Origin of the sequence: Roseburia intestinalis L1-82 (genome assembly GCF_900537995.1) — a bacterium.
GTDB classification, from domain to species: Bacteria; Bacillota; Clostridia; order Lachnospirales; family Lachnospiraceae; genus Roseburia; species Roseburia intestinalis.
Genome location: NZ_LR027880.1, coordinates 3,795,686 through 3,911,028, shown reverse-complemented (window position 1 = coordinate 3,911,028; position 115,343 = coordinate 3,795,686). Strand labels below are relative to the sequence as shown.

Here is a 115,343-nt window from a genome sequence, read left to right as displayed (position 1 = left end):
ATCGCCAGCATCCCTGTTCCTGCCATACATATTCCTACAATCAATATTAGCAATAACCAATATACCATTCCGGCTATAAAAGCATTTGGAATTTTTGTGCTGATCTGTGCCGCAGATTGCCCGGCATCAATCGTCCATCCGATAAAAGTCTGTATGAATGATGTTAAATCGTTGAAAAATAATTTACAATCGACAAGGAACATATCTGACTGTACTGCCTGAAAAAGAGTGGTTGTCAACGAATACCATGCAAGAAGGAACAAGGTTGTTTGGAACATTACCGTTTTTGCTTTATACTGTCCTGCAAGTCGCTCTTTTTGTGTTTCGTATTTTGCTTTTGCATTCTGATAGGCTGTCCGGTTACAGGCTTCACATTTTTCATAGAGTACCGGCTTTTCTACCGGTATTTCTACGATTTTCTGATGTGTCCGGGCATAATCCCGTTCCTGTGTTAAATAGCATATTTTATCTTGACATTCCTCTATCATGACGTTTGCGCTTCGCAACTTCTCTTTCTCGATCCGCAATGCTCTGTCTGCCAGCTTCAAGTCGTTCTTTAATGCTTGAATATTCCCGGCTCTGTTCTCTTTGTTTAATTTCTCGTTCAAGGTCAGAGATTCGCTGAGCTGCGTCTTCAGTTCCACGATAAGCTGTTCTTTCTGTTCTAGTTCTTCTTGTATCTCCTCGGTCAAGAGCAGAAGTTCTTCCAACTGTTCGGCGTTCTTTGATTCTCTGGATTCGTTCATCTATATCACGTCCTTTCTCTATCTGCTGTTCCAGTTCAGCAATTCGGTGTTCTGTTTCAGTAATAAACTGTTTTCGCTGTTCAGCTTCTGTGCCAATTTCTGCCATTGCTGATTTTCGTTTTCCAAAAGCTCTATCTTCGTTTTCTGTTCTTCCATCTTGGAAAGCAGTTCCTCGGTATTTGGCAAAATGTTGAGCAGCTCGGATAACTCGTTGTTTAATTTTTGTAATTTCTGATTCTGTTTTTGCATAAGAGAGAGTTGAGTGTCCCGGTTCTGCATTTCCAGAATCATTTCTGCCATTAGGTTCTGCTGTTCTTCGATTTGACCAATCATGGATTCCATTAAGGGTATAATTTCCCGGCTTTCTTCTAATGTCATTTAATCGCTCCTTCCATAATGATAATGCACCCGATACTTTCCCAAAGGTGTTTAGTATCTTTTGCAATAACGTGTTTTGTTGTTTTATGATTTGATTTTCCGCTACTTTCCACGAGCCTTTTATTTCCTGCCCGGCAAAAAACTTTTGTTCAATCTTTCTTGCGTCAGCTCCTTCATGGATGGTAGGAATCTGGAGTTTTCCCTGCTTTTCATAAGAACGATGATCAACTTGATTATGCAAAGGCAGATGTTCATTACATACCTTTGCCCATTCACTCCGCCACAGTTCACAATTTTTTGGATTGTTCCATCCAGTAGCATCGGTCAGCACCCGTTTCCATTGCAGGCGGTTTCTTGCTCCAATCTTCTGAATTCCGTTTTCGTCTAATACAGGGATACGGATTCCATGACGGTCAGGGTTTTTCTTATCCTGCCACCAGTTCGGATGGGATTCATCAATCACGATATTTCCGTTTTTATCTCTGACAAAATCCCAATCCTTGACTTCTTTCTTTCCCCAAGAATGATCCGGGTTAAAAGGACGCATAGTTAGAAGCAGATGGACATGGGGGTTGCCATCCCCTTTGTCGTGGATACTCCAATCAGCGCACATTCCTCTATCTACAAAAGTTTTTTGGATATAGTCGGTTGTATATTGAATTTGTTCCTGTCTGCTCCATTCTTTTGGGAGGGCAAATTCAAATGACCTGCCAAGTTGGGCATCTGCACTTTTTTCAATCTTCAATACCTCATTCCATAACCTTTGTTTCTGAAATGTGATTTTGAATTTTTTTAAGGCAGCTTCTTTATCTTCTGACCTTTTGTATCGGACAGATTTTTGAAAGCGTTTTATATTTTCTTCTGGTACTATCTGCCATTCAGGAGGTGCGTTTTCGCACATCATCAGTCGGGTGTAGACCACTTCTTTTTTAGATGTGTAATAACTGATTCGCCCGGTTTCCTCATTTTTCATCACATCCCCATTGAGATATGCGGAAGCGGAGATAATAGATTTCCCTTTACTTCGTCCGACTATTTTGACTGTGTAATGAAAAATCGCCATGTCTGGATTCCTCCTTTCTGCACATCCGGCATAGATTTCCGGCAACATTGCTTTCAGTTTTAGAAAAAGCAGCATTGACGGAACGCCCTCTGCGTAAGAGTGCCCTGCGCATAACAGCCTGCATGGAATGCGCCCCTCTGGCGAAGAGTGCCTCCTGCGGCATGAGCAGGTCTGGCTGAAAGCCCCGCCGACGGAACGAGCCCGGCAAGCGTGAGCGCAGACCGGTTGCCACTTGTGGCAAACTTATTTGGACGACCTCTGGTTGTCCATAAGTGCGCCCTTCATGAAAAAGCAATGAAGGGAATGAAAAACTCATCCCCTCCGTCATTACACTTCCTCCATATCGGTATTTGTTTCTTTCTGCATTGCCTTTGAGAAAAATTTTCCATTGGCTTCCTGCTTTTTCAGAAAACCAATCAGCTTTGGGATGTCTTCCTCCTCAATAGGCGCACCAAGAACGGATTCCACCGCACCGCCAACCTGACAGAGCCTATGGGTTCGTTTTTTACTTTCTTCGGCTTTCTTTCGTTTCAGAAGTTCTTTCTTCTGTGCTGCATATCGTTTTGCTTTTTCAAGGCTTTCCTGTTCCTTCTTTTCCATTTCAAGCATTCGTTCTTCATAACTTTTTGTTGATTTTGCCATTATTACATTCCCCTTTCTTTTGCAAACATAAGTTCTTGGTTGCGTATCAGAAGAAGCACATGGTATAATCTTCTTGCGTGTAGGTATATCATGGCTTCGGTCTGATAGAACCTTTGGCGGTTTCTTTGGAAGCCGCCTTTTTAATTTGCCGCAGTTCTTGTTACGGCTTTTACATTTCCTCTATCCCTCAAATCACGACCTTCATTCGCTTCCATAAACATTTCCAGAATATCGGTTTTAATCAGGACTTTGCGACCAACCTTTAATACTGGAAGTTTCTTCCATTCTACAAGCTGTCTTAAGGTATTTCTGCCGATTCCCGTATAGTCAGCAGCTTCTTCGATGGATAATGCAATTTTTCTTTGCGTCATATAATCACCTCCTTATAAATTGCATTATGCAATTCTTGTGATGTAAGTATATCCTTTTCATATCTTTTTGTCAAGCGTTACGAAATATTAAAAACAAACTTTGTATTGCATATTGCAATTTCGGAAAAACAATGCTATAATTCATACATACCGAAAAAGGAGGCAGTCAGCATGAAAGATAAAGAATTACGCAAGCTGATAGGGAGCAGAGTAAAACAGCGCCGTCTGGAATTGAATCTGACACAGCCTTATGTCGCAGAAAAGATGGGTGTTACCGCTTCTACAATCCTGCGTTATGAGAATGGTTCGATTGACAATACGAAAAAAATGGTGTTGGAAGGTCTTTCGGAAGCACTCCATGTATCTGTGGAATGGCTCAAAGGGGAAACAGATGAATATGAAACCGATATTACGGATAAGAGAGAATTACAGATTCGTGATGCGATGGGAGATATTCTGGAACAGTTACCACTTGCCCTTACCAAAGAAGAAGATGCTTTTTCAAAAGATTTATTACTGCTGATGTTAAAACAATATGGTCTGTTTTTGGATTCCTTTCAGTTCGCCTGCAAAAACTTTAAGGGGAATGATGGTCAGACGGATATTGCCAAAACAATAGGGTTTGAATCGAATGATGAATATAATGAGATTATGTTCTTAAGGGAAATCACTCACACCATCAATGCTTTTAATGAGATGGCAGACATCGTAAGGCTCTATTCCAAGAAACCCAAAACAGCAGAGCAAAGGCTTGCAAATCTTTTATCAGAAGTCTTATACGAAGATTCCGAATCGGTATAGTAAGACAGCCGGAGTTATGATATACTTACACGCACGAAGCATTTCATCAGTTCCGATTGTCTAATATCGAAAGGAGATATACGATTATGGCAAAAGGATCTGTAAGAAAAAAAGGAAAGAAATGGTACTACCGCTTCTATGTAGAGGACGCAAGCGGCAATCTTGTTCAGAAAGAATGCGTTGGAACAGAAAGCAAAAGTGAAACTGAAAAGCTGCTCCGTCAGGCAATGGATGATTATGAGAAAAAGAAATTTGTTGCCAAAGCGGAAAATCTCACAGTCGGACAACTTCTGGATGTGTGGGCAGAGGAGGAATTAAAAACAGGTACGCTCAGCAATGGTACTGTGGAGAATTACCTCGGAACAATCCGAAATATTAAGAAACACCCATTGGCAGAACGGAAATTAAAAAATGTAACCTCTGAGCATTTGCAATCCTTCTTTGATTTGCTTTCCTTTGGGGGAGTTCATCCCGATGGAAAAGAGAGAAAGGGTTACAGCAAAGATTACATCCATTCTTTTTCCGCAGTCATGCAGCAGTCCTTCCGCTTTGCAGTATTTCCAAAACAGTATATTACGTTCAATCCCATGCAGTATATTAAACTGCGGTATCAGACGGACGAAGTTGATTTGTTTTCGGATGAGGACATGGACGGAAATATCCAACCAATTTCACGAGAAGATTATGAAAGACTGCTTGCGTATCTTCAAAAAAAGAACCCAGCCGCAATACTTCCAATCCAGATAGCCTATTATGCCGGGCTTCGTATTGGAGAAGCTTGTGGTTTGGCATGGCAGGACGTAAATCTGGAAGAACAATGCCTTACCATAAGACGCAGCATCCGATATGATGGCTCAAAGCGCAAATATATCATCGGACCAACTAAGCGGAAAAAAGTGAGGATTGTTGATTTTGGAGATACGCTGGTAGAGATTTTCCGTAATGCCCGGAAAGAGCAGTTAAAAAATCGAATGCAGTACGGAGAACTTTATCACACGAACTACTACAAAGCGGTCAAAGAGAAAAACAGAGTGTACTACGAATATTATTGCTTAGACAGAACAGAGGAAGTCCCGGCAGATTATAAAGAAATTTCTTTCGTCTGTTTAAGACCGGATGGTTGTCTGGAACTTCCAACTACTTTGGGGACTGTTTGCAGAAAGGTGGCAAAAACATTAGAGGGATTTGAAGGCTTTCATTTCCACCAGTTACGTCACACCTATACAAGCAACCTTTTAGCAAATGGAGCTGCCCCAAAAGATGTGCAGGAACTGTTAGGACACTCAGATGTAAGTACCACAATGAATGTCTATGCTCACTCCACAAGAGATGCTAAACGAAAATCAGTTAGGCTTCTTGATAAAGTGGTAGGCAATGATTAAAAAAATTCCCTTATTTCCCTTGTGATTATCTCATAAGGGTAAAAATAAGGGAAACTACATATCATTTCACTAATGGACAGGCGGGAAAGCCTATAAAATGGGGAAAGTTAGAGAGATAATTATATAAATTCCAGTTTATAGTAGTAAAGGAAGATGAAGTACCTACGGTGCCAAAACGGTGCCAAGAACTTAAGCAAATAAAAATACACTGTGTAAAAACAGCAGTTTTATGCGGATTTTGCCACCCAAAAGCATAGAAAATATGCAGAAATACGGTATTCAAATAACGTGAGGGTGGACGTACAGTAGGATCTGGACGTGTTGCTACAGTTATCGAGTAATTTATAATTTTAAATTATATATTGCAGATTGTATTCCGCAATCCTTGAGCAATCAGGGGTTGCGGTTTTTTTTATCTAAAACAGTTTTTGCTGATGCATTTATTCCAAAAGAATGGTAAACTATTATCTAATGAGCCTGCAGGAAATAAAGAGGTAATAGGCAGGACTTACAGTAATATGATTGATTTAGAAAGAGGCAGAAGATGAACAATAAAACAACAAGAAACAGTATCCTGTTATTGGTAACGGCAGCCGTCTGGGGGGCTGCATTTGTGGCTCAGACAGTTGGTGGACAGACAATCGGAGCATATTCGTTTAATTGTGTCCGGTGTATTATCGGGGCACTGGTATTGATACCTGTCATGAAATTTTTAGATAAAAAAGATCTGTCGCCAAGAAAACCACAGACGAAAGAAGATTATAAACTGCTGATAAAAGGCGGAATCTGTTGTGGTGTAGCACTTTGTATTTCTACAAACTTACAGCAGGTTGGAATTTTGATGGGGGCAAGTGCGGGAAAAGCAGGTTTCCTGACAGCGGTGTATATATTACTGGTGCCGATTCTCGGATTATTTTTACATAAAAAATGTGGGATAAATATCTGGTTTGCAGTTGCTCTGGCACTGGTTGGACTGTATTTTCTGTGTATGCAGGATAAGAATGGATTTCAGCCGGCGGATCTGCTGCTTCTTTGCTGTGCACTCGGTTTTTCCATACAGATTTTATTTGTCGATTATTTTTCACCGAAGGTTGATGGGGTACGTCTTTCCATGATACAGTTTCTGGTAACCGGTTTGCTGACTGCGATTCCGATGTTTACAGTTGATATGCAGCATTCAATTTCGGGTATCGAAGCGTGGGCGTCAGCCTTTTTATCATGGTCAGCGTGGGTTCCGATTTTGTATGCGGGAATTATGTCATGTGGTGTGGGATATACGTTACAGATCATTGGACAGAATGGACTCAATCCTACAGTGGCTTCTTTAATCATGAGTTTGGAAGCCGTATTTTCGGCGGTATTTGGCTGGCTGATTCTTGGGCAGAAGCTGAGTACAAAGGAGATACTGGGATGTTGTCTGATTTTTTCGGCGATCATTTTAGCGCAGCTGCCGGTACAGCGAAAAGCAAAATTTGCAGGTGAAAGTCATGGGGAGAACAGGAATGAGTAAAAAATCGAAATATTTATGGAAAAAGATTATGATTTTAACATGGATGTTCAGTTTATTTCTTGGCATACTGGCAGGACCATGTGCGATAGACGCAAAGAACCAAAAAGAGAAAAAGGATTATGGCGTATTTTTAAGCATTGATTCGTCTCAGATAAAAAAGTTATACGGATATAGGCTGGTGGTCATTGATGCACAGTATTTTTCTGCAAAAGATATCCGTACCCTGCACAAAAAAGGCGTAAAAGTATATACCTACTTAAATGTCGGCTCCATCGAGAATTTTCGCGATTATTATAAGAAATATGAATACCTTACGATCGGAACTTATGAAAACTGGGAAGAAGAAAAGTGGGTAGATGTTTCGAATAAGGACTGGCAGAAGTTTATGGGAAAACTGTCGAAGAAGCTGCTGAAAAAAGGGGTGGATGGTTTCTTTATTGATAACTGCGATGTCTACGATTATGCAAAGACAAAGAAAAATTTTAAAGGACTGGCCAAAATACTGAAAAATATCAAACGTCTTGGAAAAGATGTCATGATCAATGGCGGAGATGTTTTTGTGACAAAGTACAGAAAAACATACGGATCGGCGAAGAATATCATGACTGCTGTCAATCAGGAATCTGTGTGGAGCAGTATTCAGTTTGAAACGGGTACGTTTGGAAAACAGCCAGAAGATGTGCGCAAATACTTTTCCGATTATGTTCAAAAATGCAAAAAAGATGGAATGGAAGTCTATCTTTTAGAATACACGAAAGATAAAAAACTGATCAGACGAATTAAACAGTATTGCAGAAAAAATAAGTTTCATTATTATATATCGGATTCGATCGAATTGGACTAATAAACATGTATCATTCATGATTGTAAGGGGAGGAGTTTGAAAATGGAACAAAAAGAAATGGCAAAAACAAGACTGATTATTTATGTGCTGATGGCTTACGGTCTGACCTATCTGATGGGAATTCTGATGTGGTATGGCAGTACAAAGGGTTATGACCTTACGGTATTTCCAACAGCGCAGATGATGTATCCGGCAGCCGGTGTGATCATTGGACTTTTTCTGGCACACAAAGGAGAGAAAATCCTGCCAGCAGGTTTTTTTATTACGGTTCTGGCAACGACGGGTGTCCTGATCGTATTGGCACTTTTATCCGTATTTCTGCCGGTAAATGATTTGAACATTGCAGGGATGACGATGTCCGTTTATAATCTGATTTCCCAGTATATACTTATTATCGGGAGTATCGTGGCACTTGTTTTTCTTGCAGTAGCGGGAAATGAAAAGCGTGCGGCAGCAGGACTGACCAGACAAAACTGGAAAAGTGCTGTGCTCATTGTACTTGCGTTTGTGGGCATTTATATAGTAAGAACTGTAGTGTCTGTAGCGGTACAGGGTGTGTCTGACGGCAGTGGGATGCAGTATGTAAAAGAATGGGCAGCAATGTTTAAAAATCCAATGATGTGGCTGAATATTGCTGCACTTCCGATCAATTATTTCTTCGTGTTTATTGCATTTTTTGGAGAAGAATATGGCTGGAGATATTACCTGCAGCCGGTTTTGCAGAAACGGTTCGGACTTCGTGCAGGTGTGATCATACTTGGCGTTGTATGGGGATTATGGCATATCCCGGATGATCTGTTTTATTATACACAGACATCAGGAATCCAGATGATTTTTGCGCAGCAGATCACATGTATTTCACTTGGAATCTTTTTTGCATATGCCTATATGAAAACGCAGAATATCTGGGTGCCGGTCTGTCTGCACTATCTGAATAACAACCTGATACCGATCATCTCAGGAACGTTTTCTGCAGATGTTCTGGAAAATCAGACGGTAAGCTGGAAGGATCTTCCGGTTGCACTGGTGTTAAATGGATTGTGCTTTGGATTTTTCCTGCTTGCAGATGTATTTAAAAAGAAAGAAGTTCAGGAAGAGGAGTAATTTGAGTAAAAATTTCCTGTAAAAAGCAGATGGTGTCATATGAAAAAGCGCATGTACAGTAAAAACAGATCGTCGGAAAGATGATTTTACTGTATATGCGCTTTTCAGTACATGATAATAAAATGTTCGCGGAGCGTGTATTCTATATTTAAAAGCAACAGCTTCGCGGAAACATTTGGTTAAAACATAATTTTGGATCTATTCTTTAACAGTCTGGCTCCATTTACGATCAGAAGAATCCCGGCGGTGATTCCACCTGCAAGGACACAGATACCAACTGCCAGTGTGGAAGCTCCGGCAGAACCCATTGTCTTATAAATTTTCTCGTCCATCTTATATGCCCCCTTTGTTTGGATTTCTCATATTCCTAATGTATATTATTCTATCATTATTCTCATGAATATACAAACCCAGATTAAAAAATATCTGCTAAAAATTACAGTTTATCAGGTGCCCAGTCACCGAGAACCAGTTCTTTTGCAAAATATCCGGCTTGTTGTTCATTCAGATTTTGAACAAAATCAGCCTGGTCAGAAAGCGGACGGTAGTCAGAGGTGGCAGGGAAACTTGCGTATTCGGCATAATATACTGTGTCATGTGTATTTTCGCGGTTCCAGTCATGAAAACCGGCGGGATGGATATGCGCACCAAGTTCGCAGGAAATCAGGATCGTTTTTGCATAGTCGCGCCATGGCCTGCCAAGATAGACGGAACCGGCAGGACAGTCTTTGGAGATGAACCGGCAGTCGGAAAAAATGTAGCCGTATTCCTGGCCTTCCGGTGTGGAGGCGGCAGTTACATAACCCTGGATAGGAGGGAGTGTATAATTTTTCTGAACCATATCTGAATTGGAATGACACAGTGCAGATGTATCAGAACCGGAATCATGCAGGGTGGATGTAGTGGAAACTAAATCGGACTGTGCAGATGCTTTTGTGCGCAGCAGGGATTCTAAGGTACAGTGTTCAAAATATGCGGTGGCGCTTCCAAAAATAAAATCAATATCGCCGCAGATATAGCAGTTTTTATAATATTGTCTGCCATTGATACGCGGGGCAAACTGTTTTGGACCGATGAAACCGCCAGGCTGTCGTTCTTTTTCGGGAAGCGGCCCGGTAAAAAGTGTGTCCTGATGGCCGAGAAGGCGGCAGGAATCGATCATAAGACGGTCCCCGTCGGCATAGAGAGCGATCGCCTGTCCGTGTGTTGCGGAATCCCCGGAGGCATTTTCGATGGTGAGATGCTGGAGCGTTACATCATGTGTATCGATAAAGAGGGTATAAGTGCGGAATGTACCGCGCTTACTGCCATCTTCCATCAGATCCAGGGCATAATCATCATAGCTGATGACGGTGTGAGCACTGCTTTCGCCCATTCCGCGAAGTGTGATATATGGTTTATTTATGGTTAGTTTTTCATGGTAAATGCCCGGTGCAATTTCAATGATAACAGGTGTTGTGTTATTAGCGGGAATTTGTGCAAGGGCAGAGCCGATGGAGGAAAAATGTTCCGGGTTGTCGGAAACATGAAGTATTTTTTGCATGGGAAAAGCCTTTCTTTGTTTCTTAATATTTTCTGAGGATAGTATAACACAGATATTGCCTGGTTGAAATTAGGAAAGAGGATGATTATAATGGAAAGTAAAATAGGAAAAAAGTACGGTGGGAGGAGATTATGGAACTCAGTTATAAAGAAATCAGAGCACAGATCTGTGATGTGTGCCATAAGATGTGGCAGCTTGGATGGGTTGCGTCGAATGACGGAAATGTGTCGGTAAAACTTTCCGATGGCACATTTTTAGCAACGCCGACCGGCGTGTCAAAAAGTATGGTAACACCGGAAATGATCGTGCATATAAATAAAGCAGGAGAGATGATCGAAACTGTGGACGGGTACCGCCCGTCGTCCGAAATGCGGATGCATTTCAGATGTTATGAAGAACGCGAAGATGTCGGGGCGGTATTACATGCACATCCTCCGGTTGCAACGGGATTTGCCGTGGCAGACATTCCGCTCGATGAGTATTCCATGATCGAGACTGTGCTCGCACTTGGTTCAGTGCCGATTGCGCCTTATGCAACACCTTCCACAGATGAGGTGCCGGATGCCATTACCCCGTATCTGCAGGAACATGATGCGATCCTGTTAAAAAATCATGGAGCGGTAACAGTTGGAGCCGATGTTTATACGGCATATTACCGGATGGAAACGTTAGAGCAGTTTGCAAAAATAACACTGACGGCACATCTGCTCGGAGGTGCAAAAGAAATTGACCGGGAAAATATCGACCGGCTTGTGGATCTTAGAAACAATTATTATAAAATGAGTGGAAAACATCCGGGGTATAAGAAATATAGTGGTGAGTCGCATTTTGCTCCGCAAAAAAAGGAGGATCGCAGATGAGTACAGGCAGACATAAACAGGAACGCGGCGTTGGGCTGCAGCCATTGGATGAGATCAATGGATATCAGGTACGTCCGGGTTTTTATAACAGAGATGGTGCGACAGCAACCACAAGAGGTGTCAGCTTTACGATCCATTCCTTTGGTGCGACGGCATGTTATCTTCTGTTGTTCCGGCCGCAGGAAAAAGAGCCGTATGTGACCCTAAAATATCCGGAGGCTTATCATATTGGAAACACATATTCCATGTTCGTTTTTGGATTGAAAATCGAAGAGTTTGAATATGCATTTCAGTTGGACGGCCCTTATGATGAGAAAAAGGGGTTATTATTTAAGAAAGAAAATGTTTTGCTTGATCCGTATGCGAGGGCAGTAACGGGACAGCGTAACTGGGGAGAACGCCCGGAAGGCGGAGCGGATTTTATTTATCACGCAAGGGTTGTGGAAAACAACTTTGACTGGGGAGATATCCGTCCGACGGAGCATCCGTTTGAGGATCTTGTTATTTATGAGATGCATGTGAGGGGATTTACAAAAGATGCATCATCGGGTGTTACACCGGGGGCAGAAGGCACTTATGAGGGACTGCGCCAGAAGATCCCGTATTTGAAGGATCTGGGAGTGAATGCAGTCGAGCTGATGCCGATTTTTGAGTTTGATGAGATGGAAAGCACCAGAGTGGTAGACGGAGAGCGCCTGTATAATTACTGGGGCTATAATACAGTCTGTTTTTTTGCGCCCAATACCAGTTATACCTCGGTGGTGGAACATAACCACGAGGGCGATGAGTTAAAAGAACTGATCTACGAGCTAAAGGAAAATGGAATCGAAGTTATCCTGGATGTTGTATTTAACCACACGGCAGAGGGAAATGAACATGGTCCATGTTTTTCTTTTAAGGGAATTGATAATGATATTTATTATATCCTGACACCGGATGGATACTATTATAATTTCAGTGGCTGTGGCAATGTCATGAACTGTAATCATCCGGCAGTAAGACGTTTTATCATTGACTGTCTGCGATACTGGGTAACGGAGTATCGTGTCGATGGTTTCCGGTTTGATCTGGCATCCATTTTAACCCGCGATGAAAAAGGGACACCGATGGCAGATCCGCCATTGCTTCAGGCGATTGCATGTGATGCCATTCTTGGAAAGGTCAAACTGATCGCGGAGGCATGGGATGCGGGTGGTCTCTATCAGGTTGGAAGTTTTCCGTCATGGAACCGATGGTCAGAATGGAATGGAAGATACCGTGATGATATCCGTCAGTTTTTAAAAGGTACGGATGGTATGGCAGGAACAGCAATCACGCGTATCACCGGTTCAAAAGATCTTTATCCGGAGCACCGCGGAGACAGTGCATCCGTTAATTTTGTCACCTGTCATGATGGATTTACATTGTATGATCTGTATGCCTATAATACGAAGCACAATGAGAAAAACGGCTGGAATAATTCGGATGGTGATAACAACGGAAACAGCTGGAACTGTGGAGCAGAGGGAGAGACAGATGATCCGCAGATCGAAGGACTGCGTCTTAGAATGGTAAAAAATGCATGTGCAACCTTAATGTGCAGCAGGGGACCTGCCATGTTTTATGCGGGAGATGAATTTTGTAATACACAGTTTGGCAATAATAATGCCTACTGCCAGGATAATATCATTTCCTGGCTTGACTGGACCAGACTGGAGAAATATCAGGAGATCCATGATTTCTTCCGGTATATGATCGCATTTCGCGAAAAATATCCGATTTTGCGCCGCTCCACGAAAAAAGCGCTCTGCGGCCTACCGGAGATCAGTATCCACAATGGTTTCCCGTGGAATGGGGGTACGGATTATACCAGTAAACTGATCGGTATCATGTATGCCGGCAGGGATGACGCGGATACCAGGGATGATATCATTTTCTATGGAATGAATGCATACTGGGAAACACTTGTGATGCAGCTTCCGGAACTGCCGAACAATCTGCAGTGGAAGATCTGTGTCAATACAAACATAGAGTATGAGGATGGAAAAGATGTGGAGGCACAGACCGAGTTTTATTATAAAAAAACATTGAAAGTTCCGCCGAGAAGTGTGGTTATTTTAGTGGCAGAATAGTGTGGGACATAAAAATGCGGCGGGTTACAGCCACCCGCCGTCTAATGTAATGATCTGCCCGGTCAGGTATTCATTTCCTGTGGCAAGCTGTACTGCTAGATGGGCAGTCTCCTCCGGCGTTCCAAATCTTCCTGCCGGGATCTCATCTGCAAGTTCTGCGCGTTCTTCTTCGGAAAAACAGGCATTCATCTGCGTATCAATGACACCACAGGCGATCGCGTTGACCTGGATATTGCTCGGTGCAAGTTCTTTTGCAAGTGCTTTTGTAAAGGAATTGATGCCGCCTTTGCATGCGGAATAAGCAACTTCACAGGAGGCACCGGCAATGCCCCAGACGGAAGAGATATTGATGATTTTTCCTTTCTTTTCGTGCACCATATGTGGGATTGCGAGCCGGCTGGTGGAAAAGACGGATGTGAGGTTTGTGGAGACAATGCGGTTCCAGTCATCGATCGACATATCCGTCAGCAGCCCGATATAGGAAATACCGGCATTGTTGATGAGGACATCCACTCCACCGAAGCGTTCTGTGATCTGTTCAAATAATTGTTCGACATATTCAAAGGAAGAAATATCGCCCACGCTGGCGAGCACTTCCGTGTGAAAAGTTTCTTCCAGTTCTTTTTTGAAATTTAAAAGTTCCTGTTCTGATCTGGAACAGGTAATGATCAGCCGGTCACCCTCTGCGGCAAATGCGGATGCAATCGCGCGTCCGATTCCACGGGAGGCACCGGTAACTAGTACGGTTCTATTCATAAAAATCTCCATTCTTGTCCGTTACTGGAACATTTCCAGTTTGTGTTTACGCTATATTTGTATATTTTTTTATGTTCATTCTAATACATAGTATTTTGACTCATTTATGATGCCATTTGCCGTTCGTCAATCATGCAGGCATGTTGACTCACTTGCGCTCATTATATCATGTGCAAAAACAGCACATGATCCAATTCACCGTTCGTCAATCATACGAGCATGTTGACTCACTTGCGCTCATTATATCATGAAGCAATGCTTCATGATCGTGATCTACACTCGCTTCGCTCGGCAGTCTTATTATATCATGAATAAATCAATGAAACAATTTCAATGAAAATCTAAATGAAATTAAAATTGTAGATTTGCAGGGAAACAGCACTGTGTTAGAATTATTGCATAAAAATAATAGTATTGGAGGACTTATTTTGTGCTATATCAACGAATGATGAAGGAAAAACAAAAAGTGGAGGATCGGATCAATGACTTACAAAGCCAGATTGACGTGCTTCCATCAGGTACATTTTTCTGTACGAGAAATAATAAGTACTATAAGTGGTATTATACCGATAAGGGTAAAACAAAATACATTTCCAAAAGTGAACGAAAACTTGCGGAACAACTGGTAAAACGAAAATATTTAGAGAGCAGGCTGCGAAAACTTAAGCAGGAGGAGAAAAGGATAGATATTTATCTGAAGCAATATAGCTTAGATGAATTTTCTTCATATCATGTAGAGGAACATCCAGAGTTGCAGAAACTTTTGTCAGGAGTCTATGTACCGTTAAAGCAAGAACTGGATGAGTGGGTAAATGCTTCTTACACAAACAATCCGAAAGAACCACAAAAATTGATACATAAAACCATTCCCGGAATTCTGGTCCGGTCAAAATCTGAAGCTTTAATCATAAATGCGTTATTCGAACACAAAATCCCATTTCGTTATGAATGTTTATTACAGATTCAAAATGTTAGTATATATCCGGATTTCACCATCCGTCATCCTGTTACAGGTGAAGTGTATTATTGGGAACATTTTGGAATGATGGATAATGAAAATTATGCTCATAATGTATATTCAAAGTTACAGTTGTAGAATCCTTTAGATTATGAGTATGTAGAACTACTGATTCAATATTATTTTACATGAACAATGTATAGGTATTCAAATGGGCGAAAGGTATATATATCAGAAACCAATAGTCCGAAATTTTATTGAATTATAGTATTTTTCAATCAAAATGGGTGAAAATTAGGTCGAAATACTTAAAATAGTCCATGAAAACGAAAAAACGAGGGCTATTTTGATGTTAAATGAAGAAATTCACCCATTTTGAAAATAAAAGAGGAGGATACATGAAAAAATGGGCAAAATATATGAATGCGGAAAAAAATAACCCAAAACATAAGCAATGAAGTGGGAGAACGGGCGAAATACACGAACGCTGAAAAAAATAGCCCATAACATATAAGACGGCTGCAGATAGTTGGATAAAGAAAACGGGTGGATCTGCTTAATGTAATAAAAGTGTAGCCCATCATGGTATTTAGTATAAACTGATATGAATAGTAATGTGTAAAAAGAAACAGCATGTTTTTACAGGATTAAATTTCATAGAAGGGTAGAATTTAACTCTGCAAGTGAGTTTAAGAGAAAAATTTGAAAAAATATAAAATTAGGTATGGACATTTCCGTAGAGATGTGATAATATAATCAAGCACGATTCAAGACGACTTGATTACGGCGCGTGGCTCAGCTTGGTAGAGCGCTGCGTTCGGGACGCAGAGGTCGCAGGTTCAAATCCTGTCGCGCCGACTATGAGATGGGAAGCCGTCAATCCTTGAGAGATCATGGGTTGGCGGTTTTTCTTTGTTTAAAATATATTCCCTATTTGTCATATCTATGTTATAATAAAAAATGTAACCGCTTACATAACGAGGAAAGAAGGAGGATTTCATAAATGAAGAAAAAAACAAGTCTTAGTGCGAAGCTGATCGCAGCGTTTATGGCTGCGATTCTTGGAAGTGTTTTGATCTGTGCACTTCTGACACACAGTAAAGTAGAGAGCGTGTTAAACAGTAACATGCAGCTTACGAGTGAGCAGACACTAAACAGTGCGATGACAAGTCTGCAGACATATGAGAAAACGATCAGTATACCGGTAGATCTTTTGACGAGAAAAGACAGTATCAAACAGCTTTTGCTTGAGCCGGAAAACTATGATAAATATATTGACAATGTAAACGACGAACTGGTTGCAGCCTGTAAAGTCGTAAATGGTTCGGTGCGTGCCTATTATGCTTTAAATGATGGCAGAACAATCACCGGATGGGTACAATACGAAGCTGACGGTTCAAAGACAGCGATGAACACGGTGGAAAATAAAGACCTTTCCGGGAAAGAATGGTACACCGCATGTCAGGGAAGAAAAGCAAAAGTAAATTCTATTTTCAGCTATATCACTGCGCCGTATGTGGATGAAGAAACCGGGGAGCAGATCATTACGGTATGTCAGGAAGTAAAATATAAAGATGTTGTCCAGGGCGTTGTTGCGATGGATATTGATGCATCTGCACTGGCAGACTATGTGGAAAATATCAGACTTTTAAATACGGGATTTGTTATGCTGGTAGATGAGCAGGGAAATATCGTGGTTGACAGCGAAAGTAATACTTTTGCAGATGGTACAGTTGCTGACCTCGAATTTTTTGCTCCGTTAACAGAAGAATTAGATAAACTCGAAGAACAGAAAGCACAGCTGGAGGAAAATGAAGATCCGGCAGCGGATGATATCGTATTGCAGGCATCTTATACCATGCGTGCAGAGGGAAGGGACTGTGCCATTACGGCGATGACAGACCGCATTACCGGATGGAGACTGCTCGGCTGTATCAGTGATCAGGAAAACCAGAAGAACCTGATCAACATTAACATAGGAACGTTGATGGCCGGTGTGATCGGTCTGATCTTTGGATGTGTGATCGCAGTCCTGACAGCGCTCAGTTTTAACCGCGAGATCAAAAAACTCCAGAATGCGACACATCGTGTGGCGGGCGGTGATTTTTCCGAGAAGATCAAAGTTACCAGAAGCGATGAGTTTGGTGTGCTTGAGACGAACTTTAACGGTATGATGGATGATGTGTCCGAACTGATCCATGCAGTCGAGGATAAATCAAACCATATTCTTGAAGTTGCAGGAGGCATCTCAGAAGTCGCTGGAAATACAAAAACAACGATCGAGCAGGTAACACAGGCAATCGACAGTGTGGCGCAGGGTGCGGTAAAACAGGCGGAAAGTACACAGGAAGCCAACACGGAAGTAGAGCATTTAAAGAACAGCTTAGATGAGACAAAAGAATATGTTTCCGGCATGAATGGAATGACAGAAAAGGCAAATGAAGTCAGCACCGAGGGAATTGAGAGTGTAAAAGATCTGATTGAAAAATCAGGAAAAACAGCTGAAAAATCAAAAGTTTCGTTAGAGGTTATGAATGAGATGGTTGAGAGTATTGATAAGATTTTTTACATATCGGATACGATCGCAGACATCACATCCCAGACGAACCTGTTGTCGTTAAATGCAAGTATTGAGGCAGCAAGAGCCGGAGAGATGGGAAAAGGTTTTGCAGTTGTTGCAGATGAGATCCGTAAACTGGCGGATGAGTCGAAAGAGTCAACGGATGAGATCAAGAAGATCATCACGGAAATCACGGAAAAATCAAAACTGGTTGAGTCCACGATGCAGGAAAATGAAGTACTGCAGACTGAGCAGCAGGAGGCGATCAACCGCACGGAAGAGATCTTTGGCGAGATTATGAAACAGATCGAAATGTTAGGCTCCGGTATGGAACGTATCAATGCCCTGAATGACACTATGTCTGCCAACAAAGATCTTGTTGTGGATAAGATGGGAACGATCGCATCGGTATCTGAGCAGTCCGCAGCGGCAACCGAGGAAGTCAATGCTTCCACCGAGCAGGTAAATGTTACAATGGAAGAGATCAGCGAACATACCGAGACGCTGCAGGCAATCGCAAAAGACCTGATGGAGACGATCAATCGTTTTAAGCTCGCTTAAGGCATGGAAATGACTTGCAAAACACCTGCTATACGGGTATAATTCTTGACGATAGATTGCATTTGACAATGGGAAAATAAACCGGATAGGGTAAAGCAGGAGGAAGATATGGGAAGAGACGTTATTATTGCATGTGATTTTAACAGCAAAGAAGAAGTGATCAATTTTCTTGGAAAATTCAAAGAGGAAAAACCTTTTGTAAAAATCGGCATGGAGCTGTTTTATGCAGAGGGACCGGAGATCGTCCGCACGATCAAACAGATGGGACACAAGATTTTCCTTGATTTAAAATTACATGACATTCCAAATACCGTTAAAAAAGCAATGTCCGTATTATCAGGACTGGACGTGGATATGTGTAACGTACATGCGGCAGGTACCAAGGCGATGATGCAGGCAGCCATCGAGGGACTCACGAGAGAAGATGGAACAAGACCACTGCTGATCGCAGTCACACAGCTTACTTCCACCAGTGAAGAGGTAATGCAGCAGGAACTGTGGATCGATAAACCGATCGACCAGACTGTTATGCATTATGCTAAGAATACGATGGAAGCCGGATTAGACGGCGTTGTATGTTCTCCGCTTGAAGCAGGAAAAGTACACGAGGTATGTGGAGACAAATTCCTTACCATTACACCGGGTGTCCGTTTTGCAGACGGCGATGTTGGCGATCAGAAACGTGTGACAACACCGGCAAAGGCAAAAGAACTTGGTTCTGACTATATCGTAGTCGGAAGACCGATTACTCAGGCAGATGATCCGGTAGCAGCATACCGCAGATGTGTAGAAGAATTTGTAGGCTAGTACCAGATGAAAACAGGAAAAGAGAAAGATGAACGGGTCTTTCTCTTTTTTCGGTTAAGAGAGAAATTTGAGACAGATAGGGGATTTCATGGAAAGAAAAGGACTCAGTGGAAGCGCATTAAAAATAATCGCGATCGTAACAATGCTGATCGATCATATTGCGGCAACCGTGATCATTCGTATATTAAAATTCGGAGGCTATAATGACGGCCTTTATCAGCTGTATCGTGTGATGCGGAATATCGGAAGAATTGCGTTTCCGATATTCTGTTTTCTTCTGGTAGAAGGATTTATGCATACAAGAGACCGGGAAAAATATGCACTGCGTCTGGGATGTTTTGCGGCAGTATCTGAGATCCCGTTTGATCTGGCATTCAACGGAAAAGTTTTGGAAGTCGGATATCAGAATGTGTTTTTTACATTATTGCTGGGTCTGCTTACCATGATGGCGTATGATGCGGTGATGAACCAGAGCCGCTGGAGTGTCTGGAAGCGGACGGCATTATCTACGATTGCAATCCTTGCCGGAATGTTTGCGGCAGAGTTTTTATCAACGGATTACGGCGCACTCGGAGTTCTCTGCATTATGGTATTTTACCTGTTCCGGAGAAGCAGAATACAGCAGGTCGTGTTTGGATGTCTGGCATTTGTATGGTGGGAATGGGCAGCAGTGTTTGCATTCGTTCCAATCTTTTATTACAATGGAAAACGTGGCTTTGGAATGAAATATTTCTTTTACGCATTTTATCCGGTGCATCTGCTGATCCTGTATCTGATCGTATATAAAATGGGATATGGATCCGTGCCTGCAATATAGTGAATGCTCATTGGACCGGTATATGGAAAAGGACTTTAGAAAACGGAGGAGATGTTTTCTAAAGTCCTTTTTATATGTAAACCTGCCGGAAAATCTGGCAGGATTGTTTTTTGACGGAACTGACAGAACCCCAACCACCGAGTCGAAACTCAACAGCTCCTTTTGATGTTATTAATGATACGGAATAATTGTGACCATTTCTTGACTGGAAAATGAAGGAAATCTTAAAAACAGATGAGAAATTCATAAAGTCGCATAGGCGGGAAGGGGGAAATGAGGTATAATGTGCGTAAAAGTGGTTAACACAGGGCAGGAAATTTTGTCAGTGAAATCTACTGTGGAATTTTATAATGGAGAAAATTTATGAAAGAGTATCTGGAAAATGTGCGGTGCGTGGCACCGTTGATCCATAATATAACAAACTATGTGACAGCAAATGATGTTGCAAATGTCCTTTTGGCATGCGGGGCAAGTCCGATCATGGCAGATGAGGAGGCAGAGGTAGAAGAAATCACGGCACACTGCATGGGGTTAAATCTAAATCTTGGAACGCTAAATCAAAAGAAAATCCCTGCAATGCAAAAAGCGGGGAAAATGGCAAATAAACTTGGACATGTTGTGGTGTTAGATCCGGTTGGAGTCGGTGCAAGCAGTTTCCGGAAACAGACGGCGGAGCAGCTTTTAAAGGAAGTACGGTTTGATGCGATCCGGGGAAATATTTCAGAGATCAAAACCTTGGCATCTTTGTGTGGAACACAGGAAAAAAATAGTGGAAATATGGCAGTGTCAGATACAATGGATGTGGAAAAAATTACTGATAAATCAGATCATTGTGGAAAAATTACAGGTATAGATGGTTCTGGAAGAGGCGTGGACGCAGATAATGCAGATACAGTGACAGAGGAAAATTTAGCACAGCATATTAGTAATGCAAAAATGCTGTCAAAGAAACTGCAGACGATCGTTGCCATCACCGGAGCCATAGATCTGGTCACGGATGGCAGCAGTTGTTATGTGATTCGAAATGGTAATCCGCAGATGGGGCATGTGACCGGGGCAGGATGTCAGCTGTCCGGTATTTTAACCGCATTTCTTGCTGCGAATCCGGAAAATAAGTTACAGGCAGCGGCGGCAGCAGTCTGCATGATGGGATATGCCGGGGAGCTTGCGGCGGAGAAAAGCGGACAGTCGGGCAGCGGAACTTACCGTGTGAGCCTGATGGATGCAGTGTCGTGTATGGATGGAGATATATTAGAGAGAGGAGCACGTTATGAGATTCGATAGAAAACAGTTATTATTATATGGGGTAACAGACAGAAGCTGGTTAAATGGTCAGACATTATATGAGCAGGTCAGACAGGCGTTGGAGGGCGGTGTGTCCTTTTTACAGCTTCGCGAGAAAAATCTTTCGGAGCAGGCATTTTTAGAGGAGGCAAAAGAGATACAAAAACTGTGCAGGGAGTACAAGGTGCCGTTTATCATTAATGACAACGTGGATCTTGCATTGGAGATTGATGCGGACGGTGTGCATGTCGGACAGGATGATATGGAGGCAGGGGAAGTGCGAAAAAGACTTGGAGAGGATAAGATCATCGGAGTTTCGGCACACTCGGTGGAGGAAGCGCTGCGCGCTGAAAAATGCGGGGCGACTTACCTTGGCTCCGGTGCTGTGTTTGGAAGCGGCACGAAAAAAGATGTGGGAACGTTAGATCATGAGGTGTTAAAAGAAATCTGTGCAGCAGTACAGATCCCCGTGGTTGCGATCGGCGGGATCAGCCGGGACAACATTTTACAGTTAAAGGGAACGGGGATTGACGGCGTGGCTGTGATCAGCGCTATCTTTGCGCAGAAGGATATCAGGGCAGCTGCACAGGAACTGAGGAAGTTGTCCGAGGAAGTGTGCAGGTAAGTCAAAATGCATGAACCTGGCATTAATGGTAAATAAATTTTTGAGATGCATGAGTCTGACATTGAAGAAAAGCAAAACTACAAATGCAAGAATAGGGATGAATATGAAAACAGAGCTGATACAGGGCGCAATTTTTGATATGGACGGAACACTGCTTGATTCCATGCCGGTCTGGGAACACGCCAGCGAGCGGTATCTGCAGAACAAAGGAATTGAGGTGCGGGAAAAACTTTCGGAGATTTTGTTTTCCATGAGCATGCAAAAGGGTGCGGAATACGTGAAAGAAAATTACCACCTCACGGAATCGACGGATGAGATCGTGACCGGTGTAAATAATATCGTTTATACTGCGTATGAAAAAGAGGTACAGCCCAAAGAGGGCGTGAGGGAGTTTTTGGATAAACTGCAGGCAGAAGGAATAAAAATGGTCGTGGCAACCTCGACAGACCGCCCTATGGTGGAGGCAGCATTAAAGCGCACAGGCCTGCTTTCTTATTTTGAACGGATATTTACCTGCACGGAAATCGGCAAAGGAAAAGTGGAGCCGGACATTTATCATGCGGCTTCTGATTTCCTTGGAACAAAACCGGAACACACGCTGGTGTTTGAAGATGCACTTTATGCGATCGGGACGGCGAAAAAAGCCGGGTTTGTGACGGTTGGTATTTATGATGCGGCAAGTGAAAAGGAACAGGACAAGATCAGGGAGCAGGCAGATATTTATCTGGAAGCGTTTGCGGAAGCTGTGGGAAGAATATGAAAAATAAATGATAACCCAAAATCTCATTTACATGGAATTTACAAACTTTTCATGGCGTCGTATAAAAATCTGTGCTATGATAAATAATGTTGAGGTATCAGTGTGAAAAATAAGATTTTTCACACGCAAGATTTGTGCTTACGCACAAACTTGAGATGCGCAAAAATGGGGATTATTATGATTCGTAAAGCAGAGTTAAAAGACATTCCGGCAGTGATGGACATTTACAACGATGCCATTTTACATACAACAGCAACATTTGATACGGAAATCAAGGATTACGAGGATCGTCTGGCGTGGTTTCAGGCACACACAGGCCAGTATGTGATCTTTGTATATGAAGAGGCAGGCACAGTCGCGGGTTATGCCTCTCTTTCACGTTACAGGGAAAGAAAGGCTTTTGACCCTGCAGTTGAGATCTCTATTTATATTCATGCGGGTTATCGAGGGCGTGGCATTGGCCGCAGTCTCATGGAGAAAACATTGCAATATGCCAAAGAGTGCCCGCAGATCGGAACAGTTGTTTCACTGATTACCAGTGAAAATGAAGTCAGTATCCGTCTGCATGAACGCTTTGGTTTTTCTTACTGTGGTCAGATCAGACAGGCAGGCGTTAAGTTTGGCAGGAAACTGGGCTTAAACGCATATCAGATCATTTATGACAGAGAAATTGAATAGAAAGATTCCCGGAAAATGTAATGTGCAAAAACCTGGCATGATACATGGCAGTATCCCGGGAAATTGAGGAAAATGCCATGATAAGATATTTTAAGACGGATAATCAGCGGATCCAGGAAGAGGAAAAGATCGGGGACGGCGTATGGGTGCAGATGCTCCAGCCGACGCATCAGGAATGTGCCGAGATTGCAGAAGTATTGAATGTAGATATCGAAGATATCCAGGCCGCACTCGATGAGGAGGAGAGCTCCCGTATCGAACTTCAGGATGGTTATACTTTGATTTTAGTCGATATTCCAACGGTTGAGATACGTCATGAAAAACAGAGTTACACGACAATCCCACTCGGTATCATTTTAACGCAGGATGTGATCGTGACAGTCTGTACCGATGATACACCGGTATTGCAGAACTTTGTCAACAACCGTGTGAAAGAGTTCAGCACGAAGAAAAAAATGCGTTTTGTATATCAGATTTTGTTCCGCACGGCGACAAACTATCAGATGAACCTGCGTGTCATCGATAAGAAAAGAACGGAGATCGAGGAGCGGATCGGCAAAAATACAGAGGATATCGATCTGATCGACCTTCACGAATTAGAGTCTACGTTGGTCTACTTTGCGACATCCCTGCGTGCAAATGGCGTGGTCTTAGACCGACTGACCAGGTATAAGCGCTTAGAGCAGTACCCGGAGGACAAGGAACTGCTAGGTGATGTTATTGTCGAGAACCGGCAGGCAATCGAGATGACATCCATTTACCGTGATATTATCAATGGTACCAGAGAATTGATGTCATCTGTCATTGATAATCGTCTGAACAATGTCATGAAATACCTGACATCCATCACGATCGTCATGGCAATCCCGACTGTTATTTCCGGTATCTATGGAATGAATGTCAATGAAAAATGGATGCCGTTTGCAAATACACCGCACGGATTTCTGATCATCTGTGTTCTGACACTGCTGATTTGCATTGTGACGATGCTGGTGCTTCGGAAGAAGAAGATGTTGTAAAAAGTTAAGGAGTTCTGCGTCAACAACTTTTGTTGATGCAGAACTCCTTTTTTGAGAAAGTTATATAAAAAAATCAGGGTAGTCTTTATTTCCCCTCAAACCGTCCGCTTGCCCCGCAAGGCAGCACCAGTCCATTGGAGGACACCGGCAGTCCAATCTCATCTGCGGTGACGGTTCCGTCATATTTTTCTAACGCAGTGGCGATCATATAGCGCAGCACTGCAGGCTGAAGTCCCGTTGTGTAAGAATTTACAAGGAAAAACAGAGGCTTGTCTGTCAGCAGCTGGGCGCAGAGTTTGATCAGCGGAAAAACGGAGTCCTCGATTTTCCAGATCTCACCTTTAGGGCCTCTTCCGTAGGAAGGCGGGTCCATGATGATCGCGTCGTAGTGATTGCCGCGGCGGATCTCACGCTCCACGAATTTGACACAGTCATCTACGATCCAGCGGATCGGCGCATCCGAGAGACCGGAGGATGCAGCGTTTTCTTTTGCCCAGGTGACCATACCTTTTGAGGCATCCACATGTGTGACCGAAGCTCCGGCAGCGGCAGCGGCAAGTGTGGCACCGCCCGTGTAGGCGAACAGATTTAAGACTTTGACCGGGCGTTTTGCCGAACGGATCTTATCGGAAAACCAGTCCCAGTTTACCGCCTGCTCCGGGAAAAGTCCGGTGTGTTTAAAACTGAACGGTTTCAGCTGGAATGTCAGAGAACCGTAATGGATACTCCACTGCTCCGGCAGATCAAAAAACTCCCACTCACCACCGCCTTTTTTGCTGCGATGATAGTGAGCGTTCATGTGTTTCCAGCCTTTTTCTTTTTTTGGCGTATCCCAGATGACCTGCGGGTCCGGGCGCACAAGCGTATAATTACCCCAGCGCTCTAACTTTTCGCCACAGGAGCAGTCTATTACTTCATAATCTTTCCAGTTATTTGCAATCCACATAAATAAATCCTTTCATAGTCATTTTGTGATTCTGTTATCCATGACAATCGAATGTCTGCATCACATATCCGATTATTTGCGTTTCCAGGTTGATGGCATTAAAAGAATCATCATCGGAAACAGTTCCAGTCTTCCGGCAAGCATGTCAAACATCAGAACAAATTTGGAAAACGGAGAAAAAATTGAAAAATTCTGTGTCGGACCGACGAGATTTAACCCGGGGCCGATATTATTTAACACCGTGACAACGGAAGTAAAATTCGTTGAAAAATCAAACTCATCCACACTGATCAGGAGCATAGAAGTCAGCAGCAGTACAAAATAAACGACCAGAAATACGTTCGCGGAACGTAAGGTTTCGTGATCGACCGGATGTCCGTCCATACGGATCTTTTTTACCTGACGCGGATGGATGATCAGTGAAAGTTCCTTACGGATCGTTTTCAGTAAGATCAGGATACGGGAAACTTTTATACCGCCGCTTGTGCTTCCAGCACAGGCACCGATAAACATTAGTGTTACCAACAGAGTTTTAGATAAAGCAGGCCAGAGATCAAAGTCTGTGGTCGCATATCCGGTCGTTGTGATAATGGAGCCAACCTGAAAAAATGCATGGCGCAGAGTCTCGCTGAACGTCGGATACAAGGACCGGACATTCCATGTGATGACAGCCACCGATCCGAAGATGATCGCGAGATACCAGCGGACTTCCTCAATTTTAAAGAGCTCTTTTATTTTGCCTGTCAGTATATAAAAATAGGCAGTATAATTGATACCGCTTAAGATCATGAAAACTGTGATCGTAATCTGGATCGCAGGGGAATAACCGGCAATACTGTCATTTCTGATGCCGAATCCACCGGTGCCGACAGTACCAAAGGTAGTCGTCAGCGAATCAAATAACGGCATGCCGAGTGCACGCAAAATCGTCGCTTCACAGATCGTGATGGCAATATAGATGCCGTAAAGGATTTTTGCGGTATCTTTCACATGCGGAACCAGCTTGCTCACGGAAGGCCCGGGGCTCTCTGCTTTCATCAGGTTCATCGTGGAGCCGCCCATCATAGGGAGGATCGCCATAATGAAAACGAACACTCCCATACCGCCGATCCAGTGGGAGAAACTGCGCCAGAACAGGCTGGCTTTTGAGATGCTCTCCACATCGGTCAGAATACTTGACCCCGTTGTAGTAAAACCGGAGATCGTCTCAAACAGTGCATCCACATAAAACGGAATATCTCCGGTCAGCACAAAAGGAATGGCACCGAAAATACTCATGATGATCCAGCTGAGTGCGACAGCTACAAAACCTTCCCTGGTGTAGAGATTTGTAGAACGTGGCTTTTTATGAGTCAGAAGAACACCGAGTATCAGACATAAAACTGCAACTGCCAGATAGGAGACAGAAGCATGTTCACGGTAGATCAGTCCGACCAGTGCTGGAAGTATCAGAAAGGCACTTTCAAATTTTAAAACACAGCCTAAAATATATAAAACGATCGAATAATTCATTGCCGCCTAGTCCTCCAGAATCTCTTTGATATCGGAAATGCGGTAACCGGATAGTACGACTAAAACAGAGTCACCGGCCATCATGATATCCTGACCACTCGGGATAATAACTTTGCCATTGCGGTAAATACAGCAGATCAGAGTATTTTTTCGGAAATGCAGATCTGCGAGTGGAATTCCTGCAACGGCGGAGTCTGCTTTGATAATAAATTCCAAAGCCTCGGCTTTACCGTTTGCAAGTTTATAGAGCGTTTCTACATTGCTGTCTTTGGAATTATAAGTGGAACGTGCATATTTTAAAATGTAATCCGACGTAATGATACGCGGATAAATAATACTTCCAAGATTCAGCTCGTTGATGACCGAATGGAAATTGATCCGGTTGATTTTTGTCACGGTCTTTGCGTTGGAGATATCATTTGCATAGAGGGAGAGAAGGATATTCTCCTCATCTAATCCGGTCAGCGCTGCAAAACCCTGCGCATGTTCAAGACCTTCCTGTAAAAGAAGATTCTGATCAGTTGCATCCCCGCAGATCACGGTGGCATGCGGCAGCAGTTCACTTAATATGTCACAGCGTTCGCGGTCTACTTCAATGATCGTCACACGGATGCCAGAAGCGAGCAGACTTTTTGCCAGATAATATGACACTTTGCCGCCACCGACGAGAATGGCGTTTCCGACACGGTTTTTCACGATGCCGATCTTGCGGAAAAAGTCGATCGCATTGCGGCGCTCGGATGCGATCGCAACCACGTCGTTTTCCTGAAATTCAAAATCACCGTTTGGAATGATGACTTTATCCCCACGGATGACGGTGCAGACCAGAACGTTGCTGTGCAATGTCTGATGCAGGTTAAACAGTTTTAAGGCGATCAGCGGAGAGCCTTTGGTTACTTTAAAATGAAGAAGCTCTACATGACCCTTGGCAAAGGTATCCACACGGATCGCAGATGGAAACTGGAAAATGCGTGCAATCTCGTTTGCAGCGGCAAGTTCCGGGTTGATGATCATTGCCAGCCCAAATTCTTTCTTTAAAAATTCTATTTCCTTATTATATATAGGATTGCGCACACGGGCGATGGTCTGGCAGTGGCCTGTCTTTCTCGCGATGACACAGCAGAGCAGATTCTTCTCATCGTCACCGGTCACGGCAATCAGAAGGTCGGCGGTTGTGATGCCGGCGTCGATTAAAGTCTGGTGGTTGATTCCGTTTCCTACGATGCCCATCGCATCGAGATTATTTGTGATGGTGGAAACCTTTTCCGGTTTCTCGTCAATGACTACGATATCGTGGTCTTCGCTGCCAAGCTGCTCTACGAGAGTATAGCCCACCTTGCCACAGCCTACGATAATAATCTTCATGATATGGTAACTCCTCTAATAATAGTCTGATTTGAATGTACTTGAGTACGCAGTGCCAGACCGGAAAATCAGAGATTTCCTGGTCTGACGGGCATCTACGTTCCACTTCGGTCCGTGCTAAACAGGTGCCACCGGCACCTAGCACCGCCCTATCAAATGAGCAAAAAACAAAAAAGTGCCTGCAAGCAGTCATTTTTTGTTTTTCACTCATTTGGCACTGCTCATTACTTACGCACATTATAGCATGTGCAAAACCAGCACATGTTCCAATTCACCGTTCGTCAATCATGCAGGCATGTTGACTCACTTGCGTTCATTATATCATATGCGCACAGAAAAGCCACAAAAAGTATAAAACATTAGCAGAATAAAAAAGGAAAGAGTGGCAGGGAAAGACGGGGGTTACATTGACAAAGAAACCCGCAAAAAAATATGAAAGAAAAATGGAAAAAATACTTGCATTTCTCAAAATTATCGTATATACTAAGCAGTGCTGTGACATTGATAGCGTAGAAGCGTGAGGTTGCTGCCGATATGGCAGGTTTTCCGTGGAGCGAATGTCAAGTTAGGAAACTGGCGACAAGTCACTGTATACGAGTAACATCTACAAAGTAGAAACAACGTGCGGGCAGACCGGAAGGCTGTCAGAAGAACTCCTAGCATTCGATGGTGCGGAGAAGTTTCTTTTTATGGGTAAAAGCTCATGATACGCACGGGAATGTGTGCAGTCACCGCTTGTCGTACCAAAGCGAGTTTATCGCTTGCAAAAGTGCGAAAAGGAGGCGACTTTTTTTATGGCAAGTCAAGTAATGAGAATCACATTAAAAGCTTATGATCACGAATTAGTAGATTCATCAGCAAAAAAAATCATCGAGACTGTAAAGAAGAACGGATCACAGGTGAGCGGACCGGTACCTCTTCCTACTAAGAAGGAAGTAGTTACTATCTTAAGAGCGACTCACAAATATAAGGATTCACGCGAGCAGTTCGAGCAGAGAACTCATAAAAGACTGATCGATATCGTAACACCAACTCAGAAAACAGTTGATGCTTTATCTCGTTTAGAGATGCCGGCTGGTGTATACATCGATATCAAAATGAAGAATAAATAATTCTTCAAACAAATTTGTTAATATCCTGAAGGGTTTTATATAGAAGCAAAGAATGTTCGGCATCAGCCTCCATTCTATGTGGTTTTCCACATCCACTTATATGGACTTTCTAGGATGAACGGTTCCGCTACCCCACATCGATGGGCATGAAGCGTTCCGCTGTAGAGTAAACAGGAGGTAAAAGAATGAAGAAAGCGATTTTAGCAACAAAAGTCGGAATGACTCAAATCTTCAACGCAGACGGCGTATTAGTGCCGGTTACTGTATTGGAAGCTGGTCCTTGCTCCGTAACACAGATCAAAACTGTGGAGAACGACGGATACAGCGCAGTTCAGGTTGCATATGCAGACAAGAAAGAAAAAGTTGTCAGCAAAGATGCAAATGGTAAGAAAGAAATCAGAAACAGACATGGCGTAAACAAAGCTCAGATGGGACACTTTGCAAAAGCTGGTGTATCCGGAAAGAGATACGTCAGAGAGTTCAAATTTGAGAACGCAGACGAGTACAAACTTGGAGATGTTATCAAAGCTGATATCTTTGCAGAGGGCGACAAAATCGACGCTACTGCAATTTCCAAAGGTAAAGGTTTCCAGGGCGCTATCAAGAGATTAGGACAGCATAGAGGTCCTATGGCTCATGGTTCTAAATTCCATCGTCATCAGGGTTCCAACGGTGCATGTTCTTCACCGAGCCGTGTATTCAAGGGAAAAGGAATGCCTGGACATATGGGAAGCGTAAAAGTTACAACACAGAATCTTGAAGTTGTAAGAGTTGACGCTGAGAACAACCTGCTCTTAGTAAAAGGTGCTGTACCAGGCGCTAAGAAATGCATGGTAACAATCAAAGAAACTGTAAAAGCAGGTAAATAGTGCTAGATAGGAAAGGAGGAAACAACAATGGCTAACGTAGCTGTTTATAATATGGAAGGCAAAGAAGTAGGAAGCCTGGAGTTAAACGATGCTGTTTTCGGAGTAGAAGTTAACGAGCATCTCGTACACATGGCAGTACTTCAGCAGCTTGCAAATAACCGTCAGGGAACTCAGAAAGCAAAAACACGTTCTGAAGTTCGCGGTGGTGGTAGAAAACCATGGAGACAGAAAGGAACCGGTCATGCAAGACAGGGTTCAACAAGAGCTCCACAGTGGACTCATGGTGGAGTTGTATTTGCTCCGGTACCAAGAGACTACTCTTTCAAATTAAACAAAAAAGAGAAGAGAGCAGCATTAAAATCTGCACTCACATCCAGAGTAAATGAGAGCAAGTTCATCGTTGTTGACGAGTTAAAACTTGACTCTATCAAAACAAAGAACTTCGTTCAGGTTCTGAACAACTTAAAAGTTGAGAAAGCATTAGTTGTATTAAACGATATGGATACAAACGTGATCAAATCTGCAAGCAATGTTCCGACTGTTAAAACTGCTCAGACAAACGAGTTAAACGTATTTGATGTATTAAAATATGATACAGTTGTTGTAACAAAAGACGCTGTTAAGACTATCGAGGAGGTGTATGCATAATGGCAAACGTACAGTATTATGATGTAATCCTCAAACCGGTTATCACCGAGAAATCCATGGCAGCTATGGCTGAGAAGAAATATACTTTCTTAGTTCATCCGGAAGCAAACAAGACCATGATTAAAGAAGCAGTTGAAAAAATGTTCGAAGGCACAAAAGTTGCCAGCGTTAATACCATGAACATGGACGGAAAAAATAAAAGACGTGGAATGGTTTACGGAAAAACTGCTAAGACAAAGAAAGCTATCGTACAGTTAACAGAAGACAGCAAAGACATCGAGATCTTCGCTGGTCTGTAAGAAAAACAACGTTCGATTGCAACCTAAGCGCAGCGATGCGCGATAACAAACATCGAAAGGAGAACAACAATGGGAATTAAGACATATAACCCATATACACCTTCCAGAAGAAATATGACTGGCTCTGATTTCTCCGAGATCACAAAAACAACTCCGGAAAAATCTCTGGTAACTTCTTTAAAGAAGAATGCTGGTCGTAACAATCAGGGTAAAATCACTGTAAGACACCATGGTGGTGGAAACAGAAGAAAATACAGAGTTATCGATTTCAAGAGAAACGGTAAAGATGGAATCCCGGCTAAAGTAGTCGGAATCGAGTACGATCCGAACAGAACAGCTAACATCGCTTTAATCTGCTACGCAGATGGTGAGAAAGCTTATATCCTTGCTCCACAGGGATTAACAGACGGAATGACTGTTATGAGTGGTGCAACAGCAGAAGTTCGTGTTGGTAACTGCTTACCGCTTGAGAATATCCCAGTCGGTACTCAGGTACACAACGTTGAGTTATATCCGGGCAAGGGCGGACAGTTAGTTCGTTCCGCTGGTATGAGCGCTCAGTTAATGGCAAAAGAAGGAAAATATGCAACACTTCGTCTTCCTTCAGGCGAGATGCGTATGGTACCTTTAAAATGCCGCGCAACCATCGGTGTTATCGGAAACGGTGACCACAACTTGGTTAACATCGGTAAAGCAGGACGTAAACGTCATATGGGCGTTCGCCCAACAGTCCGCGGTTCTGTTATGAACCCGAATGACCATCCACACGGAGGTGGTGAAGGACGTGCTCCGATCGGACGTCCAGGCCCATGTACTCCTTGGGGTAAACCTGCTCTTGGTCTTAAGACTAGAAAGAAGAATAAATCTTCTAACAAGCTGATCGTAAGACGTAGAGACGGAAAAGCCTTAAAATAAGCTGGCGCTTATTTTAAGGCTTGGAAGAAGCAAGGACGGTTTCTTCCGGTTCACAACGGTGATCCGGGGAGAGATAAGAGACGGCTTCTTCCGGTCTTTGAAAAAAATAATAAAAAATTGGAAAACCGGGAGAAGTTTTACTTGCTTCTTCCGGTAATCTCTGATATAATAAACAAGATGTTCGGAGTCCGAGGAAACACACGGCAGTGTGTAAAGGGGACTGACAAAATAGGAGGTAAATTATGGCTCGTTCATTAAAAAAAGGACCATTCGCTGATGCAAGCCTGCTGAAAAAAGTAGACGCTATGAATGCATCTGGTGACAAATCTGTTATTAAGACATGGTCACGTCGTTCTACAATCTTCCCTCAGTTCGTTGGTCATACCATCGCTGTTCATGACGGAAGAAAACATGTACCTGTATATGTAACAGAGGATATGGTTGGACATAAACTTGGTGAGTTCGTTGCAACAAGAACTTACAGAGGACATGGAAAAGACGAAAAGAAATCAGGCGTTAGATAAGATATTTGAAAGGAGGTTTCATCCATGGCTAAGGGACATAGAAGTCAGATTAAAAGAGAGAGAAATGAAGTAAAAGATACCAGACCTTCCGCTAAGTTATCTTACGCAAGAGTGTCTGTTCAGAAAGCTTGTTTCGTGTTAGATGCAATCCGTGGAAAGGATGTTCAGACAGCATTGGCTATCGTAACATACAATCCGAGATATGCTTCAAGCTTAGTAAAGAAATTATTAGAGTCAGCAATCGCAAACGCTGAGAACAACAATGGAATGAAAGCAGAAAACCTTTATGTTGCAGAGTGCTACGCAAATAAAGGACCGACAATGAAGAGAATCAGACCGAGAGCACAGGGTAGAGCTTACAGAATCGAGAAGAGAATGAGCCACATCACAATCGTGCTTGACGAGAAATAAGGAGGTCAAATATGGGACAGAAAGTTAATCCACATGGCTTAAGAGTCGGCGTTATCAAAGACTGGGACTCTAAATGGTATGCGGAAGCAGATTTTGCAGATTTCTTAGTAGAAGATTACAATATCAGAACATGTCTGAAAAAGAAATTATATGCAGCAGGTGTTTCTAAGATCGAGATCGAGAGAGCATCTGACCGTGTGAAAGTTATTATCTACACAGCTAAACCGGGTGTAGTAATCGGAAAAGGCGGAGCTGAGATCGAGAAGATCAAAGGCGAAGTTCAGAAATTCACAGATAAGAAATTAGTTGTTGATATCAAAGAAGTTAAAAGACCGGATCGTGATGCTCAGTTAGTAGCTGAGAACATTGCATTACAGTTAGAGAACCGTGTTTCTTTCCGTAGAGCAATGAAATCCTGCATGGGAAGAACCATGAAATCAGGAGCAAAGGGAATCAAAACATCCTGTTCCGGACGTCTTGGCGGTGCTGATATGGCTCGTACAGAGTTCTATTCAGAGGGAACTATTCCGCTTCAGACATTAAGAGCTGATATTGATTATGGATTCGCTGAGGCAGATACAACCTACGGTAAAGTTGGTGTTAAGGTTTGGATCTACAAAGGCGAGGTACTTCCGACAAGAGCTAATAAGGAAGGAGGAGTACAGTAATGTTAATGCCAAAGAGAGTAAAACATCGTAAACAGTTCCGTGGTTCTATGAGCGGAAAGGCAACAAGAGGTAATACGATCACTTATGGTGAGTACGGTATTATTTCAACTGAGCCATGCTGGATCAAAGCAAATCAGATCGAGGCAGCCCGTGTTGCGATGACAAGATATATCAAACGTGGTGGTAAAGTTTGGATCAAAATTTTCCCAGAGAAACCAATTACTCATAAACCTATGGGTGTTCGTATGGGTAAAGGAAAGGGTGCTCCAGAGTACTGGGTAGCCGTTGTGAAACCAGGTCGTGTATTATTTGAAATCTCCGGTGTTCCGGAAGACGTTGCGAAAGAAGCGTTACGTCTTGCTACACACAAATTACCTTGCAAATGTAAAGTAGTTTCACGTGCAGATTTAGAAGGCGGTGTATCAAATGAAAACTAGTAAATATTTAGAAGAATTAAAAGGCCAGTCTGTAACAGACTTAAATGCGCAGTTAGTAGAAGCTAAAAAAGAACTTTTCAATTTGAGATTCCAGAACGCAACGAATCAGCTGGACAACACAAGCAGAATCAAAGAAGTAAGAAAGAATATTGCAAGAATTCAGACAATCATTACTGAGAAAGAAAAAGTTGCGCAGTAGGATTCCAGAAAGGAGATTAATCGGTCGTGGAAGAAAGAAATCTTAGAAAAACACGTGTTGGTATTGTTGTAAGCGACAAGATGGATAAAACAATCACTGTTGCAATCCAGGATAACGTAAGACATCCTCTTTACAACAAGATCGTTAAGAAAACATACAAATTAAAAGCTCATGACGAGAATAACGAATGTAAGATCGGTGATAAAGTAAAAGTTATGGAGACAAGACCATTATCGAAAGATAAGAGATGGAGACTTGTAGAAATCATGGAAAGAGCAAAATAATTAAAGGAGGCTACAAGCATGGTACAACAGGAAAGTAGACTTAAGGTAGCCGATAACACAGGAGCAAGAGAGTTACTCGTTATTCGTGTTATGGGTGGATCTACTAGAAGATATGCGAATATTGGTGATGTAGTAGTTGCTACGGTCAAAGAGGCAACACCAGGCGGTGTTGTTAAAAAAGGTGATGTCGTAAAAGCTGTAGTTGTTCGTTCAGTAAAAGGCGCACGTCGTAAAGACGGTTCTTATATCAAATTTGATGAAAACGCAGCAGTTATTATTAAAGATGACAAAACTCCAAGAGGAACACGTATTTTTGGACCAGTAGCAAGAGAGCTTCGTGAGAAACAGTTCATGAAAATTGTTTCCTTAGCTCCGGAAGTATTGTAGGAGGACCAGGATATGGCAACCATGAAAATTAAAAAAGGCGATATGGTCAAAGTGATCGCTGGTAAAGATAAAGACAAAGAAGGCAAAGTTATTGCTGTAAATACAAAGAACAATACCGTTCTGGTAGAGGGTATCAACATGGTGACAAAACATGCAAAACCAAGCATGGCTAATCAGCAGGGTGGTATCATCCATCAGGAGGGACCTGTTGACATTTCAAACGTTATGTATCTTCACAAAGGAACAGCTACCCGCGTAGGTTTCAAGATGGATGGAGATAAAAAAGTACGTTTCGCAAAGAAAACAGGCGAAGTGATCGATTAATTGAAGAGAGGAGGCAAAACAGTTGAGCAGACTTAAAGAACAGTACCAGAATGAGATCGTAGATGCTATGATCAAAAAATTTGGATATAAAAATATCATGGAAGTGCCGAAGCTCGATAAGATCGTTGTAAACATGGGCGTTGGCGAAGCAAAAGAGAACGCAAAATTATTAGAAGCTGCAATCAAAGATATGGAGACAATCACAGGTCAGAAAGCAGTTCCTACAAAAGCTAAAAACGCGATTGCAAACTTCAAGATCAGAGAAGGAATGGCAATCGGTTGTAAGACAACACTGCGTGGCGAGAAGATGTACGAGTTTATGGATCGTTTAATCAACCTTGCATTACCGCGTGTACGTGACTTCAGAGGTGTTAACCCGAATGCATTTGACGGCCGTGGAAACTATGCCCTTGGTATCAAAGAGCAGTTAATCTTCCCGGAGATCGAGTATGATAAAGTTGATAAAGTTCGTGGTATGGATATCATTTTCGTTACCACAGCAAAAACAGACGAAGAAGCTCGTGAGTTATTGACATTGTTCAATATGCCGTTCGCCAAATAATAGGAGGGAATTTTAATGGCTAAAACATCTATGAAAGTAAAACAGCAGCGTAAACCAAAGTTCTCTACCAGAGCTTACACACGTTGCAAAATTTGTGGACGTCCACATTCTGTTTTAAGAAAATACGGAATCTGCAGAGTATGTTTCCGTGAATTAGCATACAAAGGCCAGATACCAGGCGTTAAGAAAGCAAGCTGGTAATCAGACGGCTGTGTCCGCTATGTGCGGCACAGTAACTTAATAAAGGAGGAAATATACATCATGACAACAAGTGATCCAATCGCAGATATGCTTACAAGAATCCGTAATGCAAATACTGCTAAACATGATACAGTTGATGTTCCGGCATCTAAAATGAAAATCGCAATCGCAGATATTCTTGTAGATGAAGGATATATCGCAAAATATGATATCGTTGAAGATGGTAACTTCAAAACAATCCGCATCACATTAAAATATGGTGCAGATAAGAATGAGAAGATCATCACAGGACTTAAGAGAATCTCAAAACCGGGTCTTCGTGTATACGCAGGCAAGGATGAGCTTCCAAGAGTACTTGGCGGTTTAGGAATCGCAATCCTTTCTACCAACCAGGGTATCGTAACTGATAAAGAGGCTAGAAAGCTTCAGGTTGGCGGCGAAGTATTAGCATTCGTATGGTAAATTTTGCCCGCCATTCGACGGACAAAATTAAAAGAATCTTCGGTTTTTTCGGAAGTATTTAAACTTCCGATTCTTCCGGGTTATCGCAACCGGGGAGAGAAGGTTCTTAAAGAATCAGGTAACTACGGCGCAAGCCGCAATTATACATTCACGATCGCAGGTCATAAGATCTATGGTCGAAAAAAATTTTAGGAGGTACGGGCATGTCACGTATAGGAAGAATGCCAATCGCAGTTCCGGCTGGTGTTACAGTGGATATTGCAGAAAATAATCATGTGACTGTAAAAGGTCCTAAGGGAACTCTGGAAAGAACCCTTCCATCTGAGATGGACATCAAATTAGAGGGTGACGAGATCATCGTTACAAGACCTAACGATTTGAAAAAAATGAAATCCTTACACGGATTAACAAGAACACTGATCAACAACATGGTTGTTGGTGTTACCAATGGATATACCAAGGAACTCGAGGTTAACGGTGTTGGTTATAGAGCTTCTAAAGCTGGTAAAGTGCTCACACTGAACTTAGGATATTCTCATCCGGTTGAGATGGAAGATCCGGAAGGACTTGAGTCCAAAGTTGATGGAAATAAAATCATTGTATCTGGTATCGATAAAGAAAAAGTTGGCCAATACGCAGCTGAAATCAGAGATAAGAGAAGACCTGAGCCTTACAAAGGAAAAGGTATCAAATATGCTGATGAAGTTATTAGACGTAAAGTTGGTAAGACTGGTAAGAAATAATTAAAGGAGTGACGAAAAATGGTTAGTAAGAAATCAAGAACAGCAGTTCGCGAAAACAAACATAGAAGAATGCGTCATCATCTTGCAGGTACAGCGATGAGACCACGTCTGGCTGTTTTCAGAAGTAATAATCATATGTACGCTCAGATTATTGACGATACAGTTGGAAATACACTTGTTTCTGCATCTACACTTGATAAGGATGTAAAAGCAGAGTTAGAGAAGACCAATAACGTCGAAGCAGCAGCTAAGCTTGGTACTGTTATTGCAAAGAAAGCTTTAGACAAGGGTATTTCAACGGTTGTCTTTGATAGAGGCGGCTTTATATATGCAGGTAAGGTAAAGGCATTAGCCGAAGCAGCAAGAGAAGCTGGTTTAGACTTTTAATAGGAGGAAACGCAAAACATGAAACGTGAAATCATTGATGCTAGTCAATTAGAATTAAACGAAAAAGTGGTATCAATTAAACGTGTAACAAAAGTTGTTAAAGGTGGACGTAACTTCCGTTTTACAGCTTTAGTTGTTGTCGGCGACGGCAATGGCCATGTTGGTGCTGGCTTAGGAAAAGCATCCGAGATTCCGGAAGCAATCCGCAAAGGAAAAGAAGATGCTATGAAAAAACTCATTACTGTAAAATTAGATGAGGTTGGCAGTGTTACACATGATGTTACCGGAAAACATACAGGTGCATCTGTATTATTAAAGAAATCTCCAGAAGGTACTGGTATCATCGCCGGTGGTCCTGCTCGTAACGTATGTGAGCTGGCTGGTATTAAAAATATCCGTACAAAATCTCTGGGATCTAACAACAAGCAGAACGTTGTTCTTGCAACAATCAATGCTTTAAGTCAGTTAAAATCCCCGGAAGAAGTTGCAAAACTTCGTGGAAAATCAGTTGAAGAGATTGTAGGTTAAGGAGGAGTTTTAAGATGGCAGATAAGAAATTAAAAGTAACACTTGTAAAATCTACAATCGGTGCTGTTCCAAAGAACAAAAAAACAATCGAAGCACTTGGACTGAATAAGTTATATAAAACTGTTGAGCTGCCGGATAATGCAGCAACAGCAGGTGCACTTCGTAAAGTAGCACCTTATGTAAAGGTAGAAGAGATCTAATAATAAGATAAGGAGGTGTCAGTAATGGACTTATCCAATTTACAGGCAGCAGCAGGTTCTGCACATAGCGATAATTTCAGAAGAGGACGTGGACACGGTTCAGGAAACGGTAAGACTGCTGGTAAGGGACACAAGGGACAGAAAGCTCGTTCCGGAGCTCCGAGACCAGGTTTTGAAGGTGGTCAGATGCCGTTATACAGAAGATTGCCAAAGAGAGGTTTCAAATGCAGAAACTCTAAGACAATCATCGGAATCAACCTTTCCGCTCTTGAGGCATTTGAGAACGATTCCGTTGTTTCAGTAGAAACATTAATCGAGGCTGGTATCGTTAAGAATCCTAGAGATGGAGTTAAGATTCTGGGTAATGGCGAACTTACTAAGAAACTCACCGTTCAGGCAAATGCATTCAGCGCAGCTGCAAAAGAAAAAATTGAGGCTCTTGGTGGAAAAGCAGAGGTGATCTAATGCTGGAAACACTCCGTAATGCATTCAAGATTAAAGATATTCGAAACAGAATTATTTTTACATTTCTCATGTTAGTTGTAATCAGGATCGGAAGCCAGCTTCCGATTCCTGGTGTTAACAATGAACTGTTTTCAAACTGGTTTGCAAGTCAGACCGCAGATGGAATGGGATTTTTTGATGCAATTACCGGTGGATCATTCTATAACATGTCAATCTTTGCATTGAACATTACACCGTATATTACTTCATCCATTATTATGCAGCTTCTCACTATCGCAATTCCAAAATTGGAAGAGATGCAGCGTGACGGAGAAGAAGGACGTAAAAAGATTGCAGAGATTACCAGATATCTTACGGTAGCTCTTGCCTTGATCGAGGCGATTGCAATGGCAATCAGCTTTAAGAGAGGTCAGATGCTGCAGAGTGATGGTATTCTTACAATTATTATGGTTATCTTCACATTAACTGCAGGATCAGCAGTATTAATGTGGATCGGTGAACGTATTACAGAAAAAGGTGTTGGAAATGGTATCTCTATCGTACTTACCATTAACATCATCTCCCGTGTTCCAAATGATATGGGTACACTGTATCAGCAGTTCATCACAGGAAAATCCATACCGAAGGGAATTCTTGCGGCAGTGATCATTATTGCAATTATTGTTGCAATGGTCGTATTTGTCGTATTCTTACAGGGCGGTGAGAGAAGAATTCCGGTTCAGTATTCCAAAAAGATTCAGGGAAGAAAACAGGTTGGCGGACAGTCAACATATATCCCATTAAAGGTTAATACCGGCGGCGTTATCCCGGTTATCTTTGCACAGTCTCTGTTGCAGACACCGGTTATCATTGCAAGTCTTCTTGGAAAAGGAAACGGAACCGGTATCGGAAGCAAGATTTTAAAAGGAATGTCCCAGTCAAACTGGTGCAATCCAAAAGAGCCGGTTTATTCCATCGGACTGGTGGTATATATCGTACTCATCATTGCTTTCGCTTACTTCTATACTTCAATTACATTCAATCCATTAGAGATTGCTAATAATATGAAGAAAGCCGGCGGATTTATTCCGGGTATCAGACCTGGTAAACCAACCAGTGATTATCTGAACCGGATGTTAAATTACATCGTATTTATAGGAGCAGTAGCACTTGCATTTATCGCATTTGTTCCAATCTTCTTCAACGGAGTGTTCGGTGCAGATGTATCGTTCGGTGGAACATCTATCATCATTATCGTAGGTGTTGTCATTGAGACATTAAAACAGATCGAATCACAGATGCGTGTTCGTTACTATAAGGGATTTTTAAATGATTAATCTGACAGCATGCTGTCAGATTGGCAAAGGAGCAACGCTGGGCTTTTTAAGTTCAGCGTTACTTTCCTATTCAGCGATATTTGTATGATGAAGGTATTTTGGACAATGGAGGTATTGCTGTGAAAAATAAGATTTTTCACACGCAAGATTAGTGCTTACGCACAAAGCTTGAGATGCGCAAAAAACAACGCAGGAAGGGAGAATTTTATGAAGATTATCATGTTAGGAGCTCCGGGAGCAGGAAAAGGAACACAGGCAAAACAGATTGCTGATAAATATCATATTCCGCATATCTCAACAGGAGATATTTTCCGTGCGAACATCAAAAACGGAACCGAACTTGGAAATAAAGCAAAACAGTATATGGATCAGGGCTTATTAGTGCCGGATGAGCTGACCTGCGATCTTGTTATGGACAGAATCAAACAGGATGACTGTGAGAATGGATTTGTACTTGATGGTTTTCCAAGGACCATTCCACAGGCAGAAGCACTTACAGCTGCACTTGAGAAGATCAATGAAAAAATGGATTATGCGATTGATGTAGATGTACCGGATGCGAACATCGTAAACCGTATGAGCGGAAGACGTGCTTGTTTAAACTGTGGTGCTACATACCACATTGTTTCCATTCCGACAAAGGTGGAGGGAATCTGCGACAGATGCGGACAGCCGGTTGTCTTAAGAGATGATGATAAACCGGAGACCGTTCAGAAGAGACTTACCGTATATCATGAGCAGACCCAGCCATTGATCGATTATTACAAAAAACAGAGTATCTTAAAAACAGTTGACGGTACGCAGCCGATGGAAAAGGTATTTGCAGATATCGTTGCGATTTTAGGCGAGTAGAGGAACCGGAGTAATGGCTGTAACAATAAAATCTTCCCAGGAAATAGAACTGATGCGCCAGGCAGGAAAAATCCTTGCAAAGGTGCATGAGGGATTAAAAAAAGAATTAAAACCCGGAATGTCGACACTTGATATTGACAGGATTGGGGAGGAAATGATTCGGAGTTTTGGATGCGAACCATCTTTTAAGAATTATCAGGGATATCCGGCATCCGTCTGTGTCTCCATCAATGAAGAAGTTGTACACGGGATTCCGCGCAAAGACAGAATCATTGAAGAGGGAGATATTGTGAGTCTTGATACCGGCGTGATTTATAAGGGGTATCAGTCAGATGCTGCAAGAACACATGGTGTAGGTGAGATTACTGAGGATGCAAGACTTCTGATCGAACGTACCAGACAGAGCTTTTTTGAAGGAATGAAATATGCGGTGGCAGGAAATCATCTGCATGATATTTCCGGTGCAATCGGTGATTATGCCGAGAGTTTTGGCTATGGTGTGGTACGGGATTTATGTGGACACGGAATCGGTACACATATGCATGAGGATCCGGAGATCCCAAATTACCGCAAATTCCGCAGGGGCATTAAGCTGAGAGCCGGAATGACATTAGCGGTGGAACCGATGATAAATTTGGGAACAGAAAGAGTCGTATGGATGGATGATGACTGGACGGTCGTCACACAGGATATGGATCTGTCGGCTCATTATGAAAATACCATCCTGATCCGGGAAGGAAAACCGGAGATATTATCACTTACGGATTCTGAGATCGCCGAAGGAATCTGGAGTAATGATCCAATTCTGTAAAGCATATAGAAAAGAACCGGAGGATATTTCAGAAATGGAATTTGCAAGATCCAAGTCGGGACACGACAAAAATCAGATTTATCTTATCAAAGAAAAAGATGAAAAATTTGTATATCTGGTAAACGGAACGACCCGTACCCTGGATATGCCAAAGAAAAAAAATGCAAAGCATATTCAGATTATCAAAAATCTACCGATAGAAGTTACGGAGATTTTGGAAGAAAACTTATCAGATCTTACAGTAAAAAGAGCAATCAAACAGTACTGCCAAATGAATGAGGGCAGACAGGAATCATAAAACAGGAGGATTTATTCAATGTCAAAAGCAGACGTAATTGAAGTAGAAGGAACCGTTGTTGAGAAACTCCCGAATGCATTTTTCAAGGTGGAGTTAGAGAATGGACATCAGATTTTAGCAACTATCAGCGGAAAACTTCGCATGAACTTTATTCGTATTTTACCGGGTGATAAAGTTACCATCGAGATGTCTCCATATGACCTGACAAAGGGAAGAATCATCTGGAGAGACAAATAAGATTTTTATGAAAGATCTTATTCAAAAAAATAGTTGACTTCTAAACAGTGTCCGTGCTATAATGCTAAACGGACACTTTTGGATAGTGCCTTTTTGTGCGTGCGCATTTTGCTGCAACAGCACAGAAAAGAGCCTTGTTAAGAAAGGAGGATTTGCTGTGAAGGTAAGATCATCAGTTAAACCTATTTGCGAAAAATGCAAAGTCATCAAGAGAAAAGGAAGCATCAGAATTATCTGTGAGAATCCGAAACACAAACAGAGACAGGGCTGATTCAGTTCTTGTCTTATTTGTGCGAATGGGGTAATATGCGCATTTTTAATGAGCTAAAACCCGCCAAATTATGTGCGGCTGCAGTGGAACGCCTGGTAGGGTTGTTCACACTGTTATCATAATCAAACAGCCGGGATAGCTGCTTTTTTATGTCTACATACCGAGGACATAGAAGGGACATATCCAAATAAGAAGAAAGACGGATGGGACACACATTTCAGGCCGCTGACAACGGAGCTGTCTCAGATGATTTCTGAAATAAAGTCACAGCGTCAGGTGATTTGAAAAATGAAACAATATAACAGGTGCAAAATGCATCGGATGAATTAATGGAGGTTAAAAAGCACATGGCTCGTATTGCAGGTGTAGATTTACCAAGAGAAAAACGCATCGAAATCGGTTTGACATACATCTACGGAATTGGTAGAACAAGCTCTAGCCGTATCCTTGCAGCAGCAAACGTAAATCCTGATACTCGTGTCAGAGATTTAACAGACGATGAAGTAAAGAGAATCAGCGCAGTAATCGATGAGACTCAGTTAGTAGAAGGTGATTTAAGAAGAGAGATCGCTTTCAACATCAAGAGACTTCAGGAGATCGGATGCTATCGTGGAATCCGTCACAGAAAAGGTCTTCCGGTTCGTGGACAGAAGACAAAGACAAACGCTAGAACACGTAAGGGTCCAAAGCGCACCGTTGCAAATAAGAAAAAATAATGCAGCATAGAGGAAGTTCTCTTTGTGTATTGTAGCAAACAAGAAGAAATCATTCGTATCAGTCGATATTTTATATTTTAGAGAAAGTAGGTTAGTTTAGATATGGCTAAAGTTACAAAAAAAGTGACAAAAAAGCGTGTAAAGAAAAACGTTGAACGCGGACAGGCACATATTCAGTCATCTTTTAACAATACAATCGTAACTATCACAGATGCTGAAGGTAATGCTTTATCATGGGCAAGTGCCGGTGGTCTTGGATTTAGAGGTTCAAAGAAATCTACTCCATATGCTGCACAGATGGCAGCTGAGACAGCTACAAAAGCAGCTTTAATCCACGGATTAAAGACCGTAGATGTTATGGTTAAAGGACCGGGTTCAGGAAGAGAAGCAGCGATCCGTGCACTTTCTGCATGTGGTCTTGAGGTTACCAGCATCAAAGACGTAACTCCAGTACCTCACAATGGATGTCGTCCACCAAAACGCAGAAGAGTTTAATTAGGAGGGAAAGACGAAGATGGCAGTAAATAAAGTTCCTGTTCTGAAAAGATGTAGATCACTTGGTTTAGAGCCAAGTTACCTTGGATATGATAAAAAATCCAACAGAGAGTTAAAGAGAGCAAATAAGAAAGTTTCCGAGTACGGACTTCAGTTAAGAGAAAAACAGAAAGCTAAATTCATCTATGGTGTTCTGGAAAAACCTTTCCACAACTACTATGAGAAAGCTGATCAGATGAAGGGCATGACTGGTACAAACTTAATGACCATGTTAGAGTCCAGATTAGATAACGTAGTATTCCGTATGGGATTCGCTAGAACAAGAAAAGAAGCAAGACAGATCGTTGACCACAAGTTCATCTTAGTAAATGGCAAACAGGTTAACATTCCTTCTTACTTAGTAAAAGCTGGCGATGTTATCGAGATCAAAGAGAAGAACAAAGGTCTTCAGAGAATGAAAGACATCGTTGAAGTTACCGGCGGAAGATTAGTTCCGGAGTGGTTAGATGTTGACGCTGAGAAATTACAGGGAACTGTAAAAGAATTACCTTCCAGAGAGCAGATCGACGTTCCTGTTGATGAGATGCTTATCGTCGAGTTATATTCTAAGTAATAGTTAAGCAAATTACCCGAGAAGGAGGGACTTTGTAGTGTTCGATTTTCAAAAACCAAAAATTGAAATCGCAGAAATTTCAGAAGACAAGAAGTACGGAAAGTTTGTTGTAGAACCTTTGGAAAGAGGCTATGGTACGACACTTGGTAATTCTTTAAGAAGAATCATGCTTTCTTCTTTACCGGGTGCTGCTGTCAGCCAGGTTAAGATCGACGGTGTTTTACATGAATTCAGTTCCATTCCTGGCGTTAAGGAAGATGTAACTGAGATTATTATGAATATCAAAAATCTTGCCATCAGAAATAACAGCTCTACAAATGAACCTAAAGTTGCTTACATTGAATTCGAGGGCGAAGGTGTAGTCACAGCAGCAGATATCCAGGTTGATTCTGATATTCAGATTTTAAATCCGGATCTGGTAATTGCCAATTTAAATGGCGGACCTGACTGCAAGCTTTACATGGAGCTTACCATTACAAACGGCAGAGGCTATGTAAGTGCAGACAAGAATAAGACAGAGGATATTCCGATCGGCGTTATTGCCATCGACTCTATCTATACACCGGTAGAAAGAGTAAATCTTTTGATTGAAAATACCCGTGTTGGTCAGATTACAGACTATGATAAGCTTACTTTGGACGTTTATACAAACGGTACCTTAGAGCCAGATGAGGCTGTCAGCTTAGCTGCTAAGGTTTTAAGCGAGCATTTAAGTCTTTTCATCGATCTTTCCGAAGCTGCTCAGCAGGCTGATGTCATGATCGAGAAAGAGGACAATGCAAAAGAAAAAGTTCTTGAGATGAATATCGATGAACTAGAGCTTTCCGTTCGTTCTTATAACTGTTTGAAGAGAGCCGGCATTAACACAGTCGAAGAACTGACAAACAGAACACCGGAAGATATGATGAAGGTTCGTAACTTAGGACGTAAATCATTAGAAGAAGTTCTCGCCAAATTAAAAGAGTTAGGACTTCAGTTAAACCAGGGAGAGGAGTAAAGCGAGCGCTTTACATTCCCCGATACAGGCAGAAACAGTAAGACCATGCGGCATGGAGTATGTCTGGTGTGCAGAGTGTATGCATTTGTTGCTCTGATATGCCTGACGAGGAAATGCGTCAGAGACAGTCAGAGGGATGAGGCAGACGAGATTCTGACACACGGATCATGAGTGGCACTTGGAATGGCACTGTGCGGTATCACAGAGTCACTCCGAAACAAGAATATGGCGTCCGGTAAGTAAGTCCAAAGCGCGTGGCCGGATGTTCCACAAAATGGAGGATATTAAAAATGGCAAAGTATCGTAAATTAAGCAGAACCTCTAGCCAGAGAAAAGCTTTATTAAGAGGTCAGGTAACAGCATTATTAAACAATGGTAAGATTGTTACCACAGAAGCAAAAGCAAAAGAGGTTCGCAAAATCGCTGAGGGAATCATTGCTTTAGCAGTAAAAGAGAAAGACAACTATGAAGAAGTTACTGTAAAAGCAAAAGTTGCCCGCAAAGATAAAGACGGTAAGAGAGTAAAAGAAGTTGTAGACGGTAAGAAAGTTACTGTATACGATGAAGTTGAGAAGACTATCAAGAAAGATAAGCCATCCCGTCTTCATGCTCGTAGAGAGATGTTAAAAGTTCTCTACACCGTAAAAGAAGTTCCGACTGAAGCTGCCGGAAGAAAGAAAAACACCAAAGAAGTTGATCTTGTTGCTAAATTATTCGATGAGATCGCTCCGAAATATGCAGACCGTAACGGTGGTTACACAAGAATCGTAAAGATTGGTCAGCGTAAAGGTGATGGCGCTTTAGAGGTATTACTTGAGTTAGTTTAATCACTATCCAAATATGAGAACGTGAAGAAAGCCAGTCCAGGCTGCAGATGATGCAGACTGGGCTGGCTTTTTGTGTGAGGTATGTGGATTTGGATATCAAATGGTGGTTTTCAGTTTTTTGAGTGGAAAATTGCACTAAGCCGAGGCTGTTTTGTGCCGTTGTATGAAAATAAGAAAATTTATTTCATACGAAGTTTCTGGTCGAAGTCTGTTCATATGTGTTGAAAGATGTTATGCTAAACATGATATATAGCTGCCGTGCTAAAATGGAGGGATTGAAAATGGCAAGACCGAAAAATAAACAGGAGTTAATAGAGGCTGCAAACACAAATTATGAGAAACTGCTTTCTATGATTGAACGGAGAACAGAAGCGGAGAAAAGTGCACCGTATGATTTTCTGGATGATGAAAAGAAAAAGGAAGCACACTGGAGACGTGATAGAAATTTAAGAGACGTACTGATGCATCTGAATGAGTGGCATCTGCTGCTTTTAGAATGGATCAAAAACCGTGAAAACGGCAGCAATAAGCCATTCCTGCTGGAAGGATATAACTGGAAAACGTATGGTGATATGAATATGGTATTCTTTCGGCGCTGTCAGAATATTTCCGAAGAAGAGGCACTCGAACGGTTTAAGGATTCACACAAAAGAGTGATGGAGGCATTAGATACGTTTTCACAGGAAGAACTTTTTACCAGGACTTATTATCCATGGGTGGGCGGAAGCTGTATTGGAAATTATTTTATCAGTAATACAAGCAGTCATTATGATTGGGCGATGAAGAAAATGAAAGCACATAAAAAGCGGGTTGGATAAGAAATGTGCCTGCATACCAATTTGAGATTTTCGCTGCCCCGTTGCAATAAATTACTTAGAGAAGGAGACCAGCTATGAAAAGTCAACCATAGATTAGTAAAAAATTTCTTTTTCATATCGGTGGTAAAAAAGGGTAACTTTAATAGAGCTCCCTTAGGGTGCTTTTTCAAAATCTATCGATATTGGTATACAGACCTCTTATTTGAGGTTAAATTCGACATTGTCGGTGAGCATCTTCCAGATGACTCTGACAAGTTTGCCGGAACAATGCCCAAGTGCATTGTAATGAGACCGGCCTTCAGCCCTCTTGGCATCATAATAAGCCTTGAAGGTTGCGTTGTTTCTGACAACGTTCCAAGCTGCATTTACAAGGGCATATCGTAATACACGAGAGCCACGTTTGGACATCCTTGTTGTCTTAGCCTGAAAGTTACCAGACTGATAAACAGAAGGATCCAGACCAGCAAAAGCAAGCAGCTTGTTTGGATTGGAGAAACGGTGAATATCACCTATTTCACCAAGAATCATTCCACCATTGATATAACCGATACCAGGAATGGTCATGATGACAGAATCGTTGAATTTCATGATATCCGTCATCTCAGCTTCAATCTTTTCTAATTGGCTATCCAGTAACTCGATTTGTTGAATGGTTTGAGTTATCTGAATAGATATAGCGCTGTCGTTAGCACCGACAGACTTCTGTGCGAGAACTCTTAATTCTTTGGCCTGTTCTTTGGTAAAGTGTCCGTGTGAGTTCACTTTGAGCAGATTTGCCAGATGAGTCATATGCATGGAAGCAATCTCTTTTGGAGAAGGTGCTTCTTTTAATAAAGCATAGACAGCGTGTTGATGCAGACCGGATTTGAAAAAGTATTGAATCTCCGGAAAGACCTGATCAACATAGGTTGTCAGTTGAATTTTCAATCGGGTACGTTGCTTTATGGTTTTCTGACGGAAACGTCCCAATGCCTTAAGATCCATCATATCGAGATCGAAGAAGCTGACGAATCTGAGGTTGTCCTGCATCATAAGAGTTTTAGCAATCACGTAAGTGCCGACCTTATCTGTCTTAGTTTTGCGAACGTTATTTTTTCGCATTTGACAGGTTTTGATGGGGTTCAACACACACACTTGGTAAAGCTCAGTAACAAGGTATCGAACAAGGTTGTCACCGTAGTGTGCCGTTGACTCAAGACCGATGATGAGGCTGTTCTTATCGAATGATTCGAGTTTAGAGACCAGCAGTTGGAAGCCATCAGCGTCATTTGTGAATTTGAACGGCTCAATGATTATTTCACCGTCGGAAGAAATCGCAGCGGCGAAATGATTAAGTTTGGCAATATCAATGCCTACGTAAATTTTCATGAGGTTGTACCTCCCTTTCCTAAAGTCTGATACCATGATGTCCACCAACGATTATCATCGTAGACTTGATAGAAATAAGTACTCTGAGTGAAAAACACTCCGGCAACATCCAGCTAATAAACAATTCAGATAAAGGTAGTGGCAATACACTCCAGTTGAGTAGTCAAGCTACAGAAAACAAATCAAAAGTCCATAGTATCTGAATTGTATTGAACCACGATATTAAAAGAAAGGAAATATGTGATAATTAACTTCCTAATTATCATACAAGATAATGAATGAAAAGTCTGCTTTTCATAATAAACCAATTATTTTCGTGGTAACTCATATAGGAAAATGGGATTTTGAGATTGTAAATGAGCAGATACAGGAACAATTTTATGTAATAGCTGCAGATTATAAAAATTTAAGCAGAGGTTTGAATGGAATTATATTAAAAGCAAATGGAATCGTTTATGTGGATGAAAGAGATAAAGCAGATAAGATGAATACAAAAGAGATAATGATTCGTTTGCTCAGGTGTGGTGCTAATATTATGATTTTTCCGGAAGGGACATGGAATCTTTCGGAAAATTCGATTGTAAATGATATTGCATACGGTGCGGTCTACAGTGCAATTGAAACAGGTGCATCCATTTGCCCAATTGCTATAGAACAATATGATAAGAGATTTGTTATTAACATGGGGAAAACTATTGAAGTAACAGGTAAAAACATAAATAAGAAAAAATTGAATTGTGAATTGCGGGATATGTTAGCAACATTAAAGTGGCAGATTTGGGAACGGGAGGGGCTGAAGAAAAGATCAGATATTTCAGATGATTATTGGAAAAATTTTATAGAACAGAGAAGAAGAGAGTGGAAGGAATATAGTCTGAGAGAGCAGATTATTAATACATATATTCCAGAAGAAAAAAGGCAATATTGGCTTACTCAGATTGAATTAAAAACTAAGAACATTCCTACATGGCTAGAGATATTAAAAAACGAGGAAGGATTGGGATGGATGACAAATGATAATTTATAAGATACTGCATCCGATTTCATTGAAAATATCAAGAAAAATACATGGAAAGACTTTACATATATTAAGTGAAATACCTATGGAGAGAGACGGAGCAATTTATATGGCGAATCATTCATGTAGATGGGATGTGCCAGTTGCGGTAGATCTTTTAAAAAGTCATACCTATGTTTTGGCAGGAAAACAAGGTACAACAAGAAGGAAAGAAGGTCAGGAATTTGGAAATTTTGACAGATCATTTATTGTTCTTGCAAAAAAAACAAACTCAGTAGTATGTCCAATTACAGTTTTATGGACAGGCTGTAAAAGAAATAAAATAGTTGTTAATTTTGGAAAGGCATTTTATGTAGAAGAGATGACAGAAGATGAGGCGATGGAAAAGTTTATGAAGATACAAAGGGAGGGATTGGAAGAAAATAAACGATACATGGAGAAAAGAGATATGAGATAGCATTGATGGAGGAAAAGGTTGTGTCAATAGAAAGCCTGAAAAAAATAGGAATTAACAGAACAGGAAAAATGATAGGTGAAAATGATGCAACACAATTTCATGGGTATTTGTGTTATTCCAAGAATCCGATAGAGATGAATTCGGAAGTAAATCATTTTTTGAGTGGAAATGCCTTTGCATTGGGAGGGTACACTGGCAACCAGCTTACAATAGACATAGAAAATGGTATATATGTCTTTTTCGCATCAAATCGCTGTCATAACAGAGTTACAAATATAACAGGAGCAGCAGAGAAGGATTATGTTTAGGATGGATATGCGAAATGGAAAAGCTTATAAATATAACAAGAGATATGCATATGACAGGGATGATTATGTGATGAAGCCAGCGGTTGAACTTGTTTTAAAGTATAGGTGTCTGGAATATATTTTGGGAGAAAGTACGATGAAAACGGAAAAAGAATGTATTGTAAGAAAATTATAGGAGCATGGAAGGGAGCGGGCAAATGAATACACAAAAGACTACTGGTTACCCATCCATAGACAAGCTGTGGATGAAATACTACAGCGAGGAAGCTCTTTATGGTGAAATCCCGAAATGTACGATGTATGAGTATATATTTGATCACAACAAGTCACATTTAGATGGCATAGCCCTGCGGTATTTTACTAAAAAAATTACATACCAAAAACTTTTTGAAAATATCCGTAAAACAGCAGATGCGTTCTGGGCACAGGGAATCCGAAAAGGGGATGCTGTTACGATTATGTCACTGAATACACCGGAAACAATTTACTGCATATATGCGCTGAATTATATAGGTGCGGTTGCGAACATGGTTTATATGACGCTTTCGGAAGAGGAGATTGTAGAGACGGTAAGAAATACAGATTCTAAAATGTTTATTTTTCTGGATGTGGCAGCAGAAAAAGTCAGAAATGTTGTAGAGAATATAGAAAAAATAAGGGTGCTCGCAATTTCACCGACAGATTCTTTGGGCTTTCCGGTACAAAAATTTTCTGCTTTAAAAAGCAAAATTAATACAAAAGGATTTTGGAAGTGGAAGGATTTTCTGAAAGCCGGAGAACATCAGAAAGCACAGCAGACATCTTACCATGAGAACGAATTGTCAGTGATTGTGTATACAAGTGGAACAACCGGAACACCCAAGGGCGTAATGTTAAGTAATGACAGCCTTAATGCGGTAGCATGGCAATATGAAAAGTCAGGAATGAAATTTACAAGAGGGGAAACGTTTCTTACGTTTATGCCGCCTTTTTTGTCAATTGGGTTGAGCTTAAATGTGCATCTTCCGTTGAGTCTTGGATTAGTCTCAGATATGGTGATAGATCCTGAACCACAAAATGTCACGCGTATGTATTTGAAAAAAAAGACAAATCATTTTACTGCGGCACCGATGAACATTGTTCAAGTGTTTGAACAGATAAAGGGAAATATGCAGTTTTGTATTACAATGGCGGGCGGTGGGGAGTCATTAAGGAAAGAGCAGGAAGCTGAAATTAACGAAGAATTAAGAAAACGTCATTCGGAGGCAAAATACCTAACGGGATATGGAATGACTGAATTTTCAGCTACAGTAACAACGTCTATGAATCATGTGTATAAAGCAGGCACACTTGGAATTCCGCTTTGTAAGGTAAATATCAAAGTAATCAATCCAGATAATGGAGAAAAGCTGAAATATAATGAAACTGGTGAATTATGCTTTTGCACACCAAGTCATATGCTGGGATATCTGGATAATGAGGAAGAAACAAAAAAGATTTGTGACAGGGATGAGAAGAATAGCTTATGGATTCATACAGGTGATTTAGGTTTTGTGGATGAAGATGGATTCGTACATTTTGTGGGAAGGATTAAAAGAATATATCTTGTGCAAGCGGCAGATGGAACAGTTTATAAACTTTTCCCACAACGTATAGAAGAAACAATCGCTGAATATCCAGAGGTAGATTTGTGTGCAGTAGTTGTGGAACTCGATGCACAAAATATAGCCACTGCTATTGCCTGTGTAAAGCGGACAGCAGAAAGTAAAAATAATAATAACTTTTTGACAGGTTTGCAGCAGTATTGCAAAGAAAAATTACCGGTACACCTTGTACCGAAACAAATTATTGAGATGGATGAAATACCGCTGACACAGAGTGGGAAGATTGATTATAAAACGTTGGAGAAGATGACAAAGTGATCGGGAAGAAAAATAAGAGAAAAGAAAGCAGCAATGCGGGAAATAAAATCTTGGTTATATGTTCTATAGCAGTTCCGTGTATTATTTGCATAGCTCAGATAGTTATAAACGAATTCAACTTTAAAAATATGTATATATGGGCAAAAGAAAATGAAAATTATATTGGTGCTGAGAATATTTTTAATAACCTGATAGAAGATGATTTTATCAATTCTGGTTTAGCAGTTATAACAATTGCAGTCAGTGTGTGGGTCGGGTTGAATATCTATAACAATTGTAAGGAAAGTTATCTTGAAAAACAGTTAGAGGAATTAAAAAATAAACATTTGGAGGTAGAAAATGAATATCATAAGCAGCTTTTTTTAAAAGAGGTAGAACAGACAGAAAGTATGTATGAATTATCAAAATATTTTTTTGATGCATTTCGTAATAATGACCAAATAGAAAAAGAGGAATATAGGGATTTTTACCAGATAGAGAGGACTTTTGTAAAATGTGTTAAAGCATATGAAAAAGGAGAAAAAGTAGCGGTTGAATTGTATTCAGAAAAGTTAAACAAGATTGTGTTTCAGAAAATAGAAAATGAAATATTTGAGCAATGGTCTTTAGGGGATATGTATTTAAAACTTCGCCTTAGTGATGCCATGTATTACCATGCAGACAACAATGAGAAGGAACTGCAGGATAGTGTGAAAATATATGAGGAAGCAATGAATTACATAGAAAGAAAAAATAGTGAATTTGTTGGATATATGGAAAATACGATTGGATATACATATCTGAAACTTTATAGGGACTGTGGTTCCAAGCAAAAGAAGGAGGAATATAGGAAAAAGGCAGAAGAGTATTTAAACTATGTACAAGGGAAGAACCACAAAGGGCGATATTTGCAAAATATGGGGGCATATTTCGAAAGCCTGAATACTATAGACGGATATAAGAAGGCATTAGAATGGTATCATGAGGCTCTTAGGGCAAAGAATATTGATAAAAAAATTTATAATCTGTTAGGGGCTGTAATGTTAAAAATAGTTGAATCAGAAATGGAAATTAATGTTCGTTTTAAAAACAATATTTTATTGGATTCATTTGATAGGGCAATAGACGCACAAATTAAAATTTATATATCAGATGCGTATATCTGGCTGCATGTAGCTGTAAATATAACTCCCTGGTTAATTAATACTCATTACAATTTGGCAAAAGCAGCATTATATTATGCAATGTTTGTGGCAGGCAAAAATGAAAGAAATAATTTACTGAAGGAAGCAGAATTAAGGATAAAGATAGCGGAAAAGATGGAGCCGGGGAATATAGGGATGCTTTTTACAAAACGTAATTATTATGAAGCGATAGGTGACTTAAACAATGCAATTGAAGTTAACAAAAAAATAAAGAAAAGATTGGAGATAAAAAATAATGAGTGATGTGGAGGCAGCACAGAAGGTATATGAAACATATTTAACGGTAGATAATTTTATTAAAACATTGATGGAAAATGAAAACCTAGTGTACTGTATCATTGAAATTTAGTATATCTGCCACTTTAATTAAAAAGTGACAGATGATAGTGTCGGATACAGTGATATCAGTTTTTCCCGTGCATCCCCTGTTTGGAAATGCCACTGTATCTTAGCTGTATCCCGATTACGTTCCATTTCCCATGCTGATAACTCACATTTAAGTTTGTCAAGGGTGGATATTCGACGCGAAAGACATTGGCGTGTCATTACATTAAGCTCAATTTCTGCCATGTCAAGCCAACTTCCATGTTTAGGCGTATAGTGGATTTCCAGTCGTTTTATGATCCTTCTTGCTTCTGATGGTGGAAATGCTTTATAAAGTGAAGCAGCTTTATGGGTGTTTAGATTGTCCATTACCAGTATGATTTTCTTTGCATCTGGAAACATTTCATCTGACAGATATTTGATTTCCATTGCCCAGTCAATTGCAGTACGGTGTTCATGGACACTCACATGGTGTCTGCCGCCAAGTGGTTCAACAAAAGCAAATATGCTGCAGGTGCCATTCCTCTTATATTCGGAATCCGTTTTCTGGTTGTCACCCGGACGAACAGGCAGTGGCTGCCTTACATCATCCAAAAGCTGGTATGGCTTTTCATCCATACAGACAACAGGGTACATCGGGTCATATGGGAGTTCATAAACATCAAGGACATCTTCCATGCAGGCTACAAAATCAGCATCTTCTTTTGACGGAATACACCAGTAATCATTCATGTGAGGTCGAAGTTTATTTTTTTTAAAGCCCTGCCGATGGTATCTTTACTGACTGGAACATCAAGTACAATTTTTGCCTGTTCTTCCAGCAGACGGAGTGTCCAGCGGGAATGTCCTTCCGGTGCAGGACTGCACGCAATTTCAATAATACGAGCCTCAGCACGCCCATCAAATTTTCTGCGTGCATTATCAGAATTGACATTCCGGTTCATTGTACGGATACCCTGGATGCCTTTTTCGGAATAAAGCTTTACAGTATTCATGATAGTAGCCATACATACACAATTTGTTTTGGCAGACTGTGCATGGGTAAGAACTTTACCGTGTGCCTCATCTAGATCAATGATAATCTGGCATCTGTTTCGAACAGTTTTGGTTGTTTGCTTTTTACGCATAACAGATTTTAGTTCCTTGAGTTCGTCATCCGTTAATGAAATATTATATTTTTTTGGTCTTGCCATCTAAAATCACCGCCGTTTCTTTTTAGTATATCATGAAACGGTTTGTCAGACCATAAAATTAATTAAATATCAATGCTACAGTATACTAGGGGCAAATGAATATACGTTTGATTTAAAAAATAAAAAAGATTATGAAAATCTTTTAAAACCGGTTATAAAAATCTATCTGGATAATGACAGAGACATTAAAAAATCTTTTGAAGCAATATTTGAACAGTCAAAAATAAGTGAACTTTTGAAGAAATTTATTTTAGACAATAAAATGGCACCGGGTGCGGTGATAGCTCTGGGTACGAAAAAACATCAGGAAATATTATATTTGGGAAATCAGCAGGAAGTTGCTGATAATGGAGCTGATGAAATAATACCGATGGCAGAAGATAGTATTTTTGATTTGTCTTCGGTTACAAAAATTTTTACATGTTTGATGGTATTAAAACTTGTAGAGCTGGGAAAGATCGAGTTGTCAGATAAAATTTATAATTTGGATCATCGATTCATCAACCTAAAAGAAGTTTCAGTGGAGGATTTGCTCACGTTTAAGGTTACTTTAAAAACGAGGCAAAGATTAGAAACATTGAATAATCTGGAAGCAATTGAAAAAGAAATTTTTGAAATAAAGCCTAGTGAACCGGAAGGAAGATTATATTCGGATATGGGTGCGATGGTTTTAAAATATGTTGTAGAAAATGTTATGAACGACAATTTTTACAGGCTGGTACAGATATATATTTTACAGCCGTGTCGGATGAACAGTACGTATATAAATATTCCAGAAGATGCAGATAAAAGAATTGTTTCAAATAATTTTGAGAGAAGAATAATAAATGGAAATTTTGTTACGCTTGATAAAATATTTAAAGGCATAGTAAGTGATGGAAAAACAAGAGTAATTAATTCATTTGGAGTACAGTTGACAGGACATGCGGGACTTTTTTCAACAGCAGGAGATATGGCGAAATTGGCAATGGCATTGATGGAGGAAAAGGTTTTGTCAATAGAAAGCCTGAAAAAAATAGGAATTAACAGAACAGGAAAAATGATAGGTGAAAATGATGTAACACAATTTCATGGGTATTTGTGTTATTCCAAAAACCCAATAGAGATGAATTCGGAAGTAAATCACTTTTTAAGTGGAAATGCATTTGCGCTGGGAGGGTACACTGGCAACCAGCTTACAATAGACATAGAAAACGGTGTGTACGTGTTTTTTGCATCAAATCGTTGTCATAACAGAGTTACAAATATAACAGGAGCAGCAGAGAAGGATTATGTTCGGGATGGATATGCGAAATGGAATAATGGAAAAAACTATAAATATAACAAGAGATATGCATATGACAGAGATGATTATGTGATGAAGCCAGCGGTTGAACTTGTTTTAAAGTATAGGTGTCTGGAATATATTTTGGGAGAAAGTACAATGAAAACGGAAAAAGAATGTATTGTAAGAAAATTATAGGAGCATGGAAGGGAGCAGGCAAATGAATACACAAAAGAAAACTGGCTATCCATCCATAGACAAGCCATGGCTAAAATATTACACGCAGTCAGATATACAAAACAAGGAACCAGCGTGTACGTTGTATCAGAATATTTATAGCAACAATTCAAAATACCTGAAAGATACAGCTATTTCGTATTATGGAAATAAAATTACATATGCGCAGTTGTTTAATAATGTGGATGCATGTGCAAAATCACTTGTGAAATATGGAATAAAGGAAGGGGACTGTGTCACTCTTTGTACTGCAGCCGTACCGGAAGCTATATATCTGATGATTGCCTGCAGTAAGATAGGAGCAATCGCAAATTTTATTAATCCGTTATTTACTACAGAGCAGATGGTACAGCGGATCAATGACACAAAGTCAAAAATTTTGTTTGTTATGGATGAAATGCTTTCTTATATTGTGGATGCTGTACCTCGTATCGGCATAAATAAAACAGTTGTTATGCCTGTTACGGAATCTATGCCAGAGCTGGCAAAATTAGTTGTATGTGCAGGGCAAAAAAACTGGAATAAAAAAAGAACAGATCATAAAGGATTTTATTCCTGGAAATCGTTTATAAAATATGGGAATGACTATAATGGAGAGACTGAGAGATCTTATGAAAAAAATCGTGGATGTATTATGGTGTATTCATCCGGAACTACAGGCGCTTCAAAAGGGATTTTGTTAACAAATGATGGAATCAATGCAACAATAGCTCATTATGATAACGAAAATTTCAATTATGAAAGAGGCGATACGTTTTATGCAGTTATTCCAATCTGGTTTTCTACGGGAAATGTGCTTGATATTTTAATGCCGCTTCGCATGGGAATGACAGTGATACCGGAATTGCAATTTGAAAAAGAAAGAATAATTGATGGCATAAAAAAATATAAACCGACAATGACGCTGAACCCGACAAGTATATGGATGGCACTTGCACAATCAAAAAAAGGAAAAAAGATAGACCTGAAAGCAATGAAATATCCAATTACCGGAGGAGAAGCGGTGACACCACAGGAAGAAAAAATAATCACTGATTTTCTACGAAAGAGTGGGTGTAATGCACCATTGATCAAAGGGTATGGAATGTGTGAACTTGGAAGTACAGTTACTTCCACTTCGCCTGAACATAATAAGATGCGATCATCCGGTTATCCGATTAAGGGCGTGACAGTTGCTGCGTTTGATACTGAGACAAACGAGGAATTACCATATGGACAAAGAGGAGAAATCAGAGTCAATTCTCCTGCAAGAATGAAGGAATATTATAAAAATCCGGTAGAAACAAAAAAGTATTTTTACGAAGATCAGAATCATTGCATATGGGGGTGTACCGGAGATATTGGGTATGTGGATGAGGATGGTTACCTTTTTGTAGAAGGAAGAGCGAGTGACAGTTTTTATAGTGAGGATGGGAAACGGATTTATCTGTTTGATATAGAGCATATTGTTTTAGAGGACGAGGCGGTTGCCCAGTGCAAAGCAGTTGCAGTACAGATCAATGGAAAATTTAAACCAATACTTCATGTTGTACTGAAAAAAAATGGAGTTACAGATACCAGAACTGTAATTCCACGGATTCATAAAAAGTTGTCAGAACAGCTTTCAGAGAATGCAATTCCGGTGGCATATAAACTGCGTCAGGCACTGCCGGTTCATCCAAATGGAAAAAGAAACGTGGAGGCGTTGAAAGCAGAAGATAGCGGATTTGTTGATTCGAGGGGAAATGCCTGGAAAGTCAGATAACGATTGATGAAAATGTTAAAGGAGACTGCAGAAAATGGATGATAAACAAATGAGAAACACAGGCTATCCATCCATAGACAAGCCGTGGCTAAAATACTACAGCGAGGAAGCACTTCATGGTGAAATCCCGAAATGTACGATGTATGAGTATATATTTGATCACAACAAGTCACATTTAGATGGCATAGCCCTGCGGTATTTTACTAAAAAAATTACATACCAAAAACTTTTTGAAAATATCCGTAAAACAGCAGATGCATTCTGGGCACAGGGAATCCGAAAAGGAGATGCTGTTACGATTATGTCACTGAATACACCGGAAACAATTTACTGCATATATGCGCTGAATTATATAGGTGCGGTTGCGAACATGGTTTATATGACGCTTTCGGAAGAGGAGATTGTAGAGACGGTAAAAAATACAGATTCTAAAATGTTTATTTTTCTGGATGTGGCAGCAGAAAAAGTCAGAAATGTTGTAGAGGATATAGAAAAAATAAGGGTGCTCGCAATTTCACCGACAGATTCTTTGGGCTTTCCGGTACAAAAATTTTCTGCTTTAAAAAGCAAAATTAATACAAAAGAATTTTGGAATTGGAAGGATTTTCTGAAAGCCGGAGAACATCAGAAAGCACAGCAGACATCTTACCATGAGAACGAATTGTCAGTGATTGTGTATACAAGTGGAACAACCGGAACACCCAAGGGCGTAATGTTAAGTAATGACAGCCTTAATGCGGTAGCATGGCAATATGAAAAATCAGGAATGAAATTTACAAGAGGGGAAACGTTTCTTACTCTTATGCCGCCTTTTTTGTCAATTGGGTTAAGTTTAAATGTGCATCTTCCATTGAGTCTTGGGACAGCTTCTATTATGATTGTTAATCCTGAAAAATTTATAGAAGAGTATAAGAAATACAAGCCAAATCACTGTGTATCTGGACCTGTCATTATCAGAAAATTGGTTCAACGTTTAAGCGGGAATATGAGTTATTGCATCACGATGGCGGGAGGGGGAGAATCATTAAGTTTGGAAGAAGAAAATTATCTTAATGAAACGTTGCGAAATCACCATTCAGATGCAAAATATTTAACGGGATATGGAATGACCGAATTTGCAGCTACAGTAACAACGTCTATGAATCATGTGTATAAAGCAGGCACACTTGGAATTCCGCTTTGTAAGGTAAATATCAAAGTAATCAATCCAGATAATGGAGAAATGCTGAAATATAACGAAACTGGTGAATTATGTTTTTGCACACCAAGCCATATGCTGGGATATCTGGATAATGAGGAAGAAACAAAGAAGATTTGTGACAGGGATGAAGAGAATAGATTATGGGTTCATACAGGTGATTTAGGATTTGTGGATGAAGATGGATTTGTACATTTTGTGGGAAGAATCAAAAGAATATATATCACACAGGATGCAGATGGAACAGTTTATAAACTGTTCCCACAACGTATAGAAGAAACCATCACTGAATACCCAGAGGTAGATATGTGTGCAGCGGTTGTGGAGCTTGATGCACAAAATATAGCGACTGCTATTGCCTGTGTAAAGCGAACAGCAGAAAGTCAGAATAATAATAACTTTTTGACAGGTTTGCAGCAGTATTGCAAAGAAAAATTACCGGTACATCTTGTACCGAAACAAATTATTGAGCTGGATGAAATACCGCTGACACAGAGCGGGAAGATTGATTATAAGACATTGGAGAAGATGACAAGGTAAGCAGCAAAAAAATATAAGAGTAGAAAAAATATCAGAAGTTTAAGAAAAATTATGTGTTGGATAAAAAGCAAGGTCTGAGTGCCTTGCTTTTTGCGTTAGAACTTTTATAATACCAATTATAACTAAAAAACAGCATGCAAATGAGAAAAACCCACATTTAAATGTTGATTTAATGCGAAAAATACATATAATAGAAAAGAAGATGAGGTAGCAATTATGTTGATACAGTTTAGTTTTAAAAATTTTAAATCTTTCAGGGAAGAGGCTGCCCTGGATTTGTCTGCTGCCAGGATGACAGAATTTTCTGATAGGGTTGTGACTGTTGGAAGTGAAAAGATATTGCCGGTTGCTGCTATTTATGGAGCAAATGCAAGTGGTAAGTCAAATATATACAGTGCATTTGAATATATGGCTAAATATGTCGCAGATTCTTTTAAGTATGGAGATGAGGAAGAGAAGTTTGAAGAATATAGACCTACTCCATTTTTATTTGATTCAACATCAGCAGATGCGGAATCCAGCTTTGAGGTATATTTTACATTGCATGGAGATAAGAATGAGAAAACTTATAATTACGGATTTTGCGTTGATAAGGAAGGTGTGACAGAAGAATGGCTGAATTCTAAGGCGAAGACTGCCAGAAAATATAGTACAGTATTTTATCGGGAAAATTCTGATAATGAATTGGATTTGTCAGGGTTACCAAAGAATAGCAGGGATAATATAAAGGTTGCGCTTGAAAAGCAGGTGTTAATTGTTTCTTTAGGAGCTAAGCTGAAAATCAGTAAGTGTAAAGTAATTAGAGATTGGTTTTTAACAAATGAGTTTGCTGATTTTGGAGATCCGTTTACAAATTTCTTTTTGTCACGTAGATTACCAAAGGGATTTACGGAAAATAAAAATGTACAGCAGAAAGTTGTAGAATATTTTGCATCTTTTGATGAACATATTAAAGACTTTAGAGTGGAAAAAGTGCCAAATGATGGAGATTCAAAGGAAGAAAAGTATAAAATTAATGCACTTCATAAGAAAATAGATTCGGATGAAATGGCAGAGATACCTTTAGGTGCAGAATCAGCGGGAACATTGAAGATGTTTGCATTATATCCGGAACTGCAGGAAGTATTGGAGAAAGGAAGTGTATTTTTTATTGATGAATTAAATGCACGTTTACATCCGCTATTGGTAAGAAATTTTCTGCTCACATTTTTGAATCCGGAGATTAACGTTAATCATGCACAGCTTGTATTTACAACACATGGTACATGGCAGCTTTCGAATCAGTTGCTGCGCCGTGATGAAATATGGTTTGTTGAGAAGGATGACCGGGGTGTTTCCACATTATACTCTCTGGCTGATTTTGTGGATGAGGATGGAGCGCGTATCCGTAAAGATGAAAGTTATGAAAAGAATTATCTGATTGGTAAGTATGGAGCTATTCCAACCTTAAAGAGTATAGATATTTTTAGGGGAGATCAGTGCCTGGGGGATATTGGTTTGGCATCGACCGGAGAGGAACGGAGAGATTGAGTATGGCAAAAGGGGATAGAACAGGAAACAGAAAGACACGAGAGCAGCGAAAATAATTTAAAGTGCCAGAATTGGGTATTATCTGATCGTTACAGATACGGAATAATGCAGGTGATGAGGAAAAAGTGATACGGATAGAACAACAGAAGTTCGAACAGTGTGAACGGGAAGGCAAACAAAGATCATCAGAGATATGCCCGTGTACAACGGTGCATAGGCTGGTGGGGGAGATAAAAGAGAAAGTTGAATTTAACAATCCTGTTATGCAAAAAAAGGAGCATGCCACTAGGCATGCTCCTCCTGCTCTTTCGCCAACGGCAGCGTAAAGATAAACTCCGTACCAACGCCTTCCGTGCTGATACAGTTGATATTTTCTCCATGTGCCTGGATGATTTCTTTTACAATGGAAAGTCCAAGTCCGGTGCCCTTCTTGTCTTTTCCGCGGGAGAGGTCTGTCTTGTAGAAACGATCCCAGATCTTTTTGATGCTGTCTTTTGGAATGCCGATTCCGGTGTCTTTGACGGAAACAAAGACTTTCTCATTTTTTTCGGTCGTCTCGATCGTGATCGATGAATTTGCATGGCTGAATTTGAGTGCATTGTCGATCAGGTTATAAAGCACCTGCTGGATCTTGCTGAAATCAGCGGAGACAAACAGGGTTTCGCCGCTTAAGATCAGGTTGAAACTGATATGCTTTTCCATGCAGGTTCCTTCAAAAGTCTGTACCGTCATGCGGATCGTATGATTGATATCAAAGCTTGTGATATCGAGCATGACACCGTGTGAACCGAATTTATTTAATTCCAGAAGGCTCTTCGTTAATTTGTTCAGGCGCTCCGTCTCAAACAGGATGATGTTTAAATATTTATCCTGCATTTCCACCGGGATCGTTCCGTCGAGCATTGCCTCCACATAGCCCTTGATTGAGGTCAGCGGGGAGCGGAAATCGTGTGAGACATTGGATACGAATTTTCGCTGATCCTCCTCGAGCGTGTTCAGTTCATTTGCCATATAGTTGAGCGAGGCGGCAAGATAACCGATCTCATCGTTGGAATGGACATCGATCTTTGCCTCGAAATTTCCAGAGGCATATTCATTGGCACCCTGCGCAATTTTGCGGATCGGGATATAGACGATCCAGGTAAAAAGCGCTAAAACGACAAAGGCTGCCAAAAATAAAAGTGCAAACGTCTGGTAGGATAGATTTGTCAGCTGGTTGGATAAATTGACGATGGAGCTGACCGGTTTATGTATGATCACATAGCCGCGTACTTTATAATTTACAGTGATTGGCGAAAAAACACTTAAAGTTTCCGTGTCAAAATGACCGTAAAAGTTTCCAGTGCGGTAATATTTACTTCCAAAATCGGTTACGTCAAAATCAGGAATTACTTCCGGCTCTGCATTTTCCACTGGAGAAGTAGCAGAAGCTGTGTTTAAAAGGATCTGTCCCTGCTTATCGATGATCCAGATTTCGCTGGAAAGGTAAGTGCTTAGGGTGGAGAGCTGTGTTTTCATTTCCTCTAAGGTTGTGGAACGCTTAAAATAGTTTTCCGCATAGTTAGAGGAAATCAGCGCAGACTCCCGGTAGAGCGTCGAGGCATCCCGGCGCTCTAAGAAGTTAAACGTAATGTGGTAACCAAAGGTTGAAATAATAATAAAGCAGATCAGTCCATAGATCAGATAGCCGCCGAGCAGTTTGGGGTAGAGTGTCCGTTTCATATATTTTTAACCTCAAATTTATAACCAATGCCCCAGACGGTCGAGAGACTCCAGCTGTCATTGTCCTTTATTTTTTCACGGAGACGTTTTACATGGACATCCACGGTGCGGGTGTCACCAATGTATTCGTAACCCCAGATGTGATCGAGAAGCTGTTCTCTGGTAAATACCTGGTTCGGCGAGGATGCAAGGAAATATAAAAGTTCTAATTCCTTTGGTGGCATATCGATTGGATTATCTTTATAAATAACGGAGTAATTGGATAAGTTGACGATCAGATCCGGGTATTTCACACATTTTAATTCCGGCGCTGGCTCTTCGACTTTGACAGGCTGGTAACGGCGCAAAACGGCTTTGACGCGCGCAACAAGCTCCTTGGAATCGAACGGTTTCATGATATAGTCGTCTGCGCCAAGCTCAAGACCGAGTACTTTATCAAAAATCTCACCCTTTGCGGAGAGCATGATGATCGGCACGTTTGCTTTTGCACGGACTTCGCGGCATACCTGATAGCCGTCGATGCCCGGAAGCATCAGATCAAGAAGGATCAGGTTCGGATTGTACTGTTCGAATGCTTTTAAGGCTTCTTCACCGTCATTTACAATTTTTGTATCAAAACACTCTTTCGTAAGATAAAGAGAGATCAGTTCTGCAATATTATTATCGTCATCGACGATCAGTATTTTTTGTTTTGCTGCCATAAAATTACCTCCTGTTAGTTGTTATTCTGTTTGTAAATCAGACGAAATGGTATTGCTTCGGCAGTGCTTTGTGCATGGGATCAGATAAAATCTGTCTTACTGAAATTACTTTTTGTCTGAAATCAGTCTTTAAATTCGGCAATCGTTACGCCGGCATCACCTTCGCCATATTCGCCGAGGTGGAATGATTTCACATATTTTAGCCGTTTTAAATGCGCCTGCACGGCATTGCGCAGTGCACCGGTTCCCTTGCCGTGGACGATGCGGACAGACGGAATATGTGCAAGGTAGGCATCATCTAAATATTTATCCAAAAGAGCGATCGCCTCGTCGGTGGTCTTGCCGATCAGGTTGATCTCTGTGGAGACGGATGCGGACTTGCTCATTTTGATTTTGCCGGCACCGGTACGGCCGTATTTTTTGCTGGTCGGAGAAGTTTCTTCCTCTAACAGGATCAGGTCGTTGATGTTGACAAGGGAGCGCAAAATTCCCATCTGTACATAAAGGTCACCCTTTGCGTTTGGCAGGGAATGCACGGTTCCGTTTAAGTTCATGCTGATGACTTTGACGCGGTCGCCAATGCGAAGTTTCTTTGGAATCTTATGGTTCGGCGCAGCATTCTTTTTCTGGTCAGACATTTTTTTCTGTGCGTTGTTCATCTTATCGCGCAGTTTTGTACGTTCTTTTTCCATTTCGCTGACGGGAGCGTGTGCGGTGCCGTATTTATTGAAATTGCGGATCGTTTCATCAGCAAGATCTTTGGCTTCTCTGATGATATTGTAAGCCTGCTCATTTGCTTCGCGCAGGATCTTGTCACGGCTTGCGTCTAAGCGTTCCTGTTTCTGTTCGAGCTGTTCTTTTAGTTTCTGGATTTCCTCTTTATACTGATTGATCTCAAGCTGTTCTTTTTCAATCGTGATACGGCTCTTTTCAAGGTCAGCTAAAAGATCCTCAAAATTCATGTCATTTTCACTGATCCGTCCCTTAGCGTCCTCGATGATATCTTCGCTGAGACCGAGTTTCGTGGAAATCGCAAATGCATTACTCTTTCCAGGAATACCGATTAAAAGACGGTAAGTCGGGCTTAAAGATTCCACGTCAAATTCACAGCAGGCATTTTCTACGCCGGAGGTCTGCAGGGCAAATACTTTTAATTCGCTGTAATGAGTGGTTGCCATGACACGCGCACCGTACAGTTTTAATTTCGATAAAATGGAGATCGCAAGTGCGGCACCCTCCGTCGGGTCAGTTCCGGCACAGAGTTCATCGAAAAGCACGAGGGAGCGGTCGTTGACCTGGCTTAAAATGCGGGTGATGTTTGTCATGTGGGAGGAGAATGTACTTAAAGACTGCTCAATACTCTGCTCATCTCCGATGTCGGCAAACACTTCCTCAAAAATTCCAAGCTCCGAACGCTCGGAAGCCGGGATGTGAAGTCCTGCCTGACCCATCAATGTCAGAAGGCCGACTGTTTTTAAGGAGACGGTTTTACCACCGGTGTTTGGACCGGTAATGATAAGCAGGGTAAAATCTTCTCCGAGGCGCACGTCGATCGGCACTACTTTTTTTGCGTCGAGCAGTGGATGACGGCCTTTTTTGATATTGATCCGTCCATCTGTGTTGAAGGTCGGGGCAACACCATTGTAAGTCTGTGCGAAGGCTGCTTTTGCAAAAATAAAATCAAGTTCCGTGAGTACGTTATAGTCGGTGTGAAGCTGCATGGAGTATCCTGCCGTTAAGTTGCTTAAGTTTGCGAGGATGACTTCGATCTCTTCTTTTTCTTTGATCAGTAACGCTTTGTATTCGTTGTTTAAGTTTACGACAGCGAGCGGTTCGATAAAGAGCGTGGAACCGGAGGAGGACTGGTCGTGCACCATACCAGGAACCTGCGATTTTGCCTCGGCTTTGACCGGCAGGCAGTAGCGGCCGTCGCGCATCGTGATGACAGCATCCTGTAAATAGCTGCGTGTGGTCGTGTTGTTGATCATCGAGTTCATCTGTGCGCGGATCTTATCGTTCATGCCACGCATGGATTTGCGGATGGAGCGGAGCGTACTGCTGGCATCGTCCGCGATCTCGTCCTCCGATAAAATGCAGCGGCGGATCTCATCGCATAACGGTGTGAGCGGCTCAATCTGATCGAAAAATCCGGTCAGTGAGTCGACCGGAAGTTCGTCTGTCCCGTCTGCTGCGGCAGGACGGTCCGGTCCGGTGTGTCCGATGCTGGTGCGGGAAAATGCTTTTGAACGTTTTGCTGCCTCTAAGAGAGAGCAGACGCGCAGCAGTTCCGTGATGCTTAAGGATGCACCGATCTCTAAACGTTTCAGGGAGTCTCGGATGTCGTGTACACCGGAAAAAGAGATGCGCCCGCCTTTAAAGAGACGGTTTAGGGCATCTTTGGTCTGTAACTGTAAAAGGTTGATTTCGTTTATGTCTGTGCCTGGTGTGAGGGTAAGACAGCGTTTTTTTGCGTCCTCGCTGGAAGCGTGCTCCGCGAGACGTGCGATGATTTTATTGTATTCTAATGTTTTTAAAACTTTTTCATTCATATGATTTGTAATTCCTTGTGGTTGAAAATTTAGTTTGCAGTGGCAGCATGCCGACGGATATGTGTGTTCGACTTTAGTCCGCAGTGCCAGCCCGAAAAATCAGAGGTTGCGCTGAGTTGACGGGGAGTTGTGTTCGACTTTAGTCCGCAGTGCCAGCCCGAAAAATCAGAGATTTTCCGGGCTGACGGGCATTCGCCCTATCAAACATAAAAATAACAAAAAAGTGTCTGCGAGCAGCCATTTTTTGTTATTTCCATGTTTGGCACTGCTCATTGCTAATTCACATTATATCCCATTAATTAGGGGAATGAAAGCCGGAAATGCAAAAAATAGTGTTGCAAGCGTATGTGTTTCAAACTATAATAAACTAGGTGCGGTTTTCATTTTTGTTAAGGAAGGGAAAATCATGCAGGAGAAAGAGAAGGGTGGCTTTTCTTTTATTAATGAACAGATCAAGGAGAAGCCGTTGAATAAAAAACGTCTTGTAAAAAAAGCATTGTTTACGGTAGCGCTTGCCGTAATTTTTGGTGCGGTGGCTGCGCTGGTGTTTAGTTTACTGCAGCCTGAGTTTTCAAACTGGTTTTACCCAGAGGAGAAGCCGGTTGTTACGATTCCGCAAGATGATGTCACGGAAACGGAGGAGCCAAGTCAGGGCGATATACAGGAAGCGTCGGAACAGAAGGATACACAGGAGACAGAGAACGACGGGCAGCAGGGAGAAAACGGGGCAGCGGAGAACAACGGATCGCAGGAAAATGGAGAAGTGGGAAACTCACAGCAGGAACAGACGGGTGAAACGGAAACAGAGCAGACCGGAGAGAATGTTCCGGACAATGACCTGCGGGAACTTGAACTTGCTGATTTTCAGAAGCTGCAGAACAAGTTATATGCCGTTGGAAAAGAAGCCAATAAGTCTATTGTGACTGTAACCGGCGTAAAGAGTGACACCGACTGGTTTAATAATCCGTATGAGAGCAAAGGTCAGGCCTCCGGAATCATTGTAGCGGAGAACAGCAGAGAACTTCTGGTTTTGACAGAGCGCAAGGCGATTGCGGATGCCCAGGAGATCTACGTTACATTTATTAATGATGTTTCAGTGAAAGCTGAGATGAAAAAATACGATGGCAATACAGGGATTGCCGTGTTAAGCGTAAAGACTTCGGAGCTTACAGAAAGTACAAAGAATGCGATCACGGTTGCAGTTCTTGGCAATTCACTGACTGTTGCGCAGGGAACGATTGCGATTGCAATCGGAAGTCCGCTTGGAACAAATTATTCAATCCTGACTGGAAATATCACATCTACGACAAATAGTATTTCCACGATAGATCATAATTACAGTGTATTTACGACAGATATTGTCGGAAGCAGCAATGGAAGCGGTGCGCTTGTCAATGTGGATGGTGAGATCATCGGGATCGTGATGCAGGGATACAGCAGTGCAGGCGATGAGAATACGCTGACAGCGATTTCTATTTCTGAATTAAAGGCATTGATTGAGATGTTGTCAAACGGACAGGATATTCCGTGCATCGGGCTTGAAGTGACAACGGTTACTGCGGCGATCGAACGTGAATATGAAATACCAAAAGGCGCCTATATCAAAGATGTCTGCATGGATTCACCGGCAATGGCGGCGGGACTTCAGAATGGGGATGTCATTACGGAGATTGACGGGGATGAGATTCTTACGGCAGAAAATTATGAGAAAAAACTGCTTTCGTTAAAGCCGGAAGATACGGTGGAAGTGAAGATTGAGCGGCAGGGACCGGAAGGTTATACGGAAATCACCTGCACGGTAGAAGTCAGTGTACTGCCATAGAGATGTGAACCAGATACAGGCATGTATTTTAGAAGCAGAAATGCGGATGCGGCCATGCATGTCAGAAACAGAAATGTGGACACCGGTATGCGTTTTAGAAGCAGAAATGCGGATACAGGCATAATAATTTTAGAAAATAAAAGCAGGAATAAGGAGTAGTATGAAGTATATTGAGAGCCTCAGAGAGGGCGAGCGAATTAATGAAATCTATCTATGTAAAGTAAAACAGTCTGCACTGACAAAGGCAGGAAAACCTTATGATACATTGATCTTACAGGACAAAACGGGCACACTGGATGCGAAAATCTGGGAGCCTGGTTCTGTTGGAATCGACGAGTTCGATTCACTGAATTACATAGCCGTAATGGGTGATATCACCAGCTTTCAGGGCAATTTACAGCTGAATGTAAAGCGTGTCCGCAAGGTGCAGGAAGGGGAGTATGATCCAAAAGATTACCTTCCGGTCAGCGATAAGGATATCGACCAGATGTATGAGGAGTTAAAAGGCCTGATTGCGAGCATCAAAGAAGTGCATTTAAAGAAGCTGTTAGAGAGCTTTTTTGTGGAAGATGCAGATTTTGAAAAACGCTTTAAATTCCACTCTGCTGCAAAGACTGTGCACCACGGATTTGTCGGTGGTCTGCTTGAGCACAGCTTAAGTGTGGCAAAGCACTGTGATTATTTTGCAGGCTGTTATCCGATGTTAAACCGCGATCTTTTGATCACGGCAGCTATTTTCCATGATATCGGAAAATTAGAGGAGCTTTCCACATTCCCGGAAAATGATTACACGGATGACGGTCAGCTTTTAGGACATATTATTATCGGAACCGAGATGGTCGGTGACAGGATCCGCACGATCCCGGATTTTCCAAAGGGACTGGCAAGCGAGTTAAAGCACTGTATTTTAGCACATCACGGCGAGTTAGAGTTTGGTTCACCGAAAAAACCGGCGCTGCCGGAGGCATTGGCACTCAGTTTTGCGGATAATATCGATGCAAAGATGGAGACGGTGCGCGAAATCTTTAACAACGTGCCGGAAAATAATCAGGAATGGCAGGGGTACAACCGTCTGCTTGAGAGCAATATCAGACGCTCCGGGAAATTATAATTATGCAGAAAAATGATATCATAGAACTGAAAATCGAAGATATGGGCGTGGACGGCGAAGGAATCGGAAAATACGATGGCATGACCTTTTTCGTTAAAGATGCGGTGCTTGGAGATGAGATCGAAGCCCGCATCACAAAGATGAAGAAAAATTATGGTTATGCGAGAGTGGAGCAGATTTTATCGCCGTCTAAATTTCGTGTGACACCACAGTGTGAACTTCACAGGAGATGCGGCGGATGTCAGATACAGGCGTTGGATTATGAAAAGCAGCTGGAATTTAAGCAGAACAAAGTGCGCGGAAATCTGATTCGTATTGGCGGTTTTGCGCCGGAATTGATCGACCGAATCATGCTTCCTGTCGTGGGGATGAAAGAACCATACCGCTACCGGAACAAGGCACAGTTTCCGATCGGTGCAGATAAAGATGGGAATCCGGTTGCCGGTTTTTATGCAGCGCGTACCCACAGTATTATCCCGGTCAATGACTGTAAACTGGGTGTGGAGGAAAATCAGATTATTTTAAATGAAGTCCTTTCTTATATGAAAGAATATCATGTGGCATCTTACGATGAAAATACAGGTAAGGGGCTGGTTCGTCATGTTCTGATCCGCTATGGGTTTTCCACAAAAGAGCTTATGGTCTGTGTGATTATCAACGGAAGTAGTCTTCCTAAAGTGGAAAAACTGATCGACAGATTGACAGCCATCGAGGGAATGAAGAGCATTTCCATCAATCAGAATACGAAGAAAACAAATGTGATCCTCGGGGATGTGACGAAATGTATCTGGGGCGATCCATACATTACCGATATGATCCATCTATGCGATACGAAGGATTTTTCACTGACTGATACAGCGGTCGCATACCATATTTCACCGCAGTCATTTTATCAGGTCAATCCTGTCCAGACGGAAAAACTCTACAGCCTTGCGCTCGACTATGCGGGACTGACCGGAAAAGAGACCGTGTGGGATCTATATTGCGGCATCGGCACGATTTCACTTTTTCTTGCACAGAAAGCGGGAAAAGTTTATGGGGTGGAGATCATCCCACAGGCAATCGAGGATGCGAAGAATAATGCGGCGCTCAACGGTATCAATAATGCTGAGTTTTTTGTAGGAAAAGCAGAGGAAGTGCTGCCGGCATTTTATGAAAAAAAGAAAGACACAGATGCAGATATGCTGCACCCGGATGTGATCGTGGTCGATCCGCCGCGAAAGGGGTGCGATGGTGTATGTCTTGAGACGATGCTTAAGATGCAGCCGGAGCGGATCGTGTATGTAAGCTGTGATTCGGCAACGTTAGCGAGGGATCTTAAGGTGCTTTGTGAGGGCGGATATGAGCTTTGCAAGGTAAGGGCGGTGGATCAGTTTGGGAATACAACACACGTGGAGACGGTTGTTCTTTTGTCCCAACAAAAACCAGATGACACGATAGAGATCGACTTAGACCTGGACGAGCTGGATGCCACCAGTGCCGAGTTGAAAGCAACCTATCAGGAAATCAAAGATTATGTGCTGAAAGAATTTGGCTTGAAGGTTTCAAGTTTATATATTTCTCAGGTAAAACGCAAATGTGGAATTGAAGTGGGAGAAAACTATAATCTTCCAAAATCAGAAAATGCAAGAGTTCCACAATGCCCGAAAGAGAAAGAAGATGCTATCAAGGCTGCCCTGAAATATTTTGCGATGATTTAAGGACATCGCTGATTTCAAGGAGGAATAACACATGAAAAGCACATTTGAAAAAATGGGTGGAACCTACACACTTGGCGCAGACGGAATTTACTATTCGAATCTTGTCAGTACAGATGAAGAACCGCATTATGGGAAATATGGAATGATGCGGAAAACATATCTGAAAGAGCATCGTCCGGCAATGTATTCACTGTATATGCTGGAAGACAGACTGACAGAACATCTGAATACTGTGGACGATGAAGCACAGGAGAGAATGGATATTCTGGTGAGTCAGATGATGGAGAAGCAGGGCATTACGGAAGAATTGAAAGCTCGTGACCAGATGGAATGGGTTAGAGCGGTAAATAATGCCCGGAATGCTGCAGAAGAGATTGTGTTGAAAGAATTAGTGTATATTTAAAGCGTGGAAAGCTCCTTCGGGAGCTTTTCAGTGTTTGTAAGAGTTTATATAAAATGGGCTAAGAAGGTGGTATGATCAAAATAACAGATTAAAATTTATATTAAGAAATGAATTTAAAATTTTTAATTATGAAATAAAACGTAAGATAATTTCAGAGGTGAGAATAATGGATAGAATTGCATTAGTAATCGGTAATTCTGATTATTCAAATGTAGGGAAATTGAATAATCCTAAGAATGATGCTGACGATATTGCTAGTATTTTGAATAAATTAAATTTTGATGTTACAAAAATAATGGATGCAAATTTAATAGATATTCAAAAATCTGTTAATGATTTTTTACAGGCATTAGATGAATATGCTGTAGGGGTATTTTTTTATGCAGGGCATGGTATGCAAATCGACGGTAAAAATTTTATCGTTCCTATTGATTTAAAGTTAAGTGATAAAAGCAAGACAATGGTCTCTTGTTATTGTTTAAATTCGCTGTTAGAAGGTGCATCTTCATATAAGGGAAAAACATTAATATGTATATTGGATGCATGTCGAGATAATCCTTTTGCTATGGGGAGGGGATTTTTAACAGGCTTTGCGCCATTTAATAATCCACCTAAAGGTACTATGATTGCTTATTCTACAAGCGCTGACTGTAGTGCATTTGATGGACAATGTAGTAATGGATTATATACACAAGTTTTAAAAGATGCTATGCTTATTCCAAATTTGAAAATTGAAGAAATGTTTAAATTTGTTAGAAATAAAGTGTCAGAAATATCAATTAGCCAATACGGAGAAGAACAGCTTTCATGGGAATATTCTTCGTTAGTGGGAGACTTTTATTTTTCTGTTACGCCACAACCAGTCAATGAACAGGTTACTGATGAGAAAATATATGAATTCATATGTGCTCGTCGAAAATCTTATGAGAATGCTTCGGATAATATTTATGATATTGAATGTTTGCCATATATAGATGCCTATAATAAATATCATATACCAATTATTAAAATTTTACGTGCATATTCAAGAGTAGATTATTCAAAAAGAGGATTTCAGTTTTCGGATGCTACTATAGATCAGTTAAACAGCAATTATTTGTCATCATGGGGATTTATACAGAAATATGGTAGATGGTATTATAAAAATCATTACGTTGAGATGGGAGATTTATTGCCATTGCCCGAGGAATTAGAACCTAAACAACCTATTAATGGAAAGGAATTGAAGATTGAAGCTTCATTGAGCTGGAAAATGAATGATGGAAAGATAAGATTTCAAGTATCTTCTAATATTCCAGAGGAAACCCCATTAATGTTTACATTACGTGGCAAAGAATATACAGCTCAATGTAAATCTGTAGCAGGTAATAGAATTTCAATAAGTGAATGGTTTAGTGACAGAGGTAATCCTATGAAAAATGGATTTTATACTATAGATGTGTCATGTCCGATATATAGTGTATTGCCAGAAAAGATAAAGAAAATATTTGGTGAACGTAATAGAAATATATGTGGACAATATGTTAAATTTGAACCAGTGGGAGGAAATACGATTCATTTTTCGTATGGATTAGTTCTTAAAAATAGTAAAGTTCAAGTTATTGATATGCAACAAAGAATCTCAGCATTATAATGAATGTGGTTTTATACAAGAAAACATGGCAGATTGTAACTGGTTAAAGTGAATTGGGCGTATGGAACTTTTAAATCCATACGCCTTTTAAACAAGAGAGTTGTAAGAGCATATTATCTACTCGATGATGATTATAATTCCATATCATATGACCTTTTCTTAGCTCTGGCAGGCTGATTTCGCCGCATCTCCTGTTTCCTCTGATATTCAAGTTCCCAGGCACGATGGGAAAAAACATCAGGATCTTCCACATTGAGATAATCTACCTCATTGGCGGCAATATCACGGCGGTGATAGTCATAATACTTACCAAAAGTACCTTTGAGCTGCTCGATCAGCTTATCCCGGAAATTAGGACGTATCTGGATTCTGGTGTCCAGCAATTCTGTATACTGTTCAGGTTCAGGACGAAATTTTTCTTCCCGGAAAGCAGCGGCGTCTTTTTTAAGCTGCTTTTTAAGGGAGATGTCCTGAGAATCCAGGATATCAAGATTGCTATTCATCTGGTCATATTTTTTGGATAGATTCGTCATATCTTTATCAGTGGAGCATTGTGCCTGGAAGATTAGTTGCTCTTTCCTTGATTTCAGTTCTTCAATTTCTTCCGTAACAGTGGTAAGCTGCTGATTCAATTTTATATGCTGGATGGGATTCAAAATACTGGTTTTCTCTTTTTCTACATTCAGCTCTTTCCGTTCTGTAACTTTAGCTTTGAGTTTCTTTTTAACGGTGTTGTATTTATTCAGTATTGGATTAAAATGATTCATCCAATCATGAATTACTTCTTTTTGCATCTCATTATGAAGTAAATGATATTGTGTAAAAATCATATGATTTCGGATAGTTTCCATTGTTTCTGCAATTACAGGAATAGAATTTTTGACAGCTTGAGCCAGTTTCTCTACCTGAGCTTTTAATTCCCGGAGCATTTGGTTATCTGCACGAATCTGGCGGTTGATTTCACAGCGGTCAGCTATCATTCCTTTCTTTTCCATGTTTTGAGCAATATAGCCTTCGTGGATGGTCGGCTGTTCGGTGATTCCCTGATCTGCAAAGCTGCGGTGATCAATGGATGCATTTATCTGATTGTGGGCAAGCATTTCATTTACAGTATCTGCCCAGTTTGCTCTCCAGATACAGAGTTGCTCATCACTGTTCCATTGTTCAGAAATGGGATTCTGTCTGCCATAGCGGCTGCTTTTTGGATGCTTGTCGATGCGGTCATAGCCTTTTTCCTGTGCGACAGATGCGGTCATATAAACTTTCTTTTTCCCAACTTTATATCTGTATTGCTTTTCCCAGCCATCTTTTTGAGCAGCTTTGAATTCAGTAGCTGTAAATCCTTTTTCTTCTCCATTTTTTATGCAGAGATATTCTTTTTCTGTTTTATACTGCCATGTTCCGTTTTCGTTCAGTGGACGGACGGTAAGCAGAATGTGTGCATGAGGATTGTGTCCATCCGTATCGTGAATAGCAAAGTCAGCGCACATGCCCATATCTACAAAGTTCTTTTGAATAAAATCTTTTAGAAGAGAAATATTACTGTCCTTATCTAATTCAACGGGAAGTGCGACAACAAATTCCCTTGCCAGTCGGCTGTCTTTTGTTTTTTCTGCAGCTTCCACAGCATTCCAGAGTTGTTCACGGTCTTTCCATTCTGGTGAAGCCATCGGTGGAAGCAATACTTCCTGATAAATGAGTCCATGCTTTCTGGTGTAATCATGCTGGATGCCATCGTAATCATTGTACATCCGGCTGCAGCTCATATAAGCAGAAGCTGCGACAGCGGAACGTCCGGAACCACGGCTGACAACTTTGGCTTGCATATGATAAATTGCCATATCTGGCACCTCCTTTCGATGTTGCCTGCAACAGCGGAAAATCCCTCGGCAGAGCGCACGAGCCCCGTAGGGGATACCACCGCCCGATTTATCGGGTGGTGAGTAAGTGCGCCCTTCGGGAGTAGAACTTGTGCGTTTACATTCCCCGTAGCCGGATCATCAGTTCCCGTTTCAGGGAATCTAAATCCATTTCCTTAATATGGGGAACAATACTTTCCAGAATTGCTCCGTCCTGGACTAATCGGTGTGTTCTGGCATCACGCTCTTTTTTTCGGTTTCTTGCTTCAGCTTCTTCCTGGCGGTGTTTTGCCTGTAAAAGTGCTTTTTCTTCCGGTGTCATGATTCTTTTATCTGCCATATCTGGCACCTCCTTTTTATGCCCGTATCCGGGCGGTTTTGGCTTTAAAATCTTATGCTTTGGTACTATGGTTTTAGATAACTGACAGTGACATATTTCTGGTAATAAATGAGGAAAGAAAGTAGTACCACTGTCAGTGAAAAACAATCATTGCGTTATACTTCTTCGGGTCAATTCTGGTTCGGAGCATGATTGTTCAACAGGATTTTTTTCGCCTGCTTTAAATTAGCTGTTGCATTGTCCTGACGGATATTCCGGTTATTGATACGGACAGGAATACATCTTTCCAGAATACGGTCATAAATTCGTTTGTGTGCGATATCAGCGGCGTTATTCAGTTCTGATAAAGTGAGATTGGTCGTTATGATCAGGGGTTTTTTACTGCGGTAACGACTGTCGATCACATTGAATACCTGTTCCAGTGCAAAGTCAGAGTTCCGCTCAATTCCGAGATCATCAATAATCAGAAGACTGTAGCGGTTTAAGCTGTTGATGAACTGGTTTCTGTCTTCAAAATGCATTCCGGTAAGGGTATTCAGAATCCGGGAAAAGTTGGTCATCAGTACAGGAACGCCTTTTTCCAGAAGGGCATTGGCAATGCAGCCTGCAAAAAAAGATTTTCCAGTACCGACATCACCCCAGATGAGAAGTCCGGAAGCGTTTGCTTTCATCTCTTCCCAGTTACTTACATAATTGTGTGCCAGTTTTATTTCCGGATTGATGCCGTTATCTCTGGCAAAAGTGTAGTCATAGAGTGCTTTGTCCTGTAAGCCGCTGGTTTTAAGATGCTCTATTTCCATTTGTTTTTCATGAAGTTTTCTCTGGGCCTCTTCCTGCTCAAAGATTTCCTGCTGGCATTTACAGCGGATGGAAGGAATAAGAACCTTTCCCTGTAATTCATGTCTGCATTGCCTTGGCGTATTGCATTTGGAACAGTAGATCAGGTGGTCTGTTTCGTTAAAATATTCATCAGACTGAAGCTCTCTGTTTGGGGTTATAGCTGTTGGTTTTTCTATAAATTTTGTCATAATGTTTCGTATTCCTCACTTTCGTAATTTCGTTGTCGGGAAGCAGGATGATCCTGTCTTGCCCAACTGATGATGGTAGCTGCGTGGTTCTGATATTGCTTTCCGGTAGAAGCCATATAACCGGATAAGCGTTCAACATAATCCTTCCAGTCAGGGATTGTCTGCCGGATATCTTCAAGCTCTTTTTCTGACAGAAAAACATTTTGAAATTTTCCATAGGGTGAGAGTGGCTCCTTACTCCCTCTTATTGCTAAATTGTTCTTTTTTATCTCTTTCTTATTACCAGACAGTTTTCTGTCTGTATCAGGAAAAGAATCCTGTCTGTCAATAGGACAGTTTTTTGTCTGTCTTAGGGAAAGAAATCTGTCTGTATAGTGGATGGTTTCTTTTGGGAGTTTTACATAAATCCGATTGGGCTGTCCGGGACCCTGCCGTTTTCGGAAGATAAGCTCCTGTTTTTCCAGTACTGCCAGAGCAGTTTTAACCGTCATCTGGCTTTTGTGGAGAACTTCTGCCAGTGCTTCAATCGTAAAGTAAATGAACACATGACCGTCTGTATCTGACCACCCCTCATTTTTCTGGGAAAGCCTTGCCCGGTCGAGCAGGATAATATAAAGCATTTTGGCAGTTTCGTTTATTTCCATGTCCAGAAGGAAACGGGGAAACATCATATAAGATGGCAGGTTGGTGTCTGCTGTCAGAAAGTCAGTCATGTGTTCACCTCCAATCAAAAGGGTTTATTCCCCAAGAAAATCCCAGTCTACATCACTATCTGGCTGTGAATTTTCAGGTGTTGGAAAGGACGCCCTGATTTGGGGCTCCCTTTGCACCATGCCTGCAGTCAGTCCGGAAAGAAAAAGTGGCAATGCCTGTTTCAGACTGTTTTCCACTGCATCTACAATCTGTTTCACAAAAAGTTCTTCCCGTTCTCTTGTTTCCAGATAAGGATCAGCCTGTGTGCGGTAGTAGCGGTCAAAATAATCTACCAGTGCAAGAGAGATTACCTGACTGTAAGATTTAAAATCCTGCCTGTCCATTGTCTGTAAATATTCCCAGGCTCTCCGCTGCTGTTCTTTGCCCAGATTAAAGCGCAGGTTGGTGTTGCGGATATTGTTCTGCATGGTTTATCCCCTCCTTTTCAGGCTCATATAAGCCAGAGATTCGTAACCTTTGGCGGTGGCGCAGATGTCATCAATGATGGTGACTCGTGATTTGTCATACGTTCCGAAGTTACGAATCAGGCATCCACCACCGCCAATCACATACAGGCGCATCAGGTCAGGATTGTATTCATATTTGCGGAGCGTGGAAAAAAGTTCTGCCACATACTGTCTGGCAATAGAACTGATACAATCCAGATATGGTGCTGAAATGTCAGCGGTTCCAAACCGCAGAATCTGTTCTACTGTGGATTCTTCAATTTTCACTCCGAATTTGTCCAGAACAGCGTTCTTTGCGGCAATCATGCATTGGTTTACACCAAGTTTTTCTGTCCAGCATCGGCTCTCCTGAGCTTTCTTATTGTTGATATACAGAATGTTCATGGTTCCGTTTCCGATATCTGCAAGGAGATTGGTTCCCTTGAAATCTCCAAGTTGGTTTACAATAGCCGGATACCCCTGTGGGTAAAGGCTGCATCCCACAAAGTGGAGATGATACTCTTTGCCGTTAAAAAGGTAACGGACTTCTGGATTCTGGAGCAGATAGGAACGAAAAGCTTCTCTTTGAGTTCTGATCCATGTCAGAGGAAGTCCGGCAGCCAGATGAACATCTGCTTCACGGATGGAAAAGACATTTAGTTCCCTTGCAATAGCCATTAGCGTCAGAAGATAATATTCTTCGTCCATAGCTTTATCCGGGATAAATTCTTTGTGTCCTTCGCCAATCCGGTAGTAAATGCCGTTATATTCCAGAATATTCCCGGTGAAGATTGGTTCGGTTTCATAGGCTTTGATTCCGGTTGGTGTGACGGTGTTTGCTGTTTTCATATTGCCATAGCCATGATCTACAGCGATGATTTTTGTGTTTCTGAGTTCTCGCATAAAAAATACCTCCGTTTTCGTATTGATTGATTCAGCAGGTCGTACCGGTGTGGTACTGCTCTGCTGTGGGATAAGCATACGAAAATCGGAGGTAAAAGACATTGAGTGGAAATTGAGAAAAAAGATATATTGTGCGTACGTTCTTCATGTACTCTTGTTGTGATTTCATTGTTTTTTATCGTATAATATGGATACTGGAGGTGGTTTGGATGAAATACAAGATTTTAGTTGTTGATGATGATAAAGAATTGGTGAAAATGCTTTGTAGTTATTTTAATATGAAACAATATGAAACCATTACGGCTACAGATGGAATGGAAGCATTAAATAAAATAAAAATGAAACCGGATATTATTTTATTGGATATCAACATGCCACGTATGGATGGGATTGAAGTATGTCGTCTGATACGCAGTAAAGTGTTATGTCCAATTTTGTTTCTAACAGCAAGAGTTGATGAAGATGATAAAATTAATGGGTTGCTTTCGGGTGGGGATGATTATATTACGAAACCATTTAGTCTTCGGGAGTTGGAAGCAAGGATTGTCACAAACATAAAGAGAGAAGAAAGGCATCAACAAAAAACGGAATACCGTTTCATGGATGAAATGCTGATTGATTATTCTGAAAAAATAGTAGCTATAGCTGGACACAGGATGGAGTTCACAAAAATTGAATATCAGATTATTGAATTCTTATCCATGCATCCAGGGCAGGTGTTTGATAAAGAACGTATATATGCACAAGTCTGTGGATATGATGCGGAAGGGGACAGTAGAACGATAACGGAATTAGTACGGCGTATAAGGAAAAAAATAGCGGATTATTCAGAAAAAGAATACATAGAAACTGTATGGGGGATTGGATACCGATGGAAAAAATAAGAAACTTGTCACTGAAAAAAACGATTCTGCTTTATTTTGTGATCAGCTTAACGGCAGCATTTCTGTTATCTGGATTTACAGTTCATTTTGCAAGAAATATGCAGAATAAAATATGGGAAAAATATATTGATTATGCAGATTATACGGACGTGTTTCAGCAATATGGAAAGAAATACGAGATTGAGATATTAAGACCTAATCAATCGCAGATGAATCGTTTGGACCATCATCTTTCGGAAATGTGTGACTTTATGGAAACATATTCGGTACTGATTTTTTCGATTGTTGGGAGTGTTGTTGCGGTATTCTTTTTTTATAAAAATAAGTTAAAGACACCTCTACAGGAACTAAAAGATGCCTCACAAATGATTGCAGATAATGAACTGGATTTTCATGTGTCCTATGAAAATAAAGATGAGATGGGAACTTTGTGTAAAGAATTTGAAATGATGCGAAGTGATTTAGCAGATAACAACAGAAAGATGTGGCGAATGATTGATGACGAGAAGGCTTTGCGGAATGCAATTGCACATGATATACGTTCTCCACTTTCCATATTGCGTGGGTATCAGGAAATGCTCTTAGAGTTTGTTTCTGCTGAGAGTATAAAAACAGAGGATGTTATTGATATCTTACAAACAGGCATGTATCAGATTGACCGTATAGAGCATTTCACGGAAAACATGAGAAAAATGTCCCATTTAGAACAGAGGAAACTGCAATGCTCAGAGATAGAATTATCGGAACTGGCAAAAAAGATTGAGGCAGAAGCTGCCATGCTGTCCAAGAAGGAAAGTAAATTATGTAAGGTAGAAAGAGTGCAGGAACAAAACATTGTGAAAGTGGATGAGGAACTTGTCATGGAAGTGACAGACAACTTACTGGAAAATGCGGTTCGATATGCACAAAAAAGTATTGCTTTGCAGATAAAGAAAAAGGATGGTTTTTTTATAATTTCTGTTGAAGATGATGGAATAGGATTTGTGGATACTGAGGAAAAAGTAACAGAACCATTTTATCATAAGAATCCACAAGATGATTTAAAGCATTTTGGCCTTGGTATGTATATTTCTCGTATTTTCTGTGAAAAGCATGGAGGAAATTTGAAAATATATAATGCCAGACAAGGCGGTGCTCATGTAGAAGCTCTTTTCAAAGCTGAATAAAAATACTTTATAAGGCTGAAATCACAAATAAAGTGGTTTTAGTCTTTTTTGTTGTGAATTTATTGAGAATTGATTTGTATGATGTTGTTAAAGAAATAAAGAAAGGAGACCAGCTATGAAAAGTCAACCATAAATTAGCAAAAAATTTCTTTTTCATATCGGTGGTAAAAAAGGGTAACTTTAATAGAGCTCCCTTAGGGTGCTTTTTCAAAATCTATCGATATTGGTATACAGACCTCTTATTCGAGGTTGAATTCTACTTCGCCAGTGAGCATCTTCCAGATGACTCTGACAAGCTTGCCGGCACAGTGCCCAAGTGCATTGTAGTGAGACCGGCCTTCAGCCCTCTTGGCATCATAATAAGCCTTGAAGGTTGCGTTGTTTCTGACAACGTTCCAAGCTGCATTTACAAGGGCATATCGTAAAACACGAGAGCCACGTTTGGACATCCTTGTTGTCTTAGCCTGAAAGTTACCAGACTGATAAACAGAAGGATCCAAACCGGCAAAAGCAAGCAGCTTGTTAGGATTGGAGAAACGGTGAATATCACCTATTTCACCAAGAATCATTCCACCATTGATATAACCGATACCAGGAATGGTCATGATGACAGAATCGTTGAATTTCATGATATCCGTCATCTCAGCTTCAATCTTTTCTAATTGGCTATCCAGTAACTCGATTTGTTGAATGGTTTGAGTTATCTGAATAGATATAGCGCTGTCGTTAGCACCGACAGACTTCTGTGCGAGAACTCTTAATTCTTTGGCCTGTTCTTTGGTAAAGTGTCCGTGTGAGTTCACTTTGAGCAGATTTGCCAGATGAGTCATATGCATGGAAGCAATCTCTTTTGGAGAAGGTGCTTCTTTTAATAAAGCATAGACAGCGTGTTGATGCAGACCGGATTTGAAAAAGTATTGAATCTCCGGAAAGACCTGATCAACATAGGTTGTCAGTTGAATTTTCAATCGGGTACGTTGCTTTATGGTTTTCTGACGGAAACGTCCCAATGCCTTAAGATCCATCATATCGAGATCGAAGAAGCTGACGAATCTGAGGTTGTCCTGCATCATAAGAGTTTTAGCAATCACGTAAGTGTCGACCTTATCTGTCTTAGTTTTGCGAACGTTATTTTTTCGCATTTGACAGGTTTTGATGGGGTTCAACACACACACTTGGTAAAGCTCAGTAACAAGGTATCGAACAAGGTTGTCACCGTAGTGTGCCGTTGACTCAAGACCGATGATGAGGCTGTTCTTATCGAATGATTCGAGTTTAGAGACCAGCAGTTGGAAGCCATCAGCGTCATTTGTGAATTTGAACGGCTCAATGATTATTTCACCGTCGGAAGAAATCGCAGCGGCGAAATGATTAAGTTTGGCAATATCAATGCCTACGTAAATTTTCATGAGGTTGTACCTCCCTTTCCTAAAGTCTGATACCATGATGTCCACCAACGATTATCATCGTAGACTTGATAGAAATAAGTACTCTGAGTGAAAAACACTCCGGCAACATCCAGCTAATAAACAATTCAGATAAAGGTAGTGGCAATACACTCCAGTTGAGTAGTCAAGCTACAGAAAACAAATCAAAAGTCCATAGTATCTGAATTGTATTGAACCACGATATTAAAAGAAAGGAAATATGTGATAATTAACTTCCTAATTATCATACAAGAGATACAATGAAAACAATCATAAAAAGAAGTATACTTGATTATTTAAAGAACCCTGTTTTGTGGATTGGCTTGATTATTATAGTTGCCAGTATGTATCAATGTCTGTCATCGTATTTGCAAATTCATTATATCAAACAGAATGAACAGATCACACAAAATGACGTAGCATTGGAAGATGCTGATGTCATGGATGGGTACATTCCCACATCTGATGATAAAGAAAGAAGAAGGGAGTGGGAAGATACGATCAAAGAGACGTTAATGGACACCTCCAAAAATGGTTTTGGATTTAGCAGGCAGGAAGCAGATCATGTAATGAAAGAAATTCAGAATATGGATGTAAAGACTGCTTCTGAGTTTTTGGAATCCCAATATGGCTATTATAATGCAATATATGCTTATGAGGACCTTGAAATTCATAAGGGGACAGCAGAAGAAATCAATCATTATATCGAGCGGAAATTATCCGAACATTCTTTTTCCTGGTACTTTGCCAAAAAATTTACGGATTTTGCAGGATTGCATATGGCCTTTTTTGCAACAGTCTTGCTATCATTTTTATTTATTCAGGATACACGAAAAAGTACCTATGAATTATTACATACAAAGCCTGTTACGGCAGTCCAATATATATGTGGGAAAGTAATAAGCGGATTCATTAGTATGCTGGGAGTATTAGTGATTTTGAATGTTATATTCTTTATGCTGTGTTTGAAAACGTCTTTAGAATCGGGCTTTCCAGTAACACCAATTGATTTTTGCGTGAATTCTCTGATCTATATTATTCCGAATCTTTTGATGATATGTTGTGTCTATACAATTACAGCAGTAATATTTAAAAATCCGCTTCCGGCAGCACCAATCTTGTTTTTACACATTATATATTCAAATATGCTGACCATGAAGAATGATATTTATTATATGAGACCGTTCTCTATTATGGTGCGATTCCCTGGCAGATTTTTTGAAACACATGTAGCCAAAATGTCAAACATAAATCAGATTATTCTTGTAATTTCATCAGTTATATTAGTATGTATTTCTGTTACAATCTGGAAAAGGAGGAGGGTTCATTGAAAACGGAACTAAAAAACTGCCTGTCGTTATATAAGATTTTTTATTCATGTGCATTTATACTGATATTGTGTGCTATTCATCCGATTATATACTATGAAGAAATCGGTTCAGCGATTCAGTCGCCAATAGCATTTTTAACAATTATTTTTTGTAGTGACACATATTTGATGGAAGTAAAAAGTAAGCGTGCCGATGTATTTCATTTGTATGATCAAAAAAAGCAGTTAAAAGTAATATCGCAGAGAGTGGGCGTTCAAATATTATATTTATTAATACTTTCCTGTGTTGGATATGTTTTGTTTTTCTGGCAAAAACCGGGCAGTGTAAACGAAGGCATTTCGGGTATTCAGATATTTCTTTTATATTTCATTGCAATGTTTGGAACTATCTGGCATTGGAGTATATGCTCTGTGATTTTGTGTACATTGCTTCGAAATATGTGGGCAGGTATTGGATGTTTATTTGGAATTGTCATTGGACTTATATCAAAAGCGGGAAGTTCATTTTTCGGAAATCTGGGATTGTTTTCTTTCAGCTTTTGTGAACCTACTCAATTAATGTCCGAGAGTTGGATTTATGGAACGCTTGTGTCTTTTATAGCGGGGCTGTTTTTATTTGCAGTATTACCAATGACTTTAAAGAAAAGAGGATAGATTATGAGTATTAGAATAAATGATTTAACAGTTAGATTTAAAAATGGTGTAGTTGCAGTAAATAAGGCATCTCTTGAAATACCTAAGGGAATTTACGGACTTTTGGGTGAGAATGGTGCCGGAAAAACCACTTTGATGAGGGTTCTTACAACTGTTTTAAAACAAACGGAAGGAATGGTTTCCCTTGATGGAATTCTGTATAACGAGGGAAATTATGAGAAAATACAGAAAAAGATTGGTTATCTTCCACAGGAAATCGACTTATATCCGAATCTTACGGTGAAAGAATGTCTTGTATATATGGGGGGACTGTCAGGAGTAGCCAGAAATGACCTCGAACAAAGAATTCCCTATTATCTGGAAAAGACTTCTCTTACAGAGCATCAGAATAAAAAAATGCGGCAATTATCTGGTGGTATGAAGAGACGTGTCGGACTCATACAGGCACTTCTTAATAATCCGGATTTTTTGATTATTGATGAACCTACCACCGGGTTAGATCCGGAAGAAAGAATCAGGATCCGCAATCTTTTGGTTGATTTTTCAAAGGATAGAACTGTGCTGTTTTCCACTCATGTAGTAGAAGATTTAGCAGCAACCTGTACACAGCTTGCCATTATGAAAAAGGGAAGTTTTTTATATTCTGGAAGCGTGAGTGGGTTGCTGGAAAATGCAAAGGGCTGTGTTTGGAATTGTACGGTACAAAATGCAGAAGAAGCCCGTTTGTTAGAAGCCAATTATTCTATATCATCTAAGCAGTATGTAGAAAATGGAATTCATATGAAAGTATTAAGCAAAGGAAAGCCAAATGAGAATTGTGTCCTGGATAATGATATCACTTTGGAAGATGCATATATTTATTTGACGAATAGTTGAATATAACGGCGGGCAAGTTGCCCGCCGTAAATTATACTTATTTTGTTAAAAGACCGAATAGATTTTTTCCAATGCAAAATCCAATCTGTGGATATAACTCCTGAATTTCCTGATATTTTGCTTCAATCATTTCTGGTTCATCAGCCCAGATCTTTTCATATATTTTGAAAGCTCTTTTAAAATGTGTTTTGGCTTGCGGAAGATTGGCAGTCATCAGATAAATGGTTCCAAGGGTTTCCTGTACTTTGGCATAATCCAGACAGTCATCGGAATGGTATTCCTTGATGATGCCGGATAATTTTTGCAATTCAGAGATGCCTCTTTCGGGTTCCTGCTGTTCTGTCAGGAACATTGCATAATTGGCAATCTGAGGTATGCTGTCATTTATATGAAGCAGGTTAAATTGGTCAAGCAGTGAGATACTTTTTTCCATGTGTTCTCTTGCAAGATCGGGATGACCGTTCATGCGGTAAAGTCCACCGAGATTGGCATGAAGGTTGGAAACAAGGCGAGCATTGTCAGCAGTGATATTTTCTATCTGGGCAAGTGCATCCTTTTCCAGTTTTATTGCTTTTTCTGGCTTGATTTCAAGAGTAGCCTGAAAATCCAGTAACAATGCCCGGTCAGAATCGGTGCCAATGTCTTTAGGCTTCAAAAAATTTTTTAATTCCTGAATGATTTCTTTCATACCTTTCTGGTAATTATAATTATCCATATATGGAAAAACATTTTCCAGAAAAAGTAGATATTTTGGTATATCATCTTTTTTAATCAATTCTATGATGTTTCCTGCTGTCTGAAACAGCTTCTTGTAATAATCGACTTCAATTCCATGCATTAAACATATTTTCTGTAAAGAATCCAGTAATATGTGGCAGCGAGTTACAGATGGTTTTGTCTCTGAAAGGGTGATTTCCTGAATCATCGGATGCAGAGAGATAGTGCGACGTTTTGTTGTTTGGACAAAACCAGTCTCAATTAAATCGTTGATCTCATTTAGTGTGGGCAGTTCCAGCCATTTGGCAAATATACGGGCAGAAATACCGGTGGAAGGAAGAAAGCACATATTACACATGATATCCTGCTGTTTAAGAGATAAAGTGTATAACGAAAACAGCGTATGGATATGATTGTAATAGGTGGCTTTGCTGCTTTGTCCATCTTTGATTATTTTAATTTTATCTTCGTTATGGAAAGATGCTTTTTCCACCTGAAGTCTTGTTAATAACTGGTCTGGAGTTGAGATTCCATTTTCCAGAAGTTTTGCTGCCAGTTCCACGGCAAGAGTATGAGAGTGAACAGTTTCGATGATCTTTTCAACTGTTGCCCGGTACGTGTCTGCCTCTGAATAAAATACTGATGCCAGCTGGAAGAGAGCGTTCATATCCTCTATTTCTTTTAATGGCAGAGTACAGTATTCATCCAGTTTGCTTCGGGTTGTAAACAAAATCTGGCAGCGATATTTTAATACTACTGACAGAAAGCTGTCCTGTGTCGCAGTGACATTAAAATTATCTATGATAAGCAGAGTATCAGATTTCAGGGAACGCAGAAAACGGTTATGTCTTTGAAACCGTTCCTGGTCAGTGCTTTCCGGCGGATCGTCAATAAAATCCATGTCAGTAATATCCTGATGAAGATTGCCGGTATATTCTATATAAAGTATATTGGTGTATTGCTTTATGTACCGCTTTGCGTAGGCTTTGACAAGTTCACTTTTTCCGATTCCGGCGATTCCGCAAAGAAAAACATGACGGTTTTCCTCAAGCACGGTATATAATTCTTCCAGTTCTTTATCTCTTCCGATAAAATGACGGCATGGTTTCGGAACCTCACTGTCCATAATATAATCCAGCACAATGGTGGATAAAGCGCCTCCGGCGAGCAGCTTCTGATTTTTGGTATTACGTTTGATGAATTGGCGTTCCATGCCAAAAGAAATCAGTTTTGCAAGAAACAGCAGTCTTGAACTGGCTGGTTTATATAAGGGAGTCAGATTTTTCTTTTTTGCATCTGAGATGCTGTCATCCTGAATGAATAAAGTGTAAATATCTTGTATAGCCATATTACAGTCAGACATCAGTGGAAGAAGATTCTGGTGGATGGTATGGGCTAATTTTTCCTGATTGGATGGCTTGGAATAGTAAGCGGATATTTTAGGACTGATTTTAGCCTGACCAGTCATCCAGCGGCAAACCAGACCGTTGTCCATTGAAAAATCCTGATTTACCGGATCATCCACGTATAAAAAATCAGGCTGACTCATTTGATTACTTTCGCTGATATGATTTTTTAAGCAAGTGCTAATAGAAGAAAAATCGCATCGATTCAATAGAAATTCCCCTTTCGTAGTTAAGATTGAGTATATCTATCATATACACGAACATACATTCGATTCAAGAAAATGCGGATATTTTTAAAGTGATTGTGTCAATTTACAATCAATTTCTATTCAATGTGGTTTTCAGGCAGGTTCTGTAAAATAAGCTCAGAACAAACAATAACGGGAGGAGCTTATGCAACAGAATATTGAATTTGAGCGGTGCATTGATTTTCTGGTACGGATGATTGATAAGTACGGCGAAGAAGTCCTCCGGGAGTTGGAGGAAGAAAAACAGAATAAGGAAGAAAAAGAAGCGGCAGTTTCCTGAAATACAAAATGTAAATCAGACTGTCGCTTTTTTCATGTATTTTTAAATCAAATAAATTTTAAAAGCTGATGCAGAGTGTGTGGCTCATTATTCTGAGAAGCGGTAATACGAGTATCAAATGGCTTGAAATGATTCTGCGTATAAAAGCTCAGAAGAAATTCATTATCTTCGCATTCAAGAAACTCCATAACGCCACCTACGGAATATTTGAGACTGGATATGGTTTCCAGTGCAAATCCCAGTAGAATATTTCCAGGAATTCGTTTTTCCTTTGGAAGAGAATAGTTCTTTCCCAACTGGGCGATCAGGTAAGCTGCGGTAGTATAGGATTGTGTTTCTTCATCCAAAATACTGACACGGGACAGCTTTTTTGCCATTGTCTTGCTGATATTTGAAGCACGGACAGAGATGGGTTTTACTGTAAGTGAAAAATAACCAACCAGTGAAGCATCTTCAGCATCAAATACCAGATAAGTGATAGATTGATCTTTTTTGGTAAACTCAATCGCATTATGTAATAAAAAGTATTCCACATCGGGATTTTTGGGACAAGAAAAATCGGAGAGTAAGTCGTAAAGACTTTCCTCTCCGATATATGTCGGTTCGTCTTTATCCAAATATGCCCGAATATTAACGGTAAAATATTTATCAGACATGTTTTTTCTTCCTTTTTGACATTAAAGCTAAGATTTCCTGTGGGTTCGTTAACTGACGTCCGGGAAGTGTCTGCTTTGGTGTGCGGTCACGGTCGGCTTCGTCAATTGCTGCGACAAAACGCTTTACGCTATTTGGATTGGATACGACAAAATTATGAGTAATACTTGAAGTAGCCATACTAACACCTCCTCTTTTTTGGCTTTTTTGTGTATTTATAGTATATGCAATGTGTGATAAAAACACAATATCAAAAACAGAAATTATTTCTAAATAATTTTCAAGCCGGACATTTATTAGACGCTTCCGGTAAGCGAACAATATTTTCGAGCCAATCATTTATAAGTCGCCAATGGTGGGCGGGCAATATTTTGATAACAGAAATGCTCTGTATCTAACTTAATTATACGATTGGCGAAGAAATGCGTCAATACGGAAAATAAGTATTGAAAATAGTTGGAACAAGTACTAAAATAAGGTTGGGACAATAAAACAGAGTTATACTGCGAGGAAGATTATGAAGAATAAAAAGATTAAATGCGATATATATACCAGAGTATCCACAACCATGCAGGTAGATGGCTACAGTCTGGATGCTCAGAAAGAAAAACTCAAGAGATATGCGGAATTTCAGAATATGGAAATCGTAAATGAGTATTCAGATGAAGGTAAGTCTGGAAAGAGCGTAGAGGGCAGACCGGAATTTCAGAGAATGTTGGATAATATTGAGAATGGAACAGATGAGGTACAGTTTGTACTGGTGTTCAAGCTTTCCAGATTCGGTCGTAATGCAGCAGATGTATTAAACTCTCTGCAGAGGATGCAGGATTTTGGAGTGAATCTGATCTGTGTAGAAGATGGAATTGACAGCTCAAAAGATAGTGGAAAGCTGATGATTTCTGTTCTGTCTGCGGTGGCAGAGATCGAACGAGAGAATATCCTTGTTCAGACAATGGAAGGACGTAAGCAGAAAGCCAGGGAAGGAAAATGGAATGGTGGATTTGCTCCGTATGGTTATGAATTAGTAAATGGAGAATTGCAGATTGCAGAGGACGAAGCAGAGATTATTCGTCTGATCTATGACAAATTTATTCATACCAATATGGGAATCTCTGCGATTGCCGCATGGCTGAACCAGCATGGATATAAAAAGAAAAAACGACAGAATAATACACTGGACGCATTTGCCGCATCATTTATAAAAGGCGTTCTGGATAATCCGGTATACTGTGGAAAGCTGGCTTATGGACGAAGGAAAAACGAGAAAGTTTCTGGTACAAGAAATGAATACCGCATTGTAAAGCAGGAAAATTATATGCTGCACGATGGTATCCATGAAGGGATTGTTTCAGAAACAGACTGGGAGCTGGCACATCAAAAACGGGAAAAAACAGGTGTGAAATATGAAAAGACACATAGTCTCGATCATGAGCATATTTTATCTGGAATATTGAGATGCCCGTTATGTGGAAGTGGTATGTATGGAAACGTGAACCGAAAGAAAAAGAAAGACGGAACTTTATATAAGGATTATTTCTATTATGCCTGCAAACATCGTCGCCTGGTAGATGGTCATAAATGTGGATATCGTAAACAATGGAGTGAGGAGAAGATTAACAATGCAGTGGAAGAAGTTATTCGGAAGCTGGTGAAGAATCCTAAATTTGAAGAAGCAATTCTGAATAAAATCGGTTCAAGAATTGATACAGAAGAAATAGAAAAAGAGATTGAAGGATTGGAAAAGCAGCACAGGCAGCTGACCGGAGCAAAAGCAAGACTTGGACAGCAGATGGACAATCTGGATATCATGGATAAATTTTATGAGAAGAAATATCAGGATATGGAGACAAGGTTATACCGTTTGTATGATGAGATTGAAGGCGTGGAGAACAGTATAGAAGAAGTCAAGAACCGCCTGCTGAATATCCGGCAACAGAAAATATCAGAAGAAAACGTCTATCAATTCCTTTTATATTTTGATAAACTATATGATAAGTTCACCGACCTGGAGAAGAAAGAATTTCTTAACAGTTTTGTGGAACAGGTGGATATTTATGAGCAGGAGCAGCCGGATGGCAGATTCCTGAAGCACATAAAGTTCCGTTTTCCGGTGTATTTTGGAGACAGGGAAACACAGGAACTTTGTTGGGACAACGAAAGTACTGTCGAGTGCGTGATAATGATGCAGTATTGTGGAAAAGAGAAGAAAAAGTAGGGTTTGACCACAAGATGTTGTACTCCACGGGCAAAAATTAGACCGAAAATTGGCTAGTTTTTGCCCGATTTTTTTGCCCGTTTTTAAAGATGCATAGGGGTAAAAAAGAGGTTTTTGAGTGATTTGGAGAAAAACAAAAAGGAGGGAGTGGTAAGCAAAGTTAAAAATGAATATGGGCAGGGATGAACGCAAGGCGGTACTTATTTTAGAAATAGAATAGGTGCCGCCTTATTTTTTTGGAGGTGGAAATGTCAAAATTATTTTGTGTGAGTCCGGGACTTCGGGTGCTGGAAAGGCATCCCGTTAGTCATCGCAGGAGCCTATGCCTTTCTGACCATACAGGTGGAGGATACGACCATTATGGATTTTATCCGGTATGCCTGTGCTTATTTTTTCATGGATCAGCAGCAATATGAATGGAGGTACACACCGGATGAGTAAAAAGAACATGGAATCCACCAGAGAACTGATGGGAACCAGAGAAGTGACGGATTACAGTATCCGAACATACAGGAATGAGGAGCTGGTTTACTTTTTAATTCAGCCCAGCAACATTTCCGTGTTGTCAGAGGAGAGTCTGTCAGCCAGAATCTATGGACTGATGACGGTGCTTAAGGGCATCACGGAAATCGAAATGATGTGCTTAAATTCCAGAGAGAATTTTGAGGACAACAAAAGATATCTGAAGAAGCGGATGGAGGAAGTGGATAGGTTACAATTAACTGGACAGATTTTTTAAGGTCATATAATCTATAATAAATACACGAAGGAGCACTCTTTATGACCGAACAAAAACAACGACGAAAACCTCGCAAATATACAGATGAATTTAAACAGCAACTGGTGGAACTATATCGTTCCGGCAAACGCAGATGTGATATCTGCCGTGAATATGACATTGCTACTTCCCTGTTTGACAAGTGGGTAAAGCAGGCATCCAATTCCGGTTCTTTCCATGAAAAAGATAACCGGACTCCGGAGCAGGAAGAACTGATCCGGCTTCGGAAAGAAAACCAGCAGTTAAGAATGGAAAATGATATTTTAAAACAAGCGGCGCTGATCTTAGGACGAAAGTAAATGTGATTAAAGCAAATGCCCACAAATACTCTGTATCAGCAATGTGTCGCGTCCTACAGGTAAACAGAAGCACCTATTATTATGAAGCAGCAGCAAAAAAAGATGAATCAGAACTCACTGCAGACATTCAGGAAATTTTTAGAAAAAGCCGGAACCATTATGGTACACGAAAGATCAAGAAAGAACTGGCTGATTGCGGGAAACAGGTATCAAGACGCAGGATTGGACGGATTATGAAACAGGAAGGTCTGGTATCAAGCTATACTACAGCACAGTTTAAACCGCAAAAAGACAGATGTAATGAATCAAAAGTAGAGAATGTGTTGAACCGACAATTTCAAAACCAGCCATACCGCAATGTAGTGGTAAGTGATTTGACCTACGTAAGGGTAGGAAACCGCTGGAATTATATTTGTGTACTGATTGATCTTTTTAACAGGGAGATTATTGGATACAGTGCAGGAGAACATAAAACAGCAGAACTTGTAAAACAGGCATTTATGAAAGTAGACGGAAATCTGTCGGAAATCCATATTTTCCACACAGACCGTGGAAATGAATTTAAAAACGAGACAATTGAAGAACTGTTAGAAACGTTCCATATGGAACGCTCCCTGAGCCATAAGGGATGTCCTTATGACAATGCAGTGGCAGAAGCTACGTTCAAGATTATAAAAACAGAATTTGTATGGAATGAAACATTCCATACGCAGGAAGAACTGAAGATAAAACTATGGGATTATGTAAACTGGTATAATCATCACCGCATACATTCTTCCTTAGGGTATCAAACGCCTGTACAATATCGGAAAAATAACCTAAAAAAATTTGTCTGAAAAAGTGTTGACAATCCAAGTAGCTATTGCAGCTGAGTGGTTTCATAGTAAATGGGGTGTGCCGGCAGAGGCATACCTGGAGTGTATGAAAGCGTATTTATCAGGAAAAACCGAGTATGGTTGGTATATATGCTTATATGATGAATCCATTGTCGCAGGACTTGGGGTAATAGAAAATGACTTTCATGATAGAAAGGATTTGACTCCAAATGTATGCGCCGTATATGCTGAAGAAGAACATCGAAAAAAGGGACTAGCTGGGAATTTGCTAAACAAAGTTGTTGATGATATGAGAAATAAAGGAGTAACGCCTTTATATTTGGTGACGGATCATTTTGGCTTCTATGAACGATATGGATGGGAATTTTTATGTATGGTTCAAGGTGATGATGAACCCAAAATGACAAGAATGTACATCCACAGATAAAAATGATTGACAAGCGTTACAAACAAGAGTAATCTTAACATAATAATTTTTGAAAGGAGTTTTCTCATGAATAGATTTGCAGTCGGATATTCATATACTGAAATTTATGCTATGCACATTATGAACGTGTATGGTCTTAATTGCGTATGTAAATATTTGAATTGCTAAGATGAGAAAATGGTTCAATAATTAGAATATAGTATATGCTGACCACTTATCTTTGCAGGTAGGTGGTCTTTTTTATCCGAATAAAGTAGTTACAATAATTGAAGAGAAAGAGTGAGCGATATTATGCTACAGAGTGATTTTTTGACAAAGAGACAGAGGCATTAATTGATTTAAATGTTATTTATGGAGCCGGAAAGCATATTACAGACAAATGTATGATTATCTTTTCTAAGGAGATACATACATATTTAGTATCACATTATAAATGTGAAATTATAGGTGAAATTGGCGCTTGTAATGGAAACATTTCAATCTATTGTCTGGATTACAAGGGAGAGAAAATAGCTTTTTATCTGACGGGAATAGGTTCTGCTGTTGCATCCTCTATGTGTTATGAAAGAGTATATGAAAGAAAGAATTTATGAAATCAGAGGACAAAGAGTAATCTTAGACTCAGATCTTTCTGAAATATATGGTTATACCACAAAAGCATTCAACCAACAGGTAAAAAATAATATTGAGAAATTTGATGAAGATTTTATGTTCGAATTAACGGATGATGAGGTAGAAGATTTGCGGTCAAATTTTTTGACCGCAAATCTTAACAGTAAGAGTAGATATAATCCTCATGTATTTACAGAGCAAGGATTATATATGTTGATGACTGTCTTGAAAGGACCGTTGGCAGTTAAGCAGAGCAAGGCATTAATAAGAACCTTTAAGAAAATGAAAGATTACATATTAGAAAATCGTGATTTAATAGGTCAGCGGGAAATACTTCAGTTAAGCATGGAGACTGCCAACAACAGAATAGAAATTAACAAAATCAACTCAGATATGATCTCTCTTGAAAAACAGATTTCCGATGTTGCAGAAGGCTTGAAGGATGTTGTGACAAAATCTGAGTTGGCTGATATGATGAACAGCTTTGTTTCAGATGATGATGAAAAGTGGCTTATGTTTAATGCAAAATTTAGTAGTGCAGATGAGGCATATGAGTCCATTTATAAGCAGGCAAAGTCGTCAATATATGTCGTTGACAATTATATTGGATTAAGAACGCTGGTACATCTTAAAAATTCTCCTACAGGAGTAAATATTACTTTATTCAGCGATAATGTTGGGAATAATAAACTTCATAATATAGAATTTACGGATTTTTGCAAGGAATATCCATCTGTAAAAATATCAATGAAAAAGACAGGTGGTATATTCCATGATCGTTTTATCGTATTAGATTATGGAACTGCTAATGAAAGGATTTTCTTATGCGGGGCTTCATCAAAGGATGCAGGGGCTAGAATAACCAGTATTGTTGAAGACTATGGAGTATCTAAATATACCCCGGTTATTGCCACATTGTTGAAAAATCCGACTTTGATTTTACCACAATAGAGGCGAGAGAAAGCAAGCTGTCACGGTTCCCTGTTACGATAAAAAATGCCACCATCTGAAAAAGGATTTGTGTACCCACTCCCATCCAATTTGTGGTACAATATCAATTAACAACAACGTACCATACCAAAAGGAGGACATCCAATGCTTTTTATAGAATATCCCAAATGTTCCACCTGTCAGAAAGCGAAAAAATGGCTGGATGAACATGAGATTACATATACGGATCGTCACATCGTAGAGCAGAATCCGTCCTACGAGGAATTGAAAGAATGGCATGAAAAGAGCGGTCTGCCATTAAAGAAATTTTTTAACACCAGCGGACTTTTATATAAAGAAATGAAGCTTAAGGACAGGCTTCCTGAAATGAGCGGGGACGAGCAGTTAAAGCTGCTTGCGACAAACGGAATGCTGGTAAAACGTCCATTGATCGTAGATGGAAGTACGGTAATTACCGGCTTTAAAGAAAAGGAATGGTCAGAGCACTTTTTATAAAAATAAGAATGTTGTTTTTATAAAGGGACGTGCAGGAATGGAGGATTATTATGATTATAACAATTGCCAGACAATGTGGATGTGAAGGGGACGAAGTAGGAAGAAAATTGTCAGAGATTTATGGCATCCCGTGTTATTCCAAAAAAGAACTGATAGAGCTTGCAAAAGAGAAAAAAGTGTATGACAAATATCCATTTTATTTTGGGGAACGCCAGGTGGATGATATGATGAGTATGGTTGCGGACGATATGAATTTAAAGGTGCGTGAGACACCGAAAAAAGCATTGTCAGCACTGTTTGAGGATCAGCCGTGTATCGTAATCGGCCGTGCATCGGATTATGCATATAAAGAACATCCGGATGCTGTACGCATCTTCCTGTGTGGGGACAAGAAAACAAGAATCTCCAAAATTGCAAAGAAACATCAGGTATCCGAATTAAAAGCCAAAATGATCGTGGATGACACAGACCGCCGGAGAAAGCAGTATCATAATTATTATTCCGGGGAAACCTGGGGATTGGCGGACAATTATGATCTGTGTTTAGATGAGTGCAAACTTGGCATTGACGGCGTGGCAGCAGTTGTTTCCGCATATATTGGCCAGATAAACGGGAAAGACTGATAAAAGAATGCAGGCCTGATGTAAAATCAGGCAGAAAGTGTTGGTATATCATGGCATATTATTTAGCAGAAGGTGCGATCGTAAAAGGTGATGTCACGATCGGCGAAGATTCAGGAATATGGTATCATGCGACGGTCCGGGGCGATACGGAAAAGATCACGATCGGAAGTCGAACTAATATACAGGATAATGCAGTTCTTCATGTTGGAGCCGGGCATGCGCTTACCATTGGGGATGATGTGACGATCGGGCACAGTGCAATCGTGCACGGATGTACGGTTGGAAATAATACATTGATTGGAATGGGAGCAATTATTTTAAATGGAGCGGTGATCGGCAATAACTGTATCATTGGGGCCGGGGCGCTTGTGACACAGAATATGGAGATCCCGGATGGCAGCCTTGCATTTGGAAATCCGGCGAAGATAAAAAGAAAACTTACGGAAGAGGAGATTGCCTCAAACCGTGACAATGCCTTATTATATGTGAAAGAAGCAAAAGATCAGCTGATGCAGATGTGATCAGAAATGGGGAGTACTATGGGAGAACAGGAGTTTTGGAATGGAAAAGAACGTTTCTTTTCAGACATCATAAATCGGGTGAATGATCTTTTGTCAGATGCATATCTGTTAATTACGAATAGGAACAGTCATGTTACTATGATTCCGGAAAAGACGGCGGCTTTTTTTGAGATGCAGGCGGGATATGTAAAAGATTTTTATCAGATATTACTGGATCATGTGCATCCGGATGACAGGCCGGAATATTTACAGGCAATGGAGAAACGCCTTCTGGGACAGAAACTTTCGGATGAGCTTTATATCCGTTTGAAAAATAAAGATCATTATGATATGTTTGGATTTTTCATGAGTGTGGTAAAAGAAGATGGAAACGAATATCTGTTGCATATTCTGGTCAATCAGAATGTGATCCCTGAGATTGATGCGCTGACAGATCTGTATGGACAGAAGAAGTTTGAGAAAGATGTGGAAGGATATATCAGAACCGGCAGAAAGGTGGCTGTTTTGGAGGTTGAGATCGATCACATGGCGGACATCAATATTTTATATGGGGCGAATTATACAGACCGTCTGCAGCGGGAGATCGCACACCATTTTATCTATATGATGGATGAAAATAAAGCGGTTTATCATATGAATAACTCCAATTGTGCATTTATTTTAAGGGATGCGGATCGGGTGGACGCAGGAATTTTCCTGGAGGAAGTAAGGAAAAATCTTGAGAAAAATATCACGTTAAACGGACGTCATTTTGAGTTGAAACTCTATGCTGCAGGTCTGATGTTAGAAAATTATAGCGGAGAGACCATGACAGTGCAGAGTAAATTAGAATACACATTAGAGAAAGCGCGTTCCGCCAGAAATCATAAACTTGTGTTCTTTAATGATATCGTAAAGACAAATGGTGGTGTAAATCTGGATTTTATGAAAATCATCCATCAGTCGGTGCTGGACGGTTGTGACGGCTTTTATGTGGAATATCAGCCAATCGTGACATCGGAAGGTGGAAAAATCGCAGGGGCGGAGGCACTGGTAAGATGGAAAAAGGAACCTTACGGGGCAGTTCCTCCGGGGCTGTTTATCGACTGGATTGAGGATAATCCGTGCATGTATGATCTTGGAAATTATGTGCTGGCAGAGGCATTGAAAAACAGTGCAGAGTTTATAAAAATTAATCCGGATTTTTTTATCAATGTAAATGTGTCTGCAAAACAGTTAGAACAAAAATCATTTCGGGATGTTGTACTTTCGCTGTTAAAAGAAAATGATTATCCGCCAAACCATCTTTGTTTAGAAATCACAGAACGCTGCAGGCAGCTTCCGATTGATGTGATCAATGAAGAAGTATGTTTTCTCCAGCAGTATGGGATCCATTTTGCGATGGATGATTACGGAACGGGAAATGCGTCTTCAAGTATCGTCTTAGGTGTGCCGATGAATGAGATCAAGATCGATATGAGTTTTATCAAAGGAATCCTGAATAATGAAAAACAGCAGATGCTGGTAAAGAATATAGTCAATTTTGCGAGATCAACAAACATGAAAAGCTGTATCGAGGGCGTGGAAGATAAATCCCTGCAGGATTATCTGAGGAGTTTCGGGGCAACCTGGTTTCAGGGATATTATTATTCCAAACCGGTTGGTGAAGAACAGTTAAAGAAACTATTACTTGAAGAGATGTACAACAAAAAGGATGCTTCCTAGTTTACAGGATGCATCCTTTTTGTCAGTATACGATTCTTATGTATTTCAATAAAAAGCAGTAAACTTTAACTTATTCTGCAATTGCATCGAGTGCCTGGGAAATATCTGCGATCAGATCCTCTTTATCCTCGAGTCCAAGGCTGATACGGACAAGTTCAGCCGGAACGCCGGCTTCTTTCAACTGCTCGTCAGTCATCTGGCGATGTGTGGAGGTTGCCGGATTCAGACAGCAGGTTCTTGCGTCAGCCACATGTGTCTCGATTGCTCCAAGTTTCAGATTCTGCATAAATGTGGATGCAGCGGCACGTCCGCCTTTTAAACCGAAGGAAACAACGCCACAGCCGCCGTTTGGCAGATATTTTTTTGCACGTTCATAATATTTATTGGAAGGAAGTCCCGGATAGTTGACATAGGCAATCTTTGGGTGCTGATCTAAAAATTCAGCAACAGCCTGACCGTTTTCTACATGTTTTGGCATACGGACATGCAGGGACTCCAGACCGAGATTTAAAATAAAGGCACTCTGTGGGGACTGCATGCAGCCAAAGTCACGCATCAGCTGTGCAGTACATTTTGTAATGAAGGCACCTTCTTTACCGAATTTTTCTGCGTAGGTGATTCCATGATAGCTTTCATCCGGAGTACACAGTCCCGGATATTTATCAGCGTGAGCCATCCAGTCAAATTTACCGCTGTCCACGATCGCTCCGCCTAAGGCAGCTCCGTGACCATCCATATATTTGGTCGTGGAGTGGGTTACGATGTCAGCACCCCATTCAAACGGACGGCAGTTGACCGGGGTAGGGAACGTATTGTCCATCACAAGCGGAACGCCGTGTGCATGAGCCACTTTTGCAAACAGTTCGATATCTAAAACAGTGAGTGCAGGGTTGGCAATCGTTTCGCCGAACATCAGCTTTGTATTTGGCTTAAATGCGGCATTTAACTCTTCTTCGGAAGCATCCGGGGAAACAAATGTGGTCGTGATCCCCATCTTTGCCATGGTAACGGCAAGCAGGTTGAAGGTTCCGCCATAGATAGAGGAGGAAGCAACGATGTGATCGCCGCATTCGCAGATGTTGAACATGGCAAGAAAATTGGCTGCCTGTCCGGAAGAAGTCAGCATTGCAGCCGAACCGCCTTCCATAGCTGCAATCTTTGCAGCGACGATATCGTTGGTAGGATTCTGAAGGCGGCTGTAAAAATAACCATCTGCCTCTAAATCAAAAAGTTTTCCCATATCCTCGCTGGTACTGTATTTAAAAGTGGTAGACTGGATGATCGGCACCTGTCTCGGTTCTCCATTGCCAGGTGTGTAACCTGCCTGCACACATTTTGTCCCCATTCTGTATTCACTCATAGTAATCTAATCCTCCGTTTCTGCATTGTTTTATAAAAACAGCTGCATTAAAAATTCCTTCGCGATTCATCACATTAGTAAGAAAAAGCGCATAAAAATATCGTATCATTCATAGGAAGATTTTACAAGGGAATATCTTTTGATTTTAAAAAATTTGTGATACAGTAAGGAAGAAAAAATATAGAGCATGTCAGGTTTGAATAAAAAGAGAGAAGTGTGATTGAACTATGAAATTGCAACCATTCCAGACATTAAAACATTATGATAAGAAAAATTTTCCGAAGGATATCCTTGCGGGAATCATTATCATGGCAGTTTCCATTCCGATTTCCATGGGATATGCGCAGATCGCAGGGCTTCCGGCAGTTTACGGACTGTATGGTTCGGTGTTCCCGATCATTCTATTCGGATTATTTTCCACGTCACCACAGTTTATTTTTGGTGTGGATGCAGCTCCGGCTGCGCTGGTCGGATCTGCCATCGTCGGACTTGGAATCGAAAGTGGCACAAAAGAAGCCATGGCGGCAGTTCCGGTGCTGACTTTTTTTGTAGCATTGTGGCTGCTGGCGTTTTATTTTATGAAGGCAGGAAAACTGGTCAATTTTATCTCCGCACCGGTTATGGGGGGATTTATCACCGGAATCTGCACGACGATCATACTGATGCAGGTGCCAAAACTGATGGGCGGAACGGCAGGAGTCGGGGAACTTTTTGAACTGGCAGAGCACATTGCAGAAACTTTAAAAACGATCAATCTGCCCTCCCTTGTGATCGGGCTTACCGCGCTTTTTATTCTTCTGGTATCAAAAAAAGTGATGCCAAAGTTTCCGATGGCAGTTGCACTGATGGCAGCAGGCGCACTTATGACACGCTTTCTGCCGGTCAGGGAGTGGGGGGTGCAGACACTTGCAGCAGTAGAACCTGGCATGCCAGAATGGAGCATACCGGATTTTTCTGCAATCGCACCAAAGGATGCGATCATCACCAGTCTGTCAGTCGCTGTTGTCATTATGGCGGAAACTTTGCTGGCTGAGAATAGTTTTGCACAGAAAAATGGTTACAAGATCGATGATAATCAGGAAATTTTTGCATTTTCCATGGGCAACTTTGTGGCGGCATTTACCGGCTGCTGTCTGATCAACGGTTCAGTATCGCGCAGTGCAATGGGCGAACAGTATCAGGCAAAGACACAGCTTACCGGTATTGTGGCTGGGCTATCAATGATCATTCTTCTCCTCTGTGGAACCGGTTTTATCGGGTATCTGCCGATCCCGGTGCTGACGGCGATCGTGATCTCGGCACTGCTTGGGGCAACGGAGTTTGAACTTGCGGTCAGATTGTGGAAAGTCAGCCGGACGGAGTGTTTCATTTTTATAGGTGCATTTTTTGGTGTATTGATGCTTGGCACGATTAACGGCGTTCTGATCGGAATTATCCTTTCTTTTACGGAAATGATCATCCGTACTTCAAAACCGGCAAGATGTTTTCTGGGAATCCAGCCGGGGCATCAGCATTTTAGAGATCTGCGGGAAGGCAGCCAGATCCATGCGGTGGAGGGAGTTTTGATTTACCGTTTCAGCAGCAATTTGTTTTTTGCCAATATCGGGGTGCTGCAAAAGGATATCGAGGAGCATATCAAAGATGACACGAAAGCAGTCGTTCTGGATGCCGGAGGAATCGGAAGTCTGGATATCACAGCGGCAGACCGTCTGGAGATCCTGTACAAATCTTTGAAGAAAAAAGGAATCCGTTTCTATATGACAGAGCACATCGCAGACGTGAATGAGCAGCTTCGAAAATTAGGCCTTGGCTATCTCATCGAGGAAGGCTGTGTGCGGAGAACCATACATATCGCGTTAAAAGATATGGGAATCAACAGACCGTATCCTCTTGAGGGCGGCGTGGATAATGAGGAGCGCAGCGCATCGAGAAAACGTGCGGATAACCGTGTGCAGGAATTTGTCTGGGCGTTTGGTTCGGAAACGGAAGAAGAAATCGAAAGACAGATTGTGCTGCAGATTGAGCAGTTAAAAAAGACTGGGGATGTCGAAAATCTGTTTCATGGCCGCTGGGCACACATGGAGGCACTTGATGAGGATGAATGGCTGGAACATTTAGAGGAGCACTTAAAGGAAATCGTCAATATTTCCGGCAAGGATGAAATGACATTAGCGGGCAAACTGGAGGCGCACCGGAAAGAAGTGCATGACCGTATCGCAAAAGAACATCCGGAGCTGGCAGAGCGTTTTAAGGAGCGCAGGCATCTTCTGGATGAGCATTTAAAAGAGCACAGACCGGAGGTGTATGAGCTGGTGTTAGAGCTGAGAGAAAAAAGGAAAGAGTAGAAAATAAAGATACTTTTTAGGCAGAGATGTAAGAAAAACATTTCTGTCTATTTTTTTACTTAAAAATGTACATGGACATTATGTGTCCGTGTGGTCTGCTAGAATGAGGATATCAAAAAACAAGGGAGGAAAATGAGATGGAAAAGAGAGAAGAAAAAAACAAACTTCCATTGATAATAGGTGGAGTGGCAGCAGCGGTTGCAGTGATAATTGTTATTTTATTTGTGGTACCGGGTAAGAATCATACGGATACGGATCTGGCAAAAGTTGTGGAATTAAGTTCTTTTACAAATGGTTTTGCAGACTGGGAAGCAGATGGATTTGAAGAAAGTGTAAAGACGGATATTACCGTACCATATCCGGTAACCAATACCGACACCAATACTTATGCAGTATATATTGGAACAGGAAAAATAAACGCAGGTGTGATCATGCAGCGAGATGAAGCAGTCATTGCAGACTGGGACTGGCTGATGAATGCACAGCCGGATCCGGATACGCAGGAGTATTATTTTAACTGTACACTTACTTATGCGAATCAGATGGTTGGTGATTCAAAGCTGCCGCTTTTTGTGATCAGTGATGTGAAAGATCTTAACAGTGGTGCATCAGCCCAGAATGAAGTACAAAGTCAGGACGAGGTAAAAAAACAGAATGAAAATAAAAATATGAAAGAACAGCAGGAGCCGGCGGAGATCGATATAGCAGAGTATGTTGGTGGTAAGATGGATGATCTGCTGCAGGTGTGTGACATGTTATCCGCAGATGACAGTGAAACTTACAGTGACGGGTCAGAAGATATCATAGTGAAAGTAAATGATGGGATGATCAGTGGTTTTAAGTTAGAAACGGAAAAATATCCGGTAAATTTTGCAGGAACTTCCATTGGTGATGATTTTATAGATATTTCAGATGAAGAATTGGCAAAATACGGATACAGTTATTACGGTGATGATGGATATGAAACCGTATATTCATATAAAGATCAGATGGCGGGTGTCATGTTTGAAAATGATGAAAGCGGCGTAATTACAGGAATCTACTGGGTAAGTAACATGATGGATGTGATAAATGACTCAGAGGCAGATACAGAAAGCGATACCGGTCAGGTACAGTATGCGCAGGGAGAAGTAGAAAATTTTGCCGGAGAATATCAGGGAAGTGATGCGGTCACGCTCTACATTTCACTTGGAACAGAAGTATCCATCAGTGAGCAGCAGGGTGGAGATACAGTGGGAACAATTTCTATCAGTACCACAATGGGGACGATGGAAGCAGAATTATGGAAACAGGATATCAATGAATATGCCATTTATCAGGAAAAAGGAAATGCAGTGATCGGTAGAATGACAGTGTTGGAAGATGCGGTGATTGTTACAGATTCAACGGGATTTGATGGGACGTATCAGCTGTTGACGAGATATGAGTCGTAAAAAAGTGTGTTTATTCAGATATAAAATAATGAAGATATGTTGGAGGATTGATTATGAGCGAAGAGAAAGTGATTGAAATTAAGGCATTGTCACCGGAAGAGAATCCAGCTGGCAAAGAAATGGAAACGGCAGATTCAGAGGAAAAAAGTATTTATGATCTTCTGGAAGAGGATATTATGAGCTCAGATATCGATGACGGTGAAAAGACAAAAAGACTGTCGAGATTATTAAAAATCCGGGGGAAAAAAGTAAATATTATGCTAACAGGGGCAACAAGTAGCGGAAAAAGTTCTACGATCAATGCATTGTTCCATATGGAAGTCGCAAAAGTAGGGGTGGGGGTAGATCCGGAGACAACCTGTATAGATAAGTATGAGCTGGATAATCTGATTATCTGGGATACACCGGGGCTTGGAGATGGTGTGGAAAATGATGAAAAAATCACCAGAGACATCATAAAGAAATTAAATGAGATGGACGAAGAGTGCAATCCTCTGATAGATATGGTTGTCGTAATCTTGGATGCGTCATCGAAAGATCTGGGTACGTCGTATGATCTGATCAACAAAGTACTGGTTCCATGTCTAGGTGAGGAAGCTGCAAAGGAGAGAATTCTGATTGCGCTGAATCAATCTGATATTGCAATGAAGGGGACACACTGGAATGCAGAACGGAATGAACCGGACGAAGTCTTAAAAGAGTTTTTAAAGAAAAAAGCTGATTCAGTGCATAAAAGGATCAAAGAGGGAACCGGACTTGATATCAAACCCATCTGTTATTGTGCAGGCTACAAGGAAGAAAATGGGGAACAGAGAAACCCATATAATCTCACCAAACTTTTGTATTATATTGTAAAAGCGATCCCGAAAGAAAAAAGGCTGGCGCTTGCCGATAACATCAATGATACGGAAGACAACTGGTTGTATGATGACAAGGAAAGCAATTACTGTGGAGAGGTGGAGAGTGAATTTTGTGATACGGTATGGGAGTGTATCTCTGGCGGTGTTGATACAGGCTGCGCGATAGGTGCGGCAATCATGGGAATACCAGGAGAAATTGTAGGTGGAATGGTAGGCGGAGCTGTGGGAGCAATTAAAGGAATTTTTTCTTCTATTTTTGGATAAATGCAATGAGCAGGTAGGGATACCTGCTCATTGATTATCAAAATAAGTTATACGAAAATTAAAATATAACAAAATTTCAAGAGATTCAAGTGTATTTATTGCTATTTGACAGACAATTAAATATAATAAAGAGTAGTTTTTAACTACATTAAATATACAAAAGAATGGAGAGCAGATGATGGAGAAAGTACGAAAGGCATTGGAAGAGCTCAAAAAGATAAATGCTGCATATGGGATTTCAACAGAAAATATTTTACGGATGCAGGAAGAAATTCAGGATGCAAAAGTTTGTACACCTGTTATTGGAAAATTTAGTTCTGGGAAAAGTGCACTGGTAAATACAATTCTTGGATACAGCAGAAAGATGTTAAAAGAAGATATTACACCGGAGACAGCAATCCCGACGGAAATTGTTTATACAGAATTAGATGAGATGTTCATGATTTTTCTAAATGATGACACATGTATGAATAAGCCAATAGAAGATTTCAGGGAATACGAGGCTGATGCAAAGACTGTAAAAAATGTCAGAGTTATGCTCAAAAATAACAACCTGGAAAGAATACCGGATGTTATGTTGGTAGATATGCCTGGGTTTGAGTCGGGATTTGAGATACATAATAAAGCAATTGATGATTACCTGCCGCAAAGTCTTGCATATATTGTTACATTTCCAGCAGATGATATGATCGTAAGAAGCAGTATTGGTGAAATATTAAAAGAACTGTGTCTGCATGATATGCCATTATGTATTGTGATCACGAAATATGATAAAGCAAATGATGATTTTGAACTTGTTTTTGAGAAAATGAAAGAGAGTTTAAGACGTTATGTTGGGGATAGGGAAATTGAGTATTGCATTACCAGCAGCCGTGACGGAGAGGTGAGGAATCTGGAAGAATTTCTTCTCCATATTCAGGAACAGTCGCAGGATATTCTTGCAGATAAATATAAAAAACTGGTCTTGCCGATTATAGAAACTACAGAAAACTATCTGAATACTCTGTTAAATGGAAGCCTGTTATCGGAGTCAGAACTGGATGAGAAAGAGGAAAAACTCCATAGACAATTATCCTCCCTCGATGAAAAATTTTCACATGAGCAGGAAGATTTTGAACTGGAAATTTCCGAGTTTGTAGAGGACATAAAGAATGATGTTCAAAGAGCTATGGAGGCAGATGAGACTACCCTGGTTGCAATGATCATGAATGGACAGAGCATCAGTGATCATCTTAATTCGGTTGTCCGTAATGCAGTCACGGTAAGTGTAAAGAAAAATTTTATTCCTAAGGTGGAAAAATATCTGAAAAGAGTTGCAAAGACGATCGACAGTGAGTCGATCGGGGATGTACATATTTCTTTTTCATTTGATACAGACAAGATCAATAAGGGAATGGTATCTAATGTGGTGGCTGTCGCAGCAACAGCGCTGTTAGTAAACCCGTTACTTGGAATTGTGGTTGGAATATTTGCAAAAGTCAGAAGGGATAGAAAGCGCGAGGAGGCAAAACAGGAGATACGAATGAAACTTAGGAATGAAGTGTTTCCAAAAGTAATTGATGATGTTGCAAAAGGTATTGAGACAACAATTACAAAACAGATCCGGCTTGTGAATATATCCATAGAAGACGAATTGAAAAATCAAAGAGATACGCTTGAAAAGGCAATGGCTGATGTGAGAACTAAAATGAATGAGGAACGGGAACACAAAGAAAATTTAGAAGCAGACATAAAAATGGATTTAGAGAGAATTGGGGAGATAAAAGATGGCTTACGATGAAGAAGTATATGAAAAACTGATGGCGAACTTTACTTTGCTCTGCAATATTATAAGACAGAATAATGGAAATCAGTTAAAGGTTGATTTATCTAAAATTGAGGAAATCATCAATAAAAAGATCCCGGATACGTTAAAGAAAAATGCACCGGAAGATTTTTATGAATTATATACAGACTTTAAATCAGAGTATGAGAAGTTCAGGGATTTTATTCTTTATGATAAATTGATCGGCAAAAATATAGTCGCTCTTGGCGGAGGGTTTTCCAGCGGAAAGTCCAGCTTTTTAAATGCACTGATGGGAAAATTAGTCCTCCCGGCAGACATTGATCCATCAACCTCAGTTCCGACCTATATTGTAAAAGGTAAAAAACACGAAGTGATGGGAATTAATGTGTTTGATGCCAAGGTATCGATGCAGCCGAGAGACATAAAAAAAATAGCACATGGTTTTGGAGAACTGGAGGATGAAGAGGATGAGAAGGTGACAGATGCGGTGACACTTGGTCATGTACTGGAAAATATCTTTTTCTCAACTCCATTACATAAATACGGCAATATTGCCTTTTTAGATACACCTGGATATTCCAAGCCCGATTCGGAAAAATATTCGGCAAAAACGGATGAGCAGATTGCAAGAGGACAGCTCAATTCCAGCAACTATATCTTGTGGTTTGTGCAGGCAGATGCGGGAACGATTACGGAGGAGGACATTAAGTTTATCAAAACACTCCGTGAAGATATCCCGAAACTTATAATTGTAAATAAGGCAGATAAGAAAAACCTGAAAGATCTGCAGTCCATCATGGAAAAAATCAAAGCTACATTGGATTTAAGAGGCATCCGGTATGTGGATGTATTTGCATTTACCAGCAAGTTAGAACAGGTGGAAGATGAAAAACTGCAAAAGTTTATTGAGAATGACACAGAGAAGATAAAAAAGCAGATTGTGAAGTGGAACAATCATATTTACGAATCCAATTTTGCCAGGAATTTCAAGGTACTGTTTGTGCGCTGTAAGGAATTTTATGAGGATGAGATCGATGAGGAAGGCAGAAAACTGACACGATTAAATACGTCAATCACAAAATTATCCGCAGAAGATATTGACAGTGAGATATTAGAACCATTGCAGCTTATGGTAAAAGATGCGCAGAAGAATGTAAATGAATTAAAAGATATTAGTAAAAAATTAAAAGAACTCCAGGACGAATTTTTTACGGAGATTAAATATATATCGGATATTGTGGGAATTGCAATGCCGGAGCCGTCAGAGATAGATCTTCTTACAGATAAAGTGAAGAATCCGCTTCAGCTGCTTGAAGAATATAAGAAGGCGAAGGGGATCAGGACAGACAGTTCGATCACAGATATGCTCTGCAATATGTTTGAGGGAGTGAAGCCGGTTATTAATAAAAAAGCCGGGGGCAGTGAGTATGCAAAAGAACTGGCAGATGTCATGATGGAGGTATGTGATATCACACCGGAACAGATTCATATCAATGATGTGTATAAAAATTCTAAAGAGTATGCAGAATTGATGAAACAGAATTAGGAGATGTGACAATGGATGAATTTAATGAGAGATTAGAGAAAATACGTGGACTGCTTGTGAAAATGAAGGCAAAAGAATATGCGGTTACAAACGAAACACTGAGCGGATTGGATGAATATGTAAAAAAATTGTACTTAAAACTTTTAGGTACAGTCATTCAGTATAAAAATGATCCATCCGATATGCAGATTTTATATTTAAACAGAATTGCCTGTGGGATGGGAGCAGAGGAACCGGTAGAAGAATTGATGCGAATGGCACTTGAGATATCGGAGACAGATGTGCAGGAGTTTTTATCTGTGGTAAAGGAAAAAAATATTAAATTTTATTTTGCCTTAGATGGTCTGCTTTTGTTAAAAATGGGAAATGAAGAAAAGGTAAATTATGAATATTTTGGGGAATTGCTCGAACTTTGCGATGTGACAAAAAATGATATTGGATCTGTAAGCCTGATTGCAAAGTCAGTGCTTTTACAGGAGTCATCTTATTATGATGAGGCGAAAAAATGGATTAAAGAATATGCCGGAACATATGATTTTTTACCTTATATTAAATCGTATTATGTCGGAGCAATTGTTGATCTTCGGGATGAAAAGAGATATTCTTCCCCGGATGTGGATCAGGTGTATGATATTTCATTTCCAACTCTGCATGAGGAGAAGAGGGTAGTATTTGAGAATTTGAATATCCATCTGAATGAGGAATGGATATTTGAGGGGTGTGGAGAGGTTGTGTTTCGAAATTGTAAAATGTATGGGGAGAAGAAACATTTTACGATGTATAATGTTAATAATGTAGTATTTGAAAATTGCGTGTGTGAGAATTTTGGTAATCGTGTAGCGATTATAAGTCATGTGGATAGCATTATAGTTAGGAAGTGTGAGTTTAAAAATTGCGGGTATATTTATGATTATAACCAGAGAGATAAGGAAGATACAGCTAGAGATGAATTATGGGACGGCGGTGTATTTTGGCTTTTGTTAGATAATGATGAGAATGGTGTAGTTGAATTTACAGGAAATACCATTACAAAATGCTATATTGGTGCAGTAAATGCTGCTAGTACGGATGTCAAAAATGGGTCTTTTTTGGGAATTACTGCGCTTAATCCGTGGGTGGGTTGGGCAAAGATGGAGAGGTTTATTTTAAAAGATAATGTGTTTCATAATTGTACTCGAATAGGTGTGAGACGTAAAAAAGATGCTGTGATAGCAGGATTCTTTTATTCAAATAATATAGAAGAAGAAAATAATCAATGTACTGGAGATATAACTCAAATATTTGAAAAAGACAAAGATTCTTATATTCCTCCAAAGTTTTGAGGTAAACCAAATTGAAAAGCATATTAGACATACAACAGGAAGTCCGTAAACTGGAGAATAAAAATGATCAATTTCGATATTGAAGAGATGGAACAAAGCTCAGAAAAAGCAGAGATTGACTATAAAAAGAACGTGGATCAAAGAAATCAGGGAGTGAGTATGAATTTTACAGACATACAGGTAGAATTAAGGGAAATTGAAGCGCGTATAGAGCAGCTTCATTCAGAGATTGAAAAAATGAAACCGCAGGCAGAGGAAGAACAGAAGGAAAATTATGCAGCCATTACAAGACTGGCATATCAGCATCCGGTTAAGAATGAAACATTTTTAAAAACCACGGAGCATGTGAAAAAAATGACGATTGGCAGTCTTTCTTATTTTTTTGTGGCAGATAAACAGGATATTTATGACAGAATGCTGTATCTGTGCAGGTTGTCAAAAGGAATCGGGCTGGAATGGTCTGCGGAGGATATCTATAAGGAGGGACTTGGATTTGATGAGCGGGATATGGGTAATCTCTGCAGGGATCTTTGGGATGATAAATATGCCTATCTGACAGAAGCATTTATGATAGCAGGATTGTCAGAAGATGTGAGAAATTTCATGCCGGTTGTTGCAGATCTTGCACAGATGTTTGATTGTGACAAGGAAGAAATCCGGGTTATTGCACAGGTTGCAAAAAGTGTGCTGGAAGATAATACAGATATATTAAATGAAATTCAGGTAACTGTACCGGAACGCTGGTGTGGCCAGTTCAGGGATTATATTCCATATAAGTGGATCATAGATCAGAGAATAAAATGTGATGAGATCTGTACGGTTCGCTGGATGGGTAAAGACGAAAGTGATGAAGAGTATGAAGCTAAAAGCAATACAAATAAAACGATACCAGGAAGTACAGGAGAAAAGCAGGAAAGTAGAAAAAGGCAGCCGGCAACTGTAAAAATGCAATTGGAGAATGGAAACCTTGTAAAAAAAGGGGATTGTATTCTTGAGTATGATAAACTGTCTGTTTTTAGGGAGACAAAACAAGATTTGTTTAGGAGTTCAGAAATAAAAACAAAGAAACAGACAAAAAAGATTTTAGCTCCCTGTGATGGCATAGTGTATTATGTGGATTTTGAAAAAAAGAGCAGGATAGAGGGGAAAATGGATCACTATATGGCAATCTATGTGGTATCTTATTTTGATGACTATGACAGTTTTTTGTATGCAGTTCAGGGTTAATAAAAAAGCGTGTATATAAAATATTTTGCAATGGAAAGGAAGACACAGTATGGCAGTATTTACAGAAGATAACAAGGAGTTTCAGACATTTATTGACAATACAAATGCAATTATTACAGAGGTTACCGGACATGCAAAGAAAGAAGATATCAGTGAACTGCAGAGACTGGTATCAAATTTTAAAAAGAAAACAGAAGATTTTTATCGTACAGACAGGATGTTAAACATCGGTGTGATTGGACAGGTAAAAGCGGGAAAATCCACGTTTCTGAATACACTTCTTTTTGATGGAAAAGAGGTATTGCCGAAAGCACCGACACCTAAGACAGCAACCCTGACTAAAATGGAATATTCAGATAAGAACATCATTCAGATTGAGTACTATTCGAAAGAGGAATGGGAGGTACTTGAGGAAAATGCATGTGTGGATCTGGAGGATGAGATCTATACCTCAGCACGCGAAATTATTGAGATGGTAAGAAGGAATGGTGTAGACCCGGTCCCTTACCTGGAAAAGGGGAAGGACATCTTAGAATATGAGTCTTATGATGCTCTGGTTTCCGGTTTAAATAATTATGTAGGAGAGGATGGAAAATACACACCGATCGTAAAGGCAGTCACACTGTATCTCAACAAAGAAGAATTTAAAGGTCTGTCGATCGTAGACACCCCTGGTTTAAATGATCCGATCGCATCCCGGACAATCCGCACGAAAGAGTTTATGGAAGTATGTGATGTTGTATTTTTTCTGAGTCCGTCGACTGGATTCCTTGATAAAAGTGACTGGATCTTGTTGTCCAGTCAGCTCCCGCAGAAAGGTGTAAAAAAGCTGGTGCTGATTGCAAGCCGTTATGACAGTGGGGTCAGGGACGTTTTAAGAAAGCAGGAGGAGGATGACATCTTTGGCGATGACGAAAACACAACGGATAATGTTCCAAAAGCCTGCAGGATCGTGAAGAAGAAACTGACGAAAAGAGCAAAGGCAAAAGTCGAAGAATTTGTTGAAGATTTAGAGGCAAGAGAAAGTTCGCCGGAATTGATCGAAGTAATCAGGCAGTGTGCAAAGCCGATCATGATATCTTCACTGGCGTACAATATGATTGGCAAAGCGGAAAGTGAGTTTACGAAAGAAGAAAAAAATATGTATTCTGCGATCCGTCAATTTTCAACGGATATGGATTCCGACTTAAATTTACTTGGAAACTTTGATGAGGTTAAGGCACTGTTCCGTGAGGTAGTAACGGAAAAAGAACATATTTTTGAAGCGAAGGCAAAGGGATTTATTCCGGATGCGGTGGAAGAACTGCGTAATCTTCTGTTATCATATCAGGATAAAACAAACCAGCGCATCAAACTTCTGGAAGGAAATGAAAAAGAACAGCTGTTAGAACAGAAGAAACTGATCGAAAGTCAGATGAACAATATTAAGGCAGATATTGCAGCTGTTTTTGGAGAATTAAATGCAAAGATTGAATCAGAAAAAGCGGTTGGGATCAGAGAACTCCGGGATTCCAGTAAGGATTATTTAAATATCAGGGAAAGAACCGGTAGTAAAACAAGTACAGGTTCTTATACGACAGGGCATTTGTTTTGGAAAAAAACACATGTATATACATACGAGGAACACTATTCTTACTGCATAGCAGCTGATGCGATCGAGAATTTGAAGAAATATGCGCTGGAGGCTTCCAATCAGGTGGAGGAAGTGTTTAGCGAGGCTATGCAGATGAAAGAAGTAAAACGAAAACTGTTAAATGTAGTGGTAAATAATTTTGATATGGGAAGTGAAAAATACGATTCTTCGCTGTTTAGGATTATGGTGGAGGAGACGATCAGCAGAATTGAGTTTCCTGTTTTTGATATGGATATTTCGGATGCCATGAGTGGGATTGCGGGCAAGTTTAATGGGGAACTTACTTCAGCACAGGAGAAAACGGAATTATCTACCGCATTGTCTAAGGCTATTTCAAACATTTATGGAGAGTTGTGTGACAGATTAGAGAAAGAGGTAAAGAGCTTTGAAACAAAAATGTCTGCAATCAGCCAGAAGGTGGAAGAGAGTCTTTTGAACAATATAACAGAAGAGTTTGGAAATTTGATCAGCCAATGCGAAAATAAGGAGAACGAGATTGCTGCATATAAAGAATATGCTGCGATTTTGGAAAAGAAGTTAGCAGAATTAAAAGCGTAAATGGAGGATGGATTTATGCTGAGTGAGATACAGACAACGCAAAATAAATTGAGCCGGACATTAGACAGTTCATTAAATAATGCGGCAGCGATCATTACAAAAAGTTATCTTGACCGTTTGGAAACCTATGACATTATGCGGCCATCAGAGGAAGATATTGATGTAGATATTGTAATGTGTGGAAAGTTTTATAAACTTACCAGACTGGTGCTCAACAAGGAAGAAAATTTTTTAAACAAACTGACCACGATCGTGAATGTAGCTTCATCCATTGGCTGTAGCATTACAACGATTATAAGAAGTGATGGTTACCGTATAGATTATTATTTAGGTATTTTATCAAAAAATGCAAGAAACCAGAATGAAATCAGCCGGAACAGAAGAATTGCAAATGCAGAGGCTTTCAAAGGTGCATTATCAGGAAACCTGATTGGATCGGAGTTGGAAGAAATATCAGACGATAAGGTGGAACTGTTTCAAAAAGAGGTTTTAAAGAAAAAGGGAAATTGTTATTCTGCGGTATCGGGGATCGTGGCACTTCGTGATGAGGGAGATAGAAGCACAGAAGGGTATGTGCAGGGAATTGAGAATCTGACGGATTCTTTAAAGGGACAAAAATATACGATCGTTATGCTGGCCGATCCAGTAGATACCACTGAGATCCAGGTGATCAAACAGGGGTATGAGATGCTGTATACGCAGCTTTCTGCTTTTGCAGGCAGTACGGTAACACTCAATGAAGGTGATACATCATCTATTTCAAAGGCAGAAACAAACGGAATATCAGAAGGGATCTCCAGGGGAATTGCAATGACGCAGAGCAAAACGAGATCCAGCGGAAAATACTTTGGGGGCAGTGCAGGTGTAGACGTCGGTTTTAATATGGGAGCCATCAATCTTGGATTTGAGGTTGGAATCAATGCGGGGAGGAACAGCGGCACCGCAGATACAGCGGGTAAAACGAATTCAACAATGAGAGCAAGCCAGCAGAGCCGTGCATTTACAGATACGGTATCTTCCACAAAAACGACAGGAAAAAGCCTGCAGCTTAATTATGAAAACCGTTCTGTAAAGTCATTACTTGATAAAATAGACCAGCATCTGCAGCGCCTGGATGAGTGTGAAAGTTTTGGGGCATTTGACTGTGCAGCGTATGTGATTGCGGATAACAGAGAAACTTCTCTCATGGCAGCAAGTAATTACAATGCCTTAATGCGGGGAAAACAATCCTGTGTGCAGGCATCGCATATCAATTCGTGGTCAAAACCGGAGGATACAGATATTCTGGGAAAATATTTAGGTTCTCTGGTGCACCCGAGATTTTTGCAGGATAAAGAAAACAAGGTGGTTGTTACACCGGCATCTATTATAAGTGGAGATGAGCTGGCAATACAGATCGGTCTTCCGAAAAAATCTGTTTCAGGGATTACAGTGATACCGATGGCTCCGTTTGGACGGAATATAGAATGTGGTTCTGGTCCAACGATTGATCTTGGAAATCTTTATCATATGGGACATAACGAGGGTGGAAATGGAAGAGAACAAAAGGTAAAAATCGACATGCAAAGCCTGGCGATGCATACATTTATCACCGGATCAACAGGAAAAGGAAAATCGACAGCAATTTATACGATGCTGGATCAGTTAATGGAGCACAAGGTGAAAATTCTGGTCATTGAATCGGCGAAAGGAGAGTACAAAAACAGATTTGGCAGTTATAAAGATATAAAAATATTTGGGACAAATTATAAAAAAATGCCGCTCCTTCGTATCAACCCGTTCAGTTTCCCGGAAGATATTCACGTTTTAGAGCATATTGACCGGTTGATTGAAATATTTAATGTGTGCTGGCCAATGTATGCTGCAATGCCGGCAGTTTTAAAGGATGCGGTTGAACATGCCTATATCGCTGCCGGATGGAATCTGGAGAACTCTGAGTGCAGATATCATGACACACATGGAAATGCATTGTATCCGTCGTTTATTGATGTATTAAATCAGATCAATGTGGTGATGGATGATTCTGCTTATTCGTCCGACAGTAAGGGGGATTATAAGGGAGCACTTTGTACCAGGCTGAAATCGTTGACCAATGGACTTTATGGTCAGATATTTACCAATGATGAACTTACTGCGGAAGAATTGTTTGATTTTAATGTTATTATTGATCTGAGCAGAACCGGATCGGGAGAGACAAAGTCACTTATTATGGGATTGCTTGTGATGAAATTACAGGAGTATCGTATGGCAGGTGCGGGGAAAGGAAATGCGGCGCTTCAGCATGTAACTGTACTGGAGGAGGCACACAATATCCTGAAACGCACATCAACAGAGCAGTCCGGGGAGAGTGCAAATGTACTTGGAAAATCAGTGGAAATGCTTGCAAATTCGATTGCGGAAATGCGTACCTATGGAGAGGGGTTTATCATTGCTGACCAGGCTCCGGGGTTGATGGATATGTCCGTGATCCGCAATACCAATACCAAGATCATTTTAGGACTGCCGGATATGGAAGACAGGGAACTTGTGGGCAGAGCAGCAAATTTAAATGAAGACCAGATATCAGAGTTGTCCAGGCTAAAAACGTTTGTTGCAGCAGTTTATCAGAATAACTGGTTAGAGCCTGTATTGTGTAACATCGATACCAATTTTAAGAAAAATTCTCTGTATTGTTATAAAGGGGAAAGTGAAACACGCACAGATAAAAATAAATTTGTTGAATATTTACTGATACCTGTCAACCAGAGAAACAAACTGGACAGGAAATATATAACGGATCTTACTGATGAGGTATATAAATTATCAATACCATCGGAAGCCAAAAGAGCGTTTATCAGGTATACAAAAACGAATGATAAAGAAGAAATCCAGAAATTAAGATGTCAGGTTATTTATCATATTTTTAATTCGGAAATTGCGTTTGAGATGCTGCGAAAACAGGAAGGAAATATTGATACATGGTATTGTGCTATGAGAGAAATACTTGATCCGGCAGTTACGTTGATGAGTGAAAATGACCAGAAAAAAATCGTGGCACTTTTGACAAGGGAAAAGGCACAGATAGATGGAAAAGAGACGTCACGAACTTTATTTGAAAGATTAATGGACTATATGTAGAGAGGTGTGAAGTTATGCATCTGGAAAATGGAGCAAAGGAAATAACGGAAATTCAAGGGAAAAAAGATGTAAGACAGGAGTTCAGTGCAGAAGCACTGGCTAAGTTTGACCAGATTTTAGAAGATGACAAGATTGAAAAAACGGATAATGCAGAGGCAGATCTTGAAAAAGTATTAAGCCAATATTTTAAGGATATTAAAGAAAAATCAGAATGTCCGGATACATTTTCAGATAGGCCATTTGAAGCTTACGATTTAAAGAAAATTACTCCGGAAGAAAATGCAGTTATGCGGGAAGAATTTGCGGATAAGAAAGAGATGTTAAAAAGGAGTTGGGAGGAAACAAACGGCCGGGAGTGGCCGAAATATGGGCATGATGTATATTCTGCAAATGGTAATCTGATTCGTAAAGAAGGAAGTGACTACGATGCACATCATATACAGCCTTTAGGTATGGGTGGAAAGAACGAGTCAGCAAATATTACACCACTAGATGCACAGGTGCATTATGACAAGCAGGGAGTACATGCAGCCGATAGTCCGTACAGTAGATTAAATGAAATGTTAGGGGGAATAGATTAATGACAAAAAAACAGTATTTAGAGCAGATTTTAAAAGAAACAGTTGATGGCGGAAGAGTGTCAGAAGTTGAACGGGTATATGGAGCAGAACTGCCGGAAGTTTTAAAAAAAATTATTTCAAATAATGAAGAAACAATATTTTTGGATGATGGTG

At 40.5% G+C, this 115,343-nt stretch carries 117 protein-coding genes, 1 tRNA gene and 1 pseudogene (2 of these 119 running past the window's edge); 91 read left to right on the top strand and 28 right to left on the bottom strand.

What is annotated here, in order from left to right:
• From RIL182_RS18360 to RIL182_RS18340, 5 genes are all read right to left on the bottom strand, one after another.
• Window positions 1-488, bottom strand: partial view of a DUF6040 family protein gene (locus RIL182_RS18360; protein WP_044999531.1) — the 5' portion only. 220 nt of this gene lie to the left of the window's left edge; 488 of the gene's 708 nt are visible here — the first part of the coding sequence; it begins with the start codon at window positions 486-488; the stop codon falls past the left edge of the window.
• On the bottom strand, window positions 466-2,187 hold the full coding sequence (locus tag RIL182_RS18355; RefSeq protein ID WP_134523440.1) for a MobA/MobL family protein: 1,722 nt from the start codon (window positions 2,185-2,187) through the stop codon (window positions 466-468). The genes RIL182_RS18360 and RIL182_RS18355 overlap by 23 nt, the downstream gene beginning before the upstream one ends.
• Window positions 2,144-2,515, bottom strand: coding sequence for a hypothetical protein (locus RIL182_RS18350; protein WP_134523438.1), 372 nt, complete (start codon window positions 2,513-2,515; stop codon window positions 2,144-2,146). The genes RIL182_RS18355 and RIL182_RS18350 overlap by 44 nt, the downstream gene beginning before the upstream one ends.
• Window positions 2,515-2,829 carry a hypothetical protein gene (locus tag RIL182_RS18345; protein ID WP_006859028.1) on the bottom strand — a complete coding sequence of 105 codons (315 nt, stop codon included), beginning with the start codon at window positions 2,827-2,829 and terminating at the stop codon, window positions 2,515-2,517. Before RIL182_RS18345 ends, RIL182_RS18350 begins: the two co-directional genes overlap by 1 nt.
• A 140-nt stretch (window positions 2,830-2,969) precedes the next feature.
• Complete coding sequence (locus RIL182_RS18340) at window positions 2,970-3,200, bottom strand: helix-turn-helix domain-containing protein (protein ID WP_004843519.1); 231 nt, start codon at window positions 3,198-3,200, stop codon at window positions 2,970-2,972.
• A 171-nt stretch (window positions 3,201-3,371) separates the two neighbouring features.
• Between RIL182_RS18340 and RIL182_RS18335 the strand changes: the two genes are divergently transcribed.
• The 5 genes from RIL182_RS18335 (at window position 3,372) to RIL182_RS18315 (ending at window position 8,841) form a co-directional block, all read left to right on the top strand.
• On the top strand, window positions 3,372-4,001 hold the full coding sequence (locus tag RIL182_RS18335; protein ID WP_009265518.1) for a helix-turn-helix domain-containing protein: 630 nt from the start codon (window positions 3,372-3,374) through the stop codon (window positions 3,999-4,001).
• Window positions 4,002-4,087: 86 nt separating this feature from the next.
• Window positions 4,088-5,383, top strand: coding sequence for a tyrosine-type recombinase/integrase (locus tag RIL182_RS18330; RefSeq protein ID WP_044999231.1), 1,296 nt, complete (start codon window positions 4,088-4,090; stop codon window positions 5,381-5,383).
• 544 nt (window positions 5,384-5,927) lie between these two features.
• On the top strand, window positions 5,928-6,893 hold the full coding sequence (locus RIL182_RS18325) for a DMT family transporter (protein ID WP_006857886.1): 966 nt from the start codon (window positions 5,928-5,930) through the stop codon (window positions 6,891-6,893).
• Window positions 6,886-7,737: an endo alpha-1,4 polygalactosaminidase gene (locus tag RIL182_RS18320; RefSeq protein WP_006857885.1), complete on the top strand. Its 852-nt coding sequence runs from the start codon at window positions 6,886-6,888 to the stop codon at window positions 7,735-7,737. The genes RIL182_RS18325 and RIL182_RS18320 overlap by 8 nt, the downstream gene beginning before the upstream one ends.
• A gap of 42 nt (window positions 7,738-7,779) precedes the next feature.
• Window positions 7,780-8,841 (top strand): CPBP family intramembrane glutamic endopeptidase, encoded by a 1,062-nt coding sequence (locus RIL182_RS18315; RefSeq protein ID WP_006857884.1) that lies wholly within the window; start codon window positions 7,780-7,782, stop codon window positions 8,839-8,841.
• 179 nt (window positions 8,842-9,020) lie between these two features.
• On the opposite strand, the gene RIL182_RS21405 is transcribed toward RIL182_RS18315, so the two are convergent.
• Window positions 9,021-9,173 carry a hypothetical protein gene (locus tag RIL182_RS21405; RefSeq protein ID WP_006857883.1) on the bottom strand — a complete coding sequence of 51 codons (153 nt, stop codon included), beginning with the start codon at window positions 9,171-9,173 and terminating at the stop codon, window positions 9,021-9,023.
• Window positions 9,174-9,277: 104 nt separating this feature from the next.
• Window positions 9,278-10,384: a pectinesterase family protein gene (locus tag RIL182_RS18310; RefSeq protein WP_006857882.1), complete on the bottom strand. Its 1,107-nt coding sequence runs from the start codon at window positions 10,382-10,384 to the stop codon at window positions 9,278-9,280.
• A gap of 131 nt (window positions 10,385-10,515) precedes the next feature.
• Here RIL182_RS18310 and RIL182_RS18305 point away from each other — a divergent pair, with 131 nt between their 5' ends.
• Together RIL182_RS18305 and RIL182_RS18300 are read left to right on the top strand one after the other, a co-directional pair.
• Window positions 10,516-11,244, top strand: a complete 729-nt coding sequence (locus RIL182_RS18305) for a class II aldolase/adducin family protein (RefSeq protein ID WP_006857881.1) — start codon at window positions 10,516-10,518, stop codon at window positions 11,242-11,244.
• A complete protein-coding gene (locus RIL182_RS18300; protein ID WP_006857880.1) occupies window positions 11,241-13,355 on the top strand; it encodes a glycogen debranching protein in 2,115 nt (704 codons plus the stop codon). Before RIL182_RS18305 ends, RIL182_RS18300 begins: the two co-directional genes overlap by 4 nt.
• Window positions 13,356-13,379: 24 nt before the next feature.
• Here the strand turns inward: RIL182_RS18300 and ymfI are convergent, their stop codons facing one another.
• On the bottom strand, window positions 13,380-14,111 hold the full coding sequence (ymfI, locus tag RIL182_RS18295) for an elongation factor P 5-aminopentanone reductase (RefSeq protein WP_015560090.1): 732 nt from the start codon (window positions 14,109-14,111) through the stop codon (window positions 13,380-13,382).
• 430 nt (window positions 14,112-14,541) lie between these two features.
• Here ymfI and RIL182_RS18290 point away from each other — a divergent pair, with 430 nt between their 5' ends.
• From RIL182_RS18290 to RIL182_RS18245, 10 genes are all read left to right on the top strand, one after another.
• Window positions 14,542-15,207, top strand: a complete 666-nt coding sequence (locus RIL182_RS18290; RefSeq protein ID WP_197730448.1) for an ATPase — start codon at window positions 14,542-14,544, stop codon at window positions 15,205-15,207.
• A gap of 646 nt (window positions 15,208-15,853) precedes the next feature.
• A tRNA-Pro gene (locus RIL182_RS18285) sits at window positions 15,854-15,927 on the top strand.
• Window positions 15,928-16,072: 145 nt separating this feature from the next.
• Window positions 16,073-18,190, top strand: a complete 2,118-nt coding sequence (locus tag RIL182_RS18280) for a methyl-accepting chemotaxis protein (RefSeq protein WP_006857879.1) — start codon at window positions 16,073-16,075, stop codon at window positions 18,188-18,190.
• A 108-nt stretch (window positions 18,191-18,298) separates the two neighbouring features.
• On the top strand, window positions 18,299-18,997 hold the full coding sequence (pyrF, locus tag RIL182_RS18275; RefSeq protein ID WP_006857878.1) for an orotidine-5'-phosphate decarboxylase: 699 nt from the start codon (window positions 18,299-18,301) through the stop codon (window positions 18,995-18,997).
• An 88-nt stretch (window positions 18,998-19,085) separates the two neighbouring features.
• Window positions 19,086-19,814 carry a TraX family protein gene (locus RIL182_RS18270; protein WP_006857877.1) on the top strand — a complete coding sequence of 243 codons (729 nt, stop codon included), beginning with the start codon at window positions 19,086-19,088 and terminating at the stop codon, window positions 19,812-19,814.
• Window positions 19,815-20,177: 363 nt separating this feature from the next.
• Window positions 20,178-21,098: a hydroxyethylthiazole kinase gene (locus RIL182_RS18265; RefSeq protein ID WP_006857876.1), complete on the top strand. Its 921-nt coding sequence runs from the start codon at window positions 20,178-20,180 to the stop codon at window positions 21,096-21,098.
• Window positions 21,085-21,723: a thiamine phosphate synthase gene (gene thiE / locus RIL182_RS18260; protein ID WP_006857875.1), complete on the top strand. Its 639-nt coding sequence runs from the start codon at window positions 21,085-21,087 to the stop codon at window positions 21,721-21,723. Before RIL182_RS18265 ends, thiE begins: the two co-directional genes overlap by 14 nt.
• A 10-nt stretch (window positions 21,724-21,733) precedes the next feature.
• Window positions 21,734-22,483: an HAD family hydrolase gene (locus RIL182_RS18255; protein ID WP_006857874.1), complete on the top strand. Its 750-nt coding sequence runs from the start codon at window positions 21,734-21,736 to the stop codon at window positions 22,481-22,483.
• Between the two features lie 177 nt (window positions 22,484-22,660).
• The gene (locus tag RIL182_RS18250) at window positions 22,661-23,161 is read left to right on the top strand and encodes a GNAT family N-acetyltransferase (RefSeq protein WP_242655591.1); all 501 of its coding nucleotides are present in this window, start codon (window positions 22,661-22,663) and stop codon (window positions 23,159-23,161) included.
• A 77-nt stretch (window positions 23,162-23,238) separates the two neighbouring features.
• Window positions 23,239-24,180, top strand: coding sequence for a magnesium transporter CorA family protein (locus RIL182_RS18245; protein WP_022112778.1), 942 nt, complete (start codon window positions 23,239-23,241; stop codon window positions 24,178-24,180).
• A gap of 85 nt (window positions 24,181-24,265) precedes the next feature.
• Here RIL182_RS18245 and RIL182_RS18240 read toward each other — a convergent pair whose 3' ends face one another.
• From RIL182_RS18240 to trkA, 3 genes are all read right to left on the bottom strand, one after another.
• Window positions 24,266-25,126: a class I SAM-dependent methyltransferase gene (locus RIL182_RS18240; RefSeq protein ID WP_006857871.1), complete on the bottom strand. Its 861-nt coding sequence runs from the start codon at window positions 25,124-25,126 to the stop codon at window positions 24,266-24,268.
• A gap of 72 nt (window positions 25,127-25,198) precedes the next feature.
• Window positions 25,199-26,638, bottom strand: coding sequence for a TrkH family potassium uptake protein (locus RIL182_RS18235; RefSeq protein ID WP_006857870.1), 1,440 nt, complete (start codon window positions 26,636-26,638; stop codon window positions 25,199-25,201).
• Window positions 26,639-26,644: 6 nt separating this feature from the next.
• Window positions 26,645-28,003 (bottom strand): Trk system potassium transporter TrkA, encoded by a 1,359-nt coding sequence (trkA, locus tag RIL182_RS18230; protein ID WP_006857869.1) that lies wholly within the window; start codon window positions 28,001-28,003, stop codon window positions 26,645-26,647.
• A 794-nt stretch (window positions 28,004-28,797) separates the two neighbouring features.
• Here trkA and rpsJ point away from each other — a divergent pair.
• The 33 genes from rpsJ to RIL182_RS18065 all read left to right on the top strand — a co-directional run bounded on the left by rpsJ (window position 28,798) and on the right by RIL182_RS18065 (window position 46,879).
• The gene (rpsJ, locus tag RIL182_RS18225; RefSeq protein ID WP_015560093.1) at window positions 28,798-29,115 is read left to right on the top strand and encodes a 30S ribosomal protein S10; all 318 of its coding nucleotides are present in this window, start codon (window positions 28,798-28,800) and stop codon (window positions 29,113-29,115) included.
• Between the two features lie 185 nt (window positions 29,116-29,300).
• The gene (rplC, locus tag RIL182_RS18220; protein ID WP_006857868.1) at window positions 29,301-29,984 is read left to right on the top strand and encodes a 50S ribosomal protein L3; all 684 of its coding nucleotides are present in this window, start codon (window positions 29,301-29,303) and stop codon (window positions 29,982-29,984) included.
• A 27-nt stretch (window positions 29,985-30,011) separates the two neighbouring features.
• Window positions 30,012-30,632 carry a 50S ribosomal protein L4 gene (gene rplD / locus RIL182_RS18215; protein WP_006857867.1) on the top strand — a complete coding sequence of 207 codons (621 nt, stop codon included), beginning with the start codon at window positions 30,012-30,014 and terminating at the stop codon, window positions 30,630-30,632.
• Window positions 30,632-30,931, top strand: a complete 300-nt coding sequence (gene rplW / locus RIL182_RS18210; RefSeq protein ID WP_006857866.1) for a 50S ribosomal protein L23 — start codon at window positions 30,632-30,634, stop codon at window positions 30,929-30,931. Before rplD ends, rplW begins: the two co-directional genes overlap by 1 nt.
• 69 nt (window positions 30,932-31,000) lie before the next feature.
• Window positions 31,001-31,846 carry a 50S ribosomal protein L2 gene (rplB, locus tag RIL182_RS18205; RefSeq protein ID WP_015519990.1) on the top strand — a complete coding sequence of 282 codons (846 nt, stop codon included), beginning with the start codon at window positions 31,001-31,003 and terminating at the stop codon, window positions 31,844-31,846.
• 242 nt (window positions 31,847-32,088) lie between these two features.
• Window positions 32,089-32,370 (top strand): 30S ribosomal protein S19, encoded by a 282-nt coding sequence (gene rpsS, locus RIL182_RS18200; protein ID WP_006857865.1) that lies wholly within the window; start codon window positions 32,089-32,091, stop codon window positions 32,368-32,370.
• A gap of 24 nt (window positions 32,371-32,394) precedes the next feature.
• Complete coding sequence (rplV, locus tag RIL182_RS18195) at window positions 32,395-32,781, top strand: 50S ribosomal protein L22 (RefSeq protein ID WP_006857864.1); 387 nt, start codon at window positions 32,395-32,397, stop codon at window positions 32,779-32,781.
• Between the two features lie 11 nt (window positions 32,782-32,792).
• Window positions 32,793-33,449, top strand: coding sequence for a 30S ribosomal protein S3 (gene rpsC, locus RIL182_RS18190; protein ID WP_006857863.1), 657 nt, complete (start codon window positions 32,793-32,795; stop codon window positions 33,447-33,449).
• Complete coding sequence (gene rplP / locus RIL182_RS18185; RefSeq protein WP_006857862.1) at window positions 33,449-33,886, top strand: 50S ribosomal protein L16; 438 nt, start codon at window positions 33,449-33,451, stop codon at window positions 33,884-33,886. The genes rpsC and rplP overlap by 1 nt, the downstream gene beginning before the upstream one ends.
• On the top strand, window positions 33,876-34,085 hold the full coding sequence (gene rpmC, locus RIL182_RS18180; protein WP_006857861.1) for a 50S ribosomal protein L29: 210 nt from the start codon (window positions 33,876-33,878) through the stop codon (window positions 34,083-34,085). The genes rplP and rpmC overlap by 11 nt, the downstream gene beginning before the upstream one ends.
• A gap of 26 nt (window positions 34,086-34,111) precedes the next feature.
• Window positions 34,112-34,369, top strand: a complete 258-nt coding sequence (rpsQ, locus tag RIL182_RS18175) for a 30S ribosomal protein S17 (protein ID WP_006857860.1) — start codon at window positions 34,112-34,114, stop codon at window positions 34,367-34,369.
• A gap of 18 nt (window positions 34,370-34,387) precedes the next feature.
• Window positions 34,388-34,756: a 50S ribosomal protein L14 gene (gene rplN, locus RIL182_RS18170; RefSeq protein WP_006857859.1), complete on the top strand. Its 369-nt coding sequence runs from the start codon at window positions 34,388-34,390 to the stop codon at window positions 34,754-34,756.
• 12 nt (window positions 34,757-34,768) lie between these two features.
• On the top strand, window positions 34,769-35,080 hold the full coding sequence (rplX, locus tag RIL182_RS18165) for a 50S ribosomal protein L24 (RefSeq protein WP_006857858.1): 312 nt from the start codon (window positions 34,769-34,771) through the stop codon (window positions 35,078-35,080).
• Between the two features lie 22 nt (window positions 35,081-35,102).
• Window positions 35,103-35,642 carry a 50S ribosomal protein L5 gene (rplE, locus tag RIL182_RS18160; protein WP_006857857.1) on the top strand — a complete coding sequence of 180 codons (540 nt, stop codon included), beginning with the start codon at window positions 35,103-35,105 and terminating at the stop codon, window positions 35,640-35,642.
• A 15-nt stretch (window positions 35,643-35,657) separates the two neighbouring features.
• The gene (locus RIL182_RS18155) at window positions 35,658-35,843 is read left to right on the top strand and encodes a type Z 30S ribosomal protein S14 (protein ID WP_006857856.1); all 186 of its coding nucleotides are present in this window, start codon (window positions 35,658-35,660) and stop codon (window positions 35,841-35,843) included.
• Between the two features lie 60 nt (window positions 35,844-35,903).
• On the top strand, window positions 35,904-36,305 hold the full coding sequence (rpsH, locus tag RIL182_RS18150) for a 30S ribosomal protein S8 (protein WP_006857855.1): 402 nt from the start codon (window positions 35,904-35,906) through the stop codon (window positions 36,303-36,305).
• Window positions 36,306-36,508: 203 nt separating this feature from the next.
• Entirely contained in the window at window positions 36,509-37,048 is a 540-nt protein-coding gene (rplF, locus tag RIL182_RS18145) for a 50S ribosomal protein L6 (protein WP_044999228.1), read from the top strand.
• A gap of 18 nt (window positions 37,049-37,066) precedes the next feature.
• Complete coding sequence (rplR, locus tag RIL182_RS18140) at window positions 37,067-37,435, top strand: 50S ribosomal protein L18 (RefSeq protein WP_006857854.1); 369 nt, start codon at window positions 37,067-37,069, stop codon at window positions 37,433-37,435.
• An 18-nt stretch (window positions 37,436-37,453) separates the two neighbouring features.
• Window positions 37,454-37,963 (top strand): 30S ribosomal protein S5, encoded by a 510-nt coding sequence (gene rpsE, locus RIL182_RS18135; protein ID WP_006857853.1) that lies wholly within the window; start codon window positions 37,454-37,456, stop codon window positions 37,961-37,963.
• Between the two features lie 14 nt (window positions 37,964-37,977).
• Entirely contained in the window at window positions 37,978-38,163 is a 186-nt protein-coding gene (gene rpmD, locus RIL182_RS18130) for a 50S ribosomal protein L30 (RefSeq protein WP_006857852.1), read from the top strand.
• 24 nt (window positions 38,164-38,187) lie between these two features.
• The gene (rplO, locus tag RIL182_RS18125; protein WP_006857851.1) at window positions 38,188-38,628 is read left to right on the top strand and encodes a 50S ribosomal protein L15; all 441 of its coding nucleotides are present in this window, start codon (window positions 38,188-38,190) and stop codon (window positions 38,626-38,628) included.
• On the top strand, window positions 38,628-39,944 hold the full coding sequence (secY, locus tag RIL182_RS18120) for a preprotein translocase subunit SecY (RefSeq protein WP_006857850.1): 1,317 nt from the start codon (window positions 38,628-38,630) through the stop codon (window positions 39,942-39,944). The genes rplO and secY overlap by 1 nt, the downstream gene beginning before the upstream one ends.
• Before the next feature lie 207 nt (window positions 39,945-40,151).
• The gene (locus tag RIL182_RS18115; protein WP_006857849.1) at window positions 40,152-40,796 is read left to right on the top strand and encodes an adenylate kinase; all 645 of its coding nucleotides are present in this window, start codon (window positions 40,152-40,154) and stop codon (window positions 40,794-40,796) included.
• A 13-nt stretch (window positions 40,797-40,809) separates the two neighbouring features.
• The gene (map, locus tag RIL182_RS18110) at window positions 40,810-41,607 is read left to right on the top strand and encodes a type I methionyl aminopeptidase (protein WP_006857848.1); all 798 of its coding nucleotides are present in this window, start codon (window positions 40,810-40,812) and stop codon (window positions 41,605-41,607) included.
• Window positions 41,608-41,641: 34 nt separating this feature from the next.
• Complete coding sequence (locus RIL182_RS18105; protein ID WP_022112554.1) at window positions 41,642-41,905, top strand: KOW domain-containing RNA-binding protein; 264 nt, start codon at window positions 41,642-41,644, stop codon at window positions 41,903-41,905.
• Between the two features lie 18 nt (window positions 41,906-41,923).
• Window positions 41,924-42,142 carry a translation initiation factor IF-1 gene (gene infA, locus RIL182_RS18100; RefSeq protein WP_006857846.1) on the top strand — a complete coding sequence of 73 codons (219 nt, stop codon included), beginning with the start codon at window positions 41,924-41,926 and terminating at the stop codon, window positions 42,140-42,142.
• Window positions 42,143-42,299: 157 nt separating this feature from the next.
• Entirely contained in the window at window positions 42,300-42,413 is a 114-nt protein-coding gene (rpmJ, locus tag RIL182_RS18095; RefSeq protein WP_003022746.1) for a 50S ribosomal protein L36, read from the top strand.
• 347 nt (window positions 42,414-42,760) lie between these two features.
• Window positions 42,761-43,129, top strand: coding sequence for a 30S ribosomal protein S13 (gene rpsM / locus RIL182_RS18090; protein WP_015560096.1), 369 nt, complete (start codon window positions 42,761-42,763; stop codon window positions 43,127-43,129).
• A 102-nt stretch (window positions 43,130-43,231) separates the two neighbouring features.
• The gene (gene rpsK, locus RIL182_RS18085; protein ID WP_006857845.1) at window positions 43,232-43,624 is read left to right on the top strand and encodes a 30S ribosomal protein S11; all 393 of its coding nucleotides are present in this window, start codon (window positions 43,232-43,234) and stop codon (window positions 43,622-43,624) included.
• 19 nt (window positions 43,625-43,643) lie between these two features.
• The gene (gene rpsD, locus RIL182_RS18080; RefSeq protein WP_006857844.1) at window positions 43,644-44,237 is read left to right on the top strand and encodes a 30S ribosomal protein S4; all 594 of its coding nucleotides are present in this window, start codon (window positions 43,644-43,646) and stop codon (window positions 44,235-44,237) included.
• Between the two features lie 37 nt (window positions 44,238-44,274).
• Window positions 44,275-45,234, top strand: a complete 960-nt coding sequence (locus RIL182_RS18075; protein ID WP_006857843.1) for a DNA-directed RNA polymerase subunit alpha — start codon at window positions 44,275-44,277, stop codon at window positions 45,232-45,234.
• A 290-nt stretch (window positions 45,235-45,524) separates the two neighbouring features.
• Window positions 45,525-46,061 (top strand): bL17 family ribosomal protein, encoded by a 537-nt coding sequence (locus RIL182_RS22210; protein WP_006857842.1) that lies wholly within the window; start codon window positions 45,525-45,527, stop codon window positions 46,059-46,061.
• A 281-nt stretch (window positions 46,062-46,342) separates the two neighbouring features.
• Window positions 46,343-46,879, top strand: coding sequence for a ClbS/DfsB family four-helix bundle protein (locus tag RIL182_RS18065; protein WP_015560097.1), 537 nt, complete (start codon window positions 46,343-46,345; stop codon window positions 46,877-46,879).
• Window positions 46,880-47,077: 198 nt separating this feature from the next.
• Here RIL182_RS18065 and RIL182_RS18060 read toward each other — a convergent pair whose 3' ends face one another.
• Entirely contained in the window at window positions 47,078-48,247 is a 1,170-nt protein-coding gene (locus RIL182_RS18060) for an IS110 family RNA-guided transposase (protein WP_134523436.1), read from the bottom strand.
• Window positions 48,248-48,521: 274 nt separating this feature from the next.
• Between RIL182_RS18060 and RIL182_RS18055 the strand changes: the two genes are divergently transcribed.
• Genes RIL182_RS18055 through RIL182_RS18030 form a run of 6 tightly spaced genes read left to right on the top strand, consistent with a single transcriptional unit; the run spans window position 48,522 to window position 53,358 of the window.
• Entirely contained in the window at window positions 48,522-49,274 is a 753-nt protein-coding gene (locus RIL182_RS18055) for a lysophospholipid acyltransferase family protein (protein WP_006859016.1), read from the top strand.
• Window positions 49,261-49,722, top strand: a complete 462-nt coding sequence (locus RIL182_RS18050; RefSeq protein ID WP_006859015.1) for a hypothetical protein — start codon at window positions 49,261-49,263, stop codon at window positions 49,720-49,722. Before RIL182_RS18055 ends, RIL182_RS18050 begins: the two co-directional genes overlap by 14 nt.
• Window positions 49,723-49,742: 20 nt before the next feature.
• Complete coding sequence (locus tag RIL182_RS18045; protein ID WP_134523434.1) at window positions 49,743-50,030, top strand: hypothetical protein; 288 nt, start codon at window positions 49,743-49,745, stop codon at window positions 50,028-50,030.
• 7 nt (window positions 50,031-50,037) lie between these two features.
• Window positions 50,038-50,205: a hypothetical protein gene (locus RIL182_RS18040; protein WP_172606724.1), complete on the top strand. Its 168-nt coding sequence runs from the start codon at window positions 50,038-50,040 to the stop codon at window positions 50,203-50,205.
• A 22-nt stretch (window positions 50,206-50,227) separates the two neighbouring features.
• Window positions 50,228-51,931 (top strand): class I adenylate-forming enzyme family protein, encoded by a 1,704-nt coding sequence (locus RIL182_RS18035; RefSeq protein WP_134523432.1) that lies wholly within the window; start codon window positions 50,228-50,230, stop codon window positions 51,929-51,931.
• Complete coding sequence (locus tag RIL182_RS18030; RefSeq protein ID WP_006859012.1) at window positions 51,928-53,358, top strand: hypothetical protein; 1,431 nt, start codon at window positions 51,928-51,930, stop codon at window positions 53,356-53,358. The genes RIL182_RS18035 and RIL182_RS18030 overlap by 4 nt, the downstream gene beginning before the upstream one ends.
• 123 nt (window positions 53,359-53,481) lie before the next feature.
• Here the strand turns inward: RIL182_RS18030 and RIL182_RS18025 are convergent, their stop codons facing one another.
• Window positions 53,482-54,171 (bottom strand): IS630 family transposase, encoded by a 690-nt coding sequence (locus tag RIL182_RS18025; RefSeq protein WP_118210885.1) that lies wholly within the window; start codon window positions 54,169-54,171, stop codon window positions 53,482-53,484.
• On the bottom strand, window positions 54,168-54,632 hold the full coding sequence (locus RIL182_RS18020; RefSeq protein WP_006855331.1) for a helix-turn-helix domain-containing protein: 465 nt from the start codon (window positions 54,630-54,632) through the stop codon (window positions 54,168-54,170). Before RIL182_RS18020 ends, RIL182_RS18025 begins: the two co-directional genes overlap by 4 nt.
• Window positions 54,633-54,867: 235 nt before the next feature.
• Here RIL182_RS18020 and RIL182_RS18015 point away from each other — a divergent pair, with 235 nt between their 5' ends.
• The 4 genes from RIL182_RS18015 to RIL182_RS18000 all read left to right on the top strand — a co-directional run bounded on the left by RIL182_RS18015 (window position 54,868) and on the right by RIL182_RS18000 (window position 61,145).
• Complete coding sequence (locus RIL182_RS18015) at window positions 54,868-56,094, top strand: serine hydrolase domain-containing protein (RefSeq protein ID WP_134523430.1); 1,227 nt, start codon at window positions 54,868-54,870, stop codon at window positions 56,092-56,094.
• A gap of 22 nt (window positions 56,095-56,116) precedes the next feature.
• A complete protein-coding gene (locus RIL182_RS18010; protein WP_044999525.1) occupies window positions 56,117-57,877 on the top strand; it encodes a class I adenylate-forming enzyme family protein in 1,761 nt (586 codons plus the stop codon).
• Between the two features lie 34 nt (window positions 57,878-57,911).
• On the top strand, window positions 57,912-59,615 hold the full coding sequence (locus RIL182_RS18005) for a class I adenylate-forming enzyme family protein (RefSeq protein WP_006859008.1): 1,704 nt from the start codon (window positions 57,912-57,914) through the stop codon (window positions 59,613-59,615).
• 216 nt (window positions 59,616-59,831) lie between these two features.
• Window positions 59,832-61,145: an AAA family ATPase gene (locus tag RIL182_RS18000; protein WP_006859007.1), complete on the top strand. Its 1,314-nt coding sequence runs from the start codon at window positions 59,832-59,834 to the stop codon at window positions 61,143-61,145.
• A 285-nt stretch (window positions 61,146-61,430) separates the two neighbouring features.
• On the opposite strand, the gene RIL182_RS17990 is transcribed toward RIL182_RS18000, so the two are convergent.
• The 3 genes from RIL182_RS17990 to RIL182_RS17980 all read right to left on the bottom strand — a co-directional run bounded on the left by RIL182_RS17990 (window position 61,431) and on the right by RIL182_RS17980 (window position 66,117).
• Entirely contained in the window at window positions 61,431-62,867 is a 1,437-nt protein-coding gene (locus RIL182_RS17990) for a HAMP domain-containing sensor histidine kinase (RefSeq protein WP_006859006.1), read from the bottom strand.
• On the bottom strand, window positions 62,864-63,568 hold the full coding sequence (locus tag RIL182_RS17985; RefSeq protein WP_006859005.1) for a response regulator transcription factor: 705 nt from the start codon (window positions 63,566-63,568) through the stop codon (window positions 62,864-62,866). The genes RIL182_RS17990 and RIL182_RS17985 overlap by 4 nt, the downstream gene beginning before the upstream one ends.
• A 122-nt stretch (window positions 63,569-63,690) precedes the next feature.
• On the bottom strand, window positions 63,691-66,117 hold the full coding sequence (locus tag RIL182_RS17980) for an endonuclease MutS2 (protein WP_006859004.1): 2,427 nt from the start codon (window positions 66,115-66,117) through the stop codon (window positions 63,691-63,693).
• A gap of 406 nt (window positions 66,118-66,523) precedes the next feature.
• On the opposite strand from RIL182_RS17980, the gene RIL182_RS17975 reads away from it, so the two are divergent.
• The 5 genes from RIL182_RS17975 (at window position 66,524) to RIL182_RS17955 (ending at window position 72,786) form a co-directional block, all read left to right on the top strand.
• Entirely contained in the window at window positions 66,524-67,939 is a 1,416-nt protein-coding gene (locus RIL182_RS17975; RefSeq protein WP_242655640.1) for a S1C family serine protease, read from the top strand.
• A gap of 160 nt (window positions 67,940-68,099) precedes the next feature.
• Complete coding sequence (locus RIL182_RS17970) at window positions 68,100-69,050, top strand: 3'-5' exoribonuclease YhaM family protein (RefSeq protein ID WP_006859003.1); 951 nt, start codon at window positions 68,100-68,102, stop codon at window positions 69,048-69,050.
• Window positions 69,051-69,052: 2 nt separating this feature from the next.
• Window positions 69,053-70,750, top strand: coding sequence for a 23S rRNA (uracil(1939)-C(5))-methyltransferase RlmD (gene rlmD / locus RIL182_RS17965; protein ID WP_006859002.1), 1,698 nt, complete (start codon window positions 69,053-69,055; stop codon window positions 70,748-70,750).
• A gap of 31 nt (window positions 70,751-70,781) precedes the next feature.
• A complete protein-coding gene (locus RIL182_RS17960; protein ID WP_006859001.1) occupies window positions 70,782-71,153 on the top strand; it encodes a TnpV protein in 372 nt (123 codons plus the stop codon).
• Window positions 71,154-71,319: 166 nt separating this feature from the next.
• The gene (locus RIL182_RS17955) at window positions 71,320-72,786 is read left to right on the top strand and encodes a caspase family protein (RefSeq protein ID WP_006859000.1); all 1,467 of its coding nucleotides are present in this window, start codon (window positions 71,320-71,322) and stop codon (window positions 72,784-72,786) included.
• Window positions 72,787-72,917: 131 nt separating this feature from the next.
• Here RIL182_RS17955 and mobQ read toward each other — a convergent pair whose 3' ends face one another.
• The 6 genes from mobQ to RIL182_RS17925 all read right to left on the bottom strand — a co-directional run bounded on the left by mobQ (window position 72,918) and on the right by RIL182_RS17925 (window position 78,055).
• Window positions 72,918-74,627 (bottom strand): MobQ family relaxase, encoded by a 1,710-nt coding sequence (gene mobQ, locus RIL182_RS17950; RefSeq protein ID WP_006858999.1) that lies wholly within the window; start codon window positions 74,625-74,627, stop codon window positions 72,918-72,920.
• Window positions 74,628-74,763: 136 nt separating this feature from the next.
• On the bottom strand, window positions 74,764-74,985 hold the full coding sequence (locus RIL182_RS17945) for a DUF3847 domain-containing protein (protein ID WP_044999524.1): 222 nt from the start codon (window positions 74,983-74,985) through the stop codon (window positions 74,764-74,766).
• Window positions 74,986-75,155: 170 nt separating this feature from the next.
• Window positions 75,156-76,013 (bottom strand): ATP-binding protein, encoded by an 858-nt coding sequence (locus RIL182_RS17940; protein WP_006858998.1) that lies wholly within the window; start codon window positions 76,011-76,013, stop codon window positions 75,156-75,158.
• Window positions 76,010-76,726, bottom strand: coding sequence for a replication initiator protein A (locus tag RIL182_RS17935; RefSeq protein WP_006858997.1), 717 nt, complete (start codon window positions 76,724-76,726; stop codon window positions 76,010-76,012). Before RIL182_RS17935 ends, RIL182_RS17940 begins: the two co-directional genes overlap by 4 nt.
• Window positions 76,727-76,750: 24 nt before the next feature.
• The gene (locus RIL182_RS17930; protein ID WP_006858996.1) at window positions 76,751-77,134 is read right to left on the bottom strand and encodes a hypothetical protein; all 384 of its coding nucleotides are present in this window, start codon (window positions 77,132-77,134) and stop codon (window positions 76,751-76,753) included.
• Between the two features lie 3 nt (window positions 77,135-77,137).
• Window positions 77,138-78,055, bottom strand: coding sequence for a ParM/StbA family protein (locus RIL182_RS17925; protein ID WP_044999523.1), 918 nt, complete (start codon window positions 78,053-78,055; stop codon window positions 77,138-77,140).
• Between the two features lie 209 nt (window positions 78,056-78,264).
• Here RIL182_RS17925 and RIL182_RS17920 point away from each other — a divergent pair, with 209 nt between their 5' ends.
• Both RIL182_RS17920 and RIL182_RS17915 read left to right on the top strand, forming a co-directional pair.
• Entirely contained in the window at window positions 78,265-78,939 is a 675-nt protein-coding gene (locus RIL182_RS17920) for a response regulator transcription factor (RefSeq protein ID WP_014080778.1), read from the top strand.
• Entirely contained in the window at window positions 78,927-80,105 is a 1,179-nt protein-coding gene (locus RIL182_RS17915; RefSeq protein ID WP_006858995.1) for a sensor histidine kinase, read from the top strand. The genes RIL182_RS17920 and RIL182_RS17915 overlap by 13 nt, the downstream gene beginning before the upstream one ends.
• A gap of 239 nt (window positions 80,106-80,344) precedes the next feature.
• Here the strand turns inward: RIL182_RS17915 and RIL182_RS17910 are convergent, their stop codons facing one another.
• On the bottom strand, window positions 80,345-81,514 hold the full coding sequence (locus RIL182_RS17910) for an IS110 family RNA-guided transposase (RefSeq protein ID WP_118592507.1): 1,170 nt from the start codon (window positions 81,512-81,514) through the stop codon (window positions 80,345-80,347).
• Window positions 81,515-81,792: 278 nt separating this feature from the next.
• On the opposite strand from RIL182_RS17910, the gene RIL182_RS17905 reads away from it, so the two are divergent.
• The 3 genes from RIL182_RS17905 to RIL182_RS17895 are packed head-to-tail and all read left to right on the top strand — an operon-like array spanning window position 81,793 to window position 84,392.
• Complete coding sequence (locus RIL182_RS17905; RefSeq protein WP_006857839.1) at window positions 81,793-82,863, top strand: ABC transporter permease subunit; 1,071 nt, start codon at window positions 81,793-81,795, stop codon at window positions 82,861-82,863.
• On the top strand, window positions 82,860-83,516 hold the full coding sequence (locus tag RIL182_RS17900) for a transporter (RefSeq protein WP_242655590.1): 657 nt from the start codon (window positions 82,860-82,862) through the stop codon (window positions 83,514-83,516). The genes RIL182_RS17905 and RIL182_RS17900 overlap by 4 nt, the downstream gene beginning before the upstream one ends.
• A 3-nt stretch (window positions 83,517-83,519) precedes the next feature.
• The gene (locus RIL182_RS17895; protein ID WP_006857838.1) at window positions 83,520-84,392 is read left to right on the top strand and encodes an ATP-binding cassette domain-containing protein; all 873 of its coding nucleotides are present in this window, start codon (window positions 83,520-83,522) and stop codon (window positions 84,390-84,392) included.
• Window positions 84,393-84,429: 37 nt separating this feature from the next.
• Here the strand turns inward: RIL182_RS17895 and RIL182_RS17890 are convergent, their stop codons facing one another.
• Window positions 84,430-86,658, bottom strand: coding sequence for a tetratricopeptide repeat protein (locus tag RIL182_RS17890; RefSeq protein WP_006857837.1), 2,229 nt, complete (start codon window positions 86,656-86,658; stop codon window positions 84,430-84,432).
• 250 nt (window positions 86,659-86,908) lie between these two features.
• Between RIL182_RS17890 and RIL182_RS22000 the strand changes: the two genes are divergently transcribed.
• Window positions 86,909-87,043 carry a hypothetical protein gene (locus RIL182_RS22000; protein ID WP_004844681.1) on the top strand — a complete coding sequence of 45 codons (135 nt, stop codon included), beginning with the start codon at window positions 86,909-86,911 and terminating at the stop codon, window positions 87,041-87,043.
• Between the two features lie 47 nt (window positions 87,044-87,090).
• On the opposite strand, the gene RIL182_RS17885 is transcribed toward RIL182_RS22000, so the two are convergent.
• Together RIL182_RS17885 and RIL182_RS21815 are read right to left on the bottom strand one after the other, a co-directional pair.
• Window positions 87,091-87,699: a hypothetical protein gene (locus RIL182_RS17885; protein ID WP_006857836.1), complete on the bottom strand. Its 609-nt coding sequence runs from the start codon at window positions 87,697-87,699 to the stop codon at window positions 87,091-87,093.
• On the bottom strand, window positions 87,692-87,877 hold the full coding sequence (locus RIL182_RS21815) for a hypothetical protein (RefSeq protein ID WP_014080774.1): 186 nt from the start codon (window positions 87,875-87,877) through the stop codon (window positions 87,692-87,694). The genes RIL182_RS17885 and RIL182_RS21815 overlap by 8 nt, the downstream gene beginning before the upstream one ends.
• Before the next feature lie 337 nt (window positions 87,878-88,214).
• On the opposite strand from RIL182_RS21815, the gene RIL182_RS17875 reads away from it, so the two are divergent.
• The 9 genes and pseudogenes from RIL182_RS17875 to RIL182_RS17835 all read left to right on the top strand — a co-directional run bounded on the left by RIL182_RS17875 (window position 88,215) and on the right by RIL182_RS17835 (window position 97,158).
• A complete protein-coding gene (locus tag RIL182_RS17875; RefSeq protein ID WP_006857835.1) occupies window positions 88,215-89,912 on the top strand; it encodes a recombinase family protein in 1,698 nt (565 codons plus the stop codon).
• Window positions 89,913-90,345: 433 nt separating this feature from the next.
• Window positions 90,346-90,615: pseudogene (locus RIL182_RS17870) on the top strand (hypothetical protein); the annotation flags it as partial.
• A gap of 77 nt (window positions 90,616-90,692) precedes the next feature.
• Window positions 90,693-91,825, top strand: a protein-coding gene (locus RIL182_RS17865) for an IS3 family transposase (protein ID WP_118772524.1) whose coding sequence is annotated in 2 segments (ribosomal slippage) — window positions 90,693-90,960 and window positions 90,960-91,825 — 1,134 coding nt in all. Because the reading frame shifts where the segments join, the coding sequence is not laid out codon by codon here.
• A gap of 7 nt (window positions 91,826-91,832) precedes the next feature.
• The gene (locus tag RIL182_RS17860) at window positions 91,833-92,252 is read left to right on the top strand and encodes a GNAT family N-acetyltransferase (RefSeq protein ID WP_243128712.1); all 420 of its coding nucleotides are present in this window, start codon (window positions 91,833-91,835) and stop codon (window positions 92,250-92,252) included.
• Window positions 92,253-92,813: 561 nt separating this feature from the next.
• Window positions 92,814-93,815, top strand: a complete 1,002-nt coding sequence (locus RIL182_RS17855) for an ORF6N domain-containing protein (RefSeq protein ID WP_006856215.1) — start codon at window positions 92,814-92,816, stop codon at window positions 93,813-93,815.
• A gap of 144 nt (window positions 93,816-93,959) precedes the next feature.
• The gene (locus RIL182_RS17850) at window positions 93,960-94,310 is read left to right on the top strand and encodes an arsenate reductase family protein (protein ID WP_006856216.1); all 351 of its coding nucleotides are present in this window, start codon (window positions 93,960-93,962) and stop codon (window positions 94,308-94,310) included.
• 50 nt (window positions 94,311-94,360) lie between these two features.
• Complete coding sequence (locus RIL182_RS17845; protein WP_006856217.1) at window positions 94,361-94,933, top strand: cytidylate kinase-like family protein; 573 nt, start codon at window positions 94,361-94,363, stop codon at window positions 94,931-94,933.
• 50 nt (window positions 94,934-94,983) lie between these two features.
• Window positions 94,984-95,454, top strand: coding sequence for a gamma carbonic anhydrase family protein (locus tag RIL182_RS17840; protein ID WP_006856218.1), 471 nt, complete (start codon window positions 94,984-94,986; stop codon window positions 95,452-95,454).
• A gap of 6 nt (window positions 95,455-95,460) precedes the next feature.
• Complete coding sequence (locus tag RIL182_RS17835) at window positions 95,461-97,158, top strand: sensor domain-containing phosphodiesterase (RefSeq protein WP_006856219.1); 1,698 nt, start codon at window positions 95,461-95,463, stop codon at window positions 97,156-97,158.
• A 70-nt stretch (window positions 97,159-97,228) separates the two neighbouring features.
• On the opposite strand, the gene RIL182_RS17830 is transcribed toward RIL182_RS17835, so the two are convergent.
• Window positions 97,229-98,518 carry an O-acetylhomoserine aminocarboxypropyltransferase/cysteine synthase family protein gene (locus tag RIL182_RS17830; protein WP_006856220.1) on the bottom strand — a complete coding sequence of 430 codons (1,290 nt, stop codon included), beginning with the start codon at window positions 98,516-98,518 and terminating at the stop codon, window positions 97,229-97,231.
• Window positions 98,519-98,745: 227 nt separating this feature from the next.
• On the opposite strand from RIL182_RS17830, the gene RIL182_RS17825 reads away from it, so the two are divergent.
• The 11 genes from RIL182_RS17825 to RIL182_RS17775 all read left to right on the top strand — a co-directional run.
• The gene (locus RIL182_RS17825; protein WP_006856221.1) at window positions 98,746-100,863 is read left to right on the top strand and encodes a SulP family inorganic anion transporter; all 2,118 of its coding nucleotides are present in this window, start codon (window positions 98,746-98,748) and stop codon (window positions 100,861-100,863) included.
• A 137-nt stretch (window positions 100,864-101,000) separates the two neighbouring features.
• Complete coding sequence (locus tag RIL182_RS17820) at window positions 101,001-102,296, top strand: hypothetical protein (protein WP_006856222.1); 1,296 nt, start codon at window positions 101,001-101,003, stop codon at window positions 102,294-102,296.
• Window positions 102,297-102,349: 53 nt separating this feature from the next.
• Complete coding sequence (locus RIL182_RS17815; protein ID WP_006856223.1) at window positions 102,350-103,420, top strand: GTPase family protein; 1,071 nt, start codon at window positions 102,350-102,352, stop codon at window positions 103,418-103,420.
• A 175-nt stretch (window positions 103,421-103,595) separates the two neighbouring features.
• Complete coding sequence (locus RIL182_RS17810; RefSeq protein WP_006856224.1) at window positions 103,596-105,200, top strand: dynamin family protein; 1,605 nt, start codon at window positions 103,596-103,598, stop codon at window positions 105,198-105,200.
• The gene (locus tag RIL182_RS17805) at window positions 105,187-106,752 is read left to right on the top strand and encodes a dynamin family protein (RefSeq protein ID WP_006856225.1); all 1,566 of its coding nucleotides are present in this window, start codon (window positions 105,187-105,189) and stop codon (window positions 106,750-106,752) included. The genes RIL182_RS17810 and RIL182_RS17805 overlap by 14 nt, the downstream gene beginning before the upstream one ends.
• Before the next feature lie 11 nt (window positions 106,753-106,763).
• On the top strand, window positions 106,764-108,074 hold the full coding sequence (locus RIL182_RS17800; protein WP_006856226.1) for a right-handed parallel beta-helix repeat-containing protein: 1,311 nt from the start codon (window positions 106,764-106,766) through the stop codon (window positions 108,072-108,074).
• Window positions 108,075-108,137: 63 nt separating this feature from the next.
• On the top strand, window positions 108,138-109,301 hold the full coding sequence (locus RIL182_RS17795) for a hypothetical protein (RefSeq protein WP_006856227.1): 1,164 nt from the start codon (window positions 108,138-108,140) through the stop codon (window positions 109,299-109,301).
• Between the two features lie 49 nt (window positions 109,302-109,350).
• Complete coding sequence (locus RIL182_RS17790; protein WP_006856228.1) at window positions 109,351-111,492, top strand: dynamin family protein; 2,142 nt, start codon at window positions 109,351-109,353, stop codon at window positions 111,490-111,492.
• A gap of 15 nt (window positions 111,493-111,507) precedes the next feature.
• Window positions 111,508-114,609: a helicase HerA domain-containing protein gene (locus tag RIL182_RS17785; protein WP_044998786.1), complete on the top strand. Its 3,102-nt coding sequence runs from the start codon at window positions 111,508-111,510 to the stop codon at window positions 114,607-114,609.
• Window positions 114,610-114,623: 14 nt separating this feature from the next.
• Complete coding sequence (locus tag RIL182_RS17780; protein WP_006856230.1) at window positions 114,624-115,190, top strand: HNH endonuclease; 567 nt, start codon at window positions 114,624-114,626, stop codon at window positions 115,188-115,190.
• Window positions 115,190-115,343: the start of a hypothetical protein gene (locus tag RIL182_RS17775; RefSeq protein WP_006856231.1), read on the top strand. The gene runs 206 nt beyond the window's last position; 154 of the gene's 360 nt are visible here — the first part of the coding sequence; its start codon is at window positions 115,190-115,192; its stop codon lies beyond the right edge, outside the window. The genes RIL182_RS17780 and RIL182_RS17775 overlap by 1 nt, the downstream gene beginning before the upstream one ends.

Bases quoted from the DNA above. Each gene is read 5' to 3' on its own strand.
- RIL182_RS18355 (WP_134523440.1), bottom strand. From the start codon at position 2,187: ATGGCGATTTTTCATTACACAGTCAAAATAGTCGGACGAAGTAAAGGG.
- RIL182_RS18350 (WP_134523438.1), bottom strand. From the start codon at position 2,515: ATGACGGAGGGGATGAGTTTTTCATTCCCTTCATTGCTTTTTCATGAA.
- RIL182_RS18345 (WP_006859028.1), bottom strand. From the start codon at position 2,829: ATGGCAAAATCAACAAAAAGTTATGAAGAACGAATGCTTGAAATGGAA.
- RIL182_RS18340 (WP_004843519.1), bottom strand. From the start codon at position 3,200: ATGACGCAAAGAAAAATTGCATTATCCATCGAAGAAGCTGCTGACTAT.
- RIL182_RS18335 (WP_009265518.1), top strand. From the start codon at position 3,372: ATGAAAGATAAAGAATTACGCAAGCTGATAGGGAGCAGAGTAAAACAG.
- RIL182_RS18330 (WP_044999231.1), top strand. From the start codon at position 4,088: ATGGCAAAAGGATCTGTAAGAAAAAAAGGAAAGAAATGGTACTACCGC.
- RIL182_RS18325 (WP_006857886.1), top strand. From the start codon at position 5,928: ATGAACAATAAAACAACAAGAAACAGTATCCTGTTATTGGTAACGGCA.
- RIL182_RS18320 (WP_006857885.1), top strand. From the start codon at position 6,886: ATGAGTAAAAAATCGAAATATTTATGGAAAAAGATTATGATTTTAACA.
- RIL182_RS18315 (WP_006857884.1), top strand. From the start codon at position 7,780: ATGGAACAAAAAGAAATGGCAAAAACAAGACTGATTATTTATGTGCTG.
- RIL182_RS21405 (WP_006857883.1), bottom strand. From the start codon at position 9,173: ATGGACGAGAAAATTTATAAGACAATGGGTTCTGCCGGAGCTTCCACA.
- RIL182_RS18310 (WP_006857882.1), bottom strand. From the start codon at position 10,384: ATGCAAAAAATACTTCATGTTTCCGACAACCCGGAACATTTTTCCTCC.
- RIL182_RS18305 (WP_006857881.1), top strand. From the start codon at position 10,516: ATGGAACTCAGTTATAAAGAAATCAGAGCACAGATCTGTGATGTGTGC.
- RIL182_RS18300 (WP_006857880.1), top strand. From the start codon at position 11,241: ATGAGTACAGGCAGACATAAACAGGAACGCGGCGTTGGGCTGCAGCCA.
- ymfI (WP_015560090.1), bottom strand. From the start codon at position 14,111: ATGAATAGAACCGTACTAGTTACCGGTGCCTCCCGTGGAATCGGACGC.
- RIL182_RS18280 (WP_006857879.1), top strand. From the start codon at position 16,073: ATGAAGAAAAAAACAAGTCTTAGTGCGAAGCTGATCGCAGCGTTTATG.
- pyrF (WP_006857878.1), top strand. From the start codon at position 18,299: ATGGGAAGAGACGTTATTATTGCATGTGATTTTAACAGCAAAGAAGAA.
- RIL182_RS18270 (WP_006857877.1), top strand. From the start codon at position 19,086: ATGGAAAGAAAAGGACTCAGTGGAAGCGCATTAAAAATAATCGCGATC.
- RIL182_RS18265 (WP_006857876.1), top strand. From the start codon at position 20,178: ATGAAAGAGTATCTGGAAAATGTGCGGTGCGTGGCACCGTTGATCCAT.
- thiE (WP_006857875.1), top strand. From the start codon at position 21,085: ATGAGATTCGATAGAAAACAGTTATTATTATATGGGGTAACAGACAGA.
- RIL182_RS18255 (WP_006857874.1), top strand. From the start codon at position 21,734: ATGAACCTGGCATTAATGGTAAATAAATTTTTGAGATGCATGAGTCTG.
- RIL182_RS18250 (WP_242655591.1), top strand. From the start codon at position 22,661: ATGATTCGTAAAGCAGAGTTAAAAGACATTCCGGCAGTGATGGACATT.
- RIL182_RS18245 (WP_022112778.1), top strand. From the start codon at position 23,239: ATGATAAGATATTTTAAGACGGATAATCAGCGGATCCAGGAAGAGGAA.
- RIL182_RS18240 (WP_006857871.1), bottom strand. From the start codon at position 25,126: ATGTGGATTGCAAATAACTGGAAAGATTATGAAGTAATAGACTGCTCC.
- RIL182_RS18235 (WP_006857870.1), bottom strand. From the start codon at position 26,638: ATGAATTATTCGATCGTTTTATATATTTTAGGCTGTGTTTTAAAATTT.
- trkA (WP_006857869.1), bottom strand. From the start codon at position 28,003: ATGAAGATTATTATCGTAGGCTGTGGCAAGGTGGGCTATACTCTCGTA.
- rpsJ (WP_015560093.1), top strand. From the start codon at position 28,798: ATGGCAAGTCAAGTAATGAGAATCACATTAAAAGCTTATGATCACGAA.
- rplC (WP_006857868.1), top strand. From the start codon at position 29,301: ATGAAGAAAGCGATTTTAGCAACAAAAGTCGGAATGACTCAAATCTTC.
- rplD (WP_006857867.1), top strand. From the start codon at position 30,012: ATGGCTAACGTAGCTGTTTATAATATGGAAGGCAAAGAAGTAGGAAGC.
- rplW (WP_006857866.1), top strand. From the start codon at position 30,632: ATGGCAAACGTACAGTATTATGATGTAATCCTCAAACCGGTTATCACC.
- rplB (WP_015519990.1), top strand. From the start codon at position 31,001: ATGGGAATTAAGACATATAACCCATATACACCTTCCAGAAGAAATATG.
- rpsS (WP_006857865.1), top strand. From the start codon at position 32,089: ATGGCTCGTTCATTAAAAAAAGGACCATTCGCTGATGCAAGCCTGCTG.
- rplV (WP_006857864.1), top strand. From the start codon at position 32,395: ATGGCTAAGGGACATAGAAGTCAGATTAAAAGAGAGAGAAATGAAGTA.
- rpsC (WP_006857863.1), top strand. From the start codon at position 32,793: ATGGGACAGAAAGTTAATCCACATGGCTTAAGAGTCGGCGTTATCAAA.
- rplP (WP_006857862.1), top strand. From the start codon at position 33,449: ATGTTAATGCCAAAGAGAGTAAAACATCGTAAACAGTTCCGTGGTTCT.
- rpmC (WP_006857861.1), top strand. From the start codon at position 33,876: ATGAAAACTAGTAAATATTTAGAAGAATTAAAAGGCCAGTCTGTAACA.
- rplN (WP_006857859.1), top strand. From the start codon at position 34,388: ATGGTACAACAGGAAAGTAGACTTAAGGTAGCCGATAACACAGGAGCA.
- rplX (WP_006857858.1), top strand. From the start codon at position 34,769: ATGGCAACCATGAAAATTAAAAAAGGCGATATGGTCAAAGTGATCGCT.
- RIL182_RS18155 (WP_006857856.1), top strand. From the start codon at position 35,658: ATGGCTAAAACATCTATGAAAGTAAAACAGCAGCGTAAACCAAAGTTC.
- rpsH (WP_006857855.1), top strand. From the start codon at position 35,904: ATGACAACAAGTGATCCAATCGCAGATATGCTTACAAGAATCCGTAAT.
- rplF (WP_044999228.1), top strand. From the start codon at position 36,509: ATGTCACGTATAGGAAGAATGCCAATCGCAGTTCCGGCTGGTGTTACA.
- rplR (WP_006857854.1), top strand. From the start codon at position 37,067: ATGGTTAGTAAGAAATCAAGAACAGCAGTTCGCGAAAACAAACATAGA.
- rpsE (WP_006857853.1), top strand. From the start codon at position 37,454: ATGAAACGTGAAATCATTGATGCTAGTCAATTAGAATTAAACGAAAAA.
- rpmD (WP_006857852.1), top strand. From the start codon at position 37,978: ATGGCAGATAAGAAATTAAAAGTAACACTTGTAAAATCTACAATCGGT.
- rplO (WP_006857851.1), top strand. From the start codon at position 38,188: ATGGACTTATCCAATTTACAGGCAGCAGCAGGTTCTGCACATAGCGAT.
- secY (WP_006857850.1), top strand. From the start codon at position 38,628: ATGCTGGAAACACTCCGTAATGCATTCAAGATTAAAGATATTCGAAAC.
- RIL182_RS18115 (WP_006857849.1), top strand. From the start codon at position 40,152: ATGAAGATTATCATGTTAGGAGCTCCGGGAGCAGGAAAAGGAACACAG.
- map (WP_006857848.1), top strand. From the start codon at position 40,810: ATGGCTGTAACAATAAAATCTTCCCAGGAAATAGAACTGATGCGCCAG.
- RIL182_RS18105 (WP_022112554.1), top strand. From the start codon at position 41,642: ATGGAATTTGCAAGATCCAAGTCGGGACACGACAAAAATCAGATTTAT.
- infA (WP_006857846.1), top strand. From the start codon at position 41,924: ATGTCAAAAGCAGACGTAATTGAAGTAGAAGGAACCGTTGTTGAGAAA.
- rpsM (WP_015560096.1), top strand. From the start codon at position 42,761: ATGGCTCGTATTGCAGGTGTAGATTTACCAAGAGAAAAACGCATCGAA.
- rpsK (WP_006857845.1), top strand. From the start codon at position 43,232: ATGGCTAAAGTTACAAAAAAAGTGACAAAAAAGCGTGTAAAGAAAAAC.
- rpsD (WP_006857844.1), top strand. From the start codon at position 43,644: ATGGCAGTAAATAAAGTTCCTGTTCTGAAAAGATGTAGATCACTTGGT.
- RIL182_RS22210 (WP_006857842.1), top strand. From the start codon at position 45,525: ATGGCAAAGTATCGTAAATTAAGCAGAACCTCTAGCCAGAGAAAAGCT.
- RIL182_RS18065 (WP_015560097.1), top strand. From the start codon at position 46,343: ATGGCAAGACCGAAAAATAAACAGGAGTTAATAGAGGCTGCAAACACA.
- RIL182_RS18060 (WP_134523436.1), bottom strand. From the start codon at position 48,247: ATGAAAATTTACGTAGGCATTGATATTGCCAAACTTAATCATTTCGCC.
- RIL182_RS18055 (WP_006859016.1), top strand. From the start codon at position 48,522: ATGAATGAAAAGTCTGCTTTTCATAATAAACCAATTATTTTCGTGGTA.
- RIL182_RS18050 (WP_006859015.1), top strand. From the start codon at position 49,261: ATGATAATTTATAAGATACTGCATCCGATTTCATTGAAAATATCAAGA.
- RIL182_RS18040 (WP_172606724.1), top strand. From the start codon at position 50,038: ATGCGAAATGGAAAAGCTTATAAATATAACAAGAGATATGCATATGAC.
- RIL182_RS18035 (WP_134523432.1), top strand. From the start codon at position 50,228: ATGAATACACAAAAGACTACTGGTTACCCATCCATAGACAAGCTGTGG.
- RIL182_RS18025 (WP_118210885.1), bottom strand. From the start codon at position 54,171: ATGAATGATTACTGGTGTATTCCGTCAAAAGAAGATGCTGATTTTGTA.
- RIL182_RS18020 (WP_006855331.1), bottom strand. From the start codon at position 54,632: ATGGCAAGACCAAAAAAATATAATATTTCATTAACGGATGACGAACTC.
- RIL182_RS18010 (WP_044999525.1), top strand. From the start codon at position 56,117: ATGAATACACAAAAGAAAACTGGCTATCCATCCATAGACAAGCCATGG.
- RIL182_RS18005 (WP_006859008.1), top strand. From the start codon at position 57,912: ATGGATGATAAACAAATGAGAAACACAGGCTATCCATCCATAGACAAG.
- RIL182_RS18000 (WP_006859007.1), top strand. From the start codon at position 59,832: ATGTTGATACAGTTTAGTTTTAAAAATTTTAAATCTTTCAGGGAAGAG.
- RIL182_RS17990 (WP_006859006.1), bottom strand. From the start codon at position 62,867: ATGAAACGGACACTCTACCCCAAACTGCTCGGCGGCTATCTGATCTAT.
- RIL182_RS17985 (WP_006859005.1), bottom strand. From the start codon at position 63,568: ATGGCAGCAAAACAAAAAATACTGATCGTCGATGACGATAATAATATT.
- RIL182_RS17980 (WP_006859004.1), bottom strand. From the start codon at position 66,117: ATGAATGAAAAAGTTTTAAAAACATTAGAATACAATAAAATCATCGCA.
- RIL182_RS17975 (WP_242655640.1), top strand. From the start codon at position 66,524: ATGCAGGAGAAAGAGAAGGGTGGCTTTTCTTTTATTAATGAACAGATC.
- RIL182_RS17970 (WP_006859003.1), top strand. From the start codon at position 68,100: ATGAAGTATATTGAGAGCCTCAGAGAGGGCGAGCGAATTAATGAAATC.
- rlmD (WP_006859002.1), top strand. From the start codon at position 69,053: ATGCAGAAAAATGATATCATAGAACTGAAAATCGAAGATATGGGCGTG.
- RIL182_RS17960 (WP_006859001.1), top strand. From the start codon at position 70,782: ATGAAAAGCACATTTGAAAAAATGGGTGGAACCTACACACTTGGCGCA.
- RIL182_RS17955 (WP_006859000.1), top strand. From the start codon at position 71,320: ATGGATAGAATTGCATTAGTAATCGGTAATTCTGATTATTCAAATGTA.
- mobQ (WP_006858999.1), bottom strand. From the start codon at position 74,627: ATGGCAATTTATCATATGCAAGCCAAAGTTGTCAGCCGTGGTTCCGGA.
- RIL182_RS17945 (WP_044999524.1), bottom strand. From the start codon at position 74,985: ATGGCAGATAAAAGAATCATGACACCGGAAGAAAAAGCACTTTTACAG.
- RIL182_RS17940 (WP_006858998.1), bottom strand. From the start codon at position 76,013: ATGACAAAATTTATAGAAAAACCAACAGCTATAACCCCAAACAGAGAG.
- RIL182_RS17935 (WP_006858997.1), bottom strand. From the start codon at position 76,726: ATGACTGACTTTCTGACAGCAGACACCAACCTGCCATCTTATATGATG.
- RIL182_RS17930 (WP_006858996.1), bottom strand. From the start codon at position 77,134: ATGCAGAACAATATCCGCAACACCAACCTGCGCTTTAATCTGGGCAAA.
- RIL182_RS17925 (WP_044999523.1), bottom strand. From the start codon at position 78,055: ATGCGAGAACTCAGAAACACAAAAATCATCGCTGTAGATCATGGCTAT.
- RIL182_RS17920 (WP_014080778.1), top strand. From the start codon at position 78,265: ATGAAATACAAGATTTTAGTTGTTGATGATGATAAAGAATTGGTGAAA.
- RIL182_RS17915 (WP_006858995.1), top strand. From the start codon at position 78,927: ATGGAAAAAATAAGAAACTTGTCACTGAAAAAAACGATTCTGCTTTAT.
- RIL182_RS17910 (WP_118592507.1), bottom strand. From the start codon at position 81,514: ATGAAAATTTACGTAGGCATTGATATTGCCAAACTTAATCATTTCGCC.
- RIL182_RS17905 (WP_006857839.1), top strand. From the start codon at position 81,793: ATGAAAACAATCATAAAAAGAAGTATACTTGATTATTTAAAGAACCCT.
- RIL182_RS17895 (WP_006857838.1), top strand. From the start codon at position 83,520: ATGAGTATTAGAATAAATGATTTAACAGTTAGATTTAAAAATGGTGTA.
- RIL182_RS17890 (WP_006857837.1), bottom strand. From the start codon at position 86,658: ATGAGTCAGCCTGATTTTTTATACGTGGATGATCCGGTAAATCAGGAT.
- RIL182_RS22000 (WP_004844681.1), top strand. From the start codon at position 86,909: ATGCAACAGAATATTGAATTTGAGCGGTGCATTGATTTTCTGGTACGG.
- RIL182_RS17885 (WP_006857836.1), bottom strand. From the start codon at position 87,699: ATGTCTGATAAATATTTTACCGTTAATATTCGGGCATATTTGGATAAA.
- RIL182_RS21815 (WP_014080774.1), bottom strand. From the start codon at position 87,877: ATGGCTACTTCAAGTATTACTCATAATTTTGTCGTATCCAATCCAAAT.
- RIL182_RS17875 (WP_006857835.1), top strand. From the start codon at position 88,215: ATGAAGAATAAAAAGATTAAATGCGATATATATACCAGAGTATCCACA.
- RIL182_RS17855 (WP_006856215.1), top strand. From the start codon at position 92,814: ATGAAAGAGTATATGAAAGAAAGAATTTATGAAATCAGAGGACAAAGA.
- RIL182_RS17850 (WP_006856216.1), top strand. From the start codon at position 93,960: ATGCTTTTTATAGAATATCCCAAATGTTCCACCTGTCAGAAAGCGAAA.
- RIL182_RS17845 (WP_006856217.1), top strand. From the start codon at position 94,361: ATGATTATAACAATTGCCAGACAATGTGGATGTGAAGGGGACGAAGTA.
- RIL182_RS17840 (WP_006856218.1), top strand. From the start codon at position 94,984: ATGGCATATTATTTAGCAGAAGGTGCGATCGTAAAAGGTGATGTCACG.
- RIL182_RS17835 (WP_006856219.1), top strand. From the start codon at position 95,461: ATGGGGAGTACTATGGGAGAACAGGAGTTTTGGAATGGAAAAGAACGT.
- RIL182_RS17830 (WP_006856220.1), bottom strand. From the start codon at position 98,518: ATGAGTGAATACAGAATGGGGACAAAATGTGTGCAGGCAGGTTACACA.
- RIL182_RS17825 (WP_006856221.1), top strand. From the start codon at position 98,746: ATGAAATTGCAACCATTCCAGACATTAAAACATTATGATAAGAAAAAT.
- RIL182_RS17820 (WP_006856222.1), top strand. From the start codon at position 101,001: ATGGAAAAGAGAGAAGAAAAAAACAAACTTCCATTGATAATAGGTGGA.
- RIL182_RS17815 (WP_006856223.1), top strand. From the start codon at position 102,350: ATGAGCGAAGAGAAAGTGATTGAAATTAAGGCATTGTCACCGGAAGAG.
- RIL182_RS17810 (WP_006856224.1), top strand. From the start codon at position 103,596: ATGATGGAGAAAGTACGAAAGGCATTGGAAGAGCTCAAAAAGATAAAT.
- RIL182_RS17805 (WP_006856225.1), top strand. From the start codon at position 105,187: ATGGCTTACGATGAAGAAGTATATGAAAAACTGATGGCGAACTTTACT.
- RIL182_RS17800 (WP_006856226.1), top strand. From the start codon at position 106,764: ATGGATGAATTTAATGAGAGATTAGAGAAAATACGTGGACTGCTTGTG.
- RIL182_RS17795 (WP_006856227.1), top strand. From the start codon at position 108,138: ATGATCAATTTCGATATTGAAGAGATGGAACAAAGCTCAGAAAAAGCA.
- RIL182_RS17790 (WP_006856228.1), top strand. From the start codon at position 109,351: ATGGCAGTATTTACAGAAGATAACAAGGAGTTTCAGACATTTATTGAC.
- RIL182_RS17785 (WP_044998786.1), top strand. From the start codon at position 111,508: ATGCTGAGTGAGATACAGACAACGCAAAATAAATTGAGCCGGACATTA.
- RIL182_RS17780 (WP_006856230.1), top strand. From the start codon at position 114,624: ATGCATCTGGAAAATGGAGCAAAGGAAATAACGGAAATTCAAGGGAAA.